Origin of the sequence: Streptococcus sanguinis, from assembly GCF_020729725.1 — a bacterium.
Classification (GTDB): Bacteria; Bacillota; Bacilli; order Lactobacillales; family Streptococcaceae; genus Streptococcus; species Streptococcus sanguinis_V.
The window spans coordinates 1-115,343 of sequence record NZ_JAJEPA010000021.1; the positions used below are offsets into that span (position 1 = coordinate 1).

Annotated in this window: 113 protein-coding genes, 12 tRNA genes and 4 pseudogenes (1 of these 129 running past the window's edge); 117 read left to right on the forward strand and 12 right to left on the reverse strand. The window is 44.4% G+C overall.

Annotated elements, in window-relative coordinates; all coding sequences use genetic code 11:
• Positions 1-24 precede the first annotated feature (24 nt).
• From K4I03_RS10075 to purH, 29 genes are all read left to right on the forward strand, one after another.
• Positions 25-96: transfer RNA gene (locus K4I03_RS10075), tRNA-Gly, on the forward strand.
• 7 nt (positions 97-103) lie between these two features.
• A tRNA-Leu gene (locus K4I03_RS10080) sits at positions 104-189 on the forward strand.
• A 31-nt stretch (positions 190-220) separates the two neighbouring features.
• Positions 221-294 (forward strand) — tRNA-Arg (locus K4I03_RS10085).
• 19 nt (positions 295-313) lie between these two features.
• Positions 314-387 (forward strand) — tRNA-Pro (locus tag K4I03_RS10090).
• 5 nt (positions 388-392) lie between these two features.
• A tRNA-Met gene (locus tag K4I03_RS10095) sits at positions 393-466 on the forward strand.
• A gap of 13 nt (positions 467-479) precedes the next feature.
• A tRNA-Ile gene (locus K4I03_RS10100) sits at positions 480-553 on the forward strand.
• Between the two features lie 12 nt (positions 554-565).
• A tRNA-Ser gene (locus tag K4I03_RS10105) sits at positions 566-655 on the forward strand.
• 19 nt (positions 656-674) lie between these two features.
• Positions 675-748: transfer RNA gene (locus tag K4I03_RS10110), tRNA-Met, on the forward strand.
• 5 nt (positions 749-753) lie between these two features.
• Positions 754-826, forward strand: a tRNA-Phe gene (locus tag K4I03_RS10115).
• 19 nt (positions 827-845) lie between these two features.
• Positions 846-916 (forward strand) — tRNA-Gly (locus K4I03_RS10120).
• Positions 917-950: 34 nt separating this feature from the next.
• Positions 951-1,024, forward strand: a tRNA-Ile gene (locus tag K4I03_RS10125).
• A gap of 9 nt (positions 1,025-1,033) precedes the next feature.
• Positions 1,034-1,121: transfer RNA gene (locus tag K4I03_RS10130), tRNA-Ser, on the forward strand.
• Between the two features lie 73 nt (positions 1,122-1,194).
• Entirely contained in the window at positions 1,195-2,010 is an 816-nt protein-coding gene (gene mreC, locus K4I03_RS10135) for a rod shape-determining protein MreC (protein WP_227965139.1), read from the forward strand.
• Between the two features lies 1 nt (position 2,011).
• Positions 2,012-2,512 carry a rod shape-determining protein MreD gene (gene mreD / locus K4I03_RS10140; protein ID WP_227965141.1) on the forward strand — a complete coding sequence of 167 codons (501 nt, stop codon included), beginning with the start codon at positions 2,012-2,014 and terminating at the stop codon, positions 2,510-2,512.
• 96 nt (positions 2,513-2,608) lie between these two features.
• Positions 2,609-3,823, forward strand: coding sequence for a peptidoglycan hydrolase PcsB (gene pcsB / locus K4I03_RS10145; protein WP_009660204.1), 1,215 nt, complete (start codon positions 2,609-2,611; stop codon positions 3,821-3,823).
• 124 nt (positions 3,824-3,947) lie between these two features.
• On the forward strand, positions 3,948-4,913 hold the full coding sequence (locus tag K4I03_RS10150; RefSeq protein WP_002894321.1) for a ribose-phosphate diphosphokinase: 966 nt from the start codon (positions 3,948-3,950) through the stop codon (positions 4,911-4,913).
• A 309-nt stretch (positions 4,914-5,222) separates the two neighbouring features.
• Positions 5,223-5,792: an LPKTxAVK-anchored surface protein gene (locus K4I03_RS10155; protein ID WP_227965143.1), complete on the forward strand. Its 570-nt coding sequence runs from the start codon at positions 5,223-5,225 to the stop codon at positions 5,790-5,792.
• A 94-nt stretch (positions 5,793-5,886) separates the two neighbouring features.
• Complete coding sequence (gene srtB / locus K4I03_RS10160) at positions 5,887-6,729, forward strand: class B sortase, LPKTxAVK-specific (protein ID WP_227965144.1); 843 nt, start codon at positions 5,887-5,889, stop codon at positions 6,727-6,729.
• Positions 6,730-6,908: 179 nt separating this feature from the next.
• Positions 6,909-8,081, forward strand: coding sequence for a pyridoxal phosphate-dependent aminotransferase (locus K4I03_RS10165; protein WP_125337531.1), 1,173 nt, complete (start codon positions 6,909-6,911; stop codon positions 8,079-8,081).
• Entirely contained in the window at positions 8,074-8,847 is a 774-nt protein-coding gene (gene recO / locus K4I03_RS10170) for a DNA repair protein RecO (RefSeq protein ID WP_227965146.1), read from the forward strand. The genes K4I03_RS10165 and recO overlap by 8 nt, the downstream gene beginning before the upstream one ends.
• A 5-nt stretch (positions 8,848-8,852) precedes the next feature.
• Positions 8,853-9,851 carry a phosphate acyltransferase PlsX gene (gene plsX / locus K4I03_RS10175; RefSeq protein WP_002931731.1) on the forward strand — a complete coding sequence of 333 codons (999 nt, stop codon included), beginning with the start codon at positions 8,853-8,855 and terminating at the stop codon, positions 9,849-9,851.
• A 2-nt stretch (positions 9,852-9,853) separates the two neighbouring features.
• Positions 9,854-10,102 (forward strand): acyl carrier protein, encoded by a 249-nt coding sequence (locus tag K4I03_RS10180; RefSeq protein ID WP_227965148.1) that lies wholly within the window; start codon positions 9,854-9,856, stop codon positions 10,100-10,102.
• A 153-nt stretch (positions 10,103-10,255) separates the two neighbouring features.
• On the forward strand, positions 10,256-10,963 hold the full coding sequence (gene purC, locus K4I03_RS10185) for a phosphoribosylaminoimidazolesuccinocarboxamide synthase (RefSeq protein WP_002905710.1): 708 nt from the start codon (positions 10,256-10,258) through the stop codon (positions 10,961-10,963).
• 19 nt (positions 10,964-10,982) lie between these two features.
• A complete protein-coding gene (locus tag K4I03_RS10190) occupies positions 10,983-14,717 on the forward strand; it encodes a phosphoribosylformylglycinamidine synthase (protein WP_227965150.1) in 3,735 nt (1,244 codons plus the stop codon).
• Positions 14,718-14,815: 98 nt separating this feature from the next.
• The gene (purF, locus tag K4I03_RS10195; RefSeq protein WP_032913337.1) at positions 14,816-16,255 is read left to right on the forward strand and encodes an amidophosphoribosyltransferase; all 1,440 of its coding nucleotides are present in this window, start codon (positions 14,816-14,818) and stop codon (positions 16,253-16,255) included.
• Positions 16,256-16,314: 59 nt separating this feature from the next.
• A complete protein-coding gene (gene purM / locus K4I03_RS10200) occupies positions 16,315-17,337 on the forward strand; it encodes a phosphoribosylformylglycinamidine cyclo-ligase (protein WP_227965153.1) in 1,023 nt (340 codons plus the stop codon).
• On the forward strand, positions 17,334-17,885 hold the full coding sequence (gene purN, locus K4I03_RS10205; protein ID WP_227965155.1) for a phosphoribosylglycinamide formyltransferase: 552 nt from the start codon (positions 17,334-17,336) through the stop codon (positions 17,883-17,885). Before purM ends, purN begins: the two co-directional genes overlap by 4 nt.
• A gap of 44 nt (positions 17,886-17,929) precedes the next feature.
• On the forward strand, positions 17,930-18,394 hold the full coding sequence (locus K4I03_RS10210; RefSeq protein WP_227965569.1) for a GNAT family N-acetyltransferase: 465 nt from the start codon (positions 17,930-17,932) through the stop codon (positions 18,392-18,394).
• A 1-nt stretch (position 18,395) separates the two neighbouring features.
• Positions 18,396-19,943 carry a bifunctional phosphoribosylaminoimidazolecarboxamide formyltransferase/IMP cyclohydrolase gene (gene purH, locus K4I03_RS10215; RefSeq protein ID WP_227965157.1) on the forward strand — a complete coding sequence of 516 codons (1,548 nt, stop codon included), beginning with the start codon at positions 18,396-18,398 and terminating at the stop codon, positions 19,941-19,943.
• 135 nt (positions 19,944-20,078) lie between these two features.
• On the opposite strand, the gene lytF is transcribed toward purH, so the two are convergent.
• Entirely contained in the window at positions 20,079-22,028 is a 1,950-nt protein-coding gene (gene lytF / locus K4I03_RS10220) for a murein hydrolase LytF (protein ID WP_227965159.1), read from the reverse strand.
• 320 nt (positions 22,029-22,348) lie between these two features.
• Here lytF and purD point away from each other — a divergent pair, with 320 nt between their 5' ends.
• The 8 genes from purD (at position 22,349) to purB (ending at position 29,557) form a co-directional block, all read left to right on the forward strand.
• On the forward strand, positions 22,349-23,611 hold the full coding sequence (purD, locus tag K4I03_RS10225; RefSeq protein WP_227965161.1) for a phosphoribosylamine--glycine ligase: 1,263 nt from the start codon (positions 22,349-22,351) through the stop codon (positions 23,609-23,611).
• 298 nt (positions 23,612-23,909) lie between these two features.
• On the forward strand, positions 23,910-24,398 hold the full coding sequence (gene purE, locus K4I03_RS10230) for a 5-(carboxyamino)imidazole ribonucleotide mutase (RefSeq protein ID WP_227965163.1): 489 nt from the start codon (positions 23,910-23,912) through the stop codon (positions 24,396-24,398).
• Entirely contained in the window at positions 24,385-25,476 is a 1,092-nt protein-coding gene (gene purK / locus K4I03_RS10235) for a 5-(carboxyamino)imidazole ribonucleotide synthase (protein WP_227965165.1), read from the forward strand. The genes purE and purK overlap by 14 nt, the downstream gene beginning before the upstream one ends.
• Before the next feature lies 1 nt (position 25,477).
• The gene (locus tag K4I03_RS10240; protein ID WP_002931759.1) at positions 25,478-25,741 is read left to right on the forward strand and encodes a hypothetical protein; all 264 of its coding nucleotides are present in this window, start codon (positions 25,478-25,480) and stop codon (positions 25,739-25,741) included.
• Positions 25,742-25,761: 20 nt separating this feature from the next.
• Positions 25,762-25,989, forward strand: coding sequence for a phosphoribosylaminoimidazole carboxylase (locus K4I03_RS10245; protein WP_227965167.1), 228 nt, complete (start codon positions 25,762-25,764; stop codon positions 25,987-25,989).
• A gap of 3 nt (positions 25,990-25,992) precedes the next feature.
• Positions 25,993-26,685, forward strand: coding sequence for an aspartate/glutamate racemase family protein (locus tag K4I03_RS10250; RefSeq protein WP_227965168.1), 693 nt, complete (start codon positions 25,993-25,995; stop codon positions 26,683-26,685).
• 192 nt (positions 26,686-26,877) lie between these two features.
• A complete protein-coding gene (locus tag K4I03_RS10255; RefSeq protein WP_111675118.1) occupies positions 26,878-28,077 on the forward strand; it encodes a hypothetical protein in 1,200 nt (399 codons plus the stop codon).
• A 184-nt stretch (positions 28,078-28,261) separates the two neighbouring features.
• Positions 28,262-29,557, forward strand: coding sequence for an adenylosuccinate lyase (purB, locus tag K4I03_RS10260; protein ID WP_002907678.1), 1,296 nt, complete (start codon positions 28,262-28,264; stop codon positions 29,555-29,557).
• 190 nt (positions 29,558-29,747) lie between these two features.
• Here the strand turns inward: purB and K4I03_RS10265 are convergent, their stop codons facing one another.
• Both K4I03_RS10265 and K4I03_RS12575 read right to left on the reverse strand, forming a co-directional pair.
• A complete protein-coding gene (locus K4I03_RS10265; protein ID WP_125351651.1) occupies positions 29,748-30,314 on the reverse strand; it encodes an NAD(P)H-dependent oxidoreductase in 567 nt (188 codons plus the stop codon).
• On the reverse strand, positions 30,311-30,907 hold the full coding sequence (locus K4I03_RS12575) for a TetR/AcrR family transcriptional regulator (RefSeq protein WP_265333635.1): 597 nt from the start codon (positions 30,905-30,907) through the stop codon (positions 30,311-30,313). Before K4I03_RS12575 ends, K4I03_RS10265 begins: the two co-directional genes overlap by 4 nt.
• A gap of 217 nt (positions 30,908-31,124) precedes the next feature.
• On the opposite strand from K4I03_RS12575, the gene dhaK reads away from it, so the two are divergent.
• The 3 genes from dhaK to dhaM are packed head-to-tail and all read left to right on the forward strand — an operon-like array spanning position 31,125 to position 33,077.
• A complete protein-coding gene (gene dhaK / locus K4I03_RS10280) occupies positions 31,125-32,114 on the forward strand; it encodes a dihydroxyacetone kinase subunit DhaK (protein ID WP_227965169.1) in 990 nt (329 codons plus the stop codon).
• A gap of 10 nt (positions 32,115-32,124) precedes the next feature.
• Positions 32,125-32,703 carry a dihydroxyacetone kinase subunit DhaL gene (dhaL, locus tag K4I03_RS10285; RefSeq protein WP_111675122.1) on the forward strand — a complete coding sequence of 193 codons (579 nt, stop codon included), beginning with the start codon at positions 32,125-32,127 and terminating at the stop codon, positions 32,701-32,703.
• Positions 32,703-33,077 (forward strand): dihydroxyacetone kinase phosphoryl donor subunit DhaM, encoded by a 375-nt coding sequence (gene dhaM, locus K4I03_RS10290; RefSeq protein ID WP_227965170.1) that lies wholly within the window; start codon positions 32,703-32,705, stop codon positions 33,075-33,077. The genes dhaL and dhaM overlap by 1 nt, the downstream gene beginning before the upstream one ends.
• A 326-nt stretch (positions 33,078-33,403) precedes the next feature.
• Here the strand turns inward: dhaM and K4I03_RS10295 are convergent, their stop codons facing one another.
• Positions 33,404-34,120 carry a GntR family transcriptional regulator gene (locus K4I03_RS10295; RefSeq protein ID WP_227965171.1) on the reverse strand — a complete coding sequence of 239 codons (717 nt, stop codon included), beginning with the start codon at positions 34,118-34,120 and terminating at the stop codon, positions 33,404-33,406.
• A gap of 106 nt (positions 34,121-34,226) precedes the next feature.
• Here K4I03_RS10295 and K4I03_RS10300 point away from each other — a divergent pair, with 106 nt between their 5' ends.
• The 50 genes and pseudogenes from K4I03_RS10300 to thrC all read left to right on the forward strand — a co-directional run bounded on the left by K4I03_RS10300 (position 34,227) and on the right by thrC (position 80,325).
• A complete protein-coding gene (locus tag K4I03_RS10300) occupies positions 34,227-36,047 on the forward strand; it encodes a glycoside hydrolase family 35 protein (RefSeq protein ID WP_227965172.1) in 1,821 nt (606 codons plus the stop codon).
• A complete protein-coding gene (locus K4I03_RS10305) occupies positions 36,044-36,520 on the forward strand; it encodes a PTS system mannose/fructose/N-acetylgalactosamine-transporter subunit IIB (RefSeq protein ID WP_002898809.1) in 477 nt (158 codons plus the stop codon). The genes K4I03_RS10300 and K4I03_RS10305 overlap by 4 nt, the downstream gene beginning before the upstream one ends.
• A 25-nt stretch (positions 36,521-36,545) precedes the next feature.
• Entirely contained in the window at positions 36,546-37,451 is a 906-nt protein-coding gene (locus tag K4I03_RS10310; RefSeq protein ID WP_227965174.1) for a PTS mannose/fructose/sorbose/N-acetylgalactosamine transporter subunit IIC, read from the forward strand.
• Complete coding sequence (locus tag K4I03_RS10315; protein WP_011836304.1) at positions 37,438-38,262, forward strand: PTS system mannose/fructose/sorbose family transporter subunit IID; 825 nt, start codon at positions 37,438-37,440, stop codon at positions 38,260-38,262. The genes K4I03_RS10310 and K4I03_RS10315 overlap by 14 nt, the downstream gene beginning before the upstream one ends.
• Positions 38,263-38,273: 11 nt before the next feature.
• Complete coding sequence (locus K4I03_RS10320; protein ID WP_125342378.1) at positions 38,274-38,678, forward strand: PTS sugar transporter subunit IIA; 405 nt, start codon at positions 38,274-38,276, stop codon at positions 38,676-38,678.
• Positions 38,679-38,990: 312 nt separating this feature from the next.
• Positions 38,991-40,169, forward strand: coding sequence for an SIS domain-containing protein (locus K4I03_RS10325; protein ID WP_227965176.1), 1,179 nt, complete (start codon positions 38,991-38,993; stop codon positions 40,167-40,169).
• A gap of 14 nt (positions 40,170-40,183) precedes the next feature.
• The gene (gene lacD, locus K4I03_RS10330; RefSeq protein ID WP_227965178.1) at positions 40,184-41,221 is read left to right on the forward strand and encodes a tagatose-bisphosphate aldolase; all 1,038 of its coding nucleotides are present in this window, start codon (positions 40,184-40,186) and stop codon (positions 41,219-41,221) included.
• Between the two features lie 24 nt (positions 41,222-41,245).
• Complete coding sequence (locus tag K4I03_RS10335; protein ID WP_227965180.1) at positions 41,246-42,292, forward strand: aldose epimerase family protein; 1,047 nt, start codon at positions 41,246-41,248, stop codon at positions 42,290-42,292.
• Between the two features lie 560 nt (positions 42,293-42,852).
• Entirely contained in the window at positions 42,853-43,851 is a 999-nt protein-coding gene (gene ruvB, locus K4I03_RS10340) for a Holliday junction branch migration DNA helicase RuvB (protein ID WP_002898800.1), read from the forward strand.
• Positions 43,848-44,417, forward strand: coding sequence for a nucleotidyltransferase family protein (locus K4I03_RS10345; protein WP_149565728.1), 570 nt, complete (start codon positions 43,848-43,850; stop codon positions 44,415-44,417). The genes ruvB and K4I03_RS10345 overlap by 4 nt, the downstream gene beginning before the upstream one ends.
• 275 nt (positions 44,418-44,692) lie before the next feature.
• Positions 44,693-45,115: a low molecular weight protein-tyrosine-phosphatase gene (locus K4I03_RS10350; RefSeq protein WP_125348045.1), complete on the forward strand. Its 423-nt coding sequence runs from the start codon at positions 44,693-44,695 to the stop codon at positions 45,113-45,115.
• Positions 45,108-45,533, forward strand: a complete 426-nt coding sequence (locus K4I03_RS10355; RefSeq protein ID WP_185756485.1) for an MORN repeat-containing protein — start codon at positions 45,108-45,110, stop codon at positions 45,531-45,533. The genes K4I03_RS10350 and K4I03_RS10355 overlap by 8 nt, the downstream gene beginning before the upstream one ends.
• On the forward strand, positions 45,523-47,328 hold the full coding sequence (locus K4I03_RS10360; protein WP_125348217.1) for an acyltransferase family protein: 1,806 nt from the start codon (positions 45,523-45,525) through the stop codon (positions 47,326-47,328). Before K4I03_RS10355 ends, K4I03_RS10360 begins: the two co-directional genes overlap by 11 nt.
• A gap of 21 nt (positions 47,329-47,349) precedes the next feature.
• Positions 47,350-47,622 carry a hypothetical protein gene (locus K4I03_RS10365; RefSeq protein WP_002894417.1) on the forward strand — a complete coding sequence of 91 codons (273 nt, stop codon included), beginning with the start codon at positions 47,350-47,352 and terminating at the stop codon, positions 47,620-47,622.
• A gap of 1 nt (position 47,623) precedes the next feature.
• Entirely contained in the window at positions 47,624-47,983 is a 360-nt protein-coding gene (locus tag K4I03_RS10370; protein ID WP_048773666.1) for a hypothetical protein, read from the forward strand.
• A complete protein-coding gene (locus K4I03_RS10375) occupies positions 47,974-49,581 on the forward strand; it encodes a virulence protein (protein ID WP_125337548.1) in 1,608 nt (535 codons plus the stop codon). The genes K4I03_RS10370 and K4I03_RS10375 overlap by 10 nt, the downstream gene beginning before the upstream one ends.
• A 14-nt stretch (positions 49,582-49,595) precedes the next feature.
• Positions 49,596-50,225, forward strand: a complete 630-nt coding sequence (locus K4I03_RS10380) for a hypothetical protein (protein WP_125348051.1) — start codon at positions 49,596-49,598, stop codon at positions 50,223-50,225.
• Complete coding sequence (locus tag K4I03_RS10385; protein WP_125337550.1) at positions 50,222-50,848, forward strand: hypothetical protein; 627 nt, start codon at positions 50,222-50,224, stop codon at positions 50,846-50,848. The genes K4I03_RS10380 and K4I03_RS10385 overlap by 4 nt, the downstream gene beginning before the upstream one ends.
• Positions 50,845-51,462, forward strand: coding sequence for a hypothetical protein (locus tag K4I03_RS10390; protein WP_149565729.1), 618 nt, complete (start codon positions 50,845-50,847; stop codon positions 51,460-51,462). The genes K4I03_RS10385 and K4I03_RS10390 overlap by 4 nt, the downstream gene beginning before the upstream one ends.
• Complete coding sequence (locus K4I03_RS10395; protein WP_227965182.1) at positions 51,459-52,079, forward strand: hypothetical protein; 621 nt, start codon at positions 51,459-51,461, stop codon at positions 52,077-52,079. The genes K4I03_RS10390 and K4I03_RS10395 overlap by 4 nt, the downstream gene beginning before the upstream one ends.
• A 353-nt stretch (positions 52,080-52,432) precedes the next feature.
• Complete coding sequence (gene adhE, locus K4I03_RS10400; RefSeq protein WP_227965189.1) at positions 52,433-55,087, forward strand: bifunctional acetaldehyde-CoA/alcohol dehydrogenase; 2,655 nt, start codon at positions 52,433-52,435, stop codon at positions 55,085-55,087.
• 87 nt (positions 55,088-55,174) lie between these two features.
• Positions 55,175-55,273: pseudogene (locus K4I03_RS10405) on the forward strand (shikimate dehydrogenase); the annotation flags it as partial.
• Positions 55,274-55,355: 82 nt separating this feature from the next.
• A complete protein-coding gene (locus K4I03_RS10410) occupies positions 55,356-56,036 on the forward strand; it encodes a DUF6796 family protein (protein ID WP_125337555.1) in 681 nt (226 codons plus the stop codon).
• A gap of 116 nt (positions 56,037-56,152) precedes the next feature.
• Positions 56,153-56,260 carry an acetylxylan esterase gene (locus K4I03_RS10415; protein ID WP_023916874.1) on the forward strand — a complete coding sequence of 36 codons (108 nt, stop codon included), beginning with the start codon at positions 56,153-56,155 and terminating at the stop codon, positions 56,258-56,260.
• A gap of 347 nt (positions 56,261-56,607) precedes the next feature.
• Positions 56,608-57,285: an N-acetylmannosamine-6-phosphate 2-epimerase gene (locus K4I03_RS10420; RefSeq protein ID WP_002917883.1), complete on the forward strand. Its 678-nt coding sequence runs from the start codon at positions 56,608-56,610 to the stop codon at positions 57,283-57,285.
• A 14-nt stretch (positions 57,286-57,299) separates the two neighbouring features.
• Positions 57,300-58,217 (forward strand): dihydrodipicolinate synthase family protein, encoded by a 918-nt coding sequence (locus tag K4I03_RS10425; RefSeq protein WP_002917881.1) that lies wholly within the window; start codon positions 57,300-57,302, stop codon positions 58,215-58,217.
• A gap of 27 nt (positions 58,218-58,244) precedes the next feature.
• Complete coding sequence (locus K4I03_RS10430; protein WP_002917879.1) at positions 58,245-59,786, forward strand: sodium:solute symporter family protein; 1,542 nt, start codon at positions 58,245-58,247, stop codon at positions 59,784-59,786.
• A gap of 18 nt (positions 59,787-59,804) precedes the next feature.
• The gene (locus K4I03_RS10435) at positions 59,805-60,263 is read left to right on the forward strand and encodes a YhcH/YjgK/YiaL family protein (protein ID WP_002917878.1); all 459 of its coding nucleotides are present in this window, start codon (positions 59,805-59,807) and stop codon (positions 60,261-60,263) included.
• Between the two features lie 12 nt (positions 60,264-60,275).
• Positions 60,276-60,676, forward strand: a pseudogene (locus K4I03_RS10440) (sialidase); the annotation flags it as partial.
• Positions 60,677-60,715: 39 nt separating this feature from the next.
• Positions 60,716-61,825 carry a Gfo/Idh/MocA family protein gene (locus tag K4I03_RS10445; RefSeq protein ID WP_002917876.1) on the forward strand — a complete coding sequence of 370 codons (1,110 nt, stop codon included), beginning with the start codon at positions 60,716-60,718 and terminating at the stop codon, positions 61,823-61,825.
• A 128-nt stretch (positions 61,826-61,953) separates the two neighbouring features.
• A pseudogene (locus K4I03_RS10450) lies at positions 61,954-62,328 on the forward strand (YhcH/YjgK/YiaL family protein); the annotation flags it as partial.
• A gap of 169 nt (positions 62,329-62,497) precedes the next feature.
• The gene (locus tag K4I03_RS10455) at positions 62,498-63,340 is read left to right on the forward strand and encodes a MurR/RpiR family transcriptional regulator (protein ID WP_002907701.1); all 843 of its coding nucleotides are present in this window, start codon (positions 62,498-62,500) and stop codon (positions 63,338-63,340) included.
• A complete protein-coding gene (locus tag K4I03_RS10460; RefSeq protein ID WP_227965191.1) occupies positions 63,337-64,233 on the forward strand; it encodes an ROK family protein in 897 nt (298 codons plus the stop codon). The genes K4I03_RS10455 and K4I03_RS10460 overlap by 4 nt, the downstream gene beginning before the upstream one ends.
• A 151-nt stretch (positions 64,234-64,384) precedes the next feature.
• A complete protein-coding gene (locus K4I03_RS10465; RefSeq protein ID WP_227965192.1) occupies positions 64,385-64,708 on the forward strand; it encodes a hypothetical protein in 324 nt (107 codons plus the stop codon).
• Positions 64,698-66,653: a V-type ATP synthase subunit I gene (locus tag K4I03_RS10470; RefSeq protein WP_227965195.1), complete on the forward strand. Its 1,956-nt coding sequence runs from the start codon at positions 64,698-64,700 to the stop codon at positions 66,651-66,653. Before K4I03_RS10465 ends, K4I03_RS10470 begins: the two co-directional genes overlap by 11 nt.
• Positions 66,654-66,785: 132 nt before the next feature.
• Positions 66,786-67,265, forward strand: a complete 480-nt coding sequence (locus K4I03_RS10475) for a V-type ATP synthase subunit K (RefSeq protein WP_002898768.1) — start codon at positions 66,786-66,788, stop codon at positions 67,263-67,265.
• Between the two features lie 10 nt (positions 67,266-67,275).
• Positions 67,276-67,866: a V-type ATP synthase subunit E family protein gene (locus K4I03_RS10480; RefSeq protein WP_111675140.1), complete on the forward strand. Its 591-nt coding sequence runs from the start codon at positions 67,276-67,278 to the stop codon at positions 67,864-67,866.
• Between the two features lie 10 nt (positions 67,867-67,876).
• Complete coding sequence (locus K4I03_RS10485) at positions 67,877-68,890, forward strand: V-type ATPase subunit (protein WP_227965197.1); 1,014 nt, start codon at positions 67,877-67,879, stop codon at positions 68,888-68,890.
• Positions 68,877-69,197 (forward strand): V-type ATP synthase subunit F, encoded by a 321-nt coding sequence (locus K4I03_RS10490; RefSeq protein ID WP_227965199.1) that lies wholly within the window; start codon positions 68,877-68,879, stop codon positions 69,195-69,197. The genes K4I03_RS10485 and K4I03_RS10490 overlap by 14 nt, the downstream gene beginning before the upstream one ends.
• Before the next feature lie 7 nt (positions 69,198-69,204).
• Positions 69,205-69,906 (forward strand): GNAT family N-acetyltransferase, encoded by a 702-nt coding sequence (locus tag K4I03_RS10495; protein WP_227965207.1) that lies wholly within the window; start codon positions 69,205-69,207, stop codon positions 69,904-69,906.
• Between the two features lie 115 nt (positions 69,907-70,021).
• The gene (locus tag K4I03_RS10500) at positions 70,022-71,311 is read left to right on the forward strand and encodes a hypothetical protein (protein WP_002917866.1); all 1,290 of its coding nucleotides are present in this window, start codon (positions 70,022-70,024) and stop codon (positions 71,309-71,311) included.
• 37 nt (positions 71,312-71,348) lie between these two features.
• On the forward strand, positions 71,349-73,139 hold the full coding sequence (locus K4I03_RS10505; RefSeq protein ID WP_125347219.1) for a V-type ATP synthase subunit A: 1,791 nt from the start codon (positions 71,349-71,351) through the stop codon (positions 73,137-73,139).
• Positions 73,126-74,520: a V-type ATP synthase subunit B gene (locus tag K4I03_RS10510; protein WP_227965209.1), complete on the forward strand. Its 1,395-nt coding sequence runs from the start codon at positions 73,126-73,128 to the stop codon at positions 74,518-74,520. The genes K4I03_RS10505 and K4I03_RS10510 overlap by 14 nt, the downstream gene beginning before the upstream one ends.
• Positions 74,517-75,140: a V-type ATP synthase subunit D gene (locus K4I03_RS10515; RefSeq protein ID WP_002902008.1), complete on the forward strand. Its 624-nt coding sequence runs from the start codon at positions 74,517-74,519 to the stop codon at positions 75,138-75,140. The genes K4I03_RS10510 and K4I03_RS10515 overlap by 4 nt, the downstream gene beginning before the upstream one ends.
• A 201-nt stretch (positions 75,141-75,341) precedes the next feature.
• On the forward strand, positions 75,342-75,764 hold the full coding sequence (locus tag K4I03_RS10520) for a hypothetical protein (protein WP_227965211.1): 423 nt from the start codon (positions 75,342-75,344) through the stop codon (positions 75,762-75,764).
• Positions 75,765-75,782: 18 nt separating this feature from the next.
• Positions 75,783-76,295 carry a hypothetical protein gene (locus tag K4I03_RS10525; RefSeq protein WP_227965213.1) on the forward strand — a complete coding sequence of 171 codons (513 nt, stop codon included), beginning with the start codon at positions 75,783-75,785 and terminating at the stop codon, positions 76,293-76,295.
• Between the two features lie 3 nt (positions 76,296-76,298).
• Complete coding sequence (locus K4I03_RS10530) at positions 76,299-76,457, forward strand: hypothetical protein (protein ID WP_227965220.1); 159 nt, start codon at positions 76,299-76,301, stop codon at positions 76,455-76,457.
• Positions 76,447-77,415, forward strand: coding sequence for a hypothetical protein (locus K4I03_RS10535; RefSeq protein WP_227965222.1), 969 nt, complete (start codon positions 76,447-76,449; stop codon positions 77,413-77,415). The genes K4I03_RS10530 and K4I03_RS10535 overlap by 11 nt, the downstream gene beginning before the upstream one ends.
• A 209-nt stretch (positions 77,416-77,624) precedes the next feature.
• On the forward strand, positions 77,625-78,728 hold the full coding sequence (locus K4I03_RS10540; protein ID WP_227965224.1) for a LysM peptidoglycan-binding domain-containing protein: 1,104 nt from the start codon (positions 77,625-77,627) through the stop codon (positions 78,726-78,728).
• Between the two features lie 112 nt (positions 78,729-78,840).
• Positions 78,841-80,325 carry a threonine synthase gene (thrC, locus tag K4I03_RS10545; protein ID WP_002908471.1) on the forward strand — a complete coding sequence of 495 codons (1,485 nt, stop codon included), beginning with the start codon at positions 78,841-78,843 and terminating at the stop codon, positions 80,323-80,325.
• Between the two features lie 43 nt (positions 80,326-80,368).
• Here the strand turns inward: thrC and pulA are convergent, their stop codons facing one another.
• Together pulA and K4I03_RS10555 are read right to left on the reverse strand one after the other, a co-directional pair.
• Complete coding sequence (gene pulA, locus K4I03_RS10550) at positions 80,369-82,444, reverse strand: type I pullulanase (protein ID WP_002908472.1); 2,076 nt, start codon at positions 82,442-82,444, stop codon at positions 80,369-80,371.
• 117 nt (positions 82,445-82,561) lie between these two features.
• Positions 82,562-83,545, reverse strand: coding sequence for a LacI family DNA-binding transcriptional regulator (locus tag K4I03_RS10555; RefSeq protein ID WP_002908473.1), 984 nt, complete (start codon positions 83,543-83,545; stop codon positions 82,562-82,564).
• A gap of 436 nt (positions 83,546-83,981) precedes the next feature.
• On the opposite strand from K4I03_RS10555, the gene malQ reads away from it, so the two are divergent.
• The 4 genes from malQ to nrdI all read left to right on the forward strand — a co-directional run bounded on the left by malQ (position 83,982) and on the right by nrdI (position 89,035).
• The gene (gene malQ, locus K4I03_RS10560) at positions 83,982-85,493 is read left to right on the forward strand and encodes a 4-alpha-glucanotransferase (RefSeq protein ID WP_002908474.1); all 1,512 of its coding nucleotides are present in this window, start codon (positions 83,982-83,984) and stop codon (positions 85,491-85,493) included.
• A gap of 32 nt (positions 85,494-85,525) precedes the next feature.
• Positions 85,526-87,787 carry a glycogen/starch/alpha-glucan family phosphorylase gene (glgP, locus tag K4I03_RS10565; RefSeq protein ID WP_227965226.1) on the forward strand — a complete coding sequence of 754 codons (2,262 nt, stop codon included), beginning with the start codon at positions 85,526-85,528 and terminating at the stop codon, positions 87,785-87,787.
• Positions 87,788-87,965: 178 nt separating this feature from the next.
• On the forward strand, positions 87,966-88,484 hold the full coding sequence (locus tag K4I03_RS10570; RefSeq protein ID WP_002908476.1) for an ABC transporter permease: 519 nt from the start codon (positions 87,966-87,968) through the stop codon (positions 88,482-88,484).
• Between the two features lie 62 nt (positions 88,485-88,546).
• Entirely contained in the window at positions 88,547-89,035 is a 489-nt protein-coding gene (gene nrdI / locus K4I03_RS10575) for a class Ib ribonucleoside-diphosphate reductase assembly flavoprotein NrdI (RefSeq protein ID WP_002908478.1), read from the forward strand.
• 31 nt (positions 89,036-89,066) lie between these two features.
• Here the strand turns inward: nrdI and argS are convergent, their stop codons facing one another.
• Entirely contained in the window at positions 89,067-90,755 is a 1,689-nt protein-coding gene (gene argS / locus K4I03_RS10580) for an arginine--tRNA ligase (RefSeq protein ID WP_227965229.1), read from the reverse strand.
• A gap of 300 nt (positions 90,756-91,055) precedes the next feature.
• Here argS and argR point away from each other — a divergent pair, with 300 nt between their 5' ends.
• Positions 91,056-91,493: an arginine repressor gene (gene argR / locus K4I03_RS10585; RefSeq protein WP_002902018.1), complete on the forward strand. Its 438-nt coding sequence runs from the start codon at positions 91,056-91,058 to the stop codon at positions 91,491-91,493.
• A gap of 78 nt (positions 91,494-91,571) precedes the next feature.
• Entirely contained in the window at positions 91,572-94,121 is a 2,550-nt protein-coding gene (gene mutS / locus K4I03_RS10590) for a DNA mismatch repair protein MutS (RefSeq protein ID WP_227965230.1), read from the forward strand.
• Between the two features lie 48 nt (positions 94,122-94,169).
• On the opposite strand, the gene K4I03_RS10595 is transcribed toward mutS, so the two are convergent.
• Together K4I03_RS10595 and K4I03_RS10600 are read right to left on the reverse strand one after the other, a co-directional pair.
• The gene (locus K4I03_RS10595) at positions 94,170-94,640 is read right to left on the reverse strand and encodes a DUF3021 family protein (RefSeq protein ID WP_002911424.1); all 471 of its coding nucleotides are present in this window, start codon (positions 94,638-94,640) and stop codon (positions 94,170-94,172) included.
• The gene (locus K4I03_RS10600) at positions 94,637-95,077 is read right to left on the reverse strand and encodes a LytTR family DNA-binding domain-containing protein (RefSeq protein ID WP_002911426.1); all 441 of its coding nucleotides are present in this window, start codon (positions 95,075-95,077) and stop codon (positions 94,637-94,639) included. Before K4I03_RS10600 ends, K4I03_RS10595 begins: the two co-directional genes overlap by 4 nt.
• Positions 95,078-95,261: 184 nt before the next feature.
• Here K4I03_RS10600 and mutL point away from each other — a divergent pair, with 184 nt between their 5' ends.
• Positions 95,262-97,205 (forward strand): DNA mismatch repair endonuclease MutL, encoded by a 1,944-nt coding sequence (mutL, locus tag K4I03_RS10605; RefSeq protein ID WP_227965232.1) that lies wholly within the window; start codon positions 95,262-95,264, stop codon positions 97,203-97,205.
• 35 nt (positions 97,206-97,240) lie between these two features.
• Here mutL and K4I03_RS10610 read toward each other — a convergent pair whose 3' ends face one another.
• The gene (locus K4I03_RS10610) at positions 97,241-97,762 is read right to left on the reverse strand and encodes an RDD family protein (RefSeq protein ID WP_227965234.1); all 522 of its coding nucleotides are present in this window, start codon (positions 97,760-97,762) and stop codon (positions 97,241-97,243) included.
• Positions 97,746-98,252 (reverse strand): helix-turn-helix domain-containing protein, encoded by a 507-nt coding sequence (locus tag K4I03_RS10615; protein ID WP_227965237.1) that lies wholly within the window; start codon positions 98,250-98,252, stop codon positions 97,746-97,748. The genes K4I03_RS10610 and K4I03_RS10615 overlap by 17 nt, the downstream gene beginning before the upstream one ends.
• 169 nt (positions 98,253-98,421) lie before the next feature.
• On the opposite strand from K4I03_RS10615, the gene ruvA reads away from it, so the two are divergent.
• The 3 genes and pseudogenes from ruvA to K4I03_RS10630 all read left to right on the forward strand — a co-directional run bounded on the left by ruvA (position 98,422) and on the right by K4I03_RS10630 (position 100,240).
• Positions 98,422-99,012 (forward strand): Holliday junction branch migration protein RuvA, encoded by a 591-nt coding sequence (gene ruvA, locus K4I03_RS10620; RefSeq protein WP_227965239.1) that lies wholly within the window; start codon positions 98,422-98,424, stop codon positions 99,010-99,012.
• A 9-nt stretch (positions 99,013-99,021) separates the two neighbouring features.
• Entirely contained in the window at positions 99,022-99,576 is a 555-nt protein-coding gene (locus K4I03_RS10625; RefSeq protein ID WP_227965241.1) for a DNA-3-methyladenine glycosylase I, read from the forward strand.
• 4 nt (positions 99,577-99,580) lie between these two features.
• Positions 99,581-100,240, forward strand: a pseudogene (locus K4I03_RS10630) (CPBP family intramembrane glutamic endopeptidase).
• 50 nt (positions 100,241-100,290) lie between these two features.
• Here the strand turns inward: K4I03_RS10630 and K4I03_RS10635 are convergent.
• Complete coding sequence (locus K4I03_RS10635) at positions 100,291-100,701, reverse strand: helix-turn-helix domain-containing protein (RefSeq protein ID WP_227965245.1); 411 nt, start codon at positions 100,699-100,701, stop codon at positions 100,291-100,293.
• 270 nt (positions 100,702-100,971) lie between these two features.
• On the opposite strand from K4I03_RS10635, the gene K4I03_RS10640 reads away from it, so the two are divergent.
• The 17 genes from K4I03_RS10640 to K4I03_RS10720 all read left to right on the forward strand — a co-directional run.
• A complete protein-coding gene (locus K4I03_RS10640) occupies positions 100,972-102,228 on the forward strand; it encodes a competence/damage-inducible protein A (RefSeq protein ID WP_227965246.1) in 1,257 nt (418 codons plus the stop codon).
• Positions 102,229-102,286: 58 nt separating this feature from the next.
• Positions 102,287-103,435 (forward strand): recombinase RecA, encoded by a 1,149-nt coding sequence (gene recA, locus K4I03_RS10645; protein ID WP_002911438.1) that lies wholly within the window; start codon positions 102,287-102,289, stop codon positions 103,433-103,435.
• 85 nt (positions 103,436-103,520) lie between these two features.
• Positions 103,521-103,919, forward strand: coding sequence for a transcriptional regulator Spx (gene spx, locus K4I03_RS10650; protein ID WP_002894078.1), 399 nt, complete (start codon positions 103,521-103,523; stop codon positions 103,917-103,919).
• Between the two features lie 135 nt (positions 103,920-104,054).
• Positions 104,055-104,627 (forward strand): SP0191 family lipoprotein, encoded by a 573-nt coding sequence (locus tag K4I03_RS10655; RefSeq protein WP_227965248.1) that lies wholly within the window; start codon positions 104,055-104,057, stop codon positions 104,625-104,627.
• A gap of 105 nt (positions 104,628-104,732) precedes the next feature.
• Positions 104,733-105,275 carry a hypothetical protein gene (locus K4I03_RS10660; RefSeq protein ID WP_227965251.1) on the forward strand — a complete coding sequence of 181 codons (543 nt, stop codon included), beginning with the start codon at positions 104,733-104,735 and terminating at the stop codon, positions 105,273-105,275.
• Between the two features lie 177 nt (positions 105,276-105,452).
• Complete coding sequence (locus tag K4I03_RS10665; RefSeq protein WP_002894075.1) at positions 105,453-105,719, forward strand: IreB family regulatory phosphoprotein; 267 nt, start codon at positions 105,453-105,455, stop codon at positions 105,717-105,719.
• Positions 105,719-106,138: a Holliday junction resolvase RuvX gene (gene ruvX, locus K4I03_RS10670; RefSeq protein ID WP_002894074.1), complete on the forward strand. Its 420-nt coding sequence runs from the start codon at positions 105,719-105,721 to the stop codon at positions 106,136-106,138. Before K4I03_RS10665 ends, ruvX begins: the two co-directional genes overlap by 1 nt.
• A gap of 24 nt (positions 106,139-106,162) precedes the next feature.
• Positions 106,163-106,474, forward strand: coding sequence for a DUF1292 domain-containing protein (locus K4I03_RS10675; RefSeq protein WP_002894073.1), 312 nt, complete (start codon positions 106,163-106,165; stop codon positions 106,472-106,474).
• A 181-nt stretch (positions 106,475-106,655) separates the two neighbouring features.
• Positions 106,656-107,888, forward strand: coding sequence for a bifunctional folylpolyglutamate synthase/dihydrofolate synthase (locus tag K4I03_RS10680; RefSeq protein ID WP_032908256.1), 1,233 nt, complete (start codon positions 106,656-106,658; stop codon positions 107,886-107,888).
• A 57-nt stretch (positions 107,889-107,945) separates the two neighbouring features.
• Positions 107,946-108,425 carry an SP_0198 family lipoprotein gene (locus K4I03_RS10685; RefSeq protein ID WP_002908510.1) on the forward strand — a complete coding sequence of 160 codons (480 nt, stop codon included), beginning with the start codon at positions 107,946-107,948 and terminating at the stop codon, positions 108,423-108,425.
• A gap of 194 nt (positions 108,426-108,619) precedes the next feature.
• Positions 108,620-110,155 carry a cardiolipin synthase gene (gene cls, locus K4I03_RS10690; protein WP_227965253.1) on the forward strand — a complete coding sequence of 512 codons (1,536 nt, stop codon included), beginning with the start codon at positions 108,620-108,622 and terminating at the stop codon, positions 110,153-110,155.
• A gap of 176 nt (positions 110,156-110,331) precedes the next feature.
• Positions 110,332-110,475 carry a hypothetical protein gene (locus tag K4I03_RS10695; RefSeq protein WP_002931878.1) on the forward strand — a complete coding sequence of 48 codons (144 nt, stop codon included), beginning with the start codon at positions 110,332-110,334 and terminating at the stop codon, positions 110,473-110,475.
• Between the two features lie 38 nt (positions 110,476-110,513).
• Entirely contained in the window at positions 110,514-112,061 is a 1,548-nt protein-coding gene (locus K4I03_RS10700; RefSeq protein ID WP_227965261.1) for a heme transporter CcmD, read from the forward strand.
• Positions 112,062-112,281: 220 nt separating this feature from the next.
• Entirely contained in the window at positions 112,282-114,477 is a 2,196-nt protein-coding gene (nrdD, locus tag K4I03_RS10705) for an anaerobic ribonucleoside-triphosphate reductase (RefSeq protein WP_227965571.1), read from the forward strand.
• A gap of 1 nt (position 114,478) precedes the next feature.
• Positions 114,479-114,619, forward strand: coding sequence for a hypothetical protein (locus tag K4I03_RS10710; RefSeq protein WP_002894059.1), 141 nt, complete (start codon positions 114,479-114,481; stop codon positions 114,617-114,619).
• Positions 114,620-114,671: 52 nt separating this feature from the next.
• A complete protein-coding gene (locus K4I03_RS10715) occupies positions 114,672-115,169 on the forward strand; it encodes a GNAT family N-acetyltransferase (protein WP_227965262.1) in 498 nt (165 codons plus the stop codon).
• Between the two features lie 9 nt (positions 115,170-115,178).
• Positions 115,179-115,343 carry the 5' end (the start) of a GNAT family N-acetyltransferase gene (locus K4I03_RS10720; RefSeq protein WP_227965263.1) on the forward strand. The gene runs 342 nt beyond the window's last position, so 165 of the gene's 507 nt are visible here — the first part of the coding sequence; its start codon is at positions 115,179-115,181; its stop codon lies beyond the right edge, outside the window.

Sequence of the window (115,343 nt, forward strand, 5' to 3'; positions counted from 1 at the left end):
GTAGCCGGCATTTTTGAATAGGATGCGAACGTAGTTCAGTGGTAGAACATCACCTTGCCAAGGTGGGGGTCGCGGGTTCGAATCCCGTCGTTCGCTTGAGGCGGCCGGGGTGGCGGAACTGGCAGACGCACAGGACTTAAAATCCTGCGATTGGTAACGATCGTACCGGTTCGATTCCGGTCCTCGGCATAGACTTGTAAGAGGCAGTAGAAGAAGATGAGCACCCTTAGCTCAACTGGATAGAGTACCTGACTACGAATCAGGCGGTTAGAGGTTCGACTCCTCTAGGGTGCATTAAGTAATAACTTAAGTTCGGGAAGTAGCTCAGCTTGGTAGAGTACTTGGTTTGGGACCAAGGTGTCGCAGGTTCGAATCCTGTCTTCCCGATAGATGGCGGTGTAGCTCAGCTGGCTAGAGCGTCCGGTTCATACCCGGGAGGTCGGGGGTTCGATCCCCTTCGCCGCTATAATGATCTTGTCGGACCTTTAGCTCAGCTGGTTAGAGCTCTCGGCTCATAACCGAGTGGTCGTAGGTTCAAGTCCTACAAGGTCCATAGTGTTATCTTGGAGGATTACCCAAGTCCGGCTGAAGGGAACGGTCTTGAAAACCGTCAGGCGTGTAAAAGCGTGCGTGGGTTCGAATCCCACATCCTCCTTAGGGATGAATAGTATTGACGCGGGATGGAGCAGCTAGGTAGCTCGTCGGGCTCATAACCCGAAGGTCGTAGGTTCAAATCCTGCTCCCGCAATAGTTGGCTCGGTAGCTCAGTTGGTAGAGCAATGGATTGAAGCTCCATGTGTCGGCGGTTCGATTCCGTCTCGCGCCATACATATCATAGTGGTGATGCGGGTGTAGTTTAGTGGTAAAACTACAGCCTTCCAAGCTGTTGTCGCGAGTTCGATTCTCGTCACCCGCTTTGAACGAAAGTTCATACCAAGTTTTTTGAACTTGGGCGCGTAGCTCAGGTGGTTAGAGCGCACGCCTGATAAGCGTGAGGTCGGTGGTTCGAGTCCACTCGTGCCCATTAAATATTGGAGAATTACTCAAGAGGCTGAAGAGGACGGTTTGCTAAATCGTTAGGTCGGGTAACCGGCGCGGGGGTTCGAATCCCCCATTCTCCGTATCAATAAGGAGTTTAGCATTTGCTATCTCCTTTTATTATACTTTCTCGTCCTGTTTAGTGAGGTTTTTCTGATGAATCGATTTAAAAAATCTAAGTTTCTGATTTCTTTTTTTGTATTAGTTGTTGCAATGACGATACTCATCTTATCTACCTCTTCTAGTTGGTTTGTATCAACTACTTCAAATATTATTTCATTGGTAGATAGACTTGTTGGCTCTCCTTTTGCTTTTGTAGCTGATAAAAAAGAAGAAATGTCAGATTTGATGTCTACTTATAGAGAGAATCAACAGCTCAAGAAAAATCTTTATAAGGTTGAGGAAAAGGCTGGGAAGGCAGATTCCTTAGAAGATGAAAATGAGCAGTTGCGAAAACTTCTGGAATTTAAAGAGACTGATAAAAATCAAGTTCAAATTGCCAGCGAAGTGATTGCCCGTACGCCAGCGTCTTGGAAAAATGAGTTGACCATTGACAAAGGGACGTCTGACAATGTGACAGATGCTATGTTGGTGGTCGCTAATGGTGGTCTGGTCGGAAGTGTTTCTGAAACCAGTAGTCAGTCTAGTTTAGTATCTCTACTGACTAACGAGGAAAACTCAACTAAAATTTCTGTTAGAATTCAAACTAAGTCTGGTCTAGTTTATGGGATTATTACGGGTTATGATGAAAAAAACTCTGCTTATATCATCAGTCAGTTAAATAGTGCTGAAGATATAAAAGAGGGAGATGAGGTGGCAACCAGTGGCTTGGGTGCTTATAATGCAGAAAATATTCCTGTCGGTAAGGTGCTTTCTGTATCTGAGGCTAAGGATCAGCTAAACAAAGTTGTCCTAGTTAAGCCGGCTGCTGATTTGTCGGATATCCGTGCTGTAATGTTGGTAGGGAACTAATATGAGAGATATTAAAGAACATCTTTTGACTCCTATTATTTTATTTTTTGTTTTATTGATCGACGGGCAGATTTCGACTTTTCTGGCTAATATTCTGCCTTTACAATGGCACTTGGTCAGTCATTTTATCTTTATTTTCATGCTTTTTGTTTCCATCAACCTCTCTAAAAACTACAATATTCTCTTATTTTGCGGTTTGGGGTTGATTTATGATGTTTACTATTTTCATACCATCGGTATTGCTCTTATTCTTTTTCCTCTTTTAAGTCTCTTGGTTTGTCAGTCTAGTTCAACTATGCTTTTAAATAAATTTACTCGCTTTTTATCTGTTTTGATTCTTGTATTTTTATTTGAATTAATCAGTTTTACTTTTGCAGTATTTTTGAATCTTTCTAGTTTGAATTTACAGGATTTTGTCCTTAGCAGTCTGGTACCGACTATCCTTCTCAATAGCCTGATATTCCTCATTTTTCAGCCTATTTTCGAAAAAATGTATTTATGATAAACAAGAAATAAAAATGTAATAAAGGCGTAACATATGATACAGCATTTTCTGGTATACTAGTTAATGTCTTATAAGAAGGAGTGTATTATTTTTATGAAGAAAAAACTACTCACATCAATTTTATTGAGTACAGTTATCCTTTCACAAGGAGCTGCACTTGTGAGCGTTAAAGCGGAGACAACTGATGAAAAGATTGCTGCACAAGACAGCAAGATTAATAGTTTGACAGAGCAACAACAATCAGCTCAGGCACAAGTTAACGAGATTCAAGGCCAAGTATCTGCTATTCAAAAGCAACAAGAAGAGCTTAAAGCAGAAAATGAAAAATTGTCTGCTGAATCTGCAAAACTTTCTGCAGAGATTGACGAACTGTCTAAAAATATTGTTGCTCGTAATGAGTCACTTGCAAATCAAGCACGCAGTACTCAAACAAATGGAACTGCTACTAGCTACATCAATACAGTTGTAAATTCTAGCTCTATCACAGAAGCTATTTCTCGTGTAGCAGCTATGAGCGAAATTGTTTCAGCAAATAATAAAATGCTGGAACAACAAAAGAAAGATAAAGAAGTAATTGCTGAAAAGCAAGTTGCGAATAATGAAGCTATCAATACTGTAATTGCTAACCAAGAGAAGTTAGCTGATGATGAGCAAGCTTTGGCAACAAAACAAGCTGAACTGAAAGCAGCTCAGGCAAGTCTTGCAGCTGAAAAAGCGACTGCTGAAAACGAAAAGAATTCTCTTCTTGAAGAAAAAGCAGCAGCTGAAAAAGCAGCAGCTGAAGCGGCAGCTCGTGAAGCAGCTTATAAAGCAGAGCAAGAATCAAAACGTCAAGCAATTGAAGCTTCAGGAAATACTACCCTGCAAGCTCAGGTTCAAGCAGTTGTTAATTCAGCTCCAGCAGCTGAAGCAGCGGCTCCAGCAGCACCTGCAGTAACTCAATCTGTTGCCCGTGCGAATAGACCAGTTTATAGCTCGTCTGCATCTTCTTATCCAGTAGGTCAATGTACTTGGGGTGCTAAGACATTAGCTCCTTGGGCTGGCGATTACTGGGGTAATGGCGGACAATGGTCTGCAAGTGCAGCAGCAGCAGGCTTCCGTGTTGGTTCACAGCCAGAAGTTGGAGCGATCGCATGTTGGACTGACGGTGGATATGGACACGTTGCAGTAGTAACAGCTGTTCAATCTACTACAAGCATCCAAGTATCAGAAGCAAACTACCTTGGACAACAATCAATTGGTAACTACCGTGGATGGTTTAATCCAACAACTGCACAAGGTACAGTTTCATATATCTATCCGAACTAATCAGTAAAAAGCGCCTCTGGCGTTTTTTATTTTTAATTGAAAAATCAATTGAAAAAAGTTACAATGGTAGTTGGGAAAAGTTGTAATTGGACAATGAAAGACGATTTAGAATCTGGAGGGAATCATGTCTTTTTCTGATTTAAAACTCTTTGCTCTTTCTTCTAATCAAGAATTAGCGCAGCGTGTTGCTCAAGAGATTGGATTGCCACTTGGGAAATCAACTGTTCGTCAGTTCTCTGATGGAGAGATTCAAGTGAATATTGAAGAATCTATTCGTGGGAAACACGTCTTTATTTTGCAGTCTACCAGTTCGCCAGTCAATGATAATTTGATGGAAATCTTGATTATGGTAGATGCTTTGAAACGAGCTAGTGCTGAATCCATCAACGTTGTCATGCCTTACTATGGCTATGCTCGGCAGGATCGCAAGGCTAGAGCTCGTGAGCCAATTACATCTAAATTAGTTGCTAATATGTTGGAAATTGCTGGTGTGGATCGGATGCTGACTATTGACTTGCACGCAGCGCAAATCCAGGGCTTCTTTGATATTCCAGTGGATCACTTGATGGGTGCACCTTTGATTGCTGATTACTTTGAGCGCCGTAATATGACAGGAGGAGACTATGTGGTAGTCAGTCCTGACCATGGTGGTGTGAGTCGGGCTCGTAAGTTAGCAGAGTTTCTGAAAACCCCGATTGCGATTATTGATAAGCGTCGCAGTGTGGACAAGATGAATAGCAGTGAAGTTATGAACATCATTGGTAAGGTGGAAGGAAAAACTTGTATCTTAATTGATGATATGATTGATACAGCGGGAACTATCTGCCATGCAGCTGATGCTCTCGCTGAAGCAGGGGCTGTAGAAGTCTATGCTAGCTGCACTCATCCAGTTTTGTCTGGTCCTGCTATGGATAATATTCAAAAATCGGCGATTAAAAAATTGGTTGTGCTGGATACGATTTATCTGCCTCAAGAGCGCTTAATTGATAAGATTGAGCAGATTTCAATTGCGCATCTTTTAGGGGAAGCCATTGTCCGTATTCATGAAAAACGGCCGCTGTCACCCTTATTTGAAATAGGGAAAAAATAATCTGATATATATGGCTGGGAAGTTTGATTCCTAGTCTCTTTTTATTTCATTCCTACTTTTTTTAAAAAAATCTAATATCAACTTTGGAAGGCGGCTCAAACTACTTGATGTTTCAAATATAAATAAATGACCATTTAAATAGTTGGTAAATTGACAATTTGTCTCATCCCTTGGTATTATTTGGTTTTAAAAATTTTTATGTAGTAAAATTCTTGACTTTTTTTAGAGTTCGAACTATACTTAATAGTAGGTAATATTAGGTAACGGGGAGTTACAATTATTTTTGAAAAGTAACGAGGAGATGAGATAATGAAAAAGGTTTTGCTTTCAAGTGCTGTGGCCCTTTCACTTTTCGCGGCTGCTGCACCAGTATTTGCTGAGGGTACAGCCAGTCTTTGGGTTAATGACATTGATAATAATGAAGTTCCCCAAGGCAGTACGGACTCAGAATCTAATAAAGTTATGGATGAATTGCAGGCCTATAGAGATGCACAATCAGCTTTGGATCAGCAAGTTGCTGAAGCTAAGAAAGCTCCGGTTGGCAAAAGTGCTGTGATGGAGGATCAAGCTGGTAACAAAGTTCTTGTTATTGGTGAGGGAGAGTCGGCTAATGCGGATCAGCCTTCAGTGGCACCATCTACTACAGATCCATCAATACCGGCTTATTCAGCAGCACCTTACTCCACAGCCTCTTCATCAGTTCCGACTTTTCCAGCACCGTCTCAATCTTCGGCGGCATCCTCTTCAACAGCAGGTAAAAAGAAGGCTAAAAAATCAGAAAATAAAGCAAAAAAAGCTCCGGAAGCAAAAGAAGAGAACAAGGAAAATGAGGAAAATTCTGAAGAAAAGTCACTTCCTAAGACAAGTGCAGTTAAATAATTCTGTCTTTAATTTGTGCTAACGCCTAAATATCACTGAGCCTTTGTTCGGTGATATTTTTTGTAAAAAATGAAAAATAAAGGATTTTTAGATTATGCAAGAAAAAGATAGGAGTCAAACTTCAAATAAGAAACAACTCCTTGTTGTTGGCATCTGCCTCCTGCTGATTGTTCTGGTTATTTTTTCTGTTTTTTATGCTTTCCGTTCATCAGCATCAGGCAGTAAGCTTCGAGTTTCGCATCCTAGCAGGATTGAGACGTCAAGCTCATCTGCATCTTCAAGTCAGACAGAAAAGGATTATTTAGCAGAGCGTTTTGCTAAACTGAAGGCTGTGAATTCAGAAACTATAGGTTATGTCTATGCTCCTGGTACACAGTTGGATGAGCCAGTGGTGCAAACGAAAGATAATGAGACTTATCTGCTGAAGACATTTGAAGGAAAGCAAGAGCCTTATATGGGAGCGGTCTTTATGGATAAGGACAATCATAGAGATTTCAGTGATCGTCTGACTTGGCTTTTCGGGCATGCTCGGGGCAGCAAGGCAGGAGATCATCGCATGTTTAATGATGTCAACTACTATGATCGTCAGGATTATTTTGACAAACATAGATATGTCGTGATTGAGACTCCTGAGCGTAAGTATTATTATCAAGCTATGGGACTGGTTATCGTGCCGGAAGAGACTGCTTTTTATCGGACGGAGTTTAAGGACGACGAGGACTTTACAACTCAGCTTAGAAATATCTATGAAGCTGCTCGGACAAAGGATCCCAAGATAAAGATTAAGGCGAGTGACCGTTATGTGGTTCTTTCAACCTGCCGTGAAGAAGACGACACGATTCGTTCTAACCTTTATTTGCGGCAGATTCCTGATTCGGAATTGGAAGATTTTCTGACCAAGCATGGCAAGGAATTGACCTATACTCCGACTCGTTGATTAGCCGACCACGTGAGATGGAGCTATATCCACTATCTTTCAGAGAAGAATTTTAAGGCAAGGAAAAAAGGGACTGAGTGCAAGCTTAGTCCTTTTTCTGCATAAGAAATCATGTAATAGCTTTTGCTATGCTTCTGCATTTATAGTATAATAGTTCTATTGAGCGGCTGGAGGTATGTATGGATTTAAGTAAGAAATTTAATAAAAACTTAGAAAAAATAGAAATTTCGCTGATTCGTCAGTTTGACCAATCAATTTCTGCTATTCCGGGAGTTCTTCGGCTAACCTTAGGGGAGCCGGACTTTACAACACCGGATCATATCAAAGAAGCAGCCAAGGCGGCGATTGATGCTAATCAAAGTCACTACACTGGTATGAGCGGTCTCTTGGAGCTGCGTCAGGCGGCTAGCAGCTTTGTGAAAGAAAAGTACAATCTGCACTATCGCCCGGAAGATGAGGTTTTGGTCACAATTGGGGCGACAGAGGCCTTGTCAGCTACGCTGACAGCTATTTTAGAAGAAGGAGACAAGGTCTTGCTGCCAGCTCCTGCTTATCCAGGCTATGAGCCTATTGTCAATCTAGTGGGGGCAGAGATTGTCGAGATTGACACAACGGCCAATAACTTTGTCCTCACTCCAGAGATGCTGGAAGCAGCTATTTTGGAGCAGGGCGAGCAGTTAAAAGCGGTCATTCTTAATTATCCAGCCAATCCGACCGGCGTGACTTATTCGCGGGAGCAGATAAAAGCTCTGGCGGATGTCCTAGGAAAATACCAAGTCTTTGTGGTCTGCGATGAGGTCTATTCTGAGCTGACCTATACGGAGCAGGGGCATGTCTCCATCGCGGAGTATCTGCCAGACCAAACTATAGTCATCAACGGCCTGTCTAAGTCTCATGCCATGACTGGCTGGCGGTTGGGCTTTATCTTTGCTCCAGCAGTTTTCACTGCTCAGCTGATTAAGAGCCATCAGTATCTCGTAACAGCGGCCAATACCATGGCTCAGTTTGCTGGTATTGAAGCCCTGACAGTTGGGAAAGATGATGCGGAGCCAATGAAGGCTGAATATATCCAGCGTCGCGATTATATCATAGAGAAAATGGCTGAGCTAGGCTTTAAGATTATCAAACCAGACGGGGCTTTTTATATTTTTGCTAAGATACCAGATGGTTATAATCAAGATTCATTTGCTTTTCTGCAGGATTTTGCAGAGAGGAAGGCTGTGGCCTTTATCCCGGGAGCAGCTTTTGGTCAATACGGGGAAGGCTATATCCGTCTGTCCTATGCGGCTAGTATGGAGACGATTCGAGAAGCTCTGAAGCGCCTCAAGGACTACATGGAGGACTATGCTTAAATCTCTAACAAGTCAAGGTCTGGTTCTCTATAACCGCAATTTCCGTGAGGATGATAAGCTGGTCAAGATCTTTACGGAACAGGCTGGCAAGCGTATGTTTTTCGTCAAGCATGCTGGGAAATCTAAGCTAGCACCCGTCATTCAGCCTTTGACTGCGGCGAACTTACTGATGAAAATCAATGATGATGGTCTTAGCTATATCGAGGACTATCAAGATGTGGTCACCTACCATCGCATCAATGAGGATTTATTCATCATGGCCTATGCCAGTTATGTGGCAGCCTTGGCAGATGCCAGTCTTCAGGACAATCAGCCGGATCCGGCGCTCTTTGCTTTTCTGCAGAAAACCCTGGAGCTGATGAATAATGGTCTGGACTATGAGGTGCTGACCAATATCTTTGAGATTCAGATTTTATCACGTTTTGGAGTTTCGCTGAACTTCCATGACTGTGCCTTTTGTCATCGGACAGGTTTGCCTTTTGACTTCTCTTTCAAATATAGCGGAGTCCTTTGCCCTGATCATTACCATCAGGATGAACGGCGCTGTCATCTGAATCCTAATCTTCCTTTTCTGCTGGATCAGTTTCAGGCAGTCCGCTTTAGCGAATTGGAGACCATTTCTTTGAAGCCAGATATTAAAAAGCAGCTGCGGAATTTTATCGATCTGCTCTATGATGAATATGTCGGCATCCATCTCAAATCCAAAAAATTTATAGATTCTCTGGGGGACTGGGGAAGCATTTTAGAAGATAAGAACGAGGAATAAATCGAATGAAAAAAATAGCTGTTGATGCTATGGGAGGGGACAATGCCCCTCAGGCTCTAGTCGAAGGAGTCAATCAAGCAGTACAGGAGTTTTCGGATATTGAAATTCTCCTTTATGGCGATGAGGCGAAAATTAAGCCTTATCTGACTGCTGGTGAGCGGGTCCGCATCATCCACACGGAGGAGAAGATTGACTCGGACGACGAGCCGACCAAGGCCATCCGTCAGAAGAAAGAGGCTAGTATGGTGCTGGCAGCCAAGGCTGTGAAGGCAGGGGAGGCAGATGCTATGCTATCTGCTGGAAATACTGGAGCGCTTTTAGCGGCAGGTTTCTTTATCGTGGGGCGTATCAAGAACATTGACCGACCGGGTCTCCTATCTACTATGCCAACGGTTGGAGGTCAGGGATTTGATATGCTGGATTTGGGAGCTAATGCTGAAAACACAGCCCATCATTTACACCAGTATGCGACTTTGGGTTCTTTCTATGCTGAAAATGTCCGAGGAATCAAGAAGCCGCGGGTTGGTCTTTTGAATAACGGAACGGAAAGCAGCAAGGGCGATCCTCTGCGCAAGGAAGCCTATGAGCTTTTAGCTGGGGATTCGACACTTAACTTTATCGGCAATGTAGAAGCGCGTGATTTGATGGAGGATGTGGCAGATGTTGTCGTTGCAGATGGCTTTACTGGTAATGCCGTTCTGAAATCAATCGAAGGAACTGCTATCAGTATCATGGGTCAGCTGAAGAAGTCTATTTTAGGCGGTGGTTTCAAGGCTAAATTGGGAGCTTGGCTGCTCAAGGACAGTCTGAGAGGGCTCAAGAACAGTCTGGACTATTCTAGTGCAGGCGGCGCAGTTCTATTCGGCTTGAAAGCGCCTGTTGTCAAAACGCATGGCTCTAGCGATGCTAAGGCTGTTTATAGCACGATTCGTCAGATTCGGACCATGCTGGAAACAGATGTTGTTGGTAAATCGGTCGTTGAATTTTCAGATGTAAAGGAGTAAACATGAGCGAAAAAGAAATTTATGCAAAAATTGTCGAAATCATTCAAGAACATGACAGCAGGAAGCTGCATATCACTCCAGAACTGAGCTTGAAAGAGGAGCTGGGAGTGGACTCTGTTGATTTGATGGAATTTATCATCAATCTGGAAGAAGCTTTTGATATTGAGATTCCTGATGAGGATATGGATAACTTCAAAACAATTTCCGATGTGGTGTCTTATATCCATGAGAAACTGAAGAAGCAACATTAAAAATCAAAGATCGGTATCTTCCGGTCTTTTTTCGTATCTTGGAAAGGAAACGATTTCTTTAACTGGATACAGAAAGTTTATACGGAATTTCTTGTAAAATGTATTCAAAGATGATAAAATGAGGGTATAAAACCACGAAAGGCGAATATTAAAATGTCTAATAAGTTGTTATATTCGGGAAAAGCCAAGGATATTTTCTCTACAGATGATGAGCAAGTCATTCTGGCGCGCTACAAGGACCAGGCAACGGCCTTTAATGGAGTCAAGAAGGAGCAGATTGCTGGTAAAGGAGTGCTCAACAACCAGATTTCATCTTTTATTTTTGAGAAACTCAATGCAGCTGGTGTGGCGACGCATTTTATTGAGAAGGTTTCGGATACGGACCAGCTCAACAAAAAAGTAGAGATTATTCCTTTGGAAGTGGTGCTGCGCAACTATACAGCAGGTTCTTTTTCCAAACGTTTTGGAGTAGAAGAGGGCATCGCGCTTGAAACTCCGATTGTGGAATTTTACTACAAAAATGATGATTTGGATGATCCTTTCATCAATGACGAACATGTGAAATTCTTGAAGATTGCCAGCGATCAAGAAATTGCCTTTTTGAAAGAGGAGACTCGTCGGATCAATGAGCTCTTGTCAGACTGGTTCCGCCAAATCGGACTGAAATTGATTGATTTCAAGTTAGAGTTCGGCTTTGACAAAGATGGCAAGATTATTCTGGCGGACGAATTTTCACCAGACAATTGCCGCCTCTGGGATGCGGAAGGCCATCACATGGACAAGGATGTTTTCCGGCGTGGCCTTGGTGAACTGACAGATGTCTATCAGGTTGTTTGGGAAAAATTGCAGGCGATTAAGTAAGGACAGGGTGTGAAAAATCATGGACAAGCGTATTTTTGTAGAGAAGAAGAGCAACTTCGGTGTGAAGTCACAGAGCTTGGTGAGAGAACTGACGCATAATCTCCAGTTGAAAACATTGTCAGATCTTCGGATGATTCAAGTTTATGATGTCTTTCATCTGGCAGAAGACTTGGTTTCTCGTGCTGAAAAGCATATTTTCTCTGAGCAAGTGACTGATAGATTGCTGGCGGAAGAGGAAGTAGAGGCTGCATTTGCAGAGACAGCGTTTTTTGCCATCGAAGCGCTGCCGGGTCAGTTTGACCAGCGGGCAGCCAGCTCTCAGGAGGCCCTCTTTTTGCTCGGCGCTGGGACAGATGTTCTGGTGAGGACTTCTCAGCTTTATTTGATCAATAAAGACATCTCAGACAGCGAGTTGAAAGCAATCAAGAAATACTTGCTGAATCCAGTTGATTCACGCTTTAAAGATATTGAGCAGCCGATCCAGCTGGAGCAATTCTCCGAGTCGGATAAGACCATTCCGGTTCTGGACTTCTTTAAGGACTATACGGAAGTGGACTTTAAAGCCTACAAGCAGGAGCATGGTCTGGCTATGGAAGTAGCAGATTTGCTCTTTATTCAGGACTATTTCAAGTCGATTGGCCGTTTCCCGACAGAGACCGAGCTCAAGGTTTTAGATACTTACTGGTCCGACCACTGTCGACATACGACCTTTGAGACGGAGTTGAAGAAGATTGATTTTTCGGCTTCTAAGTTTGAAAAGCAACTGCAGGCCACTTATGATAAATACTTGGCTATGCGCGATGAGCTGGGGCGTGGGGATAAACCACAGACTCTCATGGATATGGCGACTATTTTTGGTCGCTATGAGCGAGCTAATGGGCGTCTAGATGATATGGAAGTGTCTGACGAAATCAATGCCTGCTCAGTAGAGATTGAAGTGGATGTGGATGGTGTCAAGGAGCCTTGGCTGCTGATGTTCAAAAATGAAACCCATAACCACCCAACAGAAATTGAACCTTTTGGTGGGGCTGCGACCTGTATCGGAGGAGCCATTCGTGATCCGCTTTCTGGTCGTTCTTATGTTTATCAGGCTATGCGGATTTCAGGTGCGGGCGATATTACTCAGCCGATTGCTGAAACGCGGGCTGGCAAGCTCCCTCAGCAGGTCATTTCAAAAACTGCAGCGCACGGCTATTCTTCTTACGGGAATCAAATTGGTCTAGCAACGACCTATGTCCGTGAGTATTTCCATCCAGGCTTTGTAGCCAAGCGGATGGAGCTAGGTGCAGTTGTTGGTGCGGCTCCTAAGGAAAATGTTGTCCGTGAAAAGCCAGTAGCAGGTGATGTGGTCATCTTGCTGGGAGGTAAGACGGGCCGTGATGGCGTCGGCGGTGCAACAGGATCGTCCAAGGTACAGACAGCTGCGTCTGTGGAGACGGCTGGTGCGGAAGTCCAAAAAGGAAATGCTATAGAGGAGCGCAAGATTCAGCGCCTCTTCCGCGATGGCAATGTAACTCGCCTGATTAAGAAATCCAATGACTTTGGGGCTGGTGGGGTCTGCGTAGCTATTGGTGAATTGGCGGACGGACTGGAAATTGACCTTGACAAGGTACCACTCAAATACCAAGGACTTAACGGTACAGAAATCGCGATTTCTGAATCGCAGGAGCGGATGGCAGTGGTGGTCCGCCCAGAAGATGTGCAACAATTTATCGCCGCGGCAGCTAAGGAAAATCTGCTGGCAGTCGTTGTGGCTAAAGTGACAGAAAAGCCAAATCTGGTCATGCACTGGAACGGGGAAACCATCGTCGATATTGAGCGGAGTTTTCTGGATACCAATGGTGTGCGTGTGGTTGTGGATGCCAAGGTTGTGGATGCCCAAGCAGCATTGCCGGGGCAGACTGTGACTTCTGAAGCGACTTTGGAGCAGGATCTCAAAAGCTTGCTCAGCGACCTCAATCATACCAGTCAAAAGGGGCTGCAGACAATCTTTGACAGCTCTGTCGGCCGCTCTACTGTCAATCATCCAATTGGCGGGCGCTACCAAATCACGCCGACTGAGGCTTCTGTGCAGAAATTGCCAGTTGAGCATGGCAAGACAGAGACAGTATCTGTGATGGCGCAGGGCTACAATCCTTATGTGGCAGCTTGGTCACCTTATCATGGCGCAGCTTATGCAGTGATTGAAGCGACAGCTCGCTTGGTTGCTGTTGGTTCGGACTGGTCCAAGGCTCGCTTCTCTTATCAGGAATACTTCGAGCGGATGGACAAGCAGGCTGAGCGTTTTGGACAGCCAGTTTCTGCTCTGCTTGGTTCGATTGAAGCCCAGATTCAGCTAGGTTTGCCGTCTATTGGTGGCAAGGATTCCATGAGCGGAACTTTTGAAGAATTGACCGTACCGCCGACCTTGGTTGCTTTTGGAGTGACTACTTCAACTGCTGGGCGTATCCTGTCTCCAGAGTTTAAGGCGGCAGGAGAGTCTATCTACTATCTGCCAGGACAGGTCCTGTCTCAGGATATTGACTTTGACTTAATCAAGAATAACTTTGAAAATTTTGTGGCCATTCAGTCCAAGTATCAGATTACAGCAGCAGCCGCTGTCAAATACGGTGGTCTGGCAGAGAGTCTGGCCTTGATGAGCTTTGGTAATCGTATCGGTGCCCAAGTGGATGTTGCTGACTTGCCTTCCGTTTTGCAAGCGCAGCTGGGCGGATTTATCTTTACCAGTCCGAAGCAGGATATTCCAAGTGCAGTGAAGATCGGTCAGACCAAGCCAGACTTTACACTAATTGTCAATGGTGTCCAGCTTGAGGGAGCAGAGCTTTTGGCAAGCTTTGAAGGCCGACTAGAGCCTATTTACCCGACAGAATTTAAACAGGAAACAGTTATTGAAGAAGTGCCGGCTCTTGTCGCTGATACGGTTATCAAAGCCAAAGAGACAGTGGTGGAGCCGCTGGTTTACATTCCAGTCTTCCCTGGAACCAACTCAGAATACGATTCAGCCAAAGCCTTTGAAGCAGCTGGAGCCAAGGTCAACCTAGTTCCATTCGTTACTTTGGATGAAGCAGCCATTGTCAAGTCCGTTGACACCATGGTTGACAACATTGACAAGTCCAATATCATCTTCTTTGCAGGTGGCTTCTCTGCTGCAGATGAGCCAGATGGGTCAGCTAAGTTTATCGTCAACATCCTTCTCAATGAGAAGGTCAAGAAAGCCATTGATACTTTCATTGCTCGCGGCGGTCTCATCATTGGTATCTGTAATGGCTTCCAAGCTCTGGTTAAATCTGGTCTTCTTCCTTACGGAAACTTTGAAGAAGCAGGTGCCAGCAGTCCAACTCTCTTTTACAATGATGCCAACCAGCACGTGGCCAAGATGGTGGAGACTCGCATTGCCAATACCAACTCGCCTTGGCTGGCTGGTGTGCAAGTGGGAGATATCCATGCCATTCCGGTTTCACATGGTGAAGGGAAATTTGTCGTGACGGCTGAGGAGTTTGCTGAGCTGCGCGATAATGGTCAGATTTGGAGTCAGTACGTAGACTTTGACGGTCAGCCGAGCATGGACAGTAAGTATAATCCAAACGGCTCGCTTTACGCTATCGAAGGAATTACGAGCAAGAACGGACAAATCATTGGCAAGATGGGCCACTCAGAACGTTATGAAGACGGCCTTTTCCAAAATATTCCAGGTCAGAAAGACCAGAAATTGTTTGAAAGCGCCGTTCGTTATTTCCAAGCGAGTCACGAATAAAGTTGGCTTGCAAGAGCAAGCAATTAAAAAAGGAGTCTGCTTGGCCTGAAAGGCCAGGTTTTCTCCCTTTTACAAGACAAAAGAATTTAGGTAAAACAATGACATACGAAGTAAAGTCACTGAATGAAGAGTGCGGTATTTTTGGAATCTGGGGCCATCCACAGGCGGCTCAGGTCACCTATTTCGGACTTCATAGTCTGCAGCACCGAGGTCAGGAAGGAGCAGGCATCCTGTCAAACGACCATGGAAAGCTCAAACGCCACCGCGATTTGGGATTGGTTGCAGAGGTCTTTAAAAACCCAGCAGACTTGGATAATCTGACAGGAGAAGCAGCCATCGGCCATGTCCGTTATGCAACGTCTGGTGGGGCCTCCATCAACAATGTCCAGCCTTTCTTCTTCAGTTTCTATGATATGCAGATGGGCTTGGCGCATAATGGGAATCTGACCAATGCCCACTCACTGAGACGGGAGTTGGAAAAGAAGGGTTCCATCTTTGCCAGCTCGTCTGATACGGAAATTCTCATACACTTGATTCGCCATAGCGAGCAGGAAAATTTCTTAGACAAGCTCAAGGAATCCTTGAGACGAGTTCAGGGGGGCTTTGCCTATCTCATCATGAGAGAGGACAAGCTCTACGCTGCGCTGGATCCTAATGGCTTTCGTCCTTTGTCCATCGGCCGTATGAAAAATGGGGCCTGGGTCGTTTCCAGTGAAACCTGTGCTTTTGAAGTGGTGGGTGCCGAATGGGTGCGTGACCTTGAGCCAGGGGAAATCGTGATTATCGATGATGAAGGTGTGACCTACGACAGCTATACGACAGATACCCAGCTGGCTATTTGCTCAATGGAATATGTCTATTTCGCTCGACCGGACAGCGTCATTCACGGGGTCAATGTCCATGCAGCCCGCAAACGGATGGGCCGCAGACTAGCTCAGGAATTCCAACATGAGGCAGATATCGTTGTCGGCGTGCCTAATTCTTCCCTGTCAGCGGCCTCTGGCTTTTCCGAAGAGTCTGGTCTGCCAAATGAAATGGGCCTGATTAAAAATCAATACATCCAACGGACTTTTATCCAGCCAACGCAGGAGTTGCGAGAGCAAGGAGTTCGGATGAAATTATCTGCTGTTTCCAGCATTGTCAAGGGTAAGCGCGTGGTCATGGTGGATGACTCTATCGTGCGGGGAACAACCAGCCGACGCATCGTCCAGCTCTTACGAGATGCAGGTGCAGCTGAAGTCCATGTAGCTATCGGCAGCCCAGAGCTTAAATATCCATGTTTCTACGGCATTGATATTCAGAATCGGCGCGAGCTCATCTCGGCCAACCATACGGTTGATGAGGTCTGTGAGATTATAGGAGCTGACAGCTTGACTTACCTGTCGCTGGAAGGTCTCATTGAATCAGTTGGTATTGAGACGGAAGCTCCGAATGGCGGACTTTGTGTGGCTTACTTTGACGGTCAGTACCCAACTCCGCTCTATGACTATGAAGAGCGCTATCTGGAAAGCCTGAAGGAAAAGACAAGTTTTTATTAAAACGAGGTCAGCGGTAGTTGTCGCAATCTTTTTCAAAAATAAGAGTAAGGAAGAAAATTATGACAAATAAAAATGCATACGCTCAATCCGGTGTGGATGTTGAAGCAGGTTATGAAGTTGTTGAGCGAATCAAAAAGCATGTGGCACGTACAGAGCGAGCTGGCGTCATGGGGGCGCTGGGTGGCTTTGGCGGCATGTTCGACCTGTCTCAGACTGGGGTCAAGGAGCCAGTACTGATTTCTGGTACGGATGGGGTCGGAACCAAGCTCATGCTGGCCATTCAGTATGACAAGCACGATACCATTGGGCAGGACTGTGTAGCTATGTGTGTCAATGACATCATCGCTGCAGGAGCTGAGCCCCTTTATTTCCTGGACTATATTGCCACTGGGAAAAATGAACCAGCAAAGCTGGAGCAAGTTGTTGCCGGTGTGGCTGAAGGCTGTGTTCAGTCTGGAGCTGCCTTGATTGGCGGGGAAACCGCTGAAATGCCAGGTATGTACGGTGAAGATGATTATGACCTAGCTGGTTTTGCTGTCGGGGTTGCTGAAAAGTCAGAGATTATTGATGGCTCTAACGTCGCAGAGGGCGATGTCCTTTTGGGATTGGCTTCCAGTGGCATCCACTCAAATGGTTATTCTCTCGTTCGTCGTGTTTTTGCGGACTATACTGGTGAGGAAGAACTGCCAGAATTGGAAGGTAAGAAACTCAAGGAAGTGCTGCTTGAGCCGACTCGTATCTATGTCAAGGCTTTGCTGCCGCTGATTAAGGAAAAGCTGGTTCATGGGATTGCCCATATTACTGGTGGCGGTTTTATCGAAAATGTGCCTCGCATGTTTGCCGATGACTTGGCTGCTGAGATTGAAGAAGATAAGATTCCAGTCTTGCCGATTTTTAAGGCCCTAGAAAAATATGGTCACATCAAGCACCAAGAAATGTTTGAAATCTTCAATATGGGGCTAGGGATGATTTTGGCCGTAGCTCCTGAAAATGTGGATCTTGTCAAAGAACTTCTTGACGAGCCTGTTTATGAAGTCGGCCGGATTGTCAAAAAAGAAAATGAAAGTGTCCTTATCAAATGAAAAAAATTGCCGTTTTTGCTTCGGGCAATGGATCAAATTTCCAAGTGATTGCTGAGCAGTTTCCAGTTGAATTTGTCTTTTCAGACCATCGAGATGCCTATGTGCTCGAGCGGGCGGATAAGCTAGGTGTCAAAAGCTATGCCTTTGAGCTTAGAGAGTTTGACAGTAAGGTGGCTTACGAGCAAGCCATTGTAGACCTACTAGAAGCGCAGCAGATTGACTTGGTTTGCCTAGCAGGCTATATGAAAATTGTAGGGCCAACCTTGCTTGGTGCTTATGAAGGACGTATCATCAATATCCACCCAGCCTATTTACCCGAGTTTCCAGGAGCTCATGGCATTGAGGATGCTTGGCAGGCTGGCGTCTCTGAGAGCGGTGTGACCGTTCACTGGGTGGACTCGGGTGTGGACACAGGCAAAATTATTCAGCAAGTGCGCGTGCCGCGACTAGCCGATGATACGATTGAAAGTTTTGAAGAACGCATCCATGCCGCCGAGTATCAGCTCTATCCTCATGTGCTTGAGAGTTTAGGGGTGGGGAGAAGGTAGGAAGTAAATCAAGTTTTGATTGTACAATATTGCTAGGAGAAAAAATAATTGAGCTGAAATTAGTAGATGAGAGCAGTTTTCAGGCAGTGCTGGATTTGAAAATATCTGATGCTGATGAACGAGCACGTTTCGTAGCTCCAAATGTGCGCTCTTTAGCTGACGCATGGCTCTACCGGAAAAATGAAGATGTGTTTCCGATGGCAATCTATTGGGATAAGCAAGTGGTTGGCTTTCTCCTGCTGGAAATAGACAAGGATGAAGCGGAATACTTTGTCTGGAGGATAATGATTGGTCAGCAGTACCAAGGAAGAGGCTATGGTCGAAAAGCCTTGGAAGTTCTGATCAAAAAGGCTCCGATGGATAGAGCTTGCAGTCATATTATCGCAGATTATGTGGTTGGAAATGAAAAAATGAAGCACCTGCTGACTAGTCTGGGTTTTCAGGAAACAGGATTTATAGAAGAAAATAACGAAGTTGCTATGCGCTTGGATCTAAAGAAAGAGGAATAGAATGACAAAAAAAGCCTTGATCAGTGTCTCAGACAAGACAGGCATTGTAGAATTTGCGAAAGAGCTGAAAGCTCTGGGCTGGGATATCATCTCAACTGGCGGTACCAAGGTGGTCCTAGACAATGAAGGAGTGGGCACCATTGCTATAGATGATGTGACTGGTTTTCCAGAGATGATGGATGGCCGTGTCAAGACCCTCCACCCAAACATTCACGGCGGCCTCTTGGCTCGTCGGGACTTGGATAGCCACCTGCAAGCGGCCAAGGACAATCAGATTGAGCTCATTGACCTGGTCGTGGTCAACCTCTATCCTTTTAAAGAAACCATTCTCAAGCCAGGTGTAGAGTATGCGGACGCGGTGGAAAATATTGACATCGGTGGCCCCTCTATGCTGCGCTCTGCGGCTAAAAATCATGCCAGCGTGACGGTTGTTGTAGATCCGGCTGATTATGCCCTTGTTCTGGAAGAGTTGGCAGCAAATGGTCAAACGACCTATGAAACGCGTCAACGTTTGGCAGCCAAGGTTTTCCGTCATACAGCAGCTTATGATGCTTTGATTGCGGACTATTTCACGGATCAGGTGGGCGAAAGCAAGCCTGAAAAGCTGACCTTGACCTATGAGCTCAAGCAGCCTATGCGCTACGGGGAAAATCCCCAGCAGGATGCTGATTTCTATCAGACTGCTTTGCCACTGGACTATTCCATCGCTTCCGCCAAGCAGCTGAATGGGAAAGAGTTGTCTTTCAATAACATCCGCGATGTTGACGCGGCCATTCGGATTATTCGAGATTTTAAGAATCGGCCAACTGTTGTGGTGCTAAAACATATGAATCCATGTGGTATAGGCCAGGCGGATGATATCGAGACAGCTTGGGACTATGCCTATGAGTCTGATCCAGTTTCTATTTTTGGTGGGATTGTCGTCCTCAACCGTGAGGTGGATGCTGCGACAGCTGAGAAGATGCACGGTATTTTCCTAGAAATCATCATCGCACCGAGCTACACGGCAGAAGCGCTAGCTATTTTGACCAATAAAAAGAAAAATCTGCGGATTTTGGAGTTGGCTTTTGATGCGCAGGCAGCTTCTGGAGCAGAGAAGGAAGTGACCGGTGTTCTGGGTGGTCTCCTCGTGCAAAACCAAGATGTTATCGAGGAAAATCCAGCTGATTGGCAGGTCGTAACTAAGCGCCAGCCGAGTGAGCAGGAGCGAGTGGCTTTGGAATTTGCTTGGAAGTCCGTCAAATATGTCAAATCCAACGGTATCATCATTACCAATGACCGTCAGGTGCTGGGAGTCGGTCCTGGTCAGACCAACCGCGTGGCTTCTGTCAAGATTGCTATTGAGCAAGCCAAAGATCGCCTTGACGGTGCCGCTCTGGCTTCTGACGCCTTCTTCCCTTTTGCGGACAATATCGAAGAGATTGCAGCCGCTGGTATCAAAGCTATCATCCAGCCTGGTGGTTCCGTCCGTGATGAGGAGTCTATTATTGCGGCTGACAAGCATGGCTTGACCATGATATTCACTGGCGTACGGCATTTTAGGCATTAAGAAATAGAAAAAATCCTCGGCTCGACCGAGGATTTTTTAGTAGACTTATACTCAATAAAATTCATGAATAAACTAAGCAGTAGCAGTCTGCTCAAAGCACTGGTTTGAAGTGATTTTGAGGAATGCGAAAGCGACTTATTTAGGGTAGATATAGGTCAGACGGCCCCAGTAGGAAGCAGTTGGGTCAAACCAGCCACGGAAGTTGCTGATGTACTGCTTGCCGAGATAGTTAGACTCTTGGATCTGGATGCGGGTATTGGATTCGACATGCGTGACGACACCAACATGGCCGTAGCCGCCGTCATCCCAGCAGGCGATGGCGCCAACCTCAGGCGTACTGCCGGTACGGAATCCAGCTCTTCTGGCACTAGCTGCCCATTGACCGCCGTTGCCCCAGTAATTTCCTGCCCAAGGAGCTAGAGCCTTGGCTCCCCAAGTACATTGACCGACAGGATAAGTTGTCGCATTAGCAGCGGCATAGTTTGGCTGAATATTAGCTGATTGAACGCTTGATTTCTCAACCTGATAGCTAGTTCCAGTCAGGCCAGTCAGTTGTCCTGCTTTTCTACGATAGACATGGGTGTTAAATAGACCGCTCCCCTTGTGATTCTGAGTATCTACGGTGAATTTGTAGGTTCCATTGCCGACCTTATTGGCGGTATACCATTTGATATCATCTTGCCCATTGACTTCTGACCAAGTTGGCAGAATAATATCGCCATCTCCGTAGGCGTCTGTCACTGTCACCTCGTAGCGATTAGCATCGGATTTCTTGACTGCAACCTTGGCTTGAATTTGGTCGGTAGACATTGAGACGGCATCTGCTGCGTAACTACGCTCACTGCCGTCCTTATAGGTGACATACACATGGTTGTTATAGGTTCCAGACAAAGCCTGGTGATTACGGATATCAAAGGTTGCGCTGAAGGAGCCATCTCCGTTAGGAGTGGCTGTATACCATTTAAGATTGCTCTGATTGCTAGTGCTCCAAATTGGCACCCGAACAGATTGAATCGGTTTAGATAAGCTAGTTTCGGTAGTTTTCACGGTGTAGGTCCCTTGTTTGGGGTTGATATTTTCCACCGTAAAAAGAGGTTTCTGTTCCTTGTCCGAAGGTAGTTTCCCACTGTCAACTTCAACTGTCGTTCCTGTTATACCAGTTGATTCCGGTTGAACATAGCTTTGGCCGTAAAGGTGGATATTGTAAGTCCCAGTGTCGTAGTTATGCTTTCTGAGTTCCACCCGAGCGCTGTAGCTACCATCCGGATTTTTGCTTGCTTCGTACCATTGTAGATCATCTTGCCCTTTCTTATCAGACCAAGTAGGAAGAACTACTTTATACATAGTGTCTGGCACATTTTTTATAGTAATTTCCATGATACCAGTTTGAGGGAAGCTGGTTTCGATTATCGGTTTGGGATTTTCAAGATGGAACGTAGTGCCGGATTGGAAAATCATTTTTCCGTTTACATTTTCGTAAGTGTCAACGAAGTATCGTCCATAACCACGATGTTTGGAAAGATTAAATTCAGTTGATTCTTCTCCTGCGTCATACCACTGAAGGTCGTCGCTGCCTTTTTCCTCTGACCAGACGGCATGGACAATCTTTGAGTGAGCTTGGTCTTTGTTGCGGGAAAAACTAATGCGCCCTGTACCTCCTGAGATGGATGCATTCGTTTTACTAGCTGGTTTATCTATATGAAAGGTAGTGGCATTTAGAGCTACCAAGCGCTCTCCTATCCGTATGTAGGTATGAACATGAAACGTACCATATCCTGGATGGTTGCTTAAGTCAATGTCAGTGATGGGTGTTTGTGGTGTATCATACCATTTCAAATCATCTTGTCCGTTATCTTCAGACCAAACAGCATGAGCAATAAGATAAGGTTCTTGAGCTTGAGAACGGGTATAACTAATAGAGGCTGTACGATCGTTCACAGTCACATCGACATTGCTGGCACGATCAGTAGGGCCTAGAATTTTGACTTCAGATTCAGGCGTTTCGGTCGCATGAACTGTTGAGTGACTTGCAAAGAGACCTAGGACAGCTCCAGATAATAAAAACAGTTTTTGATATTTCTTCATAAAACTCCTTTGTGAGAATGGTTTTGGATGGGCCCACCTGTATTATTCGGAAAACTTGTTTGAAAATGATAGTAAATTTGACAAGTCTTGATTGTTTTTTTCTACAATGGGTACAATCCACTCAAAAAGGAGAAGGCTGAAGACAACAATAATTACGGCGATCATGTATAAGAGATATTCTTTTTCTCATTAGAATGGAATAAAACGAACGATTATGTTATAATTTAGATAAATAATTCGTAAAAATAGAATGATTTTTACGTGATGTGTTAGCTTGGTGCGTAAGCGCCTGTGATATTGGATATTGAGGTATCTTGGCTATGAAGCTTTTAGTTGTTGGTTCAGGCGGTCGTGAGCATGCGATTGCCAAGAAGTTGTTGGAGTCTAAGGATGTGGAGCAGGTGTTTGTCGCTCCTGGAAATGATGGCATGACCTTGGATGGGTTGGATTTAGTAAACATTGGAATTTCCGAACATTCCAAACTAATTGAATTCGCCAAGGAGAATGATGTTGCTTGGTCCTTTATCGGTCCGGATGATGCCTTGGCAGCTGGAATTGTAGATGATTTTAACCAAGCTGGGCTCAAGGCTTTCGGCCCACCTCGTTTAGCAGCGGAGCTGGAGTGGTCCAAGGATTTTGCCAAGGAAATCATGGTCAAATACGGTGTTCCGACAGCAGCTTATGGCACATTTTCCGACTTTGAGGAAGCCAAATCCTACATCGAAAAGCAGGGAGCGCCTATCGTGGTCAAGGCAGACGGCTTGGCTCTGGGCAAGGGCGTGGTCGTAGCGGAGACCGTAGAGCAGGCAGTCGAAGCAGCTCACGATATGCTCTTGGACAATAAGTTCGGCGACAGCGGTGCACGTGTGGTTATCGAGGAGTTTCTGGACGGCGAGGAGTTCTCCCTCTTTGCCTTTGTCAATGGAGAAAAATTTTACATCCTGCCGACAGCACAAGACCACAAACGGGCCTACGATGGGGACAAGGGTCCTAATACAGGCGGTATGGGAGCCTATGCGCCAGTTCCTCACCTGCCAAAAAGTGTGGTGGTTCAGTCGGTTGAGACGATTATCAAGCCGGTTCTCAAAGGCATGATAGCTGAGGGGCGTCCTTATCTTGGCGTGCTCTACGCTGGGCTGATTTTAACAGCCGATGGCCCCAAGGTTATCGAGTTCAACTCGCGCTTTGGCGATCCAGAGACTCAGATTATCCTGCCCCGTCTGACGTCTGATTTTGCGCAGAATATCACGGACATCTTGGACAAGAAAGAGCCTACTATCACTTGGATGGATGAGGGCGTGACACTTGGAGTGGTTGTCGCCTCAGAGGGCTACCCGCTGGACTATGAGAAAGGCCTGCCTCTGCCAGAGAAGACAGACGGCGACATTATCACCTACTATGCTGGGGCTAAGTTTGCGGAAAATAGCAGAGAACTGCTGTCAAATGGTGGCCGAGTGTACATGCTGGTCACCACAGCAGATACCGTCTCAGCCGCGCAGGAAAAAATCTACGACCAACTAAAAAAACAAGACACCACAGGCTTCTTCTACCGAACAGACATCGGAAGCAAGGCGGTTAAATAAAACGCTTCGAAAATCTACGATTGACTGTGTCAAAGCTTCTTGATGAACTTCAGTTCGAACTTTCTCGCTTTACCCTGTCATTCTGAGAATTTCTTCGAGTATTTTCAATACTAGCGCTAGCTTAGGCGACGCAGTCGCCAAAAAAGATAATGGTCGCTGTGGTGAAAAGACCAGAACAGTGTATGTTCTGGTCTAGGGAAAATTTGAGACTTCAGGCTCAAATTTTAGGAATGAAACCGAAGGTTTGCTTCCGACCCACCACCTAAGACCATTATCAAAAAGAAAAAGGATATTAACAATGAAACCAATTATTTCCATCATTATGGGTTCCAAATCCGACTGGGTCACCATGCAAAAAACCGCTGAAGTTTTAGATCGCTTTGGTGTAGCCTACGAAAAGAAAGTCGTCTCTGCCCACCGCACGCCAGATCTCATGTTTCAGCATGCCGAAGAAGCCCGCAGTCGTGGTATCAAGGTCATCATCGCAGGTGCTGGTGGTGCCGCCCATTTGCCAGGAATGGTAGCGGCTAAAACCACCCTGCCTGTCATCGGCGTACCGGTCAAATCACGAGCGCTCAGCGGTCTGGACTCTCTTTATTCGATTGTGCAGATGCCGGGCGGTGTGCCAGTTGCAACTATGGCTATTGGGGAAGCGGGAGCGACAAACGCTGCCCTGACTGCCCTTCGGATCTTGGCCATTGAAGATCAAGGCCTAGCAGCCGCGCTAGCAGATTTTGCTGAAGAACAAGGAAAAATCGCTGAGGAGTCTACGAATGAGCTCATCTAAAACAATCGGAATCATCGGTGGCGGTCAGTTGGGACAGATGATGGCCATTTCTGCTATCTACATGGGGCATAAGGTCATCGCGCTGGATCCAGCGGCGGATTGTCCAGCCTCTCGCGTGGCGGAAATCATCGTGGCTCCTTATAACGATGTGGATGCTCTGCGTCAGCTGGCTGAGCGTTGCGATGTCCTGACCTATGAGTTTGAAAATGTCGATGCGGACGGTTTGGATGCCGTTATCAAGGATGGTCAGCTCCCTCAAGGAACGGACCTGCTCCGCATTTCTCAAAATCGTATCTTTGAAAAGGACTTTCTCGCAAACAAGGCACAAGTCACTGTGGCACCCTACAAGGTTGTGATCTCAAGCCAAGACTTGGCAAATATTGACCTGTCCAAAAACTATGTCCTTAAGACTGCGACAGGCGGCTATGACGGTCATGGGCAAAAGGTTATTCGCTCGAAAGCAGACTTGGAAGAAGCCTATGATTTAGCCGATTCAGCAGACTGCGTCTTGGAAGAGTTTGTCAACTTTGACCTTGAAATTTCTGTCATTGTGTCCGGAAATGGCAAGGACGTGACAGTTTTCCCAGTTCAGGAAAATATTCACCGCAACAACATTCTCTCTAAAACGATTGTGCCAGCTCGCATTTCAGAAAGTCTAGCTGAAAAAGCTAAAGCCATGGCAGTACGAATCGCAGAACAGCTCAAGCTATCTGGAACCCTTTGTGTGGAAATGTTTGCGACGGCTGATGACATCATTGTCAATGAGATTGCCCCACGGCCACACAACTCTGGCCACTACTCTATCGAAGCCTGCGACTTCTCGCAGTTTGACACCCATATTCTGGGCGTCCTTGGAGCACCATTGCCAGCTATCAAACTACATGCGCCAGCCGTCATGCTCAATGTACTCGGCCAGCATGTCGAGGTCGCTGAAAAATATGTCACAGAAAATCCAAGCGCCCACCTCCACCTGTATGGTAAAATAGAAGCGAAGCACAACCGCAAAATGGGGCATGTGACTTTGTTTAGTGATGCGCCGGATAGCGTGGTTGAGTTTGGGGAGGGGATTGATTTTTGAAATGACAGAAGAATTTGATGAATTGCTAGATGATGAAATAACGACCGTAACACTGACTTATACGGACGATTTGATTGTTCCAGAGATTGCGGATAGAGAGGGGATTCATATTTTAGAGAGAGCTGGCAATCAGCTAGTCTTAGAATATTCTTGTTCCGTGAAGGAAGTTAAGGATTATCTGAGTAGTTACGGCCTGCCTAGACATCCTGAGAGAATTTCATTTGAATTTTCTATACATGAAGACTCAGAAAATGATAATCTTTAAAGCTAAATGGAGACCAGTTTATGATTCAAATTATTGTCAACGCTTTTGTGGAGGAAGGAAAAGAAACTGCTGTTGTGGAAGCGCTCTTTGCCAGTGCCGACCATGAAAAAGTGAAAGCCAAATATCAGGAATTAAAGATTCAAAATCCAAACAATTATCTGGCTATTTATGATTTGCCATTGGATACAGATCTAAGTAGCTTGCCGCACTATCCGTCGGTGGCTATAAGCAAGGAGGAGTTTGATTAGTCTATGAAAACTATCGGTCTGATTGGTGGTATGAGTTGGGAAAGTACCACATCTTACTACCAAATTATCAACGAAACCATCAAAAAAGAGCTGGGTGGTCTGCATTCTGCTAAAATTCTGCTTTACAGTGTTGATTTTGCAGAGATTGAGCATTATCAGGCAGTCGGAGACTGGGAGAAAAGCGGTCAACTGTTGGCAGATGTTGCTCAGCGCTTGGAGCAAGCTGGTGCGGATTTCATCGTTATTTGTACCAACACCATGCACAAGGTTGCTCCGCAGATACAGGAGCAGATTACGATTCCAATCTTGCATATTGCGCAAGCAACTGCGCAGGCCTTGTTGGCTGACGGTATTCAAAAAGTCGGCCTCCTAGGGACTAAGTACACCATGACTCAAGATTTTTACAAGGAGAAATTAATAGAATCTGGGTTAGAAGTGCTGATTCCAGACCAAGCTGGCATTATAGAGGTCAATCGGATCATTTATGATGAGCTCTGTCTAGGAGATATCAAAGAAAGCTCAAAGCAGACTTATCTTGCCGTTATAGATGATTTGAAAAAAGCAGGCGCAGAAGCTGTTATCTTGGGCTGTACCGAGATTGGTCTCCTCGTCAAGCAATCCGACACTGACTTGCCTCTCTACGACACAACGGTGATTCATGCAGAGAAAGCAGCAGAGTGGGCGGTAAATAAGTGACCATAGAAGACAAGTACAATCGTAAGGTAGGGCGTGTGACAGTGTTTGGTGATGCGCCGGATGAGGTTGAGGAGTTTGGGAAAGGGATTGATTGGTAAATGAAGAGAGTATCCAGATATCTAATTATTTCTCAAGAAAACAAATTAAAGAAGAATTTAGACTTTAATATAAAACAATTCTAGGGAGGAGTTTATGCAGAATAACAACCCTAAAATACAATTTACGCCAAAACAATGGGTAAGTTTTGGTTTGTTTTTTTTGATAATGTTACTGAATTACTATTATCCAAATCAACAATTATTAATTTTTTTATTCTCTATATATTATTTCTCCATGTTAGCACTTTGGCGGAAGGAAATTATAAAGAAGTGGACAGATACAAGAAAAAGTAGAGAAAAGGTCCGAGAGCGTGTCTATTTTTATGTAACAGACTTAGGTCATGAAACCGACATTGTCAAAAGACGAAAAATTGACGAAGTGTCTCTGATAACAGCGTATGGAATATTTTTTGCAGTAGTTCTAAGTTTTTATTTATTTAATCAAGTTGGAATAGATTTACGTAAAATAAAAATTTTCGGTAGTGATTTGAATGTAGCTCATGTAGCCATTTTATTAGTACTTATAGCTATTATATTAAAATTGAGATATCACTGGACTCCCATATATTATTTTATAATTCCTATTACTTCTTTAAGTCTATTATCGGTTAAAATTGAAGATGTGGGTACTACTGAGTCAATTGTTAAGTATTTTTGCTTTGTGATAATAATGTATCTGATTTTCACTTTGTTGCTGCCGGTTCCTTATCTTCGAAAAGTGACTAATTCAACATTAATTTTTGGAGCATTATTTTCTATCATAGTTCCCACCTTAATGGAACATATATTATCAAACTATGTTATAGGTCAGTTTGCACAATCCACCATGACGGTGCAAAACTTATCAAATGTTTTACCTAGGGATTTTTATGATTCATTATACAAAAGTGGATTTATTAAAGAGATTAATGAAACTATTGAATTATTATTTTTAGTAATAATAAAAAGTAAGCTGAAAATATTTTCAACTATTAATTTTTTATGGTTATCTGGCTATGTACTTGGTAGTTTTATTATTAATATTAAATTGAAACTAGGAGAATTGAGAGCCTCTAACATATATGATAGTATATTATACAGTGAAAACGCTACATATGAAGATTTGAGAGATGCAATTTATTTTGGTGGTGAAACTTATAAAAATCGTATTATTGATAATGCTACCTATAGAAAAATTATATATAATGAGGAGTCAAAAAGAGAGTTCTTAAAAATTGAACATTTTTGTGTTATAAATTTATTCATAAATTTTTGGAGAAGTTGTGTAAATAAGTTGCAACAGTGTATTAAATAAGAGATGAAATCAATCTTGCGACCGTAGGTCGCCCACTAGATACTTCCCTGCAACCAAACTATCAGTTTGGTTGCAGGGAAGTTGTGAGCCTTTAAAGGCTCACAACTTGGAAATGGAACTCTGTAAGAGGTCACTTCTGTTCCCACTACTTAAGGCAAGTATAAAAGGAAAGGAAAAATTAATTATGATCAACCGTTACTCTCGTCCCGAAATGGCGAATATTTGGACTGAGGAAAATAAGTATAAGGCCTGGCTGGAGGTAGAGATTCTGGCTGATGAGGCTTGGGCTGAGTTGGGTGAGATTCCCAAGGAAGATGTGGCCTTGATTCGTGAAAAGGCGGGCTTTGATATTGACCGCATCTTGGAGATTGAGCAGGAGACGCGTCACGATGTAGTGGCCTTCACACGTGCGGTTTCTGAGACGCTGGGTGAGGAGCGCAAGTGGGTGCACTATGGCCTGACCTCGACCGATGTGGTGGATACGGCTTACGGCTACCTCTACAAGCAGGCCAATGACATCATTCGTGAGGATCTGCGTCGCTTCACCGATATCATTGCAGAGCGGGCGCGGGAGCACAAGTTCACCATCATGATGGGGCGGACCCACGGGGTGCATGCGGAGCCGACGACTTTTGGTCTTAAGCTTGCGACTTGGTACAGCGAAATGAAGCGCAATATTGAACGTTTCGAGATTGCGGCGGCGGGTGTGGAAGCTGGGAAAATTTCTGGTGCGGTTGGGAACTTTGCCAACATTCCGCCATTTGTGGAAAGTTATGTCTGTGAGAAATTAGGTATCCGTCCGCAGGAAATTTCGACTCAAGTATTGCCACGTGATCTCCATGCTGAATACTTCTCTGCTTTGGCCTTGATTGCGACATCTATAGAGCGCATGGCGACCGAGATTCGTGGTCTGCAAAAGTCTGAGCAGCGTGAGGTGGAAGAATTCTTTGCCAAGGGGCAAAAAGGATCTTCAGCTATGCCTCACAAGCGCAATCCAATCGGATCTGAAAATATGACTGGTCTGGCGCGGGTCATTCGCGGTCACATGGTGACAGCCTTTGAGAATGTCTCTCTCTGGCATGAGCGCGACATTTCCCACTCATCAGCTGAGCGGATTATCGCACCGGACACGACCATTCTTATCGACTACATGCTCAACCGCTTTGGTAATATCGTCAAGAACTTGACCGTCTTCCCAGAAAACATGAAGCGCAACATGAACTCGACCTTTGGTCTCATCTTCAGCCAGCGGGCTATGTTGACCTTGATTGAAAAAGGTATGACGCGTGAGCAAGCTTATGATTTGGTGCAGCCAAAAACTGCCCAGTCTTGGGACAATCAAGTGGATTTCAAGCCTCTGCTCGAAGCGGACCCAGAAGTCACTTCCCGTCTGACTCAGGAAGAGATTGATGAAATCTTCAACCCAGTTTACTATACCAAGCGCGTAGATGAAATCTTCAAGCGCGTGGGGTTGGATTAGACATAAAAACGAGCCTGGACTTTTTGTCCAGGCTTTTGAATCTAAATTAGAAAAAATAGATGACGCAGTGGTTGATTGGCATCTTCCTTCGCTTTTTAAGCTCCAAAGATGACCTAATCAACTGTGCGGGGGTGGGAAGACGAACTTTTTAACTTGTTTGAAGTTCTTTCCCACCCCCGTTTTCTTTATCTTAAATTTGACTGGCCAGCTGTCCGATTTTCTTGAGCATTTCTTGGCGTTGTTGGTCTGTTTTGCGTTCTACTCCGTTGAGCTCTGTCAGTTTGACGGGAGAAATACCGCAAAGTTTCAAGATTTGATTTTTAAGTACCTTGCCGTAGTCTTGGACAAAAGGCAGGGCAAAACCTGGTGTATTATGGCTGACGATAATCCAGCCGGATTTCCCTTGCAGGTGGCCTTGGAGTCCAATTTTCTTATAAGAGTAGGCAAAGTCAGCCGCAAAGACGCGGTCGATAAAGCCTTTGAGAATAGCCGGCATACCGCTCCACCAGATAGGGAAAATGAAAATCAGGTGGTCTGCCCAAGTAATCAAATCCCGATATTTTGCCATTTCAGGGTCTTTATGCAGGTCACGGCGTCTATGCTCTTGGTCAAAGCGCAAGATTGGATCAAAATTTTCAGCATACAAGTCCAAGGTTTTCACTTCGTGCTTTTTAGAAAGATTGCTTTGAACTTCTTTGAGAATAGCAGCATTGAAGCCAGTTGGGTTGGGGTAGGTGTAAATAATCAAGGTTTTCATGAACGTTCTCCTTTGATATAAATGTCAAGCATGTGCTCGATCGTTCTTTGGATGGCTTGAGGATCCAGGTCTTGCCCGATAGGACTGTTGGTCAGAACGGCCAGACCTGTGATAAAGCTCCAAAAGTGAAAAAGGCTTTCCGCTTCGCTATTGCTAAATTTTTCCTCCTTGCGAAGCTTTAAAACAAGCTCCTTAAATTTATCAAATCCAGGCAGGTCAGACTCCAAGAGAATGGTGTCCTGCGTCACTTTCATATATTTAAAAGGAAATTTGATAAAAAGAGCTTCAAAAAAATGAGGGTAGGTCTTGGCAAAAATAATGAAATTAAGACCAAGCTGGGTCAGCTGATCACGCGCAGAACCTGTCGCATCAATACTCTGATTGATTTCCTGATTGAGAAAGAGCGAAAGCTGGGTCAAAACCACCTTGAGGTAGCCTTCCTTGCTCTCAAAATGGCGGTATGGAGTGCCGTGAGTTACACCGCAGGCCTTGGCAACAGTCCTTAGCGAGAGCTGTTCAATTCCATGTTTTCCGATTTCTTCAATCCCTGTTTGAATGAGCTGTTCTTTCAGCTGGCCAGTATTGCGTTTCATGTATCTCCTCCTAAAGTATACACTGTCTACTTATCTACCTTTAGTATACACTGTCTACTTTTTCTTGTCAACTAATTTGATGTTTTCTTCTAGTCTGTGATGTGGCAGAATTTGCTTTCGGTAAGATAAAATGTTAAAATAACATTAAAATGATAGCGCTTTCTTCTTAGAGCGAATTGCTTAATTATAAAGAAATGCTGAGAAACGGAGGACACCTATGAAGAAAATTATCAACGATCCAACAGCAGTTGTGGATGAGATGCTGGACGGCTTTGCTTATATTCACAGCGATTTGGTTTATCGGGTGGAGGGCTTCGATATCATTGCCCGCAAGAGTGAGAAGACAGGCAAGGTTGGCCTGATTTCTGGCGGTGGCAGTGGTCATGAGCCTTCCCACGCTGGCTTTGTTGGAGAGGGCATGCTGTCAGCCGCTATTTGCGGAGCAGTCTTTACTTCGCCAACACCTGACCAAGTCTTGCAGGCTATCAAGGAAGCAGATGAGGGAGCTGGGGTCTTCATGGTGATCAAGAATTACTCCGGTGACATCATGAACTTTGAAATGGCTCAGGAAATGGCTGAGATGGAAGGGATTGAGGTGGCTAGTGTCGTCGTAGATGATGATATCGCAGTGGAAGACAGCCTCTATACCCAAGGTCGCCGCGGAGTGGCTGGCACCATTCTTGTCCATAAGATTCTAGGGAATGCGGCGCGTGCAGGCAAATCTCTGACTGAAATCAAGGCTCTGGCTGATGAGCTGGTCAAACATATTCACACGGTTGGCTTGGCTCTGAGCGGGGCAACCGTACCGGAAGTCGGCAAGCCTGGTTTTGTTTTGGCTGATGATGAGATAGAGTTCGGTATTGGCATCCATGGTGAGCCAGGCTATCGCAAGGAAAAGATGCAGCCGTCTAAGGACTTAGCTAAAGAATTGGTCGAAAAACTCAGTCAGTCCTTTGAGCTCAAATCTGGCAAAAAAATTGGTATCCTCATCAATGGTATGGGGGCAACACCGCTCATGGAGCAGTATGTCTTTGCGGCAGATGTAGCAAATCTCCTGGCAGATGCTGGAGTCGAAGTTGTTTACAAAAAGCTGGGTAATTACATGACCTCCATTGATATGGCGGGGATTTCTCTGACCTTTATCCAGCTGGACCAGCCAGACTGGCTGAAAGCTCTCAACAGTCCTGTCACAACAGCCGCTTGGTAAGGAGGTGCTTATGGACGCAGCAAGAGCAAAAAAATGGATGCAGTTGTTCAACGAGAAGATCCAGGACCAGAAAGTCTATCTGTCTGATCTCGACACTCCCATCGGCGACGGTGATCATGGCGCCAATATGGCCAGGGGAATGGCGGCAGCAGTAGAGAGTCTAGCTGCTAAGGACTTTGCCAGTGCGGCTGAGGTTTTTCAGGCTGTTTCTATGCAGCTGATTAGCAAGGTCGGCGGTGCTTCCGGACCTCTCTATGGCTCAGCTTTCATGGGTATGGCCAAAGCTGAAAAAGACGGCAAAGACTTGTCAGAAGTCATCCAAGCTGGGCTGGACATGATTCAGAAGCGGGGCAAGGCTGTGCCGGGTGAGAAGACCATGGTGGATGTCTGGTCGGGGCTTCCCATTTCTCTGCAGTCCGGAGACTTGACGCGTGAAATGATTGGTTCCCTAGTGGAAGCGACTAAGGATTTGAAGGCGACCAAGGGGCGGGCTTCCTATGTCGGTGAGCGCTCTATCGGTCATATCGATCCCGGTTCGGCTTCATCTGGTCTCCTCTTTGAGGCTCTTCTAGAAACGGAGGCAGGCTGATGGCAGATACTGGCATTCTTATCATTTCCCATTCCAAAAACCTGGCCCAAGGCTTGTTTGACCTCATTTCGCAGGTGGCGGCAGATGTGGCCATCAGCTATGTGGGCGGGTTGGACGACGGTAGCATTGGGACCAGCTTTGAAGGGATTCAGGCAGCTTTAGATGCCAATGACAAGGACACTATTTTGGCCTTTTTCGATCTGGGTTCGGCTCGGATGAATCTAGAAATGGTCGCAGACTTTTCTGACAAGGAAATCATTATCAATAATGTTCCTTTGGTAGAGGGCGCTTATACGGCTGCTGCCCTTCTTCAGGCTGGGGCAGATTTGCCTAATGTTTTGCTTCAGGTCCGTGAATTAGAAATAAAGAAATAGCCGTTTTTCTAAAGACTTGATAAACGATTTTATTTGCAAAATGAAGAACATTTTATATCGAAAAGCTGGGATTCAATCTCAGCTTTTTTGCTTTATCGCTGTACCAATTTTCAGGGGAAGAGCCAGTATTTCTTATTTTTCTTCTTTAAATCGATTAAAAATAGAACAAAACAATAAACTGTGCTTAATTTTTGACAGAATTTACTTTTTAATGAACAAAAGTTCTTAGAATGGATTGCAAATTGGTATAGATAGACTTATAATAGATATAAGCATACAAGATGAAAGAAAAAACGACAGCCGATTAGAAGCCATCGTTTTTAATCTTAGTGGTCCCGATTGCAGGAAATGAACTTAATCTTGAAGAAGTCACCGCGTTTGTAAGTTTCGCTGTACTCTAAGATTTGTCCAGTGCTTTCCAGCTGGGTAATCTTCACCTGATGAACGGTCGGGAAGTTGGTATCAACTTCCAGTACTTTCGCAACATTTTTTGGTGTTGGGAAGACAATTTCATTGGTTTCTTCAAAATGCTCATCATTCATGTGAATGTGGTAGTCAGTTTTGAAGCGGTTGTAGATAGAGCTGTAGTAGTCCATATCTGGATAATTCGGATTGATGTACTGCTCAGGGATATAGGTTTGGTGATAGATATAGATTTTATCGCCAGTCCGTCTGACCCGGTCAATCTTATAGTAGAACTGCGTTGGTGCTAGTTCTAGCTTATCCAAGATTTTCAGGTCATTCCCACGCTTGATGGAGAGAACAGTCACCTTATCTTTTTGGATAGGGAAGGTCTCAACATCAGAAAATTCCACCAGCTTGTGCTTTCTTGCACGTGAAACGAAAGTTCCCTTGCCTTGCTGGCGGATGATGTAACCATCGTTGGCCAGTTCATTCAAAGCGCGGACAACTGTAATGGAGCTGACATTAAACATCTGAATCAGCTCAGCCTCTGTGTAAAACTTATCGCCATTTTCAAATTTGCCAGAAATGATTTGCTGCTTGAGCTCATCTTTGATTTGTTGGTATTTTGGAATAGCCATTTTGTTCACCTCTCTTTTTTTACTTTTCTTACTTAAGATTTTAACATATTTTTAAAAAAAATGTTGACATTTATGCAAAAATTTATTATATTAATATTAACAAGAGATGAAAACGGTTTTATACCTGAGGGAACATCAGATGGCAAGATTCAAAATTGGTCATTCCTTCTGTTTGGATGATCGGGAGTTTAAGATTTTATCGGGAGCCATTCACTATTTTCGGGTACAGCCTGAGGATTGGTATCATTCCCTTTATAATCTCAAAGCTCTGGGCTTTAATACAGTGGAGACCTATCTTCCCTGGAATATGCACGAACCTCAAAAAGGTGTTTTTGACTTCCAAGGGATTTTAGATATTGAGGCATTTTTACAGACGGCTCAGGATTTGGGACTTTATGCCATTATCCGCCCTTCGCCTTTTATCTGCGCGGAGTGGGAGTTCGGTGGTCTGCCGGCCTGGCTGCTCAATGAAAATATGCGCATCCGCTCATCAGATGAGGCCTTTCTGCAGGCTGTAGCCAGTTATTATGACGAGCTGCTGCCGCGACTGACTCCAAGGCTGCTGGACAATGGGGGAAATATCCTCATGATGCAGGTGGAAAATGAGTATGGTTCTTATGGGGAAGACAAGGCCTACTTAAGAGCAATCAGACAGCTCATGGAAGAACGAGGTGTAACCTGTCCGCTCTTTACTTCAGACGGACCTTGGCGGGCTACGCTTCAAGCTGGTACGCTGATTGATGACGATGTCTTTGTGACAGGGAATTTCGGCTCTAAGGCAGATTACAATTTTGCCCAGATGCAGGAATTCTTTGACGAGCATGGCAAAAAGTGGCCGCTCATGTGTATGGAGTTCTGGGATGGCTGGTTCAATCGCTGGAAAGAGCCTGTCATCAAGCGAGATCCAGACGAACTGGCTCAAGCTGTTCACGAAGTGCTCCAGCAGGGCTCAATCAATCTCTATATGTTTCATGGCGGTACCAACTTTGGCTTTATGAATGGCTGTTCGGCTAGAGGCGTCATTGACCTGCCACAGGTAACTTCCTATGACTATGATGCTCTACTCGATGAGCGTGGCAATCCGACGGACAAGTACTATGCAGTCCAGAGAATGCTGAAAGAGTATTATCCAGAGTATCCACAGATGGAGCCACTGGTGAAAGAGTCTTTTGAGTTTAGGAATATCCCGCTCAGTCAGAAGGTCAGTCTCTTTGAGACACTGCCTGACTTGGCAGAGCCTATCGAAAGTCTCTATCCGATGAAGATGGAGGAGCTGGGGCAAAATGTCGGCTACTTGCTCTATCGGACTTGGGCTAGTTGGGATGCTAATCAGGAAAGGCTCCGTGTCATTGACGGGCGCGACCGTATGCAGCTCTATGTGGACGGTCAGCACATGGCAACCCAGTACCAGACAGAAATCGGTCAGGATATCATGGTGGACGGCCAGAAAAAGGCAGGGCACCAACTTGACATTCTGATGGAAAATATGGGCCGGGTCAATTATGGGCACAAACTCTTGGCAGATACCCAGCAGAAGGGCATTCGTACGGGTGTCTGCAAGGATCTGCACTTCCTGCTTGACTGGCAGCATTACCCATTGCCGCTGGATCATCCAGAAAAGATCGACTTTTCGAAAGGGTGGCAGGAAAACCAACCAGCTTTCTATGCTTTTGACTTTAAAATGAAAGCGCTTAAAGATACTTATCTGGATCTGTCCGACTTTGGCAAGGGGGTCGTCTTTGTCAACGGTGTCAGCATTGGCCGTTTCTGGAATGTCGGACCGACCCTATCGCTCTATATCCCGCATAGCTTGCTCAGAGAAGGCGACAATCGCATCATTATCTTTGAGACAGAAGGGATCTACAGCGAAACCATTCACTTAGTTAACAAACCTACATTTAAAACAATAAAGGGGGAAAATCTATGACAATAGTAGGTGCACGTATCGATGGACGTTTGATCCATGGACAGGTAGCCAATCTTTGGACTACCAAGCTTAACATTTCACGCATTATGGTGATTGACGATGAGGTAGCTGAAAATGCTATCGAAAAGAGCGGGCTCAAGCTCGCAACGCCAGCTGGTGTGAAACTTAGTGTCTTGCCAATCGCTAAGGCAGCAGAAAATATCTTGGCCGGCAAGTATGATTCACAGCGACTCTTGATTGTCGCTCGCAAGCCAGACCGCTTCCTGCGGTTGGTCGAAGCTGGTGTTCCTCTGGAAACGCTGAACGTTGGCAATATGTCTCAGTCAGACGAAACTCGCTCCATTACCCGCTCTATCAACGTGGTAGATGCAGATGTTGAAGCCTTTCACAAGCTGCACGAAAAAGGAGTCAAACTGACAGCGCAAATGGTTCCCAACGATCCGGTTGAGGACTTCATGAAGTTATTAAAATAAGACAAAATTTTAGGAGGACATTGTTATGATACAATGGTGGCAAATTTTACTACTCACTTTGTACTCAGCTTATCAAATCTGTGATGAGTTGACCATCGTTTCGTCAGCAGGATCCCCTGTATTTGCTGGTTTCATTACTGGCTTGATTATGGGTGATTTGACGACTGGTTTGTTTATCGGTGGTAGCCTGCAATTATTCGTTCTTGGTGTAGGGACATTTGGTGGGGCTTCTCGTATTGATGCAACATCAGGTGCCGTTTTGGCGACAGCCTTCTCTGTAGCACAAGGCATTAAGCCAGAGTTGGCTATTGCGACAATCGCAGTACCAGTAGCAACTTTGTTGACATACTTCGATATCTTAGGTCGCATGACAACGACTTATTTCGCACACCGTGTGGATGCAGCAGTTGAACGCTTCGACTATAAAGGTATTGAACGCAACTATCTCTTAGGTGCCCTTCCTTGGGCTCTGTCTCGTGCCCTGCCAGTCTTTCTGGCTCTGGCTTATGGTGGAACATTTGTTCAAGCGATAGTAGATGGTGTTGCTGGTGTGAAATGGCTGGCTGCAGGCTTGACACTGGCTGGTCGTATGCTTCCAGGGCTCGGGTTCGCTATCTTGCTTCGTTACCTTCCAGTTAAACGTAATCTTCACTACTTAGCTCTTGGTTTTGGCTTGACGGCTATGCTGACTGTGCTTTACTCAAACATTCAAACTTTGGGTGGTGCTGTATCTAGCATTGTTGGAACTCTTCCAAAAGATGCTGCGATCACATTTGCCAACAACTTCAAAGGTTTGTCTATGATTGGTGTAGCTATCTTTGGTGTCTTCCTTGCAGTACAGCATTTCAAATACAGCCAAAGAACAGTAGCTGCTACTCCAGCTGCTAGCACAAACTCAGAAAGTGAGGAAATCGAAGATGACGAACTCTAATTACAAATTAACAAAAGAAGATTTTAAACAAATCAATAAACGCAGCTTGTTCACTTTCCAATTAGGCTGGAACTACGAGCGGATGCAAGGTTCTGGCTATCTCTACATGCTCTTGCCTCAGCTGCGCAAAATGTACGGAGACGGCACACCAGAATTGAAAGAAATGATGAAATTGCATACGCAATTCTTCAATACATCACCTTTCTTCCACACCATTATTGCAGGTTTTGACCTAGCTATGGAAGAAAAAGACGGTGTTAAATCAAAAGATGCGGTCAATGGTATCAAGACAGGTCTTATGGGGCCGTTTGCTCCTCTTGGAGACTCTATCTTTGGCTCTCTTGTGCCAGCCATCATGGGATCTATCGCTGCTACCATGGCTATCGCAGGCCAGCCTTGGGGAATTTTCCTTTGGATTGCTGTAGCAGTTGCTTATGACATTTTCCGTTGGAAACAGTTAGAATTCGCCTACAAAGAAGGGGTTAATCTCATCACCAACATGCAAAGTACTTTGACAGCTCTTGTTGAAGCGGCTTCTGTATTGGGTATCTTTATGGTGGGTGGTTTGATTGCTACTATGATCAACTTTGAAGTATCCTGGGTATGGAACATCGGTGAAAAAGCTATTGATTTCCAAGACATGATGAATCTGATTTTCCCACGTTTGATTCCAGCAGTCTTTACAGGCTTTATCTTCTGGCTCTTGGGTAAGAAAGGAATGAACTCTACCAAGGCTATCTTCATTATCATTATCATGGCAGTAAGCTTCTCTGCTATCGGCTACTTCCTGCTGGGACAAGTACCAGAGTAATGGAGTGATTTATGAGTAAGAAATTAGTTTTAGTCAGCCATGGTCGCTTTTGTGAAGAGCTGAAAACCACTACGGAAATGATTATGGGGCCTCAAGAAGACATCCATGCAGTAGCCCTGCTTCCGGAGGAAGGTCCAGAAGACTTCGCAGCCAAATTCTTAGAAACGGTCAAAGATTTTGAGGATTACTTGGTTTTTGCGGATCTCTTGGGGGGCACTCCTTGTAATGTAGTCAGCCGCTTCATTATGGAAGGACAGGATATCGAGCTTTATGCGGGGGTCAATCTGCCCATGGTCATTGAGTTTATTAACGCATCTTTGACAGGAGCAGAAGTCAGCTATCCATCCAAAGCAGCAGAGAATATTGTTAAGGTCAATGATGTCTTGGCTGATCTAATGGATGATGAAGATGAATAAAAGCTTGAACAGCCACTTCTAGTTAGGTCAAGTCCTTGCGCTGTCAGCAGATGGGAGACTGATGATAGCTGAGGATTGACCACAGTGGTTGATTCAAGCATACTGGTCTAAGAGGAATTTGGGAGATGCCTCTTGGCCTAGGGAAATGGATGGTTCAGCATTGCAAAATGCAGTCGCTGTCTGGTTTGAAAAAGCTTGTTAAAAGCATATTTCAAGCCTAGCCATCGTCGCGGGGGTGGGACAGCGAGCCGAAAATCTTGGATTTTCTGGATTTCTGTCTCGCTCCCCCTTTTTTCAAAATAATGGAAAGGAATGAGAAAGAGAATGTTAGATTATTCACAGGAAGAATTGCAGCGTCTGGGGGCTGACATCACAACGAGAGAAATCTATCAGCAGCCTGAGGTTTGGCAGGAAGCCTTTAACAGTTACAAGGCTCAAGCCACAGCTATCGCTGCTTTTCTGAAAAAAATCGAGAACAAACATGACTACATCAAGGTCATTTTTTCCGGAGCTGGCTCATCAGCCTATGTCGGAGATACTTTGACTCCTTATTTTAGGCAGATTTATGATGAGCGCAAATGGAATTTCAACGCCATTGCAACGACAGATATCGTGGCCAACCCCTTGGTGCATCTGAAGAGAGAAGTACCGACGGTACTGGTTTCCTTTGCCCGCAGCGGAAATTCCCCAGAAAGTGTAGCGACCGTGGACTTGGCCAAGCAGTTGGTAGATGACTTGTACCAGATTACCATTACTTGTGCTGTCCAAGGCAAGCTAGCCCAGCAGGCCCAAGGTGATGAAAAGAATCTTTTGCTCCTGCAGCCGGAAGCTTCTAATGATGCTGGCTTTGCCATGACCTCTAGCTTCAGCTCTATGATGCTGACAGCCCTTTTGGTCTTTGACCGGGCTGAACTAGACCAGAAGGAAGCTAAGGTTGCGGCTTTGATTCAGCTCAGTCAAGATGTTTTAGGCCGCGTTGCAGATGTGCAGCAGCTGGTTGATTTGGATTTCAGTCGGGTCATTTATCTGGGGGTAGGGCCTTTCTTTGGTTTGGCACATGAAGCCCAGCTTAAGATTTTAGAGTTGACAGCCGGCCAAATTGCGACCATGTACGAAAGCCCAGTCGGTTTCCGGCATGGACCTAAGTCGCTGATTAACCAAGACACCGTCGTTCTGGTCTTTGGTTCGGCAGATGCCTATACCAAGGCTTATGATTTGGATTTGGTGCGGGAAGTGGCTGGTGACGGGATTGTCCGCAGGCTGGTGATGCTGACTGACCGGGAGGAGCAGTTGGAAGGAGTCGAGCAAGTAGTGCTAAGTACCCAAGAGCCTCTGGGAGATAGCTATCGCATCTTCCCTTACATTGTTTACGCTCAGCTCTTTGCCCTCTTGTCCTCGCTCAAGGTCAAAAACCGTCCAGATACACCGTCTCCGACAGGCACGGTCAATCGTGTAGTACAGGGAGTTATCATTCACCCTTTTGGGCAGTAAGAAAAGGAAAAGTTATGGAGAAATTACAAATCAGTCACAAAAAAGTGAGCCATTTGAAAAAACTATCAAACGAGCAGGGGATTATCGGGGCTTTGGCCATTGACCAGCGTGGCTCGCTCAAGAAAATGCTGGCCAGCGGAGAAGATGCGCCATCTGGTGACCAAGCTCTGGTTCAGTTTAAAGAATTAATCTCTAGTCAGCTGACGCCCTATGCCAGCTCCATCCTGTTGGATCCGGAGTTCGGTCTGCCAGCAGCCGAGCTGCGAGCTGCGTCCTGTGGGCTAATAGTGGCCTATGAGAAGACTGGCTATGATGTGACAGCCGAGGGCCGCCTGCCGGACTTGCTACCAAACTGGTCAGCTAGTCGCATCCGAGACATGGGCGCAGATGCCGTCAAGGTCTTGATTTACTATGATGTAGACGACAAACCAGAAATCAACGACATCAAGCAGGCCTGGGTTGAGCGCGTGGGCAGTGAATGCTTAGCTGAGGATATTCCCTATTTTCTGGAGATTCTGACCTATGATGCGAAGAGTGACAGTGTCTTGGACGCTAACTATGCCAAGCTTAAGCCGCATAAGGTCAACGAGGCAGTCAAGCTCTTTTCAGATCCCCGTTACCATGTAGATGTCTTAAAGGTTGAAGTGCCGGTCAATATGAACTTTGTCGAGGGCTTCACCAAAGAAGGAGTTGAGCCAGTCTACAGCGTGACGGAAGCCCGAACTTTCTTTAAAGAACAGTCAGATGCGACGCACTTGCCTTTCATCTTCCTCAGCGCTGGTGTCAGTGCCGAGCTTTTCCAAGAAACGCTGCGGCTAGCCCATGAAGCGGGCTCACAGTTTAACGGAGTTCTGTGCGGACGGGCTACCTGGAAGGATGCAGTCTCAGTCTTTGCCCAAGAGGGAGCTGCCGCGGCTCAAGTATGGCTGGACGAGACAGGCCGTCAGAATATCGAGGATCTTAATCAAGTCTTGCGCCAAACAGCTGTGTCTTGGGTGGACAAGCTTGACCTGCCTTTTGAAGACAGGACTTGGCAAGTTCGTGATTTTTAATAGGATAGATAAAAGAGGTTTGGTATGAAATCTTACCGAGAATCCATTTTTGGAAAGCTGGGAAGTCAAGAGATTCTAGCTTACACTTTTGAAAACGATCGAGGTTATCGTCTGATAGTCATGAACTACGGAGCAACCGTCATCAAGTATGTCACTCCTGATAAAAATAATCACTTTGACAATATCGTCGTTGGCTTTGATCAGTTTGAGGATTATATTGGGAACAGCCCTAAGCACGGAGCCAGTATTGGTCCGGTGGCTGGGCGTATTGCCGGAGCAACTTTTGAGCTAAATGGCCAGACCTTTCAGCTAGAGGTCAATAATGGCCTAAACTGCAACCATAGTGGCTCCAGCGGCTGGGATAGTACGGTTTTTGAAGTAGAGGAAGTCAGCAATGACGGACTCACCTTTTATACAGAGCGAACTGATGGGACTGGCGGCTTTCCGGGCAATCTGAAAATCTGGATTTCCTATACCCTGACAGAGAAGGGCGAGCTGGAAATCTCTTATCAGGTACAGACTGATCAGGATACCTTGGTCAATCCGACCAACCACAGCTATTTCAACCTGTCTGGTCGTTTCAATCAACCGATAGATGATCATATCCTGCAGCTCAATACTGATGGTGTCTATCCTATCGCAGCTGACGGCCTTCCTGAAAAAAAGGCTGATGCAGAGCGTGACTTTGTCAAGAAGCTGGCCAAGGGCGCTGCCCTTAAAGAAATTTTCGCTGCGACTGATGAGCAAATCCAGCTGGTATCTGGCTTGGATCATCCCTTTGCGTTAAAACCAAGCCGAGACCAGGCAGGCACGCTCTATTATCCAGCATCGGGCCGTCGCCTGACCATTCAAACTCAGGCGCCCTGCCTAGTGATTTATTCAGCGAATTGCGTGGATGATTCTATTCGGTTTGACGGACAGCCTATGATTCAGCATAATGGCTTGGCTCTGGAAGCTCAGGCCCTGCCGGATGCCATTCACAGTAGCCAGCAGTCAGATGTCATTCTCAAGGCCGGTCAGATTTTTACCAGCAGGACAGTGTATTTTGCTGATGTACCAGCAACTTTATAAAGAAACAATCGCGAAAGAGCACAAAAAACGGCAGTACCTCCTTCTGCCGTTTTTCTTGGTCCAGTTTTCAGAGACTATGTTTTCATAAGTAGCTAATCTTAAGCAAGGAAAAAGGCTCCACTATCAAAAGCAAAATCTTTTTTGCTAACTGAATTTTACTTTAAGTTTTTCTTAAGCTAAGGCTGCTATACTTATTCTTATCAAATGAAGCCCCCTAACTTTGTTTGATAATCCTAAACTTTTTCATAATAATCTCCCATAAAGGCCACCCAATCCGGTGGTCTTTTTTTGCTCAAATTTTAGAATAAGACAGGATGTTTATCGGATTGTAACTCAAATGTTAAATTTTAAAGGATACGTTATACAAAGTTAAGGTTTCTTTAAGTTAGGGGCAGTATACTATGAGTATCAAATGAAGACCTCCTAACTTTATTTGATAGAAATCCTAAACTTTTTCATAATAATCTCCCATAAAGGCCACCCAATCCGGTGGTCTTTTTTTGTGTTCAGACGCGAATTAGATTTGCTTCCTCGGCTTTATTTTCTGCTATAATAGTTCTATGAGTAGAATTTTAGATAATGAATTAATGGGCGATGAGGAATTAGTGGAGCGCACCTTGCGTCCCCAGTATTTACAGGAGTATATCGGTCAGGACAAGGTCAAGGACCAGCTGAAGATTTTTATTGAAGCGGCTAAGCTGAGGGATGAGGCGCTGGATCATACCCTGCTTTTTGGCCCTCCAGGTCTTGGGAAGACGACCATGGCCTTTGTTATTGCCAATGAACTAGGCGTTAATCTCAAGCAAACTTCAGGTCCGGTGATTGAGAAATCTGGTGATTTGGTTGCGATCTTAAATGACCTTGAGCCGGGTGATGTCCTCTTTATAGATGAGATTCACCGCTTGCCAATGGCAGTAGAGGAAGTGCTGTACAGCGCTATGGAAGACTTTTACATCGACATTATGATTGGCTCAGGTGAGACCAGTCGCAGCGTCCATCTGGATTTGCCGCCTTTCACTCTGATTGGGGCGACCACTCGGGCAGGCATGCTGTCCAATCCTCTGCGGGCTCGCTTTGGGATTACCGGTCACATGGAGTATTATGAAGCTGGCGACCTGACTGAAATCGTTGAGCGCACGGCAGAGATTTTTGAGATGGATATTACTCACGAGGCTGCGAAGGAGCTGGCTCTGCGTAGCCGAGGCACACCGCGGATTGCTAACCGTTTGCTCAAGCGGGTGCGGGACTACGCGCAGATTATGGGCAATGGCCTGATTGATGATAAGATAACCGACCAGGCTCTCTCCATGCTGGATGTGGACCAGGAAGGTCTGGATTACGTGGACCAGAAGATTTTGAAGACTATGATAGAGGTCTACGGTGGCGGTCCAGTGGGACTGGGAACCCTCTCGGTCAATATTGCTGAGGAGCGTGAAACAGTGGAGGACATGTATGAGCCTTACCTAATTCAGAAAGGCTTTGTCATGCGGACACGGACTGGGCGCGTGGCTACCCGCAAAGCCTATGAGCATTTAGGATATGAGTATATGAAGGAATGATGACAGAAAAGGAGATTTTAGACCGATTAGGTCAAGATCCAGACATCCGAGCAATTTTGGAAATTATTCGCAGTCTGGAGCTCAAGGATTCTTGGTTAGCAGCTGGATGTGTGAGGAATTTTATCTGGAATATGCTGTCAGAGCGACCAGGTTTTGATTCAGAGACGGATGTAGATGTCATTTTCTTTGACCCGAGTTATGCTGAAGCAGAGACGACAGATCTGGAAGCCAAGCTCAAGGCAGACTGGCCACAGTATCGATGGGAACTGAGAAATCAAGCCTATATGCACCGCCATAGTCCTGGAACAGCACCTTATAAAAATGCTTGCGAAGCTATGAGTAAGTATCCTGAGCGCTGCACAGCTATCGGCCTGCGCTTGCTGGCAAATGACAAACTGGAACTTTTTGCTCCCTATGGTTTGGAGGATATCTCAAACTTTCAGGTTAGACCGACTCCTCATTTTCTTGACAATAAGGAGCGCCAGCGTGTCTATGCTGAGCGCTTGGCTAAGAAGAATTGGCAGAAACGCTGGCCACAGCTGGAATGTCATTGTCTTGATAAATAAGTACAAGATAAGAGTAAAATGTTTAAGTTATTTTAAGGAAGTTTTAAGAAATGGATATTATACTATAACCAAGTTAAGAAATTAACTTAACTCCTAAAACTTTTTTCTTTTTAAAAAATAATCTCCCTACAAAAAGCCACCAAACGGTGGTTTTTTGCTATTTTCAGACATGAGAGGGGCAGGGCTTGCCAGTTTTCAACGAGAATCAGGAAACTGTAAACGATTCAGGGCTAGTTTTTGCCATTATTTTGTTATAATAGATAGCGAGGTATTGTATGAAGAAAATTGTATTTGTATGTTTGGGCAATATCTGCCGTAGTCCGATGGCAGAGTTTGTCATGAAGAGTTTAACAGACCAACTGAAAATCGAGAGCCGGGCAACCTCGAGCTGGGAGCACGGCAATCCCATTCATCGGGGAACACAGGCTATTTTTAAGAAATATGCCATTGCTTATGATAGGAACAAGACTTCTCAGCAGATTTCGGCAGCGGATTTTGCGGATTTTGACTATGTCATCGGTATGGATGAAAGCAATGTCCGAGATTTGAAGCGGATGGCGCCTGAGGATTTTCAGTATAAAATTTATCAGTTTGAGGAAGAAAGTGTGCCAGATCCTTGGTACACAGGAGATTTTGACCAAACCTATGATTTGGTCTTGGCTGGCTGCAAGAAGTGGCTAGAGCGTTTGGATGGATAGGAATATGGATAAAGTAAAAGAATTTTACGAAAAATACAAGGTCTATCTGACCCGGCAGAATTTAGAACTCTTGGCTGTCACGGTCATTGTGCTGTCAGCTATTCTAGTCTTTACCTCGGGGATTCCTGGTAAGGGCGTTTTAACGCTGGATCAGGGTAAGATCAAGTATGACGGGACCTTGGTTCGCGGGAAGATGAACGGTCAGGGGACTATGACTTTTCAAAATGGGGATAGTTATAGCGGTCAATTTCGCAATGGCATCTTTGATGGAAAAGGGACCTTTACCTCGCAGGCTGGCTGGAAATATGAAGGGGACTTCAGCAAGGGTCAGGCCGACGGACAAGGAAAGCTAACGACAGAAGGCAATGTCGTTTATGAAGGAACGTTTAAACAAGGAATTTATCAAAATGCGCATTAAATGGTTTTCGCTCGTCAGAATCACGGGACTGCTTCTAGTTCTGCTTTATCATTACTTCCAGGGCGTTTTCCCTGGCGGTTTTATTGGTGTGGATATCTTCTTTACCTTTTCTGGCTTCTTGATTACCGCTCTGCTTATTGACGAGTTTGCCAAGAAGAAAGAAATCGATATCCAAGGCTTTTTCAAACGACGTTTTTATCGGATTGTACCGCCTCTGGTCTTTATGATTTTGGTCGTTATGCCCTTTACTTTCTTAATCCGTAAGGATTTTGTGGCTGGGATTGGGACGCAGATTGCGGCTGCTTTGGGCTTTGTGACCAACTTTTATGAAATGCTCTCAGGTGGCAGTTATGAGAGTCAGTTTGTGCCGCACATCTTGATTCACACTTGGAGTCTGGCTTTAGAAGTGCACTATTATGTTCTGTGGGGATTGGCCGCTTGGGGCTTGGGCAAGGTTGCCAAGTCAACGGCTCGCTATCGCGGTATGATTGCGCTGGTTTCTGCAGGTCTCTTTTTAGTCAGCTTTGTATCAATGTTTGCTGGCGCTTTAACCACTAAGAATTACTCCGATATTTATTTCTCAAGTTTGACCCATGTCTTTCCTTTCTTTGCAGGAAGCATTCTGGCTACCTTGTCTGGTGTCGGCCATGTCAGCAGTCGCTTTAAGCTGCTGGAGGAAAAGCTGGATCTCAAGCAAGTGCTAGGAATCATGGGGGGCAGCGCTGCTGTTTTGCTTTTGCTCAGTTTCCTGCTCAAGTTTGACAATCTTTGGACCTACCTGGTAGGATTCTTGATTTCAACTATCTTGGCCTGTCTGATGATTTTTGCTGCTAGGATGCTGCATGACAAGCTTCCTGATGTGAAGGAACCTAGCCTTATCAACTTTATCGCAGATACCAGCTATGGTGTTTATCTCTTCCACTGGCCATTCTATATTATCTTTACCCAGCTGATGAGTAACGGCTTGGCTGTTCTCTTGACCACGTTGCTGTCTCTTACTTTTGCAGCCTTGTCTTTCTATATCTTGGAGCCAACTCTGGCTGGTCGTCAGCCGGTTATCATGGGAACCAAGATGGATCTGTCATCTCTTACCAGACCAATCTTTTACAGCATGATTCCGCTGACTTTGATTATGTTCTTTATCTCGGTGACAGCACCAAAGGTAGGAGCTTTTGAGGAAAGTTTGATTGTTAATGCTCTGAATCAAGTGGACAATAAGATGCAGACAACTCGGAGTCAGGTTGATCAGTCCAAGGCGACTGAGTACAATGTGGCGGACGGAATTACCATGATTGGTGACTCGGTTGCCCTGCGCTCAAGCGATCAATTGCAGCAGATCTTGCCAGGAATCGAGCTAGATACTGTCGTTAGCCGCAGTCTGAGCACAGGCTTAGAGGTCTACAAGACAGATATTGCTAATAGAGTGCTGAAGAAGCAGGTTGTCCTGGCTCTCGGGACCAATTCGTCTGGTTATTCGAATGAGCTTTTGGATGAGTATGTTTCCAGCCTGCCTAAGGGGCATCAACTGATCCTCGTGACTCCTTATGACGGTCGTTCAGAGGGCGGCGTCTTGGCCCAGCAGCGGGAGTATGAGCTAGAATTAGCCAAGAAGTATGACTATGTCTTTGTGGCCGACTGGCATCAAACTGCTATCGAAAATCCGCAGATTTGGGAAGGGACAGACTATGTCCACTTTGGCTCAAACTCAGAGTCCATCATTGAAGGGGGAACTCTCTATGCCAATACCATTAAGCAAGCCATAGATGAAGCAAATTCTGGTAATGTGAAACCATAAATTCCAAAAGGAGAAGCAATAATGGGACAAATTAAATCGAGCGCTATTTCAGCTGGTTCTGCTATCAGCGAGCTAGTTGGAGTTGATACTAGCAATGCACAAAATCAACAAGTCGAATTTTCCTATACAACAGGGATTGCTGGGATGGAAGCTGGCCGTCAGGCCTGCAATCAAATGCTACAGGCTGTCAGTGACTTCAGCTCAGCTGTTCTGACTCAGGCCAATAAATTTCCAGAAATTGCTGCAAAAATTGAGAAACGCGATATAGAGGAAGCCAAGCGCTGGGAGAGTTGAGATGAAGGCAGATAAAAGCGAAAAAGAACGCCAGGCACTTTACGAAAAAATCCTCAAAGTCGACCAAAAAGAAGACGAATTTATGACGATGAAACGTCAATACGAGATTTCCCTGGCGAATTTTGCGACGGATTTCCAATACTTGACGACCCGAATGGAACATCTTCTTTATGAACACCCTCAAAGCTCTGCTGCCCTCAGTCGTGATTTATCAGAAACTCAGTATCTTAACCGACAGGTTAAGAACTATGTGGATGTTCAGATGGATGAACTTGGAAAGCTCAGTCGTCAAACAAGAAAGACTATGGAAGAAGAGCGAGACAAACTGACCAAAGAAAGGAATAGTCTGCCATGGGAGTAAAATATAGTGCAGCAGATTCAGCCCAGCTTATCCAAGCGATGACCAGCAACCTTCAAGTAGCCAATCAAGTGACCGATCGTCTATCTAGTGGCTGCGACCATCTGATTGCCTCTTTGGAGTCGGGTGAGCTGCAGGGAGCGGCTTATACAGCGGGGAAAGGCTTATTTACTGAGGTAATCATCCCTGCCATCAAGAAGTTGCAAGAGGCTATTGATGATATTCAGGGAGAGCTTGCTTCCTATAAAAGTGCTGATTCCGAGGTGGCTGGATATGGCGAATTGGACTTGGATCTACTGAAGGAACAGCTGAAAATAAAAAATGAGCAACTGGCAAAAGTAGAAAAGCAGATTGCAGATAATCAAGATTTTTTCCGTAATGCAGGAGCTCTGCTGACAGGTAAGTTGGGAGACCTTTTATCTCAGACATCTGCTTTAATGGAAGTTGAAACTCAACTAAATATCGGTATTCGAGAAATTCAAGAAAAAATAGACAAACTGGAATGGTTTGTGGATCAGGTGTCCCAGTATTTCACAGATAGTCTGCAGGTTTTGGGTTTAGCTATCCAAGGAGCGACGCAGCTTAGTCAGGTATTGGTAGACAGTGAGGGTAATTACTCTACTGATGGTATAGATATGAGTTGGTCTACTAAGATGAAGGCTCAGAAGATTCAGACTATTTCGAAGAAAAAATATCTAGAGCCTAAAGAACGATTGATTCAAGAAGCTTCTCGGAATATGATGCTATCGGATGAAGGGGATGCCTATTATCGTAGTCAACTCAAGGAAAAGTTAAAGGGGAAACCGCGTTCAGAATGGGATAAGATTGTTGATGATTATAACCATACTCTAAAAATTGACAATGAAGGCAATATAATTGATGTAATTGATTATAGTGATTATGATGGTTCTTTCTACGTTGTAAATAAGAATGGTCGTTACGATGAACAGTATACTAACCAGATCAATGAGGAATTACATAAACTAGAAGCGGAAAATGCTGAAGCTAATTTAGGAGCAGTGGCTCAGGGGCTTGTAGAAATTTTAGCTGGTATTGGTGTTTACTTTGGAGGAACAGTTGCTGAGGCTGTAGGTTTATTCTTTGGACTAGAATCTGCTGGAACTTCTGCAATTGCTGGTATAGCAGCGGCTGATTTGAGCTATGCTTTTGGCGAAAGTTTAGTACTAGATGGTGCCAGAAATATAGGTACAGCTATTGTTAAAACGAATATAGCCAATGGTAAAATCAGCCTAAATACAGCTAGCAACTATGACAGCTGGCAGGCAAATAAACCGACGAGTAAGACCATTTCTGGCAGGGGTGGTAAACTAATTGAAGCCCGAGTAGGAAATCGAAAAGTGAAACTTCGTGTAGATTGGGAGCCAACTAGTGGTTCGAATGGTGAAGGAGTATTCCAGGTTCAATCTGGAAGTGGTAAATCGGGGTATGGAGTGAATGAGCATATTGACATTAAGAATATTTACAATAAAAACTCAATATGGGATTGGATTAACACTAATGATAACTTAAAAAACCTTAATAAAACTGTTAAAGAAGAAATCTTCAATAGAATTTGGAAAACTTATCAAAATAATTACTGAAATTAGGAGGGAATATGAAACTATATATTAAAAGTGATTTTACGAAAAAAATAGACTTCACAACTAGAGAGCTTGTTTGGAAGATGTGGTTTAAGGAACGGAATGGCAAGAAAATAAGTTTCTCCAATGTTGGTGATGATGCTATGTTACAGGATGATTTTTACTTTGGTGTTCGGTTACACAAATGGTCTTCAGTTGACGAAAGATGGGATAAGGCTCCTTTTATAATTCCTAGTAATCCTTGGTTGTCTTTGGAATATGAGAGTATAACACTTGAATTTGAAAAAACTTTCATTACAGAGTGGAGAGAACGTGGAGATTATCTACGTATCGCAACATCCCATATAGATGTTTTAACAGTAGACAAACGCGCTTTATACGTTATGGCAGTCGAGGTTGCGAGAGCAATTGATGGACAACTTAGTGAGGATGACAAAGAGACCTGGGTGGATGTAGAGACTTTTAAGGAGCTACATAAGGATGTTCTTTCACTGACTTATGATGAAGCGGTTGAAATTAGTTTGGAAGAATTAAAGACAATGGTACCAGTAAGAGACCCTCTATGGGAAGAGGAAGAACGTCTTCGTGAAGAATATATACAAATCCATGGTGAACGTGTTTATGACGACGAGGAAGACGAGTGAGACTATATATTAAAAGTGATTTTAAGAAAAAAATAACCTTTACAACAAGAGAGTTGCTCTGGAAAATGTGGTTTAAGGAATGTCATGGTCATCCTATTACATACTCAAACGTCGGTGATGATGAGATGCTACAAGATGATTTCTTCTTTGGAGTTCAATTTGATAAATGGCGATTTAAGGATGAACGATGGAATCATATACCATACAACAAGAGCGACCCTTGGAATTCTTTTTCTGATGAAAATATTCAATTAGAATTTGAAAATGATTTTATTACTGATGGGAGAGAACGTGGCGAAAACCTTAGGATTGCGACCACCCATACGGACATTTTAACGATTGACAAACGTGCGATGTATGTCATGGCTGTCGAGGTTGCTGGTGCAATTGATGGGAAAATTAGTGAGGATGACAAAGAGACCTGGATTGATGTAGCGACTTTTAAGGAGTTGCACAAGGACGTATTATCACTAACCTACGATCAAGCAACTGATATCAGTGTGGAGGAACTGAAAAGTATGAAACCTGTAGAGGACCTTTTGTGGGATGAAGAGGAACGGCTTCATGAAGAATACATCAAAATCCATGGTGAACGAGTTTATGACGATGAGGAAGATGAGTGAGACTATACATTAAAGGCAACTACGAAGCTAATATCTATCAAGCTAGTATGGAATATCCTTGGAAAATGTGGTTCAAGGAACGTAAGGGAGTGAAAGTTGGTTTTTCTTACGCATGTGATGATGATTTTTATTTTAGCGTTAGTTTGGACAAATTTTCTTCAAATGATGAGCGTTGGGGAATGGCTGATTTTAGAATAGGAAAAGACTCTTGGGCGACTTTTAAGCGTGAAAATTTAAATCTAAATTTTGAAGATTCTTATGAAAGTGATGGGCGAGAAAAAGGAGACTATCTTCGAATAATCACGACTCATAAGGATATTCTAACGGTTGATAAGCGAGCTCTATATATCATGGCGATTGAAGTAGCATCTGTCATTGACGGTCAAATCAGCGAAGACGACAAAGAAACATGGCTGAGTATTGAAGAATTTAAAACGAAACATGCAGACCTGCTGAATTTGACCTACGACGAAGCAGTCGATATTAGTTTAGAAGAGATAAAGGTTATGAAAGCCATTGACGAGCCACTCTGGGAAGAATTGGATAGGAAGCGCGAGGAGTATATCCGAATTCATGGAGAGGTAGAGTTGGACGACGATGAGGAAGGCGAGTGAGAATTTATATAAAAGGCGATTACACCAAAGAAATTCCATTTGATTACTTAGAACTAGCGAAGAGAATGTGGTTTGATACTAAAGATGGTAAGCGAGTAGATTTTTCTTATTTTGGAAATACTCGCCCATTTAAAACAGACCCAACTATTCACTTAAAATTAAATAAGTGGATACATGATAATAGATGGAGTAATGTTCGGTTGAAAGAAGGGATTACCAACAAATTTGGAAGTCATGTATATGAAAACCTTGAATTAGATTTTGAAGATAATCCAGCAACAGACTATCGAGAAAAAGGAGACTGTCTACGTTTAGCTTCTACTCACCTTGATCTTCTAACTGTTGATAAACGTGCCTTCTATATTATGGCGATTGAAATTGCGACTGCTATTGATGGTCAGATTAGCGAAGATGATAAAGAGAGCTGGTTAAGTGTGGAGGAATTTAAAAAACGGCATGAAGATATCCTTTCGATGAGTTATGAACAGGCTAATGAGATGAGCCTTGAAGAAATTCCGTTTATGGATGATGTTCGAGATCCAGTTTGGGAAGAAGACGACCGCAGGAATGAAGAATACATCAAAATTCATGGTGAACGTGTTTATGATGACGATTGAGATTATTAAAAATGGGAATTAAGGTTCATCTTTTATAAGTTTATAAAGTAAAGATCAGCTCGGTTCGTCCGAGCTTTTTATATTTAAATAAAGAAAGCGCTTTCATATATTATGTGAAAGTAAAAGTATGTGAAATTTTTAAAATGTAAAAAATTTTTTCACAATAACTAAAAGAATAGACTGTAAAATAAGCGAATTTGTTATATAATTCACAAATTAATAGAAAAAAGTTTGTGAATGTTAAGTGAAAGTGTTTACAAAAGGTATTAAATAAGTTATAATTGAATTGTGAAATATTTAACAAAGGTTAGAGTTCTTCGTCTAACCTAAGGCAAAACCATTGGAGGAATAGAATGGCTGAAAAGAAGAAAACGGTAGAACAAGAAGACAAGGCTTTGGCAGCGCAAAAGCATGTCGATGAATTGGTGCAAAAAGGTCTGGTTGCACTAGAGGAAATGAGAAAGCTGAATCAGGAACAGGTGGACTACATTGTAGCCAAGGCCTCTGTAGCAGCTTTGGATGCTCACGGTGAGTTGGCTCTGCACGCTTATGAAGAAACAGGCCGCGGAGTTTTTGAAGACAAGGCAACTAAAAACCTTTTCGCCTGTGAGCACGTTGTGAATAATATGCGCCATACGAAGACTGTTGGCGTTATTGAAGAAGATGATGTAACTGGTTTGACCCTGATTGCGGAGCCAGTGGGTGTTGTCTGCGGAATTACTCCAACAACTAACCCAACTTCAACAGCTATTTTTAAGGCTTTGATTTCCTTAAAAACGCGTAATCCGATTATCTTTGCTTTCCACCCATCTGCTCAAGAATCTTCTGCCCATGCAGCACAAATCGTTCGTGATGCAGCGATTGCAGCAGGTGCGCCTGAAAACTGTGTGCAATGGATTACACAACCATCTATGGAAGCAACTTCTGCACTTATGAACCATGAAGGGATTGCAACAATCCTTGCGACAGGTGGTAATGCAATGGTGAAGGCAGCTTACTCATGTGGTAAGCCAGCTCTTGGGGTTGGTGCCGGAAACGTACCAGCTTATGTGGAAAAATCAGCTAATATCCGTCAAGCAGCGCACGATATCGTTATGTCTAAATCCTTTGACAATGGTATGGTCTGTGCTTCTGAGCAAGCCGTTATCATTGACAAGGAAGTTTATGATGAGTTTGTAGAAGAGTTCAAATCTTACCATACTTACTTTGTAAATAAGAAAGAAAAAGCTCTGTTGGAAGAATTCTGCTTCGGCGCTAAGGCAAACAGCAAGAACTGTGCTGGTGCTAAGCTCAATCCGGATATCGTTGGTAAGCCAGCTACTTGGATTGCAGAGCAAGCAGGCTTCAGCGTACCAGAAGATACGAATATCTTGGCCGCAGAGTGTAAAGAAGTTGGTGAAAAAGAGCCATTGACACGTGAAAAACTGTCACCTGTCATCGCTGTTCTCAAGTCTGAATCCCGTGAAGACGGTGTTGAAAAGGCTCGTCAAATGGTAGAATTCCATGGTCTTGGTCACTCAGCTGCTATCCATACAGCGGATGAAGAGTTGACCAAGGAATTTGGTAAGGCTGTTCGTGCCATCCGTGTTATTTGCAACTCACCTTCTACTTTCGGTGGTATCGGGGATGTTTATAATGCCTTCCTGCCATCACTGACTCTGGGCTGTGGATCTTATGGTCGCAACTCAGTTGGTGATAACGTTAGTGCTGTGAATCTCTTGAACATCAAAAAAGTAGGAAGACGTAGAAATAATATGCAATGGATGAAACTCCCTTCAAAAACTTACTTCGAGCGTGACTCTATCCAATACCTGCAAAAATGTCGTGATGTGGAACGTGTCATGATCGTTACAGACCATGCTATGGTAGAGCTTGGTTTCCTAGATCGTATCATCGAACAACTCGATCTTCGTCGGAATAAGGTTGTTTACCAAATCTTTGCGGACGTAGAGCCAGATCCAGATATCACAACCGTTGAACGTGGTACAGAGATTATGCGTACCTTCAAACCTGATACAATCATCGCGCTTGGTGGTGGTTCGCCAATGGACGCAGCTAAAGTAATGTGGCTCTTCTATGAGCAACCAGAAGTGGATTTCCGTGACCTTGTGCAAAAATTCATGGATATCCGTAAACGTGCCTTCAAATTCCCGTTGCTTGGTAAGAAGACTAAGTTTATCGCAATCCCTACAACATCTGGTACAGGTTCAGAAGTAACACCGTTTGCCGTTATCTCTGACAAGGCTAATAATCGCAAGTACCCAATCGCTGACTACTCTCTGACTCCAACTGTAGCCATCGTAGACCCAGCTCTGGTACTGACTGTTCCAGGATTTGTCGCAGCGGACACTGGTATGGACGTGCTGACTCACGCAACAGAAGCTTATGTATCTCAGATGGCCAGCGACTTTACAGATGGTTTGGCTCTCCAAGCAATCAAACTAGTCTTTGAAAACCTGGAAAGCTCTGTTAAGAACGCTGACTTCCACTCTCGCGAAAAGATGCACAATGCCTCTACTATCGCTGGTATGGCTTTCGCCAATGCCTTCCTGGGAATTTCCCACTCTATGGCTCATAAGATTGGTGCTCAGTTCCATACGATCCATGGTCGTACCAATGCAATCTTGCTGCCATACGTAATCCGCTACAACGGTACACGTCCAGCTAAGACAGCGACATGGCCTAAGTACAACTACTACCGTGCGGATGAGAAATACCAAGATATCGCACGCATGCTTGGACTCCCAGCTTCTACTCCGGAAGAAGGGGTTGAATCTTACGCAAAAGCTGTTTATGAACTGGGAGAACGTGTCGGTATCGAAATGAACTTCAAGGCTCAAGGTATTGACGAAAAAGAATGGAAAGAACATTCACGCGAATTAGCCTTCCTTGCCTATGAAGACCAATGTTCTCCAGCCAACCCACGCCTTCCAATGGTTGACCACATGCAGGAAATCATCGAAGATGCTTACTATGGCTACAAGGAACGCCCAGGACGCCGCAAATAAGCGGACAGCTTCCTAAAGCAATCATAAGACAATTTGTCGGTCATCCCCTGCCCTTTGGTAGGGGATATTTCTATGTGTCTTAGCTAGGCAAGACCGCAGGTCGCAGCTGAGCTTAGAGACATTGATGCTGAGGAGCGTAGTGACGTGAGCGCTAGGTTCCTAAATGAAAGGAGCTTGCTGGGGTAAAAAAACGTAAACCTTCTGACTACTTGTGATTGAGTGAGCTTTTGTGCTAAGATAAGGGGACAATGGAAAAAAGGAGAGCAATGTGATTTTTTTATCTTTGTGGGCTGGGCTGTTGAGTGGTCTTTGCTGGTTATTGGGGGATATTCTGCTGGTTGGCTTTGAGGTAGACAAGGAAAGCTATGCCTCTTTTACGGAGCAGAGTCGGATTGGCAATAAGAATCTGGCTATGCTGATGCTTTCTGGCTCTGTCAATCGGCTGCGTCTGGGCGCTCTGGTGGCTCACTTCTCAATCCCTCTTATGTTAGTCTCGCTTTATGCTCTCTTTGGTTTGACAAATAAGGGCTTGTGGGCCTATCTGTCAATAGCCTTGTTAGGCATTGGATTTGCCCTGTCGCCAGTGGCACATGTGGCTTTTTACTACGTTGGGATCATCAGCAAAAAGGCTTATAAACGAAGCAACGGACAGGTCTGCTCAGACGAAGACAGCGAGCTTATCAATGAAGCAGTCCTCTTTCTAGATATAACCTGGCGAACAGCTATCGCCCTGACCGGTCTAGGCTGGCTCGTTTACTCACTGCTAATAGTTACCGGTCAGACAATATTGCCTGCTTATCTGGGGCTGCTGACTCCTTTACCACTGAGTCTGTTGACTATCTTACTGGTAGAAAAGCTGAGAATCGGACGCCCCTACCTTAACGGAGCCGGCCTAAACATAGGATTTAGTTTGTTCTATTTACTGCTCCTGCTTCATATAGGTTCTTAGGCGATGAATCGGTAAAATTTCAGAAAAAACAGAAAATCTATATGTTAACCTATTGAAAAATTTCTATTTCTGTGGTATGATGAAAGAGGTTTCAAGAATCGTTGGGAGGATAAGACATGAAAAACCCTACTTTACTTAAAGAATGTTTACATTATCGCGGAAGAGATGAAATGCCCGACGATTTTGATACCTTTTGGAATAAACAAGTGGCGGAGGCTTGCTAATTGGCACTCTGCTGATTTAAATTTCAAATATGGGCTTTCAAATAAGCTGGTTGAGCATAGTGTTTGTTAACTTTTATTCCTTTAAGACTGAAGTCTACAAAACTGCTTCCCCCTGGGACTAGGCATTTGCCTAGTTCTTTTTAGTTGTAGAAAAATGTTGGAACAGCCACGAAAAAAATAAATACTTTAGCTATATTCGTCTGTATAAGTTTCAAACTGAGATAAAAAGTAATACCTAAAAGGAAAGTACTTTCTAAAAGTAAAATCATATTGAAACTAATTGCAATAAATGTTAAGATAATAAATGTAAAGGCTTACAATAAATAAGTAAGGAGGATAGGAATCAAATGGAAGAGTTGAGACATAAGTTAATTGTGTCGTGTCAGGCTCTACCAAACGAACCATTACATAGCGACTTTATCATGGCTCGTATGGCAGTGGCGGCCAAAGAAGGAGGTGCTAGCGGAATTCGGGCTAACTCGGTTATAGACATCAAGGCTATTAAAGAAGCGGTGGATTTGCCAGTTATTGGGATTATCAAGAGAGATTATCCAGATGCCCAAGCTTTTATTACACCAACTATAGCGGAAGTGGATGAGCTGATGGAAGCCCATCCGGAGATTATCGCTTTAGATGCGACAAATTCCAGCAGACCTCAAGGAGAGAGTTTAAAAGCATTTTTCCAGAAAGTGAAAGCAAAATATCCTCAGCAGCTTTTGATGGCTGATTGTTCAACTCTTGACGAGATGCTGGAAGCTGATCGAATGGGATTTGATTTTATTGGAACAACCTTGGTGGGCTATACTAATCAGAGCCAGGGAGATAAGATTGAAGCCAATGACTTTGAAATCATCCGAAAAGCTTTAGCTGAGATTCAGCACCCTCTGATTGCTGAGGGGAATATTGATAGCCCTGAAAAGGTGAAAAGGGTTCTAGAGCTGGGAGCCTTTAGTGTGGTAGTTGGATCTGCCATTACACGGCCGCAGCTGATTACAAGGAAGTTTGCAGACGCAACGAAAGAATAGAAAAGAGGAAGAATATGTCAAAATTAGAAAAATATGAAGGTGTCATTCCAGCTTTTTATGCTTGTTATGATGAAGCAGGAGAAGTAAGCCCAGAACGTGTTCGTTCTTTGACTCAGTACTTTATTGATAAGGGAGTTAAGGGTGTCTATGTTAATGGTTCTTCTGGTGAGTGTATTTACCTCAGTGTAGCAGACCGGAAATTAATTTTGGAAAATGTCATGGAAGTGGCTAAGGGCAAGCTGACAGTTATCGCTCATGTGGCTTGCAATAACACTAAGGACAGTGTGGAACTGGCTAAGCATGCTGAAAGTTTGGGTGTTGATGCCATCGCTGCTATTCCTCCTATTTACTTCCGTTTGCCGGACTATTCTATCGCTAAGTACTGGAACGATATGAGTGCAGCGGCTCCGAATACTGACTTTGTCATCTACAATATTCCGCAGCTGTCTGGAACGACCCTGACACCAGCCCTCTATGCAGAAATGCGTAAAAATCCACGAGTTATTGGGGTTAAAAACTCTTCTATGCCGACTCAAGACATTCAAATCTTTGTAGCTGATGGAGGAGATGACCATATTGTCTTTAATGGACCAGATGAACAGTTCATCAGTGGTCGTGTTATTGGCGCAAAAGCTGGAATTGGTGGGACTTATGGGGTGATGCCTGATTTGTTCTTGAAATTGAATGAATTAATCAAACAATCCGATTTTGAAACAGCTAAAGAATTGCAATATGCAATCAATGATGTCATTTATAAAATGGTCAGTGGTCGAGCAAATCTTTATGCAGTGATCAAAGAAATTCTACGTCTAAATGAAAAATTAGATCTTGGTTCTGTAAGAGAACCACTAGAACCTTTGCATGAAGAAGATCTGGTAATTGCAAAAGAAGCAGCAGAACTTATTCAACAAGCACGAAAAGAATTTTTATAATAAATAAAATCAATATGGAGATATGCTATGGGCACAACAGGATTTACAATAATTGACTTAATTATCTTGATTGTTTATTTACTTGCGGTGTTGGTTGCAGGTATCTATTTCTCTAAAAAAGAGATGAAAGGAAAAGAGTTCTTTAAAGGAGATGGTTCGGTTCCTTGGTATGTTACTTCGGTATCCATTTTTGCCACAATGCTCAGTCCGATTTCCTTCTTGGGACTCGCTGGTAACTCTTATGCAGGTAGCTGGATTTTATGGTTTGCTCAATTAGGGATGGTTGTAGCTGTTCCACTGACAATTCGTTTTATCTTACCTATCTTTGCACGGATAGACATCGATACGGCATATGATTACTTGGATAAACGTTTTAATTCTAAAGCACTTCGTATTATTTCAGCACTCTTGTTTATTATTTATCAATTGGGGCGTATGTCTATCATTATGTACCTCCCATCAGCTGGTTTATCAGTATTGACAGGAATTGACATCAATATTTTGATTATTTTGATGGGTGCAATTGCAATTGTTTATTCTTATACTGGTGGTCTAAAATCCGTATTATGGACAGACTTTATTCAAGGTGTGGTTCTGATTAGTGGTGTCGTTGTAGCTTTATTTGTACTGATGGCTAATATTAAAGGTGGATTTGGTGCAGTAGCAGAAACATTAGCAAACGGGAAATTCCTTGCTGCAAATGAAAAACTTTTCGATCCTAACTTGCTTTCAAACTCCATCTTCTTAATTGTGATGGGTTCAGGCTTTACAATCTTGTCTTCCTATGCTTCATCTCAAGATTTGGTTCAACGTTTTACTACAACACAAAATATTAAGAAACTTAATAAAATGTTGTTCACAAATGGTGTCTTGTCACTTGCAACTGCAACAGTCTTTTACTTGATCGGTACAGGCTTGTACGTATTCTATCAAGTACAAAATGCAGGTAGTGCAGCTAGCAATATCCCTCAAGACCAAATCTTTATGTACTTTATTGCATACCAGTTACCAGTAGGTGTCACAGGTTTGATCTTGGCAGCGATTTATGCAGCAGCTCAATCAACTATTTCAACAGGTTTGAACTCTGTTGCAACTTCATGGACATTGGATGTTCAAGATGTCATTTCTAAAAATATGTCAGACGATCGTCGTACGAAAATTGCACAATTCGTATCTCTAGCAGTAGGTTTATTCTCAATTGTTGTTTCCATTATCATGGCTCATTCAGATATTAAATCTGCATACGAATGGTTCAATAGTTTCATGGGACTTGTACTTGGTCTACTTGGTGGTGTATTCATTCTTGGTTTTGTTTCTAAAAAAGCAAATAAACAAGGTGCTTATGCAGCGCTGATTGTATCAACCATCGTTATGGTATTTATTAAATACTTCCTTCCTCCAACAGCTGTTAGCTACTGGGCATATTCATTGATTTCAATTTCTGTATCAGTAGTTTCAGGTTATATTGTATCTGTTCTTACTGAAAATAAAGTATCTGCACCTAAATATACAACGATTCATGATATTCCAGAAATTAAAGCGGATTCAAGTTGGGAAGTTCGTCACTAATAGAAAAGAGAAAATAATATGATTATTTCCGAACAATCTGATTTTAGACGATATGCTTCTGTAAATAAACATTTTTCAAAAGTCTGTGATTTTTTAGAAAATACAAATTTGACAGATTTAGTTGATGGAAAAATTGATATTGACGGAGAAAATGTTTTTGCAAATTGTATGATCTATCTAGCTGATGGAGTTCCAGGAGCTATTTTTGAAACTCATAAGAAATATTTAGATATTCATATTGTTATTGAAAATACTGAAAAAATGGCAGTAACTTCCCCAGTTCGTGCCCAGTCACGTGTACCTTTTAGCGAAGAAAAGGATATTGCTTTTTACGATAGCAAAGACTATCAAATTGTTGAATTGCTTCCAGGGAATATGTTGGTGACTTTTGAAGAAGATCTTCACCAACCAAAAATTCATTGTAATGATGAACCTGTTAAAAAACTTGTTATCAAAGTTTTAAACGAGGAAAAATAAAAATGAAAAAAATATTTAACAAGTACAGACGCAGGTACTACCTGGAGTGTACCGGAATATTTGAAATTTGATTCAAATCCAAGTTATGAAACACAATTATCAATCATCAATTATAGTCAATTGATTGATGGGAAAAGGCTGTCATTTTAAGTACTCCAAACTCCACAAATGTTCGTAAACACGGACAAATTTGGATTGGTCTAATTAATGATGATAATACAATTGATTGGCGTTATCATCACGATGTTGATTATAGTAACTATGGATACTCATATTCAACATTGACAGAGTTACCGAATCATGAAATTGGATTGATGTTTGAAAAATTTGATTCATGGTCTCGTAATGAACTTCATATGAAAAATGTTGTACCATATATAACATTTAAAATTGAAGATTTGAAAAAGAATTAAAGCTGAAATTTAAAAATATATAGAAAGAGGATAAAAATTATGGTAAATTACGGTATTGTTGGAGCTGGATATTTTGGCGCTGATTTGGCTCGCTCAATGAACAAAATTGAAGATGCAAAAGTGGTTGCGGTATTTGACCCAAATCACGGAGAAGAAGTTGCTCAAGAGTTGGGATCAGATGTTTGTGCAAGTTTAGATGAACTTGTAGCACGTGAAGATATTGATTGTGTGATCGTAGCTTCACCTAGCTACCTTCACCGTGAACCGGTTGTGAAAGCTGCTCAACATGGCAAACACGTATTTTGTGAAAAGCCAATTGCATTGTCTTATGAAGATTGTAAAGCCATGGTTGACGCATGTAAAGAAAATAATGTTATCTTTATGGCTGGTCACATCATGAACTTCTTTAACGGTGTACACCATGCTAAAGAATTGATTACTCAAGGAAAAATCGGTAAAGTTCTTTATTGCCATGCCGCTCGTACAGGTTGGGAAGAACAACAACCAACTGTATCATGGAAGAAACTTCGTTCTCAATCTGGAGGACATTTGTACCACCATATTCATGAATTAGATTGCATTCAGTTTATCATGGGAGGACTTCCTGAAAAAGCGACAATGGTAGGAGGCAATGTATATCATAAAGGTGAAAACTTTGGTGATGAAGATGATATGCTCATTGTAAACTTAGAATACTCTGATGATCGTTATGCTGTTTTGGAATATGGTAATGCTTTCCGTTGGGGTGAACACTACGTCTTGATTCAAGGAACTGAAGGAGCTATCAAACTTGACTTGTTCAATACTGGCGGTACTCTTCGTGTTAAAGGTGAAGGAGAATCACACTTCTTAGTTCATGAAACTCAAGAGGAAGATGATGACCGTACAGCTATCTATACCGGTCGTGGTATGGATGGAGCAATTGCGTACGGTAAACCAGGAGTACGTTGCCCATTATGGTTGCAAACATGTATTGATAAAGAAATGGAATATCTACATGACATCATTAAAGGTGGAGAAATTACAGAAGAATATGAAAAACTTCTCAATGGTGTAGCTGCTTTAGAATCAATCGCTACCGCTGATGCATGTACTTTATCAGTTAAAGAAGATCGAAAAGTAAGGCTTTCAGAAATCACAAATGCTTAACTTTTGTAAAACAGAATAGTAAATTCTTGTAATTATATACTTTCTAAAGTTCTGTGATACAACCCATTGAATAAAGAAATAGAGATGAGGCTGGGACAAAAGTCTAACTTAATTTGACAATTTAGGATTTAAAAACACATGATGTCAGCCAAGATGAAAAGGGCAACCACCCTGTGTCTGATGATTTCTTTTACAATGTCATTGAAATGACGACTACGACCGAAGATGAACGGGTCTGGGAAAGTCATAGGGAATTTTATGATGTGCATCTGATTTTTGAAGGAAGGGAGCGCATCCACTATAACTTTTTGTCCAATATGGAAGAAGGTGATTATGATGCGGAAGGAGACTGGCAGCAGATGTCCGGCCAAGCTTTGTTTGACCTGATATTCACTCCTGGCAGCCTACTCTTGCTGGATCCTAATGACGCCCATAAGACTGGACTGATAGCTGAAGAAGCCGGCCCCATCCGTAAGGTTGTCTTTAAAGTGAAAATTGTATAAAAGGCTGCGGGCGGGATGAGAAAGACAGATTGTTCTTAACATGCTGCCCCAGCTTTTTTAGTCAGTTTTGAACTTTATTTTCTGCTGGAGAATTCTAGCAAGGAAGGGTTGGAATTACTTTTGAGAAAGTGGTAGAATAAAGAAAATAGTTGCAGGAGGAAAATGTCTGATGGTTTCTTTGGAAAAAAACATTTTGCCAGTGATTGAGTCTGTATATGGTAGTCTGACACACCTGGAAAAGAAGATTGCAGATTATTTTCTGTCTGATGAGGCACTGACAGCTGATCTATCGGCTCAGGCGGTGTCTCAGAAGCTCTATGTCTCTGTGCCTTCTCTGACTCGCTTCGCCAAAAAATGTGGCTTTTCAGGCTACCGGCAGTTTATCTTTGAATTTCAGGAATCCAGCTCAGAAAGTAAAAATGTCAGTAGGGATTTGACGAGAAATGTCTTGTCTGATTATGGCGAATTGCTCAATAAGACTTTTTCCTTGATTGACGAAGAACAGTTCCTGCGCGTGGGGGATATGCTCAACAATGCTGGTCGAGTCTATATCTACGGGCAGGGGAGTTCAGGCTTAGTGGCTCGGGAAATGGAGTTTCGCTTCATGCGGTTGGGAATGGTTTGTAAGGCCATTACGGACGACCATATGATTCGGGTGAATAGAGTCATGCTGGATCCGGACTGTCTGGTTATTGGCATTTCCATATCTGGCGAGACTAAAATTATCACGCAGGCTATTCAGAATGCCAAAAAAGTCGGAGCCAAGACTGTGCTGGTAACTTCCAATAACAGCGACGACTTGAGGCAGCAGTGTGATGAACTGGTCCTAGTAGCTGTCAAGAAGCACTTGGCACAGGGCAATAATATCTCTCCTCAGTTTCCGGTTTTAGTTGTGATGGACATTTTCTATGCCTATTATATGGATTTAGACCGAGATCATCGCAGCCAAATCTTTACAAATACACTTTCAGCTTTAGAAGAAAATCAAGAAGAGAAGGAGCATGAATCGTGAATATTGTTGGAATAGATATCGGTGGGACAACGATTAAAGCAGATCTCTATCAGTCTGATGGACGTAGTCTAAATCAATTTCGAGAAGTCGCCACTGAGATTGACTTTGAAAAGAAAACGAATCAGATTTTAGAGCAGGTTTGCCAGCTAATAGCATTTTATAAGGAGAAGTTTGAGCTAGATGGAGTAGCGATTTCATCTGCTGGTGTAGTTGACAGTCAAGCAGGGAAAATTAGTTACGCAGGCTATACCATTCCAGGCTATATTGGGACAGATTTCCGTAGTCGGATTTTAAAAGAATTTGGTTTACCGATTGCGATTGAAAATGATGTTAATTGTGCTGCTCTTGGTGAAGCTTGGCTAGGCGCTGCCAAAGGTCATGCTTCTGCAGTTATGATTACTGTCGGTACAGGCATTGGCGGCGGCATTATCTATGATGGAAAAATTGTCAATGGATCCACTTATACTGCTGGTGAGGTAGGCTATCTGCCCATGGAAGATGGACAGGACTGGCAATCCTTGGCCTCAACAAGTGCCTTGTTAGCATTATACAGCCAAAAGACAGGTGAGCAAGGCCATACTGGGCGTAGCTTTTCTGCGGCGGTAGACCAAGGAGATAAGCTGGCGCAGGAAACACTTGATATATTCTTGGGTCGCCTAGCTAAAGGTCTTTTAACCCTGTCCTATATTCTAAATCCAGAGGTGTTGATTGTCGGTGGCGGCATATTAGCTCGTTCTGAGCTTATTCTGCCACGTCTTGAAAGTCTGATGAAGCAGCAAGTAGTAGATTCGCGCTTTTTGCCTAAAAACTTGGTGGCGGCAGTCCTAGGGAATGAAGCCGGGCGATTAGGCGCTGTTCGACATTTTCTGAATCAGGAGAAAAACTCTGTTTGAAAAAGATGTTTTCAGAAAGAATATGTTATAATTTATGCAAGTACGAAGCTGTATTCCAGAAGATGAGTTTGCCAGATGGTTCGACAGTCAGCCAGGAATGCAGATTTTAAAATCCGTTTTCGAAGGTTTTTGAAAACGAGGGGGTGAATAGATGGCCAATGAAACACTTGAAAAAATGCAGGAAATTGAAACTGCTGCAGAAGAAGTTTTGATGGGCTACAGGACGCAGGCTCAGGAGCTGCGGCAGCAGGTAGATGAAAATCTCAGGCAGCTGGGGCTGACCTATGACGATGAAACGCAGAAGCTGGCAGAGGAATTAACCGCTAGTTCCCAGCAAAAGTTGGTGCTCCTGCAGCAAGAACTGGAGCAGACAACCCAGCAAAATGAGGACAAGGTTGAGGCTGCGCTGACGGATAAAAAAGCAGACTTGGCGCGAGCCATTGTAGAGAAGGTGGTAGAAGCCTATGGCCATTAGTCAAATGCGGCAGTTGTCTCTGCTCCTGCCCAAGGAACTGCTGGATCAGCTTCTCTTTTACCTACAGGGTTTAGAGTCGGTTCAGATTCATGACTTGCGGCAGGAAGAGGACTGGCAGGCAGCCTTTGAGCAGGCTTTAGTAGGCCAGCCAGATCAGCAGTTATCTCAGCAGGATTTGCTCAGTCGTCAGGAGAAATTGGAACGGCTAATTGCAGAGCTGGAGCCATTTATGCCCAAAAAGAAACTGCTGGAATCCTTAAAAGAAGAGCCTTTGGAGCTGTCCTTTGCTGCTTTAGAGCAGGCAGGGAAGGCTCGGGATGAGGTGGCGCTATTAGAAGGAATCAGCAAGCAGCTCAAGGTCTTGCAAGAGGCCAAGGAACAGATAGAAGCTGACCGCTTGGAAGTGGCTGCGCTGGAGAAGTGGGAGCCTTTGGAGCTAACACCGCAAGCAGCTGCGACTTTCAGTCATCTGGGAGCTTTGATTGGGACGATTCCTAATACCGACGACGATGCTCTGCGTCTGACTTTGGGAGCACATCCCGACCTGAAGTTTCAGGAAGTCTTTACCGATGATACGGAGCATGGGGTTCTTGTCTTTTATAAGACAGGCTTTCTGGAAGAAGTTCGCAAAATCCTGAAAGAGTACGGTTTTAAGCCTTTTGAGTACGACCATGCAGAGTTGCCCTCTGAGAGGGTAACCCAACTCAAGGCCAATATTCGACAGCAAGAGGCTGTGGCAGATGCTATGACCAAGAGTCTGGCAGCTTCCAAGAATGAACTGGATCAGCTCAAGGTTCAGCTGGACTATCTCTGCAATCTCTCCTCCCGTCAAGAAAGTAAAAATCAGTTAGCCAGTACGCAAAATCTAGCAGCCTTGGAAGGCTGGATCGAAAGCAATCAGGTTCAAGCTCTTGAGGCTTGCTTGACAGAGCAGTTTGGCCAGAGCATTCTCATCCAGACCAGAGAAATCCGAGAGGACGAGGAAGATAAGGTTCCGACCAAGCTTAAAAACAATGCCTTGGTGGAGCCCTTCGAGCTAGTGACGGAGATGTATTCCCTACCTAAGTATGGTGATAAGGATCCAACCCCCGTCGTTTCTCTATTTTATTTTGTATTCTTTGGCATGATGGTTGCCGACATTGGCTACGGCCTTTTGCTCTTTGTGGGCACCAGCCTGGCGCTGCACTTCTTGCATGTCAAGCCGGGATTGGCTAAGAATCTGCGATTCTTCCGCCTGCTGGGTGTGGCAGTCATCATCTGGGGACTGGTTTATGGCTCTTTCTTTGGATTTGAACTGCCCTTTGCTCTGATTAGCACCAGCTCAGACGCCATGACGATTCTGGTTATTTCTGTTGTCTTTGGCTTTGTTACAGTGCTGGCGGGCCTCTTCCTCAGTGGTCTGAAAAATATGCGTCTCAAGGATTATGCAGAAGCTTATAATGCAGGCTTTGCTTGGGTACTGATTTTGCTGGGGCTGCTACTCTTGGCCCTGGGAAATTTCTTCCCATCCTTGGCCTTTGCTGCAACGATTGGTCAGTGGCTGGCCATCATCAATGCTCTGGGTATACTGGCAGTATCCATTGTCAGTGCTAAGAGTTTGGCAGGCTTAGGGTCAGGTCTCTTTAATCTTTACAATGTCAGTGGCTATGTAGGAGACCTTGTCAGCTTTACGCGGCTGATGGCTCTAGGGCTTTCGGGGGCCAGCATTGGCTCGGCTTTTAACTTGATTGTCAGCCTCTTTCCACCTGTCGCTCGCTTCAGCATCGGTATTCTGCTCTTTATTGCCCTGCATTTGGTCAATATGTTTCTATCTTTTCTGTCCGGTTATGTGCACGGAGCGCGTTTGATTTTCGTGGAATTTTTCGGGAAATTCTACGACGGCGGCGGCAAGCCTTTCACTCCGCTCAAGCCTAGTGAGAAATACGTTCAGCAAAGCAAGAAATAAAGATTAGGAACTATGGTAAGAGATGAGAAGCTCATCTTTAGAAAAACACTTTCTACAACATCAAAACAAGCATTATTCATTCAATTAGCTGTTGATTTTACGATGATTACAGCATTTTCATAGGAGTAAATCATGGAACATTTAGCATCATATTTTGGAACTTACGGCGGCGCCTTTTTTGCAGGTCTGGGAGTAGCTTTGGCGGTCTTTCTCAGCGGAATGGGCTCAGCTCTGGGTGTTGGAAGCACTGGTCAGGCAGCGGCAGCCCTCTTGAAAGAGCAGCCAGAAAAATTCGCTCAAGCTCTGATTCTGCAGCTTTTGCCAGGTACCCAAGGTCTCTACGGCTTTGTTATCGGGATTACCGTCTTCTTTAATATCAAGCCGGAATTGGCTCTGCAATCAGGCGTGGCTTATTTCCTAGCAGCTCTGCCAGTTGCGATTGTTGGTTACTTTTCAGCCAAGCATCAAGGACGAGTGGCGACAGCTGGTATTCAGATTTTGGCCAAGCGTCCGGAAGAGGTCATGAAAGGGGTTATCCTAGCGGCTATGGTTGAAACCTACGCGATCTTGGCCTTCGTTGTATCCTTCATCATGGTTCTGAATGTGAAGTAAGGAGGCTTTTATGTCTGACATGTCAGATCTCAAAGTTTCTGTCTTGGAGCAAGCTCACGAAAAGGGGCGTCTGCTTTTGGCCGAGGCTACTGAGAAAATAGAACAGGAAGCCAAGGAACGTGAGGCCCAGCTAGTTCGGCAAAAGCTTGGACAGAGGGAGCAGCAGCTGAAAGAAATCAGTCGGCGCAGTCAGCGCGATATTCAGCAGCTGGAAAATCAAAAGCGCCAGTCTACTCTGGTCATAAAGCAGCGGGTTCTCAGAGAGCTTTTTGAGGAGGCCTATGCTCAGATGGCGGCTTGGCCACCAGCTGAAGAAGAGCATTTTCTAAAGAGTGTCCTGGCCAAATACCCAGAGGAAGAGATGGCACTAGTTTTCGGTGCTCTATCAGCTGAGAAATTCAGCTCCAGCCAGTTAGAAGACTTGAAAAAAGCCTTTCCGCAAGTACACTTTTCAGACCAGTCCATAGCCGGTCAGGCAGGCTTTGTATTGAGCCAAGGACGAGTGGATGATAGTTATCTCTATCGCGACTTGCTGGACTCTGTCTGGCAGGAGGAAAGCTACCGTCTGGCTCAGGACATTTTCAAAGACCAGGCAGAATAGGAGGCGGACCATGAGTGAAACAAGCTTCTCTCAAGTCAATACAGCCATTAGTGTGCAAGAGGCTTCCTTTTTGACGCCCCAGCAATATGATCAGTTGCTGCAGTCTGACGATCCTGCCAGCCGTTCAGCTCTTCTGCAGGGAACGGTCTATGCCATGGATGTTGAAGCGATTAAGGATCTCAATGCCATTGAGCAGGTGCTGATGAAGCATTTGTATTCCGTTTATAATTGGGCGCTTGAGATTAGTCCTAGTAAAGAGCTGGTGGAGATTTTCACGCTCCGCTATACCTACCACAATCTCAAAGTTTTTCTCAAGGGTCGGGCGACAGGTCAGTCCCTGGAGCATTTGCTGATGCCAGTGGGGACCTATTCGCTGGAGGTTTTGGAGCACTTAGTCATGGCCTTTTCGGCTGAGTATTGTCCAGATTTCATGCTGGACGAGGTGCTTGCGACCTGGCAGGAATACCAGGATTATCAGGATGTGCGCGTGCTGGAGATTGGCATGGACATGGCTTATTTCCAGCATCTTAAGCGTCTGACAGAGGAGTTGGAAGATGACCGTCTGTTGCAGCTGGTGAATTTGACTATTGATTTTTACAATGCCATCACGGTCAAGCGGGCTGTTGACTTGGGAAAACCGCGCAGCTTTATGAGGCAGCTCCTGTCTGATGAAGGGAGCCTCTCTGCTGCCAACTGGATTGCCATGGCAGAGCAGGGGGATTTCTTGACTTGGTTTAGCCAGATCAATCCCTGTGGTTACGATCTGGATTTGCGCTCCTATGAGGAGAAAATGCGGAACCAGACCTTGACGACAGTAGAGTTAGAATATCTAGCGGACCTCTTGCAGGCTAAGTTGCTGGCGTCTGGTCAGTTTGAGACAGATGGACCTCTCCCTCTGGCCCGCTATCTGTTGGGCAAGGAGTTGGAAGTCAAGAATCTGCGGCTGATTTTGACCGGTATGGACAATCAGCTGCCAGTAGAGCTTATCAGAGAAAGGATGCGACCGATTTATGGACAAGACTAGCTACAAGATTGCTGTCGTGGGGAATCGCGATACTATTCTCCCTTTTAAGCTGATTGGTTTTCAGACCTTTCCGGTAAAGGAAGCTCAGGAGACGGTCAATACCCTGCGTCGGCTAGCCCGTGATGATTTCGGCATTATCTATCTGACGGAGGATATGGCTGCGGATATTCCAGAAACCCTGACCTACTATGATCAGTTGGAGATTCCTGCTCTTGTGCTCATTCCTACCCATAAGGGGAGCACGGGACTGGCTCTTTCGCGGATCCATGAAAATGTCGAGAAGGCTGTAGGACAAGATATATTGTGAGGTTTTTATGCGAATCAATGAACTAGGCCAACCCATTGGGGATGCTCTGCCGGATTTTCAGCCGGGGGACTTGCCTAATCTGGAGCGAATTGAAGGCCAGTATGTTATTATCGAGCGTTTGTCCAAGGACAAGCATGAAGCGGATTTATATGAAGTGTATGGCCCGGATTCTCCTGCAGATATGTGGACCTATCTTTTTCAAAATCCCTCCCAAAGTCAGGCAGAATGGTCCCAGAAGCTAGATCAGATGCTGGCAGCACAGGATCGTTTTCACTATGCGATTGTGGACAAGGAGAGCGGCAAGGCTCTAGGAACTTTTGCTTTGATGAGGATTGACCGAAATAACCGTGTCATCGAAGTGGGGGCTGTGACCTATTCGCCCAAGCTGAAGCGCACCAGACTGGCTACGGAAGCTCAGTACTTGCTGGCACGCTATGTCTTTGAAGAGCTGGAGTATCGCCGCTATGAATGGAAATGCGATGCCCTCAATCAGCCTTCAAGGCGGGCAGCAGAGCGGCTTGGTTTCACCTATGAGGGTAGGTTTCGTCAGGCCCTTGTCTATAAGGGGCGCAACCGAGACACTGACTGGCTGTCTATGATTGACAATGATTGGCCGGCCGTCAAGAGCCGTCTAGAAAAATGGCTGAGCCCAGACAATTTCGACGAAAAGGGCCAGCAAATAAAAGCCTTATCTGATTTTAAGGTATAGTTTCTTAGTGGTGAAATAGTTTTAAAATATGAAAATATCAGAAAGTTTCACATAGTTCTTCTCTGTCGCGAATTCATAAAAATGTTAAAACACTAAAAATTAATATAGAGTATGTATGCTAAAAAAAATATTTCTAATTCTCCTTGTAATCTTACTTCATTTTAATGGCATAAATAATATGTCTGGTTATATTAATGTCTCAAATGGAGATTTGTTTAAGTTTCTTAACCTGCTTTTTTTATACTTTTCTATATATGTCCTTGTAACATCTATAGTGTTTGTGATTTTATTAAGTTACGATTTCTTGATAAATATATCCTATACTCGATTGGAGTTGATTGTTGAAGAACGTGGAAGATTGGCTATAAAAGAAAGAAATATTCGAGCCTCTCTTATCTGGATTAGGATTGATTATTCCTTATCTAAAATATATTATAAAAATAGACTAGGTTGGGTTACTTATGGTACCTCTCCTAATGATAGTAAAGTATGGAGAGGAATTATAAATAAACCTATCAAGAAGATTTTAAATTTTTTAATCAGTATACCTGCGGTTATTTCTCTGGGAATGACTAGTTTATTGTTATTGTATCTTAATGATAGCAAGCAATTCCTTTTGTATATAGATCTAATCAAAACTACTTTATTCAAATTGTTAAGTTTAGAAATTAATTTTGGAGAGGTACTTACGAGGCTTCCGGCAATGGTAGCATTGATTACGATTATCCCTACGTTATTCTTCTTTTACTTTTATAACCAGCAAAGAGAGGTAAAAAGAGTGATTGATGAGAAGCATGGGGAACTGTTTAGAGAAATTGTGCTAAAACATGAAGAATTATCTAACATTATGGATAAGTTAATTTATGATTTTTCTATGAATATGGATTATGTAATCAATGATCAAGATATAATAGTTAAATCATTTTTAAATAAAATGATTCCAAACTACAGCGAATTAGATAAGAGTTATTATTTTAATGAGTTTGGCATGTTGGATAAACATTTAAATAACTTTGTAGAGATTAAAAATATGGCAAAAGTAATTAAATTTCTTTTGCAAACTAGAGATAAAACTTCTATTTGGAAATTATTTGTAAAAAGATACGATATACTACAGCTATGTACCCAGTTTTCTAAATTAGATACAGAGGAAAAAATTGATAGATTGTTTTTTACTAAAAAAGGTATGAGTTTGAGATTATCTAGTGTTGATATGAAATCATGTACTTATGATATAAATTCACTGGACGAAGAAACTACAAACCAACTTGATGTTCTATTATATGATATTTATGAATCTATAAGAACGCTTTATTCTCTTAAGAAGTATAATGATTCTTTAATAGGTTATCTATACCCAACAGCGTTTGAAAAAACATTATTAAAAATATTTATAAAAAAATAAAAGTATATACAATCTTTACAAAGAATGGAGGAAGATTGTGAGTCAAGGAAAGATTATCAAAGTTTCTGGTCCCCTGGTATTGGCATCAGGGATGCAGGAAGCGAATATTCAGGATATCTGCCGGGTTGGCGATTTGGGGCTAATCGGTGAAATTATTGAAATGCGGCGGGACCAAGCCTCTATTCAGGTTTATGAAGAAACTTCTGGCTTGGGTCCGGGAGAGCCGGTCATCACGACTGGAAGCCCTCTGTCCGTTGAACTGGGTCCAGGTCTGATTTCTCAGATGTTTGACGGGATTCAGCGGCCTTTGGAGCGTTTCCAGACCATCACGGAGAGCGACTTCCTCGTCCGCGGTGTCCAACTGCCAAATCTAGACCGAGAGACTAAGTGGGATTTTGTTCCAAGTCTGTCTGTCGGAGATGCGGTTGAGGCTGGCGATATTCTGGGAACAGTGCAGGAGACCAATCTGGTGGAGCACCGCATCATGGTGCCAGTCGGAGTCAGTGGACGTTTGACCCATATCTCAGCTGGCAGTTTCACTGTTGAAGAGACTGTTTACGAGATTGAGCAGGCGGACGGGTCTACTTTTAAAGGGACTCTCATGCAAAAATGGCCAGTCCGTCGTGGGCGTCCTTTTGCTCAGAAGCTGATTCCGGTTGAGCCTTTGGTGACAGGTCAGCGGGTCATTGATACCTTCTTCCCAGTGACCAAGGGCGGAGCAGCAGCCGTACCAGGACCTTTCGGGGCTGGTAAGACTGTGGTTCAGCACCAGGTGGCCAAGTTTGCCAATGTTGACATCGTTATCTATGTCGGCTGTGGTGAGCGTGGTAATGAGATGACCGACGTACTCAATGAATTTCCAGAACTGATTGACCCAGCAACTGGCCAGTCCATCATGCAGCGGACGGTGCTGATTGCCAACACCTCCAATATGCCGGTAGCGGCTCGCGAGGCGTCTATTTATACAGGGATTACAATTGCAGAATACTTCCGTGACATGGGCTATTCAGTGGCTATCATGGCAGATTCTACTTCGCGTTGGGCAGAAGCCCTGCGGGAAATGTCCGGTCGTCTGGAAGAAATGCCGGGGGACGAAGGCTATCCAGCCTATCTTGGCAGCCGGATTGCGGAGTATTATGAGCGGGCAGGCCGGGTCAAGACGCTCGGTTCGACTGCGCGTGAAGGCTCTATTACTGCTATCGGGGCCGTATCACCTCCGGGTGGAGATATTTCTGAGCCGGTAACGCAAAATACCCTGCGGATTGTCAAGGTCTTCTGGGGCTTGGATGCCCAGCTGGCTCAACGCCGGCATTTCCCAGCTATCAACTGGCTGAGCTCTTACTCGCTCTACCTAGACGAAGTGGGAGCCTATATCGACCAGCATGAGAAGATTGCTTGGGCAGAAAAGGTGACCAAGGCCATGAATATCCTGCAAAAGGAGAGCGAACTGCAGGAAATCGTTCGTTTGGTGGGCCTGGATTCCTTGTCTGAGAAGGACAGACTGACCATGAATGCAGCCAAGATGATTCGTGAGGACTACCTGCAGCAGAATGCCTTTGATGATGTGGACACCTATACTTCTTTCAAAAAACAGGTAGCTTTATTGAGCAATATTCTGACCTTCGATGCGGAGGCCAATCGTGCCTTGGAGCTGGGGGCTTATTTCCGGGAAATCATGGAAGGAACGGTAGAGCTGCGTGACCGAATTGCCCGCAGCAAGTTTATCCATGAAGATCAGTTGGAAAAAATTCAGGCTCTCAGTCAGACTATCGAGGAAACCCTGCATCAGATTCTTGCCCAAGGAGGACTAGACAATGAGCGTCATTAAAGAATACCGCACCGTCAGTGAAGTTGTCGGCCCTCTGATGATTGTCGACCAAGTTGCTGGCGTGCATTTCAATGAATTGGTAGAAATCCAGCTGCATGATGGCAGCAAGCGTCAGGGCCAGGTTCTGGAAGTCCAAGAAGACAAGGCTATGGTCCAGCTTTTTGAGGGATCTAGCGGTATCAATCTGGAAAAAGCCAAGGTCCGCTTTACCGGCCGTCCGCTAGAGCTGCCAGTGTCAGAAGACATGGTGGGACGGATTTTCAATGGCATGGGCAAGCCAATTGATGGCGGCCCAGATATCTTGCCAGAGAAATATCTGGATATTGACGGTCAAGCTATCAATCCAGTAGCTCGCGATTATCCGGATGAGTTTATTCAGACTGGAATTTCGGCCATCGACCACCTCAATACCTTGGTTCGGGGACAAAAACTGCCAGTATTCTCTGGCTCTGGTCTGCCCCACAAGGAATTAGCCGCTCAAATCGCCCGTCAGGCTACCGTGCTTAACTCTGATGAAAACTTTGCCGTGGTCTTTGCGGCCATGGGGATTACCTTTGAAGAAGCCGAGTTCTTCATGAATGACCTTCGGGAGACAGGAGCCATTGACCGCTCGGTGCTCTTTATCAATCTGGCTAATGATCCGGCTATCGAGCGGATTGCAACGCCGCGTATTGCCCTGACAGCAGCCGAGTACCTAGCTTATGAAAAAGACATGCACGTTCTGGTCATCATGACTGACATGACCAACTATTGCGAAGCCCTGCGGGAAGTTTCTGCAGCTCGTCGTGAAGTGCCGGGCCGCCGTGGGTATCCGGGCTACCTCTATACTAACCTGTCCACCCTTTATGAGCGGGCTGGACGTCTGGTTGGTAAGAAAGGCTCGGTGACGCAGATTCCGATCCTGTCTATGCCAGAGGACGATATTACCCATCCGATTCCAGACTTGACGGGTTATATTACGGAGGGTCAGATTATCCTTTCACGCGACCTTTACAACAGTGGCTATCGTCCTCCCATCAATGTCCTGCCCTCTCTGTCTCGTCTCAAGGATAAGGGTTCAGGTGAGGGCAAGACCAGGGGAGACCATGCTGCAACCATGAACCAGCTATTTGCCGCCTATGCGCAAGGCAAGCAGGCCAAGGAGCTGGCTGTCGTTCTGGGGGAATCCGCCCTGTCCGAAACGGATAAGCTCTATGTGCGCTTTACTGACCGCTTCGAGCAGGAATACATCAATCAAGGTTTCCAGACCAATCGAACCATTGAGGAAAGCTTGGATCTGGGCTGGGAACTCCTGTCCATCTTGCCAAGAACGGAGCTCAAGCGGATCAAGGACGATATGATTGACCAATACCTGCCGCAGACCAAGGAGGAAGAAAGATGACGCGACTCAATGTCAAGCCGACTCGGATGGAGCTGAATAACTTAAAAGCCCGTCTCAAAACGGCTGTCCGTGGGCATAAACTGCTCAAGGACAAGCGGGATGAGCTGATGCGGCGCTTCATTGAGTCTGTCCGTGAGAACAATCAGCTTCGCCAAAAGGTCGAATCCGCTCTGGTTGGCCACCTGCAGGACTTTGTCATGGCCAAGGCGCTGGAGAGCGACCTCATGGTCGAGGAGATTTTTGCTGTGCCCACGCGGGAGGTCAATCTGCATGTGGAGACTGAGAATATCATGAGTGTGCGAGTGCCCAAGATGTACGCCCATATTGACAATCCGCATACTGATGACGAGGGAGACGTGGTTTATAGCTATGTGGCGTCTAACAGCCAGATGGATGAAACCATTGAAAGTATGAGCGATCTGCTTCCTGACCTGCTGCGCCTGGCTGAGATTGAGAAAAGCTGCCAGCTTATGGCGGATGAAATCGAGAAAACCCGCCGTCGGGTCAACGGACTAGAGTATGCTACCATCCCTGACCTCAAAGAAACCATCTACTACATCGAAATGAAGCTGGAAGAAGCCGAACGGGCCAGCCTCGTCCGAATGATGAAGGTGAAGTAAGATGCGTAGGCGTTAAAAAAAACGACTGAAAAATAGGAACTGGACGATGGATTCGATGAATCTGACTCTAGTTCTTTTTTTACACTCTCTTTCTCACCCTATCTCTTGTATGGTATAATGGGACAAGACGAACGCTGTTAGTTTCAATAAATATACCGATGGCCGACAGGACTATAGACTGGTAGAATGATGAGGGAAGCGATGAAGAATAAGAAAACGTTGGTGTGGGGCGCTGGACTCCTCCTTGTGTTAGCTTTGGGCTTGTTTAGTTTTTTCTACTTAAATAGAAGCGCCCATAAAGAGAAAAAAACTTATCGTACTTTTGAAGCAATAACCTCTCGTGATATTATTGTATTTGGAGAAAATAAGCAATTTGTGGCTATAACAAGAGGATGGTCTGCAGGGAAACGTTATACCATTAGCCAGGAGGGACGCATTCTTGATAAAGTAGATGGAGAATATATACCCTATCATCCTCAACGAAAAGAAGAGCACTGGAATGTGGTTATCTTTGACTTGGATCAGGAAGGATATCCGTCCCAAAAGGTAGACCTCTATCAGGCTGTTCGGTCATATAATCCATCTTATTTTCCAATCATGTCAAACCATCTTATCCATTATTAAGAAGTGGACTATCTTACTGTGACGATTCGTCCTAAAGGGGAAAAGGATTCGGACAAGGATAAGAAAGTGTTTCTGAATTTAGAGACGCATGAAATCAGTGACATCCCAGAAGACTATAGCAATAATAATGCTTTCGATGATAGACCTTCTTCACTAGATCATGATTTATATGCAGATACCAATCGTACGACCTTGGCAAAGGTAGCAGATGAGAATGGTTTCTTATTGAGCAACACATTGCATAGTACATCTTCCAAGAATGAAGCTAAAATAAATTTATCCAAAGAGTACCCTGAAGTGATGAAGATATTAGATGCTAAAGGAACCATCTATCCACGATTTACTATGGTAAGCTCAGAGGATTGGTTTAACCATATGCTTCATTGGCTGGCGCCAGAAGGAGAAGAGGTATTGACAGTTTATCTTGTTGAGAATAGATATAACAAGAATAGCCAACCCTTAACAGACTATCCTATACAAAGCTATCAGGATTATCTTAACTGGAAAGAGCAACAAGAGAAAAAGGAGTAACTTATGGGACAAAAAGATATTAGTCCGACACGTCTAACCTCGGCTCGTACAAGTTTTAAAGCGATGGAGGCGGCACTTATAAACTCTGCAGGCTCCTTAAATATACCGATGGCCGTCAGGACTATAAAATGGCAGAATGATGAGGGTGACGATGAAGAATAAGAAAACGTTGGTGTGGGGCGCTGGGGTCCTCCTTGTGTTAGTTTTGGGGATGTTTGGTTTTCTCTATTTCAATGGAAAAACTCGTAAACAAAATTTAGAGTATCAGGATTTCAAGTCTATTAAATCAAGCGATATCGTTGTTTTTGGAGAAAATAAGCAATTTGTCGCAATCGCAAAAGGAGGAGTTTCTATAAAGCGTTATGCACTAAGTCAAGAAGGGCATCTCCTTAACAAAGTAGATGGCGAGCATGTGCCAATTCATCCTCAACGAAAAGGCGAGTATTTTAACTTGGTCATTTTTGACTTGGATCAAGAAGGTTATCCTTCCCAAAAGGTAGACCTCTATCAGGCTGTTCGGTCATATAATCCATCTTATTTTCCATATACCTCTGATTATACTATTCATTATCAAGGGATGGATTATCTAGTTTTGATTATCAGGCCTAAAGGGGCAAAGGATTCGGACAAGGATAAGAAAGTGTTTCTGAATTTAGAGACGCATGAAATCAGTGACATCCCAGAAGACTATAAAAAGCTTAATCCAAAAGATAACTGGGCTGATCCTTCCAATCCCACTTTATCAAGTGATGTCAATGCGACAACTTTGCGTAATATTGCTCGAGAAAATGGCTACCTCTTGTTAAATCTGTTGAAAAATGATTCCTCTATAAAGGACGCCCCTAAAAAAGGCAGTAGAATTAATTTAACAAGCGAAAATCCTCAGGTTAAAGAAATTTTAGACAGAGGAGGTACAGTGTATGGTCGTCAGGGTGTCGTAACGTCAGAAGACTGGTTTAATCATATGCTTCATTGGCTGGCGCCAGAGGGGGAAAGTGATTTAACAGTCTATCCAGTTGACAGACCCTATGCAAGCAATGCGCAACCCTTAACAGACTATCCTATACAAAGCTATCAGGACTACCTTAACTGGAAAGAGCAACAAGAGAAAAAGGAGTAACTTCGTTAAGTTCTAGAAGCCCAAAAGAAACAGAACCTCTCTAAATGGGGTTCTTTTGCTTGTTGCAATTTTTTATATGTTACAAACAAATCTCCATGTTACAGGGGGCAGACAGTTTTGTTAAATAGGTCGAAAAAGGCTTTTTTCTTAGAAGATTTATGGTAAGATGGTTTTCGTATCATGAATGATTAGGAAGGTGCATTTTGCATATGAAAATGAATAAGAAATTACTTTTGGCTTCAACTGTTGCTTTGTCAGCATTGCCTTTGTTGACAACGCGAGCTGAGGAGCAGCCACAAAACTGGACTGCCAGAACAGTTGAGCAAATTAAAGCGGATATTACGAGCAATGAAAACCAACAAACATACACTGTTCAATATGGTGACACTTTGGGAAATATCGCTCAAGCGATGAACATTGATCTTGTTGACTTGGCTAAAATCAACCAAATTGCCAATGCTGACTTGATTTTCCCAGGTACTGTTTTGACTATTACAACAAATGGCCACAATGAAATTGCCTCTGTAGAAATCCAAAGTTACCAAGCAGGAAATAATGCAGGATTGGTAACAGAAGATTATACGGCTAGCGAGATTTTTGGTACTGAAGAAGCCGCTCCAGCGGCACCGGCTCAAGCAGCAGAAACTCCAGCTCCGGCTGTTGAGGAAGCTGTTGCAGCTCCAGCAGACCAAGCACCAGCGCCTGCTGAAGAAGCTCCTGCCCCAGTAGCAGAAGTTGCAAGTGAAGCAGCCCCAGCTCCAGCTGCGGAAGCAAATGCAGCCGCTCCTGTAGAGGCAGCGCCACAGCCAGTAGTTGCTGCAAGTCCAGCAGCTCCAGCAGAGGCGGCTCCAGAAGCGACTGAATTAGGCCAAGACCAAGTCAGTCAAGCAACTGCCGCTGTTGAGCCAACAACTTACAATGCTCCAGCTGTAACAGACGTAGCTAGCGTGACAACTAACAATCCTGCTAATGAAGGTCTTCAGCCACAGACTGCTGCTCTGAAAGAAGAGATAGCAGCTAAATATGGCATTACAGAATTTAGTCTTTACCGCCCAGGTGATAGTGGTGACCATGGTAAAGGCTTGGCGGCTGACTTTATCGTTGGTGAGAATACTGAATTAGGAAACCAAGTCGCAGCCGATGTTACTTCTAACATGACTGAAAGAGGAATCTCTTACGTTATCTGGCAGCAACAGTTTTATGCACCATTTGAAAGCATTTATGGACCAGCTAATACTTGGAACCAAATGCCAGACCGTGGCAGCGTAACTGAAAACCACTACGACCACGTTCACGTATCTATGAATGAATAAGATGAATACAAGCCCAGAAATGGGCTTTTTCTTATATTCTCTGTGAAAAAGCGAGAATTTTCTGATAAATTTTGGTATAATAAAGCGAACTATAGATAAAGGATGAGAGAGAATGACCTTAGTTTATCAATCAACACGCGACGAAAAGAATAGAGTAACAGCCAGCCAGGCGATTCTGCAAGGCTTGGCGACAGATGGTGGGCTCTTTACGCCCATTACCTATCCGCAGGTCGATTTGGACTTTGCCAAGCTCAAAGACGCTTCTTATCAGGAAGTAGCCAAGCTGGTTTTGTCTGCATTTTTGGATGATTTTTCTGAAGAAGAGCTGGACTACTGTATCAACCATGCCTACGACAGCAAGTTTGATGATGCGGCGATTGCTCCCTTGGTCAAGCTGGATGGTCAGTACAATCTAGAGCTTTTCCACGGAGCGACCATTGCCTTCAAGGACATGGCTTTGTCTATCCTGCCTCACTTGATGACAACTGCAGCTAAAAAGCACGGCTTGGAAAACAAAATTGTCATTTTGACGGCGACTTCTGGCGACACAGGCAAGGCGGCTATGGCAGGCTTTGCGGATGTTCCTGGGACTGAGATTATCGTCTTTTATCCGAAAGACGGTGTCAGCAAGGTCCAAGAGCTGCAAATGACGACGCAGACAGGTGCAAATACGCATGTTGTTGCTATTGATGGCAACTTTGACGATGCCCAGACCAATGTCAAGCACATGTTCAATGACACAGACCTACGAGCTCGTCTCTTGGAGCACAAACTCCAGTTTTCATCAGCTAACTCTATGAATATCGGCCGTTTGGTGCCGCAGATTGTCTACTATGTCTATGCCTATGCTCAGCTAGTGAAGACGGGAGAAATCACAGCAGGAGACAAGGTCAACTTTACAGTTCCGACAGGGAACTTTGGTAATATCCTGGCGGCCTACTATGCCAAGCAAATCGGTCTGCCGGTTGGCAAGCTGATTTGCGCATCAAATGAGAACAATGTCCTGACGGACTTCTTCAAGACTCAGGTTTATGACAAGAAGCGGAGCTTCAAGGTGACGTCTAGTCCGTCCATGGATATTCTGGTTTCCTCTAACTTGGAGCGCTTGATTTTCCATCTGTCTGGTAACAGCGCTGAGAAAACAGCGGCCTTGATGGCGGCCCTGAATGAGCATGGACAGTATGAACTGACGGACTTTGACGCTGGGATTTTAGAGCTCTTTGCGGCTGATTATGCGACAGAAGAAGAAACAGCAACTGAAATCAAGCGGGTCTATCAAGCATCTGACTACATCGAAGACCCTCATACAGCCGTTGCGTCCGCTGTCTATCAAAAATACTTGGCAGAGACAGGTGATCAGCGCAAGACTGTTATCGCGTCTACCGCTAGCCCTTATAAATTCCCAGTCGTGGCCGTTGAGGCTGTGACTGGTCAGTCAGGACTTAGTGACTTCGAGGCTTTGGAGCAACTGCACGAACTTTCTGGCGTAGCCCTGCCACCAGCTGTGGACGGCTTAGAAACAGCCCCAGTGCTCCACAAAACGACGGTCGCTGCAGACCAAATGCAGGCAGCAGTCGAGGATTATTTGGGATTATAAAAAACGAAAACATCAGCTTATTCATTGGCTGATGTTTTATAATCTATTTTAACACAATCAACTGCTTGCCAGCTAGGCTGTAACTGTCAGCTAGTGGTGCGATTGGTTTTTGGGCATCAATGGCTGGGTATTGAAGGTGCAGCTTTTGCTTGTTTTTGTTTTCGTAGACAGCCTCTTGGTTGCCAAAGTTGATGACGATTGTCATACTTTCTTTCCTGTCTTGAATTTTGTACTCCAATAAACTGTCTGTCAGCCAGTTGACCTGACAGGCTTGCTTGATAGCGGCGCTGGTTTTTAGATGCAGCAGCGGATGTGCTCTGCGAAAGGCAATCAGCTTTTTAAGAAAAGCAATATCCTCTGTGTAATGCAGGGAGCGCAGCCAGTCTAGTTTATTGATTTCGTCAGGCATATTGTAGGTGTTATCAATCAAATTTTTAGTCCGGAAAAATTCCTGACCGCTGTGGATAAAGGGCACGCCCTGAGCTAGGAGGACGAGATGGAGAGCCAGCCGCGAATTGGCCAGCCGATCCCGCAAGGTGATAGCAGGGTTGACGATATCAAAGTAATCAAAAACCGTTGCATTGTCATGGCACTCGACATAATTAATAGCCTGCTGGGGCGCAGTGAAGTGGGCCTCGCCTTTTAGACCAACATTGGCTGTCAGGACATTTTCAAGCTGACTGGCAGGAGTCTTACTCTCGGTTTGCCGGCCTTGAGCGATGGTCTGCTTGAGACTGTCACGGAAATGGTCGCTGAAGAACCCATAATCTGGCAGCTGGGCAGCATTGTACTGATGAGCCAAACGTTCACTTGCCAGCCCAGTATCCATCTGCCAGCCTTCGCCGTAGAGGTAGATGTTAGGATAGAGCGTCTTGAGTTCGCCAGCTATCTGCTGCATGGTTTGGATATCTAAAATCCCCATCAGATCAAAGCGGAAACCGTCAAAGCCATAGAGGCTGACCCATTGTTTGACCGACTGCTTGATATAGCGGCGGACCATGGCCTTCTCACTGGCTACATCATTGCCGCAGAAGGTTCCGTTAGTCCGGTAGCCCATGTCATTGAGTCGGAAAAAATAGCCAGGAACGATTTTTTCAAAAGCATAGCTGTTGGCATCATAGACATGATTGTAGACCACGTCCATGATGACGCTGATATCAGCATTGTGGAAGGCAGTAATGGCTGCCTGTAGCTCTAAGATACGGGCATAGGGGTCTCGTGGGTCACTGGCAAAATTGCCGTCTGGGACATTATATTGGACAGGATCATAACCCCAGTTGTAGACGAGCTCTGGATGCTTTTCATCAACGCTGCCAAAGTCATAGACAGGCATAAGCTGCACATGGCTGATACCTAGCTCTTTCAGATAGTCCAGACCGAACTTCTGGCCGTGGACTACTGGAGATTCGCTCAGCGAGGCAAACTTCCCAGGATAGGAGAAGCCAATTTCTTTCTGCATAGAGAAATCGCGGACGCTCATTTCATAAATGACAGCTTCTGTCGGATCCAGCTGTGTTTTCGCTCGTTTGATAGGCTTTTTAATTTTTTCTAGATCAATGACATAGCTGTTGCCCGAATTGACATCTGAGGATAGGGCGTAGGGATCGTGGACTTCCACCCACTTGCCATTGATCTTATGGAGATAAGAATAGGAGGCTCCCTCTAAATCTCCCTCAATGCGGGCGTGCCAGACTCCCTTATCCAGACGTTTGAGATGGTGAACCTGGTCTTTGAGATGCAGGAGGACTTTTTCGGAAATGGGTGCCCAGAGTCTAAAGTCGGTGGCTTGGGGACTGTATTGAGCTCCCAAATCGTCGCCTGCATAGTCAAAAATCTCATCGAAAATAGGCTTTTTCACGATATGGCGGTACTGCAGGTCGGTATGATTGCGATCTTGGTCATAGACCTTGTAGGACTGCGTCAGGTCAATGGGCTCATTAGCTGACACGGTGTAGATGATCCGCTCTTCCTGATTGTTGATATTTTTGATGGTTAAGGGGCTAGAGCTGTGCTTGTCTTCCAGTGTAAAGTGGATGGAGTAGGCTTCAAAGCTCTTTTCCAGTTCGATGGTGATGATATTTTCGTCATCTAAATAGGCTTGAAAAATACGAAAGGCCATGTTTTTCCTCTTTCTTTGTCAGTTTCTCTTCGTGTAATTATTTTAAGTTTAGGCTCTTCCCTGGGTTGGGACAAGGCCGTTCTGTGAATCGTTGATAAATGAGCAAAAGCACTCGGATTAGCGAGTGCTGATGCTATGCGGGATCAACTGGCGATAGCAGATTTGCTTGTCTTCTTTATTGTCCTTGATGATTTGGAAGAGGGTCCGGAAAGACTCTTTCCCAAGCTCGAGGGCATTGATATCGATATAAGCATCCACATCAATGCGAGGTTTGAGAGAATCAAAGGTGATAATGGGAATATGGTAATCCTGATCTTTGAGATAGTGCAGGGCTCCTTCTGCTACTAAGGTATCAGATGTCACGATAGCTTCAATCTCATCCAGCGGCAGCTCCTCCATAATCTTGTAACTGTTGTCTTCCAGAAGGAAACCGAAGGCAAATTTGATAATGCGTTCATCCAAAGGTCGGTCTGCTTCATTCAGAGCTTGTTTGTAGCCTGTGTAACGATCCTGGGAAACGACCAGTTCCTTATTCCCGGCTAGAAAAGCAATTTTCTGATAGCCCTTGTCAAGGAAATATCTGGTCGCGTCATAGCCGGCCTTGATATTGTCATTGTCCACCAGAGAGATGAAAGGTGAGACAGCTTTCCCTAGGATAAGGAAAGGAAAGTTGTTCCTGACTGCAAAGTCGACCAAAGGATCGTCCTGCTTAGAATAAAGGAAGATCAGTCCATCTACTCGTTTTCCTAAAATCATTTGCTTCAGATTTTCCAAGCGGTGCTCTTCATCTTGCCCAGTGCTGATCTGGATGGCATAGTCATAGTCAGAAGCAATCTGAGAAATCCCCCGCAATACAGTTGGGAAAAAAGGGTTTTGATAGAAGACATCTGAGTCGTCCGGCAGGACCAAGCCGATGACTTGGCTGGACTGGCTGACCAGACTTCTGGCATTGAGGTTGGGATGATAGTCCAGCTCCTTCATAGCAGCACGGACCCGTTTTTTGGTTTCTTCACTGATGGTTGATTTGTTTTGTACGACGCGGGTCACGGTAGAGGGCGACACGCCTGCTAGTTTTGCGACTTCTTTGATAGTAACTCGCATAAAAACCTCCTAAAGGCCTGCATTTGCTGGAAATCCTTTCTATAATATCAACTATTTTAAATCTAGTAGTAGAAGCACTTGCTTTCTAAGAGTCATGCAAACCTCTGCCCAAAATGGTTCTTATAACCAGTGATTTTGCTTAACTATGATGGTCGAAAAAACAAGTATAAAGCAGTTTCTCAGTAAACGCAAACGTTTTCTGTTTGTAAGAACATTTTAACACAAAAAGAGAACGCTTGCAAGAAGAGAAAAACGGTAAATAATTGGGGCTGTAAGAGAGTCCTAAAAGAGCATTATATCCATTAACCAATAAATTGAAAAAAATCTCAAAAACCCCTTGCACTAAAAAAAAAAATAGGTTATAATCAAGTCGACGCAAACGTTTGCATTAAGTAAAAATGAAAAGGCGTAGAGGAAAAAATAACGAGGTGACAAAATGAAAAAACGTCAAAGCGGCGTGCTCATGCACATTTCATCCCTTCCGGGCAAGTACGGTATCGGATCTTTTGGCCAAAGTGCTTATGATTTTGTAGACTTCTTGGTTCGCACCAAGCAGCGCTATTGGCAGATTTTGCCACTGGGAACGACCAGTTATGGGGATTCTCCTTATCAGTCTTTCTCTGCTTTTGCGGGAAATACCTACTTTATCGATTTTGATATTCTGATAGAAGAAGGTTTGTTAACCGAGGCAGATGTCAAGGGAGCTGATTTTGGAGATGATCCTAGAAAAGTGGATTATGCAAAGATTTTCGATGCTCGCCGTCCAATCATGGAAAAAGCGGTAGCTCGCTTCTTAAAAGCAGATGATCTATCTGACTATGAGAGCTTTGTAGAGCAAAATGCAGTTTGGTTGGAAGTTTTCGCTGAATACATGGCTATCAAAGAGCATTTTGATAATCTAGCTTGGACAGAGTGGCCGGATGAAGCCATCCGCCGCCGTGATGCTGCTAGTCTCGCTTCTTATCGTGAGAAGCTGGCTGACAAGCTGACCTACCATCGTGTGACCCAGTATCTCTTCTTTAAGCAGTGGTTAAGATTAAAAGCCTATGCGAATGAACATCACATCGAGATTGTCGGAGATATGCCAATCTATGTGGCAGCTGACAGTGCTGATGTGTGGGCACAGCCGCACTTCTTTAAGACAGATGCTGTTGGCAAGCCAACTTGTGTGGCAGGCTGTCCGCCAGATGAATTTTCAGAAACTGGCCAGCTTTGGGGCAATCCTATCTATGACTGGGAAGCTATGGATAAGGATGGTTATGCTTGGTGGATTGAGCGCCTGCGTGAAAGCTTCAAGATTTACGACATTGTCCGTATCGACCATTTCCGCGGCTTTGAGTCTTACTGGGAAGTGCCTGCTGACTCAGATACATCTGCTACTGGTAAATGGGTTAAAGGCCCAGACTACAAGCTCTTTGCTGCAGTCAAGGAAGCCTTGGGTGATTTGAATATCATCGCAGAAGATCTAGGCTTTATGACGGATGAAGTGATTGAACTGCGTGAGCGTACTGGTTTCCCAGGAATGAAGATCTTGCAATTTGCCTTCAATCCTGATGATGAAAGTATCGACAGTCCGCATCTAGCGCCAAACAACTCAGTCATGTATACAGGAACCCATGATAACAATACTGTTCTGGGCTGGTACAAGGATGAGATTGACGACGCTACTCGCCAGTACATGGCACAGTACACCAACCGTAAGGAGTACGAAACAGTACCTCATGCAATGCTGCGCACAATCTTTGCTTCAGTCAGCTTTATGGCCATTGCGACCATGCAAGACCTACTGGAATTAGACAGTGCAGCACGGATGAACTATCCATCCACAATTGGTGGTAACTGGACTTGGCGGATGACAGCTGAAGAGCTGAATCCAATTGTCGAAGGTGAGCTTTACAGCTTGACCAAGACTTACCGTCGTATGAATACCGATTTAATTAACAAATAAAGAATAGTTAACTAGACTTGAAAGGAGTAATCATGTCAAACTTACAAACTTATATCAAAAATACTTATTCAAAAAATCTTGCTGATTGCAGCAACGAAGAACTTTACCTGGCTCTTTTGAACTACACTAAATTAGCCAGCGCTCAAAAGCCAGTCAATACTGGTAAGAAAAAACTCTACTATATCTCAGCTGAGTTCCTGATCGGTAAACTCTTGTCTAACAACTTGATCAACCTTGGGCTTTACGATGATGTGAAGCAAGAGTTGGCAGATGCTGGTAAAGACTTGATCGAGGTAGAAGAAGTTGAGTTGGAGCCGTCTCTGGGTAACGGAGGCTTGGGCCGTCTGGCTGCCTGCTTCTTGGACTCTATTGCGACACTTGGTCTCAATGGTGATGGTGTAGGACTGAACTACCACTTTGGTCTTTTCCAACAGGTTTTGAAAAACAACGAACAGACAACGATTCCTAACTTCTGGCTGACTGAGCAAAACTGGTTGGTTCGCTCTAGCCGCAGCTACCAAGTGCCTTTTGCTCACTTCACCCTGACATCTACTCTTTATGATATTGATGTGCCAGGTTATAAGACAGAAACTAAGAACCGTCTTCGTCTCTTTGATTTGGACTCAGTGGATGCAGATATCATCACAGATGGTATTGACTTTGATAAGACAGATATCGCTCGCAACTTGACCCTCTTCCTCTATCCAGATGATAGTGACAAGCAAGGGGAATTGCTCCGTATCTTCCAGCAGTACTTCATGGTTTCAAATGGTGCTCAGCTGATTATTGACGAAGCGATTGAAAAAGGCAGCAACCTGCACGACTTGGCAGACTATGCTGTCATCCAAATCAATGATACCCACCCATCTCTGGTTATCCCAGAAATGATCCGTCTCTTGACTGAGCGTGGTTTGGATCTGGATGAAGCAATTGCCATCGTACAGAAGATGACTGCTTATACGAACCACACGATTCTAGCTGAAGCTCTTGAAAAATGGCCTCTGGAATTCTTGAAAGAAGTAGTACCGCATCTGGTACCAATCATCAAAGAGCTTGACAAGCGCGTTAAGGCTAAATACGTAGATCCAGCAGTGCAAATCATTGATGAGGACGATCGTGTGCACATGGCGCACATGGATATCCACTACGGATACAGTGTCAATGGTGTTGCTGCTCTGCATACAGAAATCCTGAAAAACTCTGAGCTTAAAGCCTTCTACGATATCTACCCTGAAAAATTCAATAACAAGACCAACGGTATTACTTTCCGCCGCTGGCTCATGCATGCCAACCCACGTCTGTCTCATTATCTAGATGAGTTGCTGGGTCGCGACTGGCACCATGACGCAACTAAGCTCGAAGGCTTGTTGGAATTCACTGGCGCTGCAAATGTTAAAGAAAAATTGGAAGGCATCAAGGCTCACAACAAGCGTAAATTGGCTCGTCACTTGAAGGAAGCACAAGGTGTGGAAATCAATCCAGAATCTATCTTTGATATCCAAATCAAGCGTCTGCATGAGTACAAACGCCAACAAATGAACGCTCTGTACGTTATCCACAAGTATCTGGACATCAAGGCTGGTAACATCCCTGCTCGTCCAATCACTGTCTTCTTCGGTGGTAAGGCTGCTCCTGCTTACACGATTGCACAGGACATCATCCACCTCATCCTTTGCTTGTCAGAAGTGATTGCTAATGACCCTCAAGTAGCTCCACACCTGCAAGTAGTTATGGTAGAAAACTACAACGTTACAGCGTCTAGCTTCTTGATTGCAGCTGGTGACATTTCTGAGCAGATTTCCCTGGCTTCTAAGGAAGCATCTGGTACTGGTAACATGAAGTTCATGCTTAACGGTGCCTTGACTCTTGGTACTATGGACGGAGCGAACGTTGAGATTGCAGAGCTGGTCGGCGAAGACAACATCTACATCTTCGGTGAAGATTCTGAGACTGTTATTGACCTCTACGCAAAATCCGCTTACAAGTCTAGTGAGTACTATGCACGTGAAGCTATCAAGCCATTGGTTGACTTTATCGTTAGCGATGAAGTATTGGCAGTTGGTAAAGCTGAACGCTTGGAACGTCTTTACAATGAACTGATCAGTAAGGACTGGTTCATGACCCTGCTGGATCTGGAAGACTATATCCAAGTGAAAGAGCGTATGCTGGCTGACTATGAAGACCGCGATGCTTGGATGGACAAAGTCATCGTCAATATCGCCAAAGCTGGTTTCTTCTCATCTGACCGTACTATCGCTCAATACGAAGAAGAAGTATGGCACTTGAATAGCTAATATTCTTTAAATCAAAAAAGCCGAGACAGCAGTGTTTCGGCTTTGATTTTTTAATCGAAGATATGAATAAGGATTTTGCTATTGTGTAGGCTTCTGAAAAGGTGAAAGCTTCTTGGTCTTGTCAGCTTTTTCTTTTCGGTGTATAATAAGTGAAAATATTTCTTTACAGGAGGCGTTCATGAAAAAGAAACCAATTTATCTTTATGTTTTGCTGGGATTGTCAGCAATCGGAACTTTACTGGGAGTATGGAGCCGTTTTTTCTCCAAGTTTTCTGAGGTAGATTATACACAAATAAATTTCTCAAAAGAGTTGAGTGATCAGACAAATCAGTTTAATCAACTTTATTTTGAATTTCTTCGTAATGGAATGAATATGATTATTTTTTTCGTTATGACGGCTCTGTTAATAGCATCTATCGTCTTTTTGGTTAGAAAAAATCTGCAGATGGCTAATATTAGCTATATCGTTTATATACTAGTCAGTTTGTTATCTCAAGTTTACGTCTATATTTCATCGAAAGGAATTGTTGGCAAGGTATTTACAAGCCCTGAAAACATTGCAACGCATTCAAACAGCCTTCTTTTAGGAACAGTGCTGGGCTTTATTATCAGTTTAATTTATCTTTCAATCGTCGTCTTTAAGCTAATCCAGCAGCAAAAAGAGGCTGAAAAAGCGGAACTAGCTGCAAACGAATAAAATTTGACAAATAACAGATAAGTGCTTACAATTTTAAGAAGCAATATCTGTTATTTTTTAGAATGGAGAGTAAAATGACAAAGGTTTCCTTGGTTTACATCAGCCTGAGCGGCAATACAGAGAGTTTCGTCCGTCGGCTGACAGACTATTTGCTGGAGCAGCATCCAAGCCTAGAAGTAGAGAAGATTCATATCAAAGACCTGGTAAAGGAAGGAATTCCCTTTTTTGAAATGGACAATCCTTTTATCGCTTTTCTGCCGACTTATCTGGAGGGTGGCAATGGTGTGGACAATGGCGATGTAGAAATTCTGACAACCGATGTAGGGGATTTTATCGCCTATGGTCAGAATGCCAGCAAGTGTCTGGGGGTCATTGGCAGCGGCAATCGTAACTTTAACAACCAATACTGTCTGACAGCCAAGCAATACTCAGAGCGGTTCGGATTTCCGGTTTTGGCTGATTTTGAAATGCGCGGCATGTTGGGAGACATTAAGAAGGTTGCGGGGATTATTGAGGAGCTCTATCATATTGAAAAAAACGAAAACCAGTGAGGTTTTCGTTTTTTGATGTTCTAAATTAAGCTTACATCTTTTCTGGCGCTTCTACTCCTAGCAGACGTAGAGCTTCTTTGAGGACAACAGCTGTTGAGTAGCTGAGAGCCAGACGGCTGTCGCGTTCAGGGCTTTCATCCAGAATCCGCGTGTGCGCATAATATTTGTTAAAGGCTTGAGCCAGACTGATAGCGTATTTGGCAATCAGAGATGGTTCATAGTTATCAGCAGCACGCTTGACAACGCGACCGAAGTCTTGGAGCAGCTTGATAATTTCCCAGCTTTCTGGATCGTTCAGGCTGTATGTAGCCGCTGCATCTGGCTGGAAGTTCGCCTTGCGCAGGATAGACTGGATACGAGCATAGGCATACTGGATGTAAGGGCCTGTTTCTCCCTCGAAAGAAACCATAGCTTCCAGATCAAAATCGTAACCATTGCGGCGGTCGGTTTTGAGGTCGTAGAACTTAACTGCTCCGACTCCAACTGCGCGAGCAACAGCTTCCTTGTTTTCCAAATCTGGGTTTTTAGCTTCAATCTGGCTCTTAGCCCGGCTGATAGCTTCCAGCAGAGTTGGTTCGAGAAGGATGATATTTCCTTTACGTGTAGACAGTTTTTGACGGTTCTTAGTCACCAGACCGAAGTCAACGTGAATCATGTCATCGCTCCAGTCAAAACCCATCTTTTTCAGAACAGCCTTGAGCTGTCTGAAGTGGTTGGCCTGCTCTTGACCTACAACATAGACATTTTTGACAAAGTTGTAAGTGCGAGCCCGGTAGATGGCTGTTGCGATATCACGTGTAATGTAGAGGGTAGCACCGTCTGATTTTTTAATCATAGCAGGCGGAAGGTTGAAGTCTTCCAAGTCTACAATGCTAGCTCCTTTGGATTCCTGTAAAAGCCCTTTTTCTTCGAGGATTTGAATCCCTTCGTCCATCTTGTCGTTGTAGAAGGCTTCGCCGTTTAGACTGTCAAACTTGACACCTAGGAGTTCGTAGATACGGTTGAATTCTGTCAGGCTTTCATCGCGGAACCATTGCCAGAGCTCAGTTGCTTCTGGGTCTCCATCTTCCAGCTTCTTGAACCAAAGGCGGCCTTCTTCATCCAGAGATGGGTCGTTTTCAATCTCGGCATTGATACGCACGTAGAGTTTGAGGAGCTCGTCGATTGGGTTGGCTTCAACAGCTTCCTGGCTTCCCCACTTCTTATAAGCTACCATCAGGAGACCAAACTGTTTGCCCCAGTCTCCCAAGTGGTTGATTTTGATGGTGTTGTAGCCAATCTTGCGGAAGATGTTGGAAAGAGCGTCACCGATAACAGTAGAGCGCAAGTGGCCGACTGAGAAAGGCTTGGCAATGTTTGGACTGGACAGGTCAATGGTGATATTCTGATTATTTCCTTCGTTTTGCTGGCCATAATCAGCTCCGTCTTTGATGACTTCTTTGATGACTTGGCCAGAAATTTCAGCCTTGCTGAGGAAAAAGTTGACATAAGGACCAGTCGCAACGACTTTGTCAAAATGCGCTGTATCAATCTTTTCAGCGATATCAGCAGCGATGATTTGAGGAGCTTTGCGCTCAGTCTTTGCCAGAGAAAAGGCTGGGAAGGCGATATCGCCAAGTTCAGAGCTCTTTGGCTGCTCCAATAAATTTAAAATAGCGTCTTGATTAAGGCTGTCAATAACCTTGGCCAATTCGCCGGCAATCAACTGTTTGTTATCCATATTTGCTCCTTTGTGTCTTTTGTTATTATTTTATCACATTTTTCAAGGAATCTTCAATTTTTTTGGGAATAATTTTTGGGCTAATAGGAATTTTTCTGATATAATAAGAGGGATAAGAACCTGTATTTATAGATGACCTTTTCATCTAAATGCTTCCTTCTCTGTTACTCTTGGTTAAAGTTTTTTGTTTATTCTCAGTATTCCTGCAAATCTTTGCCTAGATTGATGGAGAAGCAGTCTTTGATCGGATGGAGTATTCTTCATGAATGCAGCTTCTAAATATTCAATAATGAGGTAAAAATGAGAAAGAATGACCGTCATCAGTTAGTCAAAACGATGATTAAGGAGGAAAAACTAGGAACGCAAAAGGAGATTCAGGATCGTCTGGAAGCGCAAGGGATTTATGTAACACAGACTACCCTGTCGCGTGACCTTCGTGAAATCGGCCTGACTAAGGTTAAGAAGAAGGGGCTGACTTATTATGTTTTGGCGCATGAGACTGAAGAAATCGATTTTATAGAGTTTTTAGCCAAGCATGTGGAGAGTGTGGCCAGGGCAGAGTTTAGTCTGGTTCTTCGTACGGGCCTGGGAGAGGCAACAGTGCTGGCCAATGTCGTGGATAGCTCGTTCGATAGCCGCATTCTGGGAACCGTTGCGGGTGCCAATACTCTTTTAGTGGTTTGCCGGGATCAGGCAGCTGCTCAGGAGATTGAAGAGCAAATACAGGAAGTGATGTAAGAGTCACAGTTTTTTCAGGAAAAATGGAGAGGTTTGAGACAGAAGTCCTGACCTCGTTTGTTTTTAGAAAGGATAGAGATGGCAGTAGAAAAGTTATCGCCAGGCATGCAGCAGTATTTGGATATCAAAAAGGACTATCCAGATGCTTTCTTGCTCTTTCGGATGGGGGATTTCTATGAGTTGTTTTATGATGATGCGGTCAATGCCGCCCAGATTTTAGAGATTTCCCTCACCAGCCGCAATAAAAATGCAGAAAATCCTATTCCCATGGCCGGAGTTCCCTATCATTCGGCTCAGCAGTATATTGATGTTTTGGTCGAATCAGGCTATAAGGTAGCGATTGCAGAGCAGATGGAAGATCCCAAGGAAGCCAAGGGAGTTGTTAAGAGGGAGGTCGTTCAGGTTATCACACCGGGGACAGTAGTGGATTCCAGTAAGCCGGACTCTGCGAATAACTTTCTGGTGGCTTTGGATTACTCAGACGGTCTCTATGGTCTGGCTTATATGGACTTGGTGACCGGTGAGTTTCAGGTGACTAGTTTAGAGGACTTTGCCTTGGTCTGCGGGGAAATCCGCAATTTGAAAGCTAGGGAAGTGGTGCTGGGCTATGCCTTGCCAGAAGCTGAGGAGCAGGTCTTGGCTGGGCAGATGAACCTCTTATTATCCTATGTACAGACAGCTTTGGACGATGTTCAGCTGCTGGGCGAGGAGCTGTCTCCTATGGAGCGTCAGGCAGCGGGGAAATTGCTGGAGTATGTGCACCGGACCCAGATGAGGGAGCTCAGCCATTTAAAGAAGGCCCAGCATTATGAAATCAAGGACTTTCTGCAAATGGACTATGCCACCAAGGCGAGTCTTGATTTGACAGAAAATGCTCGCTCGGGTAAGAAACACGGCAGTCTTTATTGGCTGATGGACGAGACCAAGACGGCCATGGGCGGCCGTATGCTGCGCTCTTGGATCCAGCGTCCGCTGATTGATGAAGCGCGAATTAGCCAGCGGCAGAATGTCGTTGAGGTTTTTCTGGATCATTTCTTTGAGCGGAGTGATTTGACGGAGAGCCTCAAGGGAGTCTATGATATCGAGCGGTTGGCTAGTCGGGTTTCTTTTGGCAAGACCAATCCCAAGGATCTGCTGCAGCTGGCAGCAACATTGGGAAATGTGCCTCAGATTAAGGCTATCTTGCAAGGAATCGGCAGCCCGCATCTAGCTCGTTTGATTGAGGGCTTAGATCCTATTCCAGAGTTGGCGGGCTTGATTAGCTCGGCTATTTCGCCGGATGCCCCCCATATCATCACCGAGGGCAATATCATTCGGACAGGCTTTGATGAGACCTTGGATCAGTATCGGCTTGTGCTGAGGGAGGGGACCGGATGGATTGCAGAGCTGGAAGTCAAAGAACGTGCTAATAGCGGCATCAGCAATCTGAAGATTGATTACAATAAAAAAGATGGTTACTATTTCCACGTGACCAATTCCCAACTGGCTCATGTGCCTAGTCATTTCTTTCGCAAGGCGACCCTGAAAAATTCTGAGCGTTTCGGAACGGAGGAGCTGGCTCGGATTGAGGGAGAGATGTTGGAGGCGCGTGAAAAATCTGCTAATTTGGAATACGAGATTTTCATGCGGATTCGTGAGGAAGCTGGTAAATACATCCAGCGCTTGCAGGCCTTGGCACAAACGCTGGCAGCTGTAGATGTCCTGCAGAGCTTTGCTGCGGTGGCAGAACAACTGCATTTGGTGCGTCCTGTCTTTACTGCGGAGCGTCATCTGCAGATTGAAAAAGGCCGGCATGCTGTTGTGGAAAAGGTCATGGGTGCCCAAAGCTACATTCCAAATAGTATTCTGCTGGACCAGGAAACAGACATTCAGCTGATTACCGGGCCTAATATGAGCGGGAAATCGACCTATATGCGCCAGCTGGCTATCATCGTTATTATGGCACAGATGGGCTCTTATGTGCCCGCTCAGTCTGCCAGTCTGCCACTATTCGATGCGATTTTCACTCGTATTGGTGCGGCAGATGATTTGGTGTCCGGCCAGTCCACTTTTATGGTGGAGATGATGGAGGCCAATCGGGCCATTCGACAGGCTAGCGAGCGTTCGCTTATTCTCTTTGATGAGCTGGGCCGTGGGACGGCGACTTACGATGGGATGGCGCTAGCTCAGGCTATTATCGAGCATATTCATCACTATACTGGAGCCAAGACACTCTTTGCCACTCATTATCATGAGCTGACAGCCTTGGAGGATAGCTTGGAGCATTTGGAAAATGTCCATGTGGCAACCTTGGAAAAGGACGGGCAGGTGACTTTCCTGCATAAGATTGAGCCAGGTCCGGCTGACAAGTCCTACGGAATTCATGTGGCGAAGATTGCCGGACTTCCTAAGAAATTGCTGGAGCGGGCGGATAGCATTTTGAGTCATTTGGAGAGTCAGGGCACCGGTCTAGACTCAGAGCTTCCTGCTGAATCCAGCCCAAAACAGTCACAAGTGGCGGAGCAGATGTCTCTTTTTGCAGAAGGGCCGGAAAATCCGGTCCTGACTGAACTCCGAGACCTGGACATCTACAATATGACTCCCCTGGAAGTCATGGCGGTGGTAGCTGAGTTGAAGAAGAAGTTGTAAAAATAAAGAACAGACTTGTGAATGCCTCAAGTCTGCTCTTTTTATTTCTCACGATTTGCCAGACAAACCGCTATTGATTTTTTGAATGTTGCGGTAAGTGCGGTAGTAGATGGCACCTGAAATGATTAGATAGATGAGGGTGAATTCCCCGACGGCAGTCAGTGTCAGGCTGAGTATTTTTTCTCTTGGAAAAAATCCAGCTAGATTAGCCAAAAGTGCAAAGGTCAGAATCATCACGCCAAAGTGGCTAACGACGGAGCGCAGGATGCTCCAGTCTCTTTGGAAGAAGTTTCCACTCCATCTGAAAATAGCTCCCATGACAAACCATATAAGGAGGCAGTAGAGCATGATGAGGGAAACATGGACATGCTGGCTCAAAAAGAAGAGACCGATAGGAGAGCGGGGGTGAAGCGGTAGATAAGCTGGATTGTAAAAATAAGAAACAATCATGGAGAAGAAGAGACCAATGAAAATCCCTCCAATTCCTCCGAAAAAGAGTTCTTTAAGACGAGTTTTCATAATTGCAACCTTTCTTTAATGGATTTGAGATAACGGCGGGACGAGTATGTCTGGTCGCCGTTTTTCAGAAATATTTGAATCAGACCATTTGGAGTCAGCTTGAGGTGGCTGATTTGTCGGCTATTGATAATCTCCGACTGAGAAATCTGCAGGAAATATTCCGGTAGGACCTGCAGCAATTGATAAAGAGCTTGTTGAGCTCGATAGCTGTCTTTTGCCGTTCGGACCCGGACCTGGCGATTTTCTGTATAGATTCGGTGGATTTCCTTAGCGTCCAGCAGATAGATTTCGTCTTCTTTCTTGACATGGATCTTGTCCTCTTTACCCAGATGTTGCGCAAAGTGGACCAATTCCTGAATATTTTCTGTCATGAGGCGAGCCTCAATGCTGACGGAGTCTTCGGTAACTTGAGAATCGATTCTTAGCTTAACTTTCATAACTTCCTCCTTTCACCTTTATTAAACCGCAACACGGCAGAGAAAACAAGCCCTTTTGTCTATGTGGCAGCTATTTGTGTCTATATGGCTTGGCTTGAGAGTATAGTGGTTGAGAAAAGGCTGCCTTCTGATAGAAAGAGCCCAATGTGTTATAATAGATAGCAGAACAAATACGGAGAAAAAGATGTCAAAAATTATCGAACTTCCAGAAATTCTAGCCAATCAGATTGCGGCCGGTGAAGTCATTGAGCGGCCTAGCAGCGTGGTCAAGGAGCTAGTGGAAAATTCAATTGATGCGGGTGCAAGCCAGATTACCATCGAAATCGAGGAGGCCGGACTCAAGAGCATTCAGGTAACGGATAATGGCGAAGGCATAGACCACGAAGATGTTCCTCTGGCCCTTCGACGCCATGCTACCAGTAAAATCAAGAAGCAGGCGGATCTCTTTCGGATTCGGACACTGGGTTTTCGGGGCGAGGCCATTCCTTCCATTGCTTCTGTCTCGCGTTTTACCATTGAGACAGCGACTGAAGCCGGCCAGCACGGGACCCTGCTAGTTGCCCAAGGCGGTGAAATTGAAGAGCATGAGCCTACCAACAGTCCGGTGGGAACGAAAATCAAGATAGAAGATCTCTTCTTCAATACTCCCGCCCGGCTCAAGTATATGAAGAGTCAGCAGGCTGAGCTGTCCCATATCGTTGATGTGATTAATCGGCTTAGTCTGGCCCATCCGGAAGTGGCTTTCACCCTTATCAGTGACGGCCGCGAAATGACACGGACTGCCGGCAGTGGTAATCTGCGTCAGGCTATTGCAGGAATCTATGGTTTGGCAACAGCTAAGAAAATGGTGGAAATCTCTGCATCGGATTTGGATTTTGAAGTGAGTGGCTATGTCAGTTTGCCTGAGCTGACTCGTGCGAATCGGAATTATATTACCATTCTCATCAACGGCCGCTACATTAAGAATTTCCTGCTCAATCGCGCTATTTTGGACGGCTACGGCAGCAAGCTTATGGTAGGTCGCTTTCCACTCGCGGTCATCAATATTCAGATTGACCCCTATCTGGCCGATGTCAATGTCCATCCGACCAAGCAAGAGGTGCGAATTTCTAAAGAGCGGGAACTCATGGCCTTGATTTCGCAAGCTATTGCAACCAGTCTCAAGGAGCAGGATCTTATCCCGGATGCTTTGGAAAATCTAGCCAAATCAACTGTTAAGCGTGCGACTAAGCCCGAACAGACCAGCCTCCCGCTGAAAGAAAATCGCCTCTACTACGATAAGGAGCAGAATGACTTCTTCCTCAAGCCACAGGTGGCCGAGCAGCAGCTATCCTTCGAAGAATCAGCGGAGCCTATTCATGAAGCGACAAATGAAAAAGCAGAGCCACAACCAACTTCGGTCAAATTTGCAGAGAGAAAGCCAGTTAGCTATGACCAACTAGACCATCCAGAGCTTGATCAGGTCAGTCTGGAGCGGGCTGTGGATAAGTTGGAGCAGGAAGAGAAGTCAAGCTTCCCAGAGTTAGAATATTTCGGCCAGATGCATGGCACTTATCTCTTTGCTCAGGGCAAGGGTGGTCTTTACATTATTGACCAGCATGCTGCCCAGGAGCGGGTCAAGTATGAGTATTATCGGGAGAAGATTGGAGATGTGGACAATAGCCAGCAGCAGCTCTTAGTGCCCTATATCTTTGAATTTCTAGCGGACGATATACTGCGGATCAAGCAGCGGATAGAGCTGTTAGAAGACGCTGGCATCTTTTTAGAAGAGTATGGAGCCAACCAGTTTATCCTCCGTGAGCATCCCATTTGGTTTAAGGAAGAGGAGATTGAAGCAGGTATCTATGAGATGTGTGATATGCTTCTCCTGACCAAGGAAGTTTCTATCAAGAAATATCGAGCAGAGCTAGCCATTATGATGAGCTGCAAACGCTCCATCAAGGCCAATCACAGTCTGGATGACTACTCTGCGCGTGACTTGCTCTTTCAGCTGTCCCAGTGTGACAATCCCTACAACTGCCCACACGGCCGACCGGTCTTAGTCAACTTTACCAAGTCGGATATGGAAAAAATGTTCCGCCGCATTCAGGAAAATCATACTAGCCTGCGGGAGTTGGGGAAATACTAAACTGTATAGAAGATCAAACAGCCCTAGTCATAGAACTAGAGCTGTTTTGAATTTTTGAGCTGAACCTGTGTTCCAGTAAGCAAATCAGCTGGATGACGTTTGTCCTTGCGAAGCAGTCCCATCAGCAGAAAGATCAGGAAGAGAATCCCTGCTGAAGTTGACAAGAAAATTGACAGAGCATCTGCTTGATAAGCACTACGGATAGTTCCCATATGTCCTAGCTGCCAAGGGAAAAACTTGATAGCAGAGCGCAAAAGGCTGTGGGCAAAGCTCCTATGCTTGTAAACCAACTGTAAACCTGCCCAACGCTTGCCAACACTTCCTTTTCTATAGTCTAGCCAAGCAAAGATGATAGTTAGAGGAAGAACGGAGGTAGAAAAAGCCAGAAGCTGGCTCTGGGCTTCAGTGAATACAGGAATGCCTCCTAGAACCAGATTGTAAAAGCCCATAGCTAGTAAAAAAAGAGCAATGAGGTAGCCTGAGATGAAGAGCCAGTCTCCAATCAGCTCTTTCAGACGAGTTTTGATAGGTATGGGATTGTCAGTTTTTAGTTTCATCTTTAGCACCTTCTTTTTTAGAATCCTCATCAAGGCCTATAACCTTGTCCAGATACTTTTTCTTAATCTTTAGCGCCTTGTTAATAGCCATTGCTGATGCGATTAAGAGGAAGAAGATCAACCATACCAGCGCAGTGAATGTTGCTGGAAAGCTAGAACCTGCGAAAAAGAGAAAGATAGCCAGAGCTGATACAAAAATATATAGAACTTGCCAGAAGCCATAAGATTTTACTTCCTTGTAGTAGCGATCTTTTTCGTCTTCTGAGAGAATGGGTTTTATTTCCGGCTTATCGCTGTCTTCTAAAAGCAGATAATCTGTCGTCACCTGGAAAATCTTGCTCAGCTCTACAACTTTTTCGAGTTCTGGCAGTGCTTGGCCAGACTCCCACTTGGAAATGCTCTGGCGAGAGACATTGATCTGTTCAGCCAGTTTTTCTTGTGACCAGCCTTTTTCTTTTCTTAGTTCAAATAATTTATCAGCGAGTTTCATAATCGCAGCCTCCTTTTCTTTGCTAACTCTATCCTAACAGCTTTTAGTTATCTTGAGAATACAGCTTCCTGTACATTTTGTCAACCACCGGTTGCACTTCTGTTTGCAGTTTCCAGACAGAAAATATGATATACTAGATAGGCAAAATGATATAAAAAGAAGGAAAATTATGTACGAATATTTTAAAGGAATTATCAGTAAAATCACAGCCAAGTACATTGTGTTGGAAGTCAACTCTATCGGCTATATTCTTCATGTAGCCAATCCTTATGCTTACTCAGGGCTTCTCCATCAGGAAGCCAAGGTTTATGTCCACCAGGTGGTGAGAGAAGACGCGGAGCTGCTGTATGGCTTTGCGACCGAGGAGGAGAAACAACTCTTTCTTAGCTTGATTTCAGTTTCAGGTATCGGCCCAGTGTCTGCCCTGGCAATTATTGCGGCGGATGATAATGCTGGCTTGGTACAAGCTATTGAGCAAAAAAACATCACCTACCTGACCAAGTTTCCTAAGATTGGCAAGAAAACAGCCCAGCAGATGGTGCTGGACTTGGAAGGCAAGGTAGTGGCGGCAGATGGTCCGTCAGAAAGCAAGGCGCCTGTCCAGACTGCGTATAATCAGGAGCTGGAGGAAGCCATGGAAGCCATGCTGGCTCTGGGCTACAAAGCTGCTGAGCTCAAGAAAATCAAGAAATTCTTTGAAGGAACGACGGATACAGCAGAAAACTATATCAAGTCTGCTCTTAAGATGTTGGTGAAATAGGAGAAAGCTATGACCAAACGCTGCGGCTGGGTAAAAATGAACAACCCCTTGTATGTGGCCTATCATGATGAGGAGTGGGGCAAGCCCCTCCATGATGATCAGAAATTATTTGAATTGCTCTGCATGGAGACCTATCAGGCCGGACTTTCTTGGGAGACCATTCTCAATAAACGCCAGGCTTTTCGGGCAGCCTTTCATTTCTATGATGCCCAGAAAGTTGCTCAGATGACGGATGCTGACCTGGATAGTCTTTTAAATAATCCTGATATCATCCGTAATAAGATGAAAATCTATGCAACCAGAGCCAATGCCCAAGCTTTTTTGGCTGTTCAAAAGCAGTTTGGCTCTTTTAATGATTATATCTGGTCCTTTGTAGATTTCAAAATGATTGACAATGAAGTTTTGAACTACAAGGAAGCACCTACTAAGACAGAGCTGTCAGAAACTATGTTCAAGGCGCTGAAAAAGCAAGGCTTCAAATTTGTCGGTCCCGTTTGTGTCTATTCATTCCTAGAAGCAGCTGGCCTTATCAATGACCATGAAAATGATTGTGACTGGAAGTAGAACAATGAAAACAAGAAAATTCCAGCTCATTTTTATTTCTCTATATACCATTCTATTTATAGGCAGAGGTTTGTAGCTTATTGGACAAAAATGGCTGAATTATCCAGTATATTTCCTTTTGTTTGTTTTGGGGATTTTAGCTTATAGGGAGGAATTGCGGGAGAAGTTCAGGTTGCTTTTGCCTCAGAGGAAAGAGTTTATTAAAACAATCTCCTTGTATATGGTACTTATTTTTCTCTTGACAATTGCTAGCAACCTGCTTTCGGGTGTCATTAAACAGGTACTAGGACTGCCACTGCAGGGACAGAATGATGCTCGTATTCAAGTTGCACTTTTAGAAAATCCTTATCTTTTCTTAATTGTGGGCTGTTTTATTGGGCCAGTTGTTGAAGAGCTCTTTTTTCGTCGATTCTTCTTGGGTACTTTCTTGACAAAATTCTCCGATTTTATTGGTATTGTTTTAACGACTTTGCTATTTTCTACTCTCCATATGCACAGCTGGGCCTTGTCAGAGTGGGTGACGGCAATATCTTATCTTGGCGGAGGCTTGCTTTACTCTTTGTTGTATCTTAAAAAGGATAAGAATATCTGGTATCCAATTACCCTCCATTGTTGTAACAATATCATTGCTTTCATCATTACCTTATTGTCTATAAACAAATGAAAACCTAGAAGTTCCGGACCTCTAGGCTTTTTGTTATTTTCTTTATATCCTTACTCTCCTTTCTGCATCCAAATCTTTTCCTTGATAAAGATGCGTAATTCATAGAAAAGCATAAAGAGGGTGGAGATGAGGAAGCCAGCCATAAAGATATGATGCAAATAGGCAAAAATAGCAATCTCAACCAAAACGGAGAAGAGATAGAAAATGACTAAATAATGCCATTTCTTGGCCTTGCTATCTTCGATGACCTTTTTCTCCAAGCGCTCATCCTCCTTGATGAGCGTGTCCAGACTGATATCGAACTCCCGACTGATAGCGATGAGATTTCCAATATCAGGGATACCTTTTTCGCTTTCCCAACGGGCAATGGCGGAGCGGGAAACCTTGAGCCTTTCTGCCAAAGCCTCCTGAGTGAGTTGATGTTGTTGACGAATGTCTTTGAGAACTTGTGAAATTTTCATGATGATCTCCTTTCTTCAAATAAAAGTATTTAGATGATTTCCTTTTTTCATCTTTATTATAAAAATAATGAAACCATTTGCCAATAGCATTTACCTAACAATCTAGTTATTCTGCATAACACCAGTCATTCTTAAAAGTTTCCCACAGCATGTTGACAAGTTTGTCAAGGAGCTTGACAGCTCTTTTTATTTCCTGAAATGAAAATCAACTTTTTTAAGATTTTTTGTGATAAAATAAAGCCAATTCCGAATAGTAAGGTAGGAGGTTCTATGAAAGCAGAAATTATTGCTGTGGGCACTGAGATTCTGACGGGTCAGATTGTCAATACTAATGCCCAATTTTTATCTGAAAAACTGGCGAGTCTGGGGATTGATGTCTATTTTCAGACAGCTGTGGGGGACAATGAAAATCGTCTCCTCTCTGTTCTAGAAATTGCTCAAGGGCGCAGTAATCTGATTATCCTAACAGGAGGCTTGGGGCCAACAGAGGATGATTTGACCAAGCAGACCTTGGCTAAGTTCTTAGGACGTGAGCTCATTTTTGACTCACAGGCTGTGGAAAAGCTGGATCGCTTTTTTGCTAGTCGACCAGATTATGCTCGAACTCCCAATAATGAGCGTCAGGCCCAGCTGGTTGAAGGCTCGGCTCCGTTACCAAATGCGACCGGCTTAGCTGTCGGAGGCTTGTTAGAAGCAGACGGAGTGACCTATGTAGTCCTGCCTGGCCCGCCTAGTGAGCTCAAACCCATGGTCAATAACGAGCTGGTTCCCCTCTTATCCACAGGCCAGAAATTGTATTCACGGGTGCTGCGCTTCTTTGGTATCGGCGAGAGTCAGCTAGTGACTATTTTGTCAGAGATGATTGAGCAGCAGAGTGACCCCACCATTGCTCCTTATGCAAAGACAGGGGAAGTTACCCTGCGACTGTCCACCAAGGCTCTGAGTCAGGCAGAAGCCGATACCAAGTTTGAGGCTGTGGAAAAGGAAATTTTGTCCCATAAGACTTTTGAGGGACAGTCACTGTCAGAGATTTTCTATGGTTACGGGGATGACAATTCCTTGGCACAGGTGGCTTTTGAGTTGCTGAAGAGTCAAGGAAAGACGATTTCGGCGGCGGAGAGTCTGACAGCAGGGCTCTTTCAGGCGACCTTGGCTGATTTTGCTGGAGCCTCTTCCATTTTTTCAGGTGGCTTTGTCACCTACAGCATGGAGGAAAAGAGCCGGATGCTGGATATTCCGTTGGGAGACCTGGAGAAGCACGGTGTCGTTTCCGCTTTTACGGCTGGGAAAATGGCAGAGCAGGCTAGAAAGCTGACCGAAAGTGACCTAGCTGTCAGTCTGACAGGTGTGGCAGGCCCAGATTCACTGGAAGGCCATCCAGCAGGGACTGTTTTTATCGGCTTAGCTTGTGCTGCTGGAACGGAAACTATTAAGGTCAATATTGCTGGGCGCAGTCGGCGTGATGTGCGGAAAATTGCTGTTCTGCACGCCTTCAACCTAGTACGAAAAACTTTATTAAATAGCTGATTTTTGGTATAATGACGAAGATGGCCAAAAGACATTTTAGAAAAAACAGGAGAAATAAATGGCAAAGAAACAAAAAAAATTAGATGAAATCTCAAAGAAATTCGGTGATGAGCGCCAAAAAGCCTTGGATAATGCTCTTAAAAATATTGAAAAGGATTTTGGTAAGGGAGCCATTATGCGTCTTGGCGAGCGGGCAGAGCAAAAGGTTCAAGTCATGAGCTCTGGCTCTTTGGCCTTGGATATTGCCCTTGGTGCCGGTGGTTATCCTAAGGGACGTATCATTGAAATCTACGGTCCGGAGTCTTCTGGTAAGACAACCGTTGCTCTTCACGCAGTTGCTCAAGCGCAAAAAGAAGGTGGTATCGCAGCCTTTATCGATGCTGAGCATGCTTTGGATCCGTCATACGCGGCTGCTCTGGGTGTCAATATTGATGAGTTGCTGCTGTCCCAACCTGATTCTGGAGAACAGGGACTGGAAATTGCTGGCAAGCTGATTGACTCAGGTGCGGTAGACTTGGTGGTTGTGGACTCAGTTGCAGCCCTTGTACCGCGTGCGGAAATCGATGGCGATATCGGTGATAGCCATGTCGGCTTGCAGGCTCGGATGATGAGCCAGGCTATGCGCAAACTGTCTGCTTCTATCAACAAAACGAAGACGATTGCGATTTTCATTAACCAGCTGCGCGAAAAAGTTGGCGTTATGTTTGGTAATCCTGAAACAACACCAGGTGGACGTGCACTGAAGTTCTATGCTTCTGTCCGTCTGGATGTCCGTGGTAATACTCAAATCAAGGGAACTGGTGATGAAAAGGATACCAATGTTGGTAAAGAAACCAAGATTAAGGTTGTTAAAAATAAGGTAGCTCCGCCATTCAAGGAAGCCTTTGTGGAAATCATGTACGGGGAAGGTATTTCTAAGACAGGTGAGCTGATTAAGATTGCGACTGATTTGGATATCATCAAAAAAGCTGGTGCTTGGTACTCCTACAATGATGAAAAAATTGGCCAAGGTTCTGAAAATGCTAAGAAGTACTTGGCTGATCATCCAGAAGTCTTTGACGAAATTGATCGTCAGGTTCGTGTACGCTATGGTTTGATTGAAGGCGATGACTTGGCAGAAGTGGTTGGCAACAAGGCTGACAGTCCTGTGGAAACGATGGAAGAAGTGACTCTGGATTTGGACGATGCCATCGAAATTGAAGAGTAATTTTGCAAAATAGGTCGCAAGACCGATGGTTTTTGTGATATAATAGACTACGATATTAGTATCGTGTAGCGAAAGGAGTACTTACATGATCACAATCTATACTGTCTCAAGTTGTACTAGTTGTAAAAAAGCAAAAACCTGGCTAAACGCTCATCAATTAACTTATAAAGAACAAAATTTAGGCAAAGAAGGCATCACCAAAGAGGAACTTCTGGATATTTTAACCAAAACAGAAAATGGTATCGCGAGCATTGTTTCATCAAAAAACCGCTATGCTAAAGGTTTGGGTGTTGACATTGAGGAATTAAGTGTCAACGAAGTTCTTGACATCATCATGGAGACCCCGCGTATTTTGAAAAGTCCTATCTTAGTGGATGATAAACGTCTCCAAGTTGGTTACAAAGAAGATGATATCCGTGCTTTTCTGCCACGTTCTGTTCGCAATGTTGAAAATGCAGAAGCTCGTCTGCGGGCAGCTCTTTAATCTTTGAATATAACTGAAAGAGTCGGGAAGAGAATCTCGGCTCTTCTTTTTGTTTAGGTTGACAGAGGGCTTTGGCGACTGGATGGATTGACAAGGAGCAGAACTGTGATACAATATCTCTGAGGAGGATGGAAAATGAAGAAAATTTTATTAGGACTGGGATTGAGTGTGGTGCTGTTAGCAGGCTGTGGACATAAAAAGACAGAGACGAATTCGAATGCGGCTGACAAGAAAGAAATCAGCAATAATCTGCCTATCATTGATAATGCCAAGCAGCAGGAAGTGATTACTCGGACACTTATTTTTCCAAAGGATGAACGAGGAAACCAGCAGAGCCAGACAGTGACTTATCAGGGAGAGCATTTCAAACGCTTGGTCGTCGAAAGGCTGACTGCGACTGATGATGAGATGAAAGAAGCTATCAAGCAGATGGGGCTGGAGGAAGCGCAGAAGGCGCTCAATGAGTCACTGGAGCAGGATGCAGACTATGTGCAGGCTCGTGGACTTCAAGGCTTCAGTGGTTCAGTGACAATTTTGAATGAGAACGAGCTGAAAATGACTTCCACTTATGACTTTGAGAGTTTGGATATCGAAAAAGCAGCGGCTATGCCTTATTTTCAAAATCTCAAGCTCAAAGAAATGATTAAGCTGACGCCAGAAGAATATATCAACAATCTCCTGATGAATGGAGCAGAAGAGCAGAAATAAGCTGCTCTTTTTTATTACATTTTAATGACAGAGTGACAATCAGTTTGACAGCGCCGTTTTTATAATGATATGATAAAATCAGCTCAATATTGAAGGAGATAAGACATGAGAAAAATAATTGTCTTTTTGCTGGCAGCTCTGGCAATCTTAACAGCTTGCAGTCAGCAGTCAAATAACAGTTCATCCTCACAGGGAGGGGCTGGAAAAGGAGATATTGTCACTAAGTCCTATAAAACTGAGAAGCAATTAGAACATGGAAAAGAAACCAGAATCTTAACCGTCAGCTACAGCGGACAGAAGTATGAGAAGGTTATCCTGCATGTCAGCAAGGCTATTCCTGACAACATCAAGGAAGCTCTGTCAAAACAGGATGTTTCCACTGTAAAGAAGGAAATGCTGTCTTTGATCGAGGAAGCACTGGGTCTGAAAGAGGCGGTGAATATCACCGGTCTTGACTTGAAAACAGATATGACAGCGGAAGAGATTTCTCTGGAGATGACTATCGACCCGGAGAATCTAGACTACGAAGCAGCCAAAAAGCTTCCAAACTACGCGCAGCTGTTTGAGCAGATTGAGACCCTGACTCCAGAAGAATTGCTGAATAAGTTTAAGGGAAGCGACGGCGTGGAAGTGCCCGCTTCAAATTAGGAAATTTTCATCCAGTTCTCTGAAGAGAGCTGGATTTTTGCTGGATTTCAGAGTCAGACTTCGGATAAATATTAGCTAAAGCTTATTGAAAAATTAGGGAAATTCAGGTGAATTAAATTTGTGAAAAGCCTATAATTATGCTATAATAGGGATATTCTAAAGAAAGAGGGTGTAATTGTGGGATTTACAGATGAAACAGTACGTTTTAATCTCGATGATTCAAATAAAAAGGAAATTAGCGAGACTTTGACCGATGTCTACAAGTCGCTCAATGAAAAAGGATACAATCCAATCAATCAAATCGTGGGATACGTACTCAGTGGTGATCCTGCGTACGTACCTCGCTATAACAATGCTCGCAATCAAATCCGCAAATATGAGCGCGATGAGATTGTTGAGGAGTTAGTTCGTTATTATTTGAAAGGACAAGGCGTCGATCTCTAATGAGAATTATGGGATTAGATGTGGGCTCGAAAACGGTTGGGGTTGCCATTAGTGATCCTCTTGGTTTTACGGCTCAAGGACTGGAGATTATTCCGATTCATGAAGAAAAGGGCGAATTCGGCCTAGAGCGCTTGGGTGAGCTGGTTAAAGAGTACAAGGTTGATAAGTTTGTTATTGGTCTGCCTAAGAATATGAACAATACCAGCGGCCCTCGAGTGGAGGCCAGCCAGGCTTATGGCCAGCGGGTTTCTGAGCTGTTTGGTCTGCCGGTTGATTATCAGGATGAGCGTTTGACGACGGTGGCTGCTGAGCGCATGCTGGTGGAGCAGGCGGACATTAGCCGTAGCAAGCGTAAGAAAGTTATTGATAAGCTGGCGGCGCAGCTGATTTTGCAGAATTATCTGGATCGAAATTTTTAGAAAAGAAATGAAGGAGACACTAGTATGACACATGATCATAACCATGACCACGAGCATGAAGAGCGTGAATTAATCACCTTGGTTGACGAGCAAGGGAACGAAACTTTATTTGAAATTCTTTTGACCATTGACGGTAAGGAAGAGTTTGGCAAGAATTATGTTCTTTTGATTCCGGCCAATGCGGAAGAAGATGAGAACGGTGAAGTAGAGATTCAAGCTTATTCCTTTACCGAAAATGAAGACGGTACGGAAGGCGACCTGCAGCCAATCCCAGAGGACTCAGATGCTGAATGGGATATGATTGAAGAAGTCTTCAACAGCTTTATGGAAGAGTAAGACTGGTCTAGCCTCGCTTCCAGAAATGGACAAGTGCAGGCGAAAAGCTAGCTGAACTTGACAAATGAAGGAAGTAGCCAAGGCTTGGCTATTTTCCATCTCGTATCATAAAGATTAGAAAGAGGAGCGAGTTGCAATTCAGATTTGAATTCTGCTTCGCTGCTCTTTTTTGGGTAAGAAAATGAATGAAATTGAAGAATGGCTGAACAGCCGAATTGGTCTAAACTTTCGTTCGGGTCTGGGGCGGATGCAGCAGGCTGTAGCTCTTTTGGGAAATCCTGAGCAGAGTTTTCCAACGATTCATGTAACTGGTACAAATGGCAAAGGCTCTACTATTGCTTTCATGCGTCGGCTGTTTGCGGGGCATGGTCGCAAGACAGGGAGTTTTACCTCGCCTCATATGATTAGTATTCACGATCGGATTTGTATTAACGGTCAACCGATTGCTCCAGCTGATTTTATCCGTCTGGGTCAAGAGGTGCAAAAGATGGAGCAAGAACTGCTCAAAAGCCATGACCAACTGTCCTATTTTGAAATTCTGACCTTGATTGCCTTTCTCTATTTCAAGGAGCAGGAAGTGGACCTAGCCTTGATTGAGGTAGGGATTGGCGGACTCTTGGACACGACTAATGTCATTACGGGAGATATTGCGGCCATCAGCTCCGTAGGCTTGGACCATCAGGAGACTCTGGGAAGGAGCTTGACGGCGATTGCGGAGCAAAAGGCAGGGATTTTCAAGCTGGGGCGGCCAGCGGTCATCGGGCCGCTACCAGAGGAGGCGCGCTTGGTTTGTGAGCAGCGAGCTCAGGAGCTGGGAATAGAACTCTATCAGTATGGTCGCGATTTTTCTCTGACGAATCAGACTTTTTCTAATTCGACTATGACCCTATCCAATCTTGAACTGGGACTCAAGGGAGCCTATCAGGAGGAAAATGCAGCGCTGGCTCTGCAGGCTTTTCTGCTCTTCATGCAGCAGCAAGGCAGGGACGTAGATTCTGCTAGGATTCGAACGGGCTTGCAGGAGACTCGCTGGGCAGGGCGTTTGGAAGAAGTCAGCCCAGGTATTTATCTTGATGGGGCCCATAATCTTCCTGCACTGGAAAGGTTAGTGGAGTTTATCCAGAGCCAGAATGACAAAGAGTGCTTGCTTCTTTTCGGTGCTCTCAAGCGTAAGGACTATAGCGCTATGCTGTCTTATCTGCGAGAGGCTCTGCCAAATGTTCAGATGACAGTTACTTCCTTTTCTGATGGAGATTCCCTTGGTCAAGCTGAAGCGGAAGGCTTCTTATACATAGAGGATTATCGGCAGCTTATTCAGAATTTTCAGGAGAGGCAAAACGATAATCAGCTGCTTTTCATTACGGGGTCCCTCTATTTTATTGCGGAAGTCAGAGCTTATTTGACAAGTTTATAAATTGACCGCCAGAGTCTTGCTTTGGTACAATAAAGACAGAAGAAAAAGGAGAATACTATGGCAATTTCTAAAAAGTTAATCTTTTCGGGTCTAACTGCTGCGGCTGTTTTGGCCTTGACAGCTTGCGGTTCTAATCAGAACCAGACGGCACCTTCCTCTCAGTCTCAGTCAGCCGCTTCCAGCAAGCCAGCAGAGTCTTCGTCAGTAGCTAGCACGTCTAGTGCGGCCAATAGCAGCTCATCTGCTTCTGCATCCTCTTCCGAGCAAGTAGCCAATGGCGAGCTGGATGGCAGCTATCAGACAAGCCATGAAGGCGATCAGCTGACCTTGCAGATTTCAGGAACTACTGGCCAGCTGACTAAGGTCGAGTCGGATGGTGAGCAGGAAATTGAACAGGTTCAGATTGATGCTACCAACCAGACCATGATCATCGGAGATGATGTCAAGCGCTATCGCATTGAGGGCAATCAGCTGACAATTGAGGATCTTTCCCAAGAACCTTATGATGATGACACACTGGTCTTTACGAAACAATGATGAAAGAGCCCTGTCTTGAATAGGGCTTTTCCTTTTATCAGTTGTAATCTTGCAGTGCGACTTAGAGGATAGTAGTATTCAAAAGCTGTACTTAGATTTTTATCAATCAGAAATACAGTTTGCATTGATATAAACGTTGTTTTAAGGCAGTTTTACTGCTATACTAGAATATATGCAATGAGATAGGAGAGTGTATGACTTTCAGGAAATTCCGCTTATTAATGTCAAAATACGGTTTCAGCATCATTATTATGCTGCTGGAGCTAGCCTTTGTCTTTGTTGCGTTCTTCTATTTTAATGAGATTGCACCCAACTGGCTGTCAGTGGCGATGATTGTTTTCCTGTATATTGGGACTATTTTAGCGATTGTCAACCGCAATATGCCGCCTGAGAGTAAGGTGACTTGGCTCCTGATTGCTGTGGTACCCGTATTTGGCTTCCTACTCTATCTGATGTTTGGTGAGCGACGGTTGTCTAAAAAGGAAATGATTCAGCTGGAAAATATGGACTCTATGAAATTTCGAGAGGACAATAGCTATGAACTCCGTGTTCAGCTGAAAAAGGAAAACAAGTCAGCCTACGGTATTATCAAATCACTGCTGAGTATGGACAATAATGCGGATGTCTATGACGGTACAGCTTCTCGTTATTTTCCTATCGGAGAGGAGATGTTTGAGTCCATGCTGGCTGATCTGCGGGCTGCTGAGAAATTCATTTTTCTGGAATTTTATATCATTGATGAAGGGCTGATGTGGGACAGTGTTCTGGAAATCTTGGTCGAAAAAGCCGCTCAGGGCGTTGAAGTCAAGCTGCTCTATGATGATATTGGCTGCATGGCCACTTTGCCTGGTGATTATACGCGTAAGCTGCGCAAGATGGGCATCGAGGCTTATAAGTTTAACAAGGTGATTCCGCGGATGACGGTATCCTATAACAACCGTGACCACCGCAAGATTTTGGTCATTGACGGTCAAGTCGGCTACACTGGCGGTATCAATCTGGCTGACGAGTATATCAATCATATCGTCCGTTTTGGCCACTGGAAAGATGGTGGTGTGCGCTTGGAAGGTCGGGCAGTCAAGGCTCTGACGCGGCTCTTTCTCATGAACTGGTACATCAACCGCGGGGAAATCACAGACTTTGACAAGTACCATCTGGAAAATAAAGCTGTCGGAGGCAAAGGGCTTTACATTCCCTATGGCAGCGGGCCTAAGCCCATTTATAAGGGTCAGGTTGGCAAAACAGTTTATCAAAATATCATCAGTCAGGCTACGGACTATGTCTACATTACCACGCCTTATCTGATTATTGACTATGACCTGACGGAGGATATCAAGAATGCTGCTATGCGGGGAGTGGATGTCCGCATCGTGACTCCTTTCATTCCGGACAAGAAGCTGATTCAGATTGTTACCCGCGGAGCCTATCCGGATCTGATGGAAGCAGGGGTTAAGATCTTTGAGTACACACCAGGGTTTATCCACAGTAAGAACGTGGTGGCTGATGATGAATTTGCTGTGGTAGGGACGATTAATTTTGACTACCGCAGTCTGGTGCACCATTATGAAAATGCAGTTCTGATGTACCATACGGAGAGTATCCCAGCTATCAAGGAAGATTTTGAAGCCATTTTTGAAGCTTCTGAGGAAATTCTTCCTGAAAATCTTGATAGCAGCTGGTATCGTCGCCTTATCAAAGAAATCATGCAGCTCTTTGCCCCTATGCTCTAATGCCGGAGGAGGGTAAGTTCTGCAGAAATATACAGAAAATCTGAGGCGGAAGTCTCAGATTTTTGTTTGTGCTTTTGCTAATCGTGCTGAGATGTGTTCTTGTTATTTTTGCTTTTATATGGGGACGGATTTTTGCTCTGTTTTTACGAATGTAAAAAATAAAGGAATTTTTTAAGATGATAATGGAGAAAATTTCCAGTCAGCCGCTTGCTTATGAAACGAGAGAATATCGCTGTTTTCGGGAATTGGAGGAGCTGGCTAGAAGCTATAATACTCAGAAGAAGGGGCAAGAGAAAGCTGACAGGAGGACAGGAATTTGATATACTAGATGGGACTGATATCAAGGAGAATATTTTATATGCATGATACAACGGAAGAAAAAGTTTTAGAGGTTTCAGAGGAGCAGCTGACTAGGGCTGAAAGGTCTGAGCAAAAAATTACCAAGCCAGAGCCTACGCCCTATTTTTTGACGCTCTTGTGTAGTTTGGCTATCAGCCTGCTGAGTGTGGTCAATCCTTTTTTGACCAACCTAGCAACGAATTTACAAAGTCAGAATCTCTACGCCGGCTGGGCCATGACTCAGGGGCAAGTGCCTTATTCGCAAATATATGGGACTAGTGGTCTGCTTTACTATCTGATGGCTTGGACCAGCAGTCTGGCTTTTGGCCAGCTTTTGTGGATGGTCTTTCAGACGCTGGCTCTGTGGCTGGCTGGACTTTTCCTGCACAAGACCTTGGTGCTCTTACAACCTAAACAGGATCTATCACGCAGTCTCTTGCTGCTCTTTTACCTGCTAGTCTTTGCCCTTGGATTTGGCGGTCTTTACTCTAGTATTTTTGTTCTGCCCTTTATTTTTTGGAATCTATCTTTTTTGGTGCGCTATTTGCAGGATTCAATCAAGGATGAAAAGTTCATTCTATATGGAGCTTTCGGAGCTCTTGCTTTTATGATTGATCCGGTTTCCAGCCTAGTCTTCTATTCTTTGACTGCTCTAGTGCTTTTGGTCTACAATATCGCAGCCAAGCGTGCGGCTCGAGGCTTTTATCAGCTTTTAGCTGGTCTCTTTGGCTTCTCAGTGATTTTTTATCCTATCGGCTACTTTACTGTTGCCAATCAAACCTTTGGCCAGGCTATCAGTCAGGTGACCTATGCTTGGGATTCCATCAGCTTAATTGGCAGTCATAGTCTTTCTAATTTGATTTATTATGGCTTGCTGACGGTCGGTCTAGGTTTCATTTCTGCTTTGGGTGCCAATCTCTTTTCAAGAGAAAAGGGGCAGGCAACCAGCCTGCGCGTCTTGCGCTTTATCGGCTTGCTAGGGCTCTTCATTACTGTCTTTGCGGCTTTTATCCTGCCAGATCAGGGCAGCTATCAACTGCTTCCTGCTCTGCCTTTTGCCATGATTCTTTTTGCTTTGTGGTTCAATAAAGGCAAGCAGCAGGAATCAGGGCGTCATCGTCGGAATCGTCGTCGCCCTACGATGTGGACTTCTTATCTCTCAGGCCAGTTCTTTCTGCCACTCTTAGCCATTTTTTATCTGATTGGTTATCCTTTGGTGAATGAGTATATCCTTTCCAGCGGTGTCTCTGCTGAAAGAAGTGAGGCGGCTCAGTATATTAAGGAAAAGACCAAGGACGGGGACACTATCTATGCTTGGGATACCTCGGCTAGTCTGTATCAAAAGAGCGGACGCCTATCAGCTGTTTCTCTCTTGTCTCCAACTTTGTATGTGGAAACAGCTGAAAATCGTTTGGGTCTTCAGAATGGACTGGAAAACAGCCAGCCCAAGTATATTTTGGTCAACAATGATGTCAAACTGCTGTCAGATGTGAAGCAGCTAATTTCCCAAAATTACAAGGAAGCTGACCTCAAACTCGACCATTTCAAGCTTTATCAACTTAAGTAGTAAAATCAATATGTTGTGTATAAAAAGAAAAAATGACTTTTTTGCCACAACATATTGATTTTTAATTTTAACGTGCTATAATGAGTCTTGTATCGACTTATTGATAAAATACTGTTCTTTGGATGAACTGCTGTCGGAGATTTCTTGGAAATTTCTTCGCAAGCGATAGGTTTAAAGAGACTTGATTTGTCCTAAGGGCAGAGAAAAGGAAGTGTTCATGATGATTTTAAGGGAAGAGAAGTTTGAAACTGCTCCAGCGATTTATGTGGAGAAGCGGGACGGCCGCAGAGTGGCTTTTGATGTGTCAAAGATCTATAAGGCTATGGTGCGGGCAGCTCAGGAAGTCGGTCCGCTGAATCCAATGCAGGAAGCCAAGCTGGAAGCTATCACAGACCGTATTGTGGCAGAAATCAGCAGTCGCTTCGCTAAGTATGTCAAAATCTATGAGATTCAGAACATCGTTGAGCATGAGCTTTTGAATGCCAAGGAATATGCCATTGCAGAGAACTACATCACTTACCGCACCCAAAGGGATTTTGAGCGCTCAAAAGCGACTGATATCAACTTTACCATTGACAAGCTTCTCAACAAAGATCGTACGGTGGTCAACGAGAATGCCAATAAGGACAGCGATGTCTTCAATACCCAACGGGATTTGACGGCTGGGATTGTCGGCAAATCCATCGGTCTTAAGATGCTGCCGCCTCATGTGGCCAATGCCCACCAGAAGGGGGACATCCACTACCATGACTTGGACTACAGCCCTTATACGCCGATGACGAACTGCTGTCTGATTGACTTTGACGGCATGCTGAAAAATGGCTTCAAGATTGGGAATGCAGAAGTAGAAAGTCCCAAGTCTATTCAGACTGCGACAGCGCAAATCTCGCAAATCATTGCCAATGTAGCTTCCAGCCAGTACGGTGGCTGCTCAGCCGATCGGATTGATGAAGTCTTGGCGCCTTATGCTGAGCTTAATTATCAAAAGCACCTCAAGGATGCGGAGCAATGGGTTTTGCCGGATAAGCAGGAAGAATACGCCTGGGCAAAGACCAAGAAGGACATCTACGATGCCATGCAGTCGCTAGAGTATGAGATCAATACCCTCTTTACCTCTAATGGTCAGACTCCTTTTACTTCGCTGGGATTTGGTCTGGGAACCAATCGTTTTGAGCGGGAAATTCAGAAAGCCATTCTCAATATCCGTATCAAGGGACTGGGAAGCGAGCACCGCACAGCGATTTTCCCTAAGCTGATTTTCACCCTTAAGCGCGGGCTTAATCTTGAGCCAGGAACGCCTAACTATGACATCAAAGAACTGGCTCTGGAGTGTGCCACCAAGCGAATGTATCCAGATGTCCTTTCCTATGACAAGATTATCGACTTAACTGGATCTTTCAAGGTGCCGATGGGTTGCCGTTCTTTCCTGCAGGGCTGGAAGGATGAAAATGGTCAGGAAGTCAACTCCGGCCGTATGAATCTAGGAGTTGTTACTGTCAATCTGCCACGGATTGCGCTTGAATCCGAGGGGGATTTGGATAAATTCTGGGAACTCTTTAATGAGCGGATGAACATCGCTGAAGATGCTTTAGTCTACCGAGTGGAGCGGACCAAGGAAGCCAGTCCAGCCAATGCACCGATTCTCTATCAGTATGGGGCTTTTGGCCAACGTCTGGGCAAGTATGATCAGGTGGATCAGCTCTTTACTCACCGTCGTGCCACGGTTTCCCTAGGCTATATCGGTCTGTATGAAGTAGCAGCAGTCTTTTACGGCGGTAATTGGGAGACCAATCCTGAAGCCAAGGACTTTACAGTTGCTATTGTCAAAGATATGAAGCGCCGGGTGCAAGAGTGGTCAGATCAGTATAACTATCATTTCTCTGTCTACTCAACACCATCTGAAAGTCTGACCGACCGTTTCTGCCGTTTGGACACAGAGAAGTTTGGCGTCGTTCCAGATATTACTGACAAGGAATACTATACTAACTCCTTCCACTACGATGTGCGCAAGAATCCAACTCCTTTTGAAAAGCTGGACTTTGAGAAGATTTATCCTGAAGTGGGTGCTTCAGGCGGCTTTATCCATTACTGTGAATATCCTGTTCTTCAGCAAAATCCAAAGGCACTGGAAGCGGTCTGGGACTATGCCTATGACCGAGTTGGTTACTTAGGTACAAATACACCGATTGACCGCTGTTACAAGTGTAACTTTGAGGGAGATTTTACGCCGACCGAGCGGGGCTTCACCTGTCCAAACTGCGGCAACAGCGATCCCAAGACGGTCGATGTGGTCAAGCGGACCTGCGGCTACTTAGGAAATCCGCAAGCCCGCCCAATGGTCAATGGCCGTCACAAGGAAATATCAGCTCGGGTTAAGCACATGAATGGCTCGACTATTAAGTACGAAGGAAATTAAGATGGGAAAGTATCAATTGGATGACAAAGGAAAGGCTCAGGTGCAGCGTTTCCATGAAAAACATTCGCAGGGTGGCAGCGGTAAGAAAGAGCGATTAGCCAAACTGCGTCAGCAATTTTTAGAAAAGAACAAGAAACAATAGAAGTCAGAGTGGGGCGCAAGGCGGTCTCACTCTCTTCGTATCAGGAGGAAGTATGGAACTGAGACGACCGAAGCTAGAAGACAAGGAAAAGATTTTAGAGATGCTGGCTGACTTTGAAGCAGCTGGTAGCCGACAGGATGGCTTCTTTGGCGGAGCGGGTTTTGTCTACGAGGATTGGCTGGAAACTATTCAGCTAGCTGAGGCAGGTCTAGGCTTGTCGCAAGGTTTTGTACCTTACATCCAACTAATCTCTTTTGCTGCGGATGGTCAGGCTGTGGGTTTTCTCAATCTGCGCTTACGGCTCAATGACCATTTGCTCCAAGAAGGCGGGCATATCGGTTATAGTATCCGTCCCTCTGCGCGTGGGAAAGGATTGGCAAAAGAGCAGCTGCGACAAGGCTTGCAAGTAGCCAAAAGTAAAAATATTAGACGAGTCCTAGTGACTTGCGATTGTGATAATGCTGCCAGTCGAGCAGTGATTCTGGCGAATGGCGGAGCTTTAGAGGATATTCGAGGCGGGAAAGAGCGTTACTGGATTGATGTCGATTAAGGAGGGAGCATGGAGCTAAGAAGACCAACTTTGGAAGATAAAGATGCGATTTTAGAGATGATTGCTGAGTTCGATGCAGCAAAATCCTATATGCACGGTGGCATGGGCTCCACTTGGAAACGAGCAAAGGATTATGAGGATTGGTTACAAATGGTGAGACGACAGGAAGATGTG

Bases quoted from the DNA above. Each gene is read 5' to 3' on its own strand.
- K4I03_RS10180 (WP_227965148.1), top strand. From the start codon at position 9,854: ATGAGCGAAAAAGAAATTTATGCAAAAATTGTCGAAATCATTCAAGAA.
- purH (WP_227965157.1), top strand. From the start codon at position 18,396: ATGACAAAAAAAGCCTTGATCAGTGTCTCAGACAAGACAGGCATTGTA.
- K4I03_RS10535 (WP_227965222.1), top strand. From the start codon at position 76,447: ATGAAGAATAAGAAAACGTTGGTGTGGGGCGCTGGGGTCCTCCTTGTG.
- K4I03_RS10515 (WP_002902008.1), top strand. From the start codon at position 74,517: ATGACGCGACTCAATGTCAAGCCGACTCGGATGGAGCTGAATAACTTA.
- K4I03_RS10240 (WP_002931759.1), top strand. From the start codon at position 25,478: ATGACAGAAGAATTTGATGAATTGCTAGATGATGAAATAACGACCGTA.
- mutS (WP_227965230.1), top strand. From the start codon at position 91,572: ATGGCAGTAGAAAAGTTATCGCCAGGCATGCAGCAGTATTTGGATATC.
- K4I03_RS10675 (WP_002894073.1), top strand. From the start codon at position 106,163: ATGACACATGATCATAACCATGACCACGAGCATGAAGAGCGTGAATTA.
- K4I03_RS10445 (WP_002917876.1), top strand. From the start codon at position 60,716: ATGGTAAATTACGGTATTGTTGGAGCTGGATATTTTGGCGCTGATTTG.
- K4I03_RS10380 (WP_125348051.1), top strand. From the start codon at position 49,596: ATGAAACTATATATTAAAAGTGATTTTACGAAAAAAATAGACTTCACA.
- K4I03_RS10530 (WP_227965220.1), top strand. From the start codon at position 76,299: ATGGGACAAAAAGATATTAGTCCGACACGTCTAACCTCGGCTCGTACA.
- K4I03_RS10480 (WP_111675140.1), top strand. From the start codon at position 67,276: ATGTCTGACATGTCAGATCTCAAAGTTTCTGTCTTGGAGCAAGCTCAC.
- K4I03_RS10335 (WP_227965180.1), top strand. From the start codon at position 41,246: ATGAAATCTTACCGAGAATCCATTTTTGGAAAGCTGGGAAGTCAAGAG.
- K4I03_RS10345 (WP_149565728.1), top strand. From the start codon at position 43,848: ATGATGACAGAAAAGGAGATTTTAGACCGATTAGGTCAAGATCCAGAC.
- K4I03_RS10520 (WP_227965211.1), top strand. From the start codon at position 75,342: ATGAAGAATAAGAAAACGTTGGTGTGGGGCGCTGGACTCCTCCTTGTG.
- K4I03_RS10150 (WP_002894321.1), top strand. From the start codon at position 3,948: ATGTCTTTTTCTGATTTAAAACTCTTTGCTCTTTCTTCTAATCAAGAA.
- K4I03_RS10510 (WP_227965209.1), top strand. From the start codon at position 73,126: ATGAGCGTCATTAAAGAATACCGCACCGTCAGTGAAGTTGTCGGCCCT.
- purN (WP_227965155.1), top strand. From the start codon at position 17,334: ATGAAAAAAATTGCCGTTTTTGCTTCGGGCAATGGATCAAATTTCCAA.
- ruvA (WP_227965239.1), top strand. From the start codon at position 98,422: ATGTACGAATATTTTAAAGGAATTATCAGTAAAATCACAGCCAAGTAC.
- pulA (WP_002908472.1), bottom strand. From the start codon at position 82,444: ATGGCCTTTCGTATTTTTCAAGCCTATTTAGATGACGAAAATATCATC.
- K4I03_RS10165 (WP_125337531.1), top strand. From the start codon at position 6,909: ATGGATTTAAGTAAGAAATTTAATAAAAACTTAGAAAAAATAGAAATT.
- K4I03_RS10540 (WP_227965224.1), top strand. From the start codon at position 77,625: ATGAAAATGAATAAGAAATTACTTTTGGCTTCAACTGTTGCTTTGTCA.
- K4I03_RS10315 (WP_011836304.1), top strand. From the start codon at position 37,438: ATGACGAACTCTAATTACAAATTAACAAAAGAAGATTTTAAACAAATC.
- K4I03_RS10375 (WP_125337548.1), top strand. From the start codon at position 47,974: ATGGGAGTAAAATATAGTGCAGCAGATTCAGCCCAGCTTATCCAAGCG.
- adhE (WP_227965189.1), top strand. From the start codon at position 52,433: ATGGCTGAAAAGAAGAAAACGGTAGAACAAGAAGACAAGGCTTTGGCA.
- dhaL (WP_111675122.1), top strand. From the start codon at position 32,125: ATGGACGCAGCAAGAGCAAAAAAATGGATGCAGTTGTTCAACGAGAAG.
- K4I03_RS10430 (WP_002917879.1), top strand. From the start codon at position 58,245: ATGGGCACAACAGGATTTACAATAATTGACTTAATTATCTTGATTGTT.
- K4I03_RS10655 (WP_227965248.1), top strand. From the start codon at position 104,055: ATGAAGAAAATTTTATTAGGACTGGGATTGAGTGTGGTGCTGTTAGCA.
- K4I03_RS10190 (WP_227965150.1), top strand. From the start codon at position 10,983: ATGGACAAGCGTATTTTTGTAGAGAAGAAGAGCAACTTCGGTGTGAAG.
- K4I03_RS10685 (WP_002908510.1), top strand. From the start codon at position 107,946: ATGGCAATTTCTAAAAAGTTAATCTTTTCGGGTCTAACTGCTGCGGCT.
- K4I03_RS10465 (WP_227965192.1), top strand. From the start codon at position 64,385: ATGGCCAATGAAACACTTGAAAAAATGCAGGAAATTGAAACTGCTGCA.
- argR (WP_002902018.1), top strand. From the start codon at position 91,056: ATGAGAAAGAATGACCGTCATCAGTTAGTCAAAACGATGATTAAGGAG.
- mreC (WP_227965139.1), top strand. From the start codon at position 1,195: ATGAATCGATTTAAAAAATCTAAGTTTCTGATTTCTTTTTTTGTATTA.
- srtB (WP_227965144.1), top strand. From the start codon at position 5,887: ATGCAAGAAAAAGATAGGAGTCAAACTTCAAATAAGAAACAACTCCTT.
- K4I03_RS10660 (WP_227965251.1), top strand. From the start codon at position 104,733: ATGAGAAAAATAATTGTCTTTTTGCTGGCAGCTCTGGCAATCTTAACA.
- K4I03_RS10295 (WP_227965171.1), bottom strand. From the start codon at position 34,120: ATGGCTATTCCAAAATACCAACAAATCAAAGATGAGCTCAAGCAGCAA.
- thrC (WP_002908471.1), top strand. From the start codon at position 78,841: ATGACCTTAGTTTATCAATCAACACGCGACGAAAAGAATAGAGTAACA.
- K4I03_RS10475 (WP_002898768.1), top strand. From the start codon at position 66,786: ATGGAACATTTAGCATCATATTTTGGAACTTACGGCGGCGCCTTTTTT.
- K4I03_RS10420 (WP_002917883.1), top strand. From the start codon at position 56,608: ATGGAAGAGTTGAGACATAAGTTAATTGTGTCGTGTCAGGCTCTACCA.
- K4I03_RS10470 (WP_227965195.1), top strand. From the start codon at position 64,698: ATGGCCATTAGTCAAATGCGGCAGTTGTCTCTGCTCCTGCCCAAGGAA.
- pcsB (WP_009660204.1), top strand. From the start codon at position 2,609: ATGAAGAAAAAACTACTCACATCAATTTTATTGAGTACAGTTATCCTT.
- recA (WP_002911438.1), top strand. From the start codon at position 102,287: ATGGCAAAGAAACAAAAAAAATTAGATGAAATCTCAAAGAAATTCGGT.
- K4I03_RS10370 (WP_048773666.1), top strand. From the start codon at position 47,624: ATGAAGGCAGATAAAAGCGAAAAAGAACGCCAGGCACTTTACGAAAAA.
- purE (WP_227965163.1), top strand. From the start codon at position 23,910: ATGAAACCAATTATTTCCATCATTATGGGTTCCAAATCCGACTGGGTC.
- K4I03_RS10625 (WP_227965241.1), top strand. From the start codon at position 99,022: ATGACCAAACGCTGCGGCTGGGTAAAAATGAACAACCCCTTGTATGTG.
- ruvB (WP_002898800.1), top strand. From the start codon at position 42,853: ATGAGTAGAATTTTAGATAATGAATTAATGGGCGATGAGGAATTAGTG.
- nrdD (WP_227965571.1), top strand. From the start codon at position 112,282: ATGATTTTAAGGGAAGAGAAGTTTGAAACTGCTCCAGCGATTTATGTG.
- mreD (WP_227965141.1), top strand. From the start codon at position 2,012: ATGAGAGATATTAAAGAACATCTTTTGACTCCTATTATTTTATTTTTT.
- K4I03_RS10710 (WP_002894059.1), top strand. From the start codon at position 114,479: ATGGGAAAGTATCAATTGGATGACAAAGGAAAGGCTCAGGTGCAGCGT.
- purK (WP_227965165.1), top strand. From the start codon at position 24,385: ATGAGCTCATCTAAAACAATCGGAATCATCGGTGGCGGTCAGTTGGGA.
- K4I03_RS10265 (WP_125351651.1), bottom strand. From the start codon at position 30,314: ATGAAAACCTTGATTATTTACACCTACCCCAACCCAACTGGCTTCAAT.
- K4I03_RS10600 (WP_002911426.1), bottom strand. From the start codon at position 95,077: ATGAAAGTTAAGCTAAGAATCGATTCTCAAGTTACCGAAGACTCCGTC.
- ruvX (WP_002894074.1), top strand. From the start codon at position 105,719: ATGAGAATTATGGGATTAGATGTGGGCTCGAAAACGGTTGGGGTTGCC.
- glgP (WP_227965226.1), top strand. From the start codon at position 85,526: ATGTCAAACTTACAAACTTATATCAAAAATACTTATTCAAAAAATCTT.
- K4I03_RS10495 (WP_227965207.1), top strand. From the start codon at position 69,205: ATGCGAATCAATGAACTAGGCCAACCCATTGGGGATGCTCTGCCGGAT.
- recO (WP_227965146.1), top strand. From the start codon at position 8,074: ATGCTTAAATCTCTAACAAGTCAAGGTCTGGTTCTCTATAACCGCAAT.
- K4I03_RS10325 (WP_227965176.1), top strand. From the start codon at position 38,991: ATGAGAAAGAGAATGTTAGATTATTCACAGGAAGAATTGCAGCGTCTG.
- purB (WP_002907678.1), top strand. From the start codon at position 28,262: ATGATCAACCGTTACTCTCGTCCCGAAATGGCGAATATTTGGACTGAG.
- K4I03_RS10715 (WP_227965262.1), top strand. From the start codon at position 114,672: ATGGAACTGAGACGACCGAAGCTAGAAGACAAGGAAAAGATTTTAGAG.
- K4I03_RS12575 (WP_265333635.1), bottom strand. From the start codon at position 30,907: ATGAAACGCAATACTGGCCAGCTGAAAGAACAGCTCATTCAAACAGGG.
- purC (WP_002905710.1), top strand. From the start codon at position 10,256: ATGTCTAATAAGTTGTTATATTCGGGAAAAGCCAAGGATATTTTCTCT.
- K4I03_RS10300 (WP_227965172.1), top strand. From the start codon at position 34,227: ATGAAAACGGTTTTATACCTGAGGGAACATCAGATGGCAAGATTCAAA.
- K4I03_RS10610 (WP_227965234.1), bottom strand. From the start codon at position 97,762: ATGAAACTAAAAACTGACAATCCCATACCTATCAAAACTCGTCTGAAA.
- malQ (WP_002908474.1), top strand. From the start codon at position 83,982: ATGAAAAAACGTCAAAGCGGCGTGCTCATGCACATTTCATCCCTTCCG.
- K4I03_RS10455 (WP_002907701.1), top strand. From the start codon at position 62,498: ATGGTTTCTTTGGAAAAAAACATTTTGCCAGTGATTGAGTCTGTATAT.
- K4I03_RS10250 (WP_227965168.1), top strand. From the start codon at position 25,993: ATGAAAACTATCGGTCTGATTGGTGGTATGAGTTGGGAAAGTACCACA.
- K4I03_RS10245 (WP_227965167.1), top strand. From the start codon at position 25,762: ATGATTCAAATTATTGTCAACGCTTTTGTGGAGGAAGGAAAAGAAACT.
- dhaK (WP_227965169.1), top strand. From the start codon at position 31,125: ATGAAGAAAATTATCAACGATCCAACAGCAGTTGTGGATGAGATGCTG.
- K4I03_RS10595 (WP_002911424.1), bottom strand. From the start codon at position 94,640: ATGAAAACTCGTCTTAAAGAACTCTTTTTCGGAGGAATTGGAGGGATT.
- K4I03_RS10360 (WP_125348217.1), top strand. From the start codon at position 45,523: ATGCGCATTAAATGGTTTTCGCTCGTCAGAATCACGGGACTGCTTCTA.
- purD (WP_227965161.1), top strand. From the start codon at position 22,349: ATGAAGCTTTTAGTTGTTGGTTCAGGCGGTCGTGAGCATGCGATTGCC.
- K4I03_RS10615 (WP_227965237.1), bottom strand. From the start codon at position 98,252: ATGAAACTCGCTGATAAATTATTTGAACTAAGAAAAGAAAAAGGCTGG.
- lacD (WP_227965178.1), top strand. From the start codon at position 40,184: ATGGAGAAATTACAAATCAGTCACAAAAAAGTGAGCCATTTGAAAAAA.
- dhaM (WP_227965170.1), top strand. From the start codon at position 32,703: ATGGCAGATACTGGCATTCTTATCATTTCCCATTCCAAAAACCTGGCC.
- nrdI (WP_002908478.1), top strand. From the start codon at position 88,547: ATGGAGAGTAAAATGACAAAGGTTTCCTTGGTTTACATCAGCCTGAGC.
- K4I03_RS10355 (WP_185756485.1), top strand. From the start codon at position 45,108: ATGGATAGGAATATGGATAAAGTAAAAGAATTTTACGAAAAATACAAG.
- K4I03_RS10425 (WP_002917881.1), top strand. From the start codon at position 57,300: ATGTCAAAATTAGAAAAATATGAAGGTGTCATTCCAGCTTTTTATGCT.
- K4I03_RS10255 (WP_111675118.1), top strand. From the start codon at position 26,878: ATGCAGAATAACAACCCTAAAATACAATTTACGCCAAAACAATGGGTA.
- K4I03_RS10305 (WP_002898809.1), top strand. From the start codon at position 36,044: ATGACAATAGTAGGTGCACGTATCGATGGACGTTTGATCCATGGACAG.
- cls (WP_227965253.1), top strand. From the start codon at position 108,620: ATGACTTTCAGGAAATTCCGCTTATTAATGTCAAAATACGGTTTCAGC.
- K4I03_RS10640 (WP_227965246.1), top strand. From the start codon at position 100,972: ATGAAAGCAGAAATTATTGCTGTGGGCACTGAGATTCTGACGGGTCAG.
- plsX (WP_002931731.1), top strand. From the start codon at position 8,853: ATGAAAAAAATAGCTGTTGATGCTATGGGAGGGGACAATGCCCCTCAG.
- K4I03_RS10570 (WP_002908476.1), top strand. From the start codon at position 87,966: ATGAAAAAGAAACCAATTTATCTTTATGTTTTGCTGGGATTGTCAGCA.
- lytF (WP_227965159.1), bottom strand. From the start codon at position 22,028: ATGAAGAAATATCAAAAACTGTTTTTATTATCTGGAGCTGTCCTAGGT.
- K4I03_RS10555 (WP_002908473.1), bottom strand. From the start codon at position 83,545: ATGCGAGTTACTATCAAAGAAGTCGCAAAACTAGCAGGCGTGTCGCCC.
- K4I03_RS10635 (WP_227965245.1), bottom strand. From the start codon at position 100,701: ATGAAAATTTCACAAGTTCTCAAAGACATTCGTCAACAACATCAACTC.
- K4I03_RS10320 (WP_125342378.1), top strand. From the start codon at position 38,274: ATGAGTAAGAAATTAGTTTTAGTCAGCCATGGTCGCTTTTGTGAAGAG.
- K4I03_RS10415 (WP_023916874.1), top strand. From the start codon at position 56,153: ATGAAAAACCCTACTTTACTTAAAGAATGTTTACATTATCGCGGAAGA.
- K4I03_RS10155 (WP_227965143.1), top strand. From the start codon at position 5,223: ATGAAAAAGGTTTTGCTTTCAAGTGCTGTGGCCCTTTCACTTTTCGCG.
- mutL (WP_227965232.1), top strand. From the start codon at position 95,262: ATGTCAAAAATTATCGAACTTCCAGAAATTCTAGCCAATCAGATTGCG.
- spx (WP_002894078.1), top strand. From the start codon at position 103,521: ATGATCACAATCTATACTGTCTCAAGTTGTACTAGTTGTAAAAAAGCA.
- purM (WP_227965153.1), top strand. From the start codon at position 16,315: ATGACAAATAAAAATGCATACGCTCAATCCGGTGTGGATGTTGAAGCA.
- K4I03_RS10490 (WP_227965199.1), top strand. From the start codon at position 68,877: ATGGACAAGACTAGCTACAAGATTGCTGTCGTGGGGAATCGCGATACT.
- K4I03_RS10435 (WP_002917878.1), top strand. From the start codon at position 59,805: ATGATTATTTCCGAACAATCTGATTTTAGACGATATGCTTCTGTAAAT.
- K4I03_RS10695 (WP_002931878.1), top strand. From the start codon at position 110,332: ATGATAATGGAGAAAATTTCCAGTCAGCCGCTTGCTTATGAAACGAGA.
- K4I03_RS10365 (WP_002894417.1), top strand. From the start codon at position 47,350: ATGGGACAAATTAAATCGAGCGCTATTTCAGCTGGTTCTGCTATCAGC.
- K4I03_RS10485 (WP_227965197.1), top strand. From the start codon at position 67,877: ATGAGTGAAACAAGCTTCTCTCAAGTCAATACAGCCATTAGTGTGCAA.
- purF (WP_032913337.1), top strand. From the start codon at position 14,816: ATGACATACGAAGTAAAGTCACTGAATGAAGAGTGCGGTATTTTTGGA.
- K4I03_RS10700 (WP_227965261.1), top strand. From the start codon at position 110,514: ATGCATGATACAACGGAAGAAAAAGTTTTAGAGGTTTCAGAGGAGCAG.
- argS (WP_227965229.1), bottom strand. From the start codon at position 90,755: ATGGATAACAAACAGTTGATTGCCGGCGAATTGGCCAAGGTTATTGAC.
- K4I03_RS10500 (WP_002917866.1), top strand. From the start codon at position 70,022: ATGCTAAAAAAAATATTTCTAATTCTCCTTGTAATCTTACTTCATTTT.
- K4I03_RS10680 (WP_032908256.1), top strand. From the start codon at position 106,656: ATGAATGAAATTGAAGAATGGCTGAACAGCCGAATTGGTCTAAACTTT.
- K4I03_RS10350 (WP_125348045.1), top strand. From the start codon at position 44,693: ATGAAGAAAATTGTATTTGTATGTTTGGGCAATATCTGCCGTAGTCCG.
- K4I03_RS10310 (WP_227965174.1), top strand. From the start codon at position 36,546: ATGATACAATGGTGGCAAATTTTACTACTCACTTTGTACTCAGCTTAT.